The 115,343-nt window shown below is 34.4% G+C and carries 97 protein-coding genes, 1 tRNA gene and 1 pseudogene (2 of these 99 running past the window's edge); 43 read left to right on the top strand and 56 right to left on the bottom strand.

Translation table 11 applies throughout. From position 1 onward, the window contains the following. Together sufC and sufD are read left to right on the top strand one after the other, a co-directional pair. Window positions 1-395, top strand: partial view of a Fe-S cluster assembly ATPase SufC gene (sufC, locus tag LXH21_RS05355; RefSeq protein WP_239863234.1) — the 3' portion only. It extends 355 nt beyond the left edge of the window; the window shows 395 of its 750 coding nt (coding positions 356-750); the start codon falls outside the window, past its left edge; the stop codon is at window positions 393-395. A gap of 60 nt (window positions 396-455) precedes the next feature. Beyond that, the gene (gene sufD, locus LXH21_RS05350; RefSeq protein WP_239863233.1) at window positions 456-1,772 is read left to right on the top strand and encodes a Fe-S cluster assembly protein SufD; all 1,317 of its coding nucleotides are present in this window, start codon (window positions 456-458) and stop codon (window positions 1,770-1,772) included. 80 nt (window positions 1,773-1,852) lie between these two features. On the opposite strand, the gene LXH21_RS05345 is transcribed toward sufD, so the two are convergent. Beyond that, window positions 1,853-2,404, bottom strand: coding sequence for a DUF4494 domain-containing protein (locus LXH21_RS05345; protein ID WP_239863232.1), 552 nt, complete (start codon window positions 2,402-2,404; stop codon window positions 1,853-1,855). 139 nt (window positions 2,405-2,543) lie between these two features. Beyond that, on the bottom strand, window positions 2,544-3,407 hold the full coding sequence (locus LXH21_RS05340; protein WP_239863230.1) for an AraC family transcriptional regulator: 864 nt from the start codon (window positions 3,405-3,407) through the stop codon (window positions 2,544-2,546). A 185-nt stretch (window positions 3,408-3,592) separates the two neighbouring features. Between LXH21_RS05340 and LXH21_RS05335 the strand changes: the two genes are divergently transcribed. From LXH21_RS05335 to LXH21_RS05280, 12 genes are all read left to right on the top strand, one after another. Continuing rightward, window positions 3,593-4,606, top strand: coding sequence for a zinc-binding alcohol dehydrogenase family protein (locus LXH21_RS05335; protein ID WP_239863229.1), 1,014 nt, complete (start codon window positions 3,593-3,595; stop codon window positions 4,604-4,606). A 10-nt stretch (window positions 4,607-4,616) separates the two neighbouring features. Further along, window positions 4,617-5,090: a cupin domain-containing protein gene (locus LXH21_RS05330; protein ID WP_239863228.1), complete on the top strand. Its 474-nt coding sequence runs from the start codon at window positions 4,617-4,619 to the stop codon at window positions 5,088-5,090. 9 nt (window positions 5,091-5,099) lie between these two features. Beyond that, window positions 5,100-6,206: a major royal jelly family protein gene (locus tag LXH21_RS05325; RefSeq protein ID WP_239863226.1), complete on the top strand. Its 1,107-nt coding sequence runs from the start codon at window positions 5,100-5,102 to the stop codon at window positions 6,204-6,206. A 221-nt stretch (window positions 6,207-6,427) separates the two neighbouring features. Beyond that, window positions 6,428-6,715 carry a putative quinol monooxygenase gene (locus LXH21_RS05320; protein WP_239863224.1) on the top strand — a complete coding sequence of 96 codons (288 nt, stop codon included), beginning with the start codon at window positions 6,428-6,430 and terminating at the stop codon, window positions 6,713-6,715. 156 nt (window positions 6,716-6,871) lie between these two features. Then, window positions 6,872-7,732: a helix-turn-helix domain-containing protein gene (locus LXH21_RS05315; RefSeq protein ID WP_239863223.1), complete on the top strand. Its 861-nt coding sequence runs from the start codon at window positions 6,872-6,874 to the stop codon at window positions 7,730-7,732. A 228-nt stretch (window positions 7,733-7,960) separates the two neighbouring features. After that, window positions 7,961-8,158 (top strand): hypothetical protein, encoded by a 198-nt coding sequence (locus tag LXH21_RS05310; RefSeq protein ID WP_239863221.1) that lies wholly within the window; start codon window positions 7,961-7,963, stop codon window positions 8,156-8,158. Window positions 8,159-8,162: 4 nt separating this feature from the next. Continuing rightward, window positions 8,163-8,540, top strand: coding sequence for a nuclear transport factor 2 family protein (locus LXH21_RS05305; protein WP_239863220.1), 378 nt, complete (start codon window positions 8,163-8,165; stop codon window positions 8,538-8,540). Between the two features lie 10 nt (window positions 8,541-8,550). Further along, the gene (locus tag LXH21_RS05300) at window positions 8,551-9,132 is read left to right on the top strand and encodes a ferric reductase (RefSeq protein WP_239863217.1); all 582 of its coding nucleotides are present in this window, start codon (window positions 8,551-8,553) and stop codon (window positions 9,130-9,132) included. 5 nt (window positions 9,133-9,137) lie between these two features. Beyond that, window positions 9,138-9,866, top strand: a complete 729-nt coding sequence (locus LXH21_RS05295) for a siderophore-interacting protein (protein WP_239863216.1) — start codon at window positions 9,138-9,140, stop codon at window positions 9,864-9,866. 136 nt (window positions 9,867-10,002) lie between these two features. Next, window positions 10,003-10,854, top strand: a complete 852-nt coding sequence (locus LXH21_RS05290; RefSeq protein ID WP_239863214.1) for an SDR family oxidoreductase — start codon at window positions 10,003-10,005, stop codon at window positions 10,852-10,854. Window positions 10,855-10,960: 106 nt separating this feature from the next. Continuing rightward, on the top strand, window positions 10,961-12,067 hold the full coding sequence (locus tag LXH21_RS05285) for an MBL fold metallo-hydrolase (protein WP_239863212.1): 1,107 nt from the start codon (window positions 10,961-10,963) through the stop codon (window positions 12,065-12,067). Between the two features lie 15 nt (window positions 12,068-12,082). After that, on the top strand, window positions 12,083-12,997 hold the full coding sequence (locus LXH21_RS05280) for a helix-turn-helix domain-containing protein (RefSeq protein WP_239863211.1): 915 nt from the start codon (window positions 12,083-12,085) through the stop codon (window positions 12,995-12,997). A gap of 20 nt (window positions 12,998-13,017) precedes the next feature. On the opposite strand, the gene LXH21_RS05275 is transcribed toward LXH21_RS05280, so the two are convergent. Then, window positions 13,018-13,527: a DUF2911 domain-containing protein gene (locus LXH21_RS05275; protein WP_239863210.1), complete on the bottom strand. Its 510-nt coding sequence runs from the start codon at window positions 13,525-13,527 to the stop codon at window positions 13,018-13,020. 536 nt (window positions 13,528-14,063) lie between these two features. Here LXH21_RS05275 and LXH21_RS05270 point away from each other — a divergent pair. Next, window positions 14,064-14,897, top strand: a complete 834-nt coding sequence (locus LXH21_RS05270; protein WP_239863208.1) for an ankyrin repeat domain-containing protein — start codon at window positions 14,064-14,066, stop codon at window positions 14,895-14,897. A gap of 271 nt (window positions 14,898-15,168) precedes the next feature. After that, entirely contained in the window at window positions 15,169-15,912 is a 744-nt protein-coding gene (locus LXH21_RS05265) for a hypothetical protein (RefSeq protein WP_239863207.1), read from the top strand. A 109-nt stretch (window positions 15,913-16,021) separates the two neighbouring features. Here the strand turns inward: LXH21_RS05265 and LXH21_RS05260 are convergent, their stop codons facing one another. The 3 genes from LXH21_RS05260 to metG all read right to left on the bottom strand — a co-directional run bounded on the left by LXH21_RS05260 (window position 16,022) and on the right by metG (window position 21,094). Beyond that, window positions 16,022-17,089, bottom strand: coding sequence for a DUF6688 domain-containing protein (locus LXH21_RS05260; RefSeq protein WP_239863206.1), 1,068 nt, complete (start codon window positions 17,087-17,089; stop codon window positions 16,022-16,024). A 459-nt stretch (window positions 17,090-17,548) separates the two neighbouring features. After that, a complete protein-coding gene (locus tag LXH21_RS05255) occupies window positions 17,549-18,295 on the bottom strand; it encodes a hypothetical protein (protein ID WP_239863204.1) in 747 nt (248 codons plus the stop codon). Window positions 18,296-19,024: 729 nt separating this feature from the next. Next, complete coding sequence (gene metG / locus LXH21_RS05250) at window positions 19,025-21,094, bottom strand: methionine--tRNA ligase (protein WP_239863202.1); 2,070 nt, start codon at window positions 21,092-21,094, stop codon at window positions 19,025-19,027. Between the two features lie 281 nt (window positions 21,095-21,375). Between metG and LXH21_RS05245 the strand changes: the two genes are divergently transcribed. Together LXH21_RS05245 and LXH21_RS05240 are read left to right on the top strand one after the other, a co-directional pair. Then, on the top strand, window positions 21,376-22,305 hold the full coding sequence (locus LXH21_RS05245) for a mechanosensitive ion channel family protein (RefSeq protein ID WP_262916174.1): 930 nt from the start codon (window positions 21,376-21,378) through the stop codon (window positions 22,303-22,305). Window positions 22,306-22,429: 124 nt separating this feature from the next. After that, window positions 22,430-22,909 (top strand): hypothetical protein, encoded by a 480-nt coding sequence (locus LXH21_RS05240; RefSeq protein ID WP_239863201.1) that lies wholly within the window; start codon window positions 22,430-22,432, stop codon window positions 22,907-22,909. A 209-nt stretch (window positions 22,910-23,118) separates the two neighbouring features. Here the strand turns inward: LXH21_RS05240 and LXH21_RS05235 are convergent. Next, window positions 23,119-23,189, bottom strand: a tRNA-Trp gene (locus tag LXH21_RS05235). A 531-nt stretch (window positions 23,190-23,720) separates the two neighbouring features. On the opposite strand from LXH21_RS05235, the gene LXH21_RS05230 reads away from it, so the two are divergent. The 4 genes from LXH21_RS05230 (at window position 23,721) to LXH21_RS05215 (ending at window position 26,307) form a co-directional block, all read left to right on the top strand. Then, window positions 23,721-23,888 (top strand): hypothetical protein, encoded by a 168-nt coding sequence (locus LXH21_RS05230; protein ID WP_239863200.1) that lies wholly within the window; start codon window positions 23,721-23,723, stop codon window positions 23,886-23,888. A gap of 204 nt (window positions 23,889-24,092) precedes the next feature. Next, on the top strand, window positions 24,093-24,410 hold the full coding sequence (locus LXH21_RS05225) for a protein kinase family protein (RefSeq protein WP_239863199.1): 318 nt from the start codon (window positions 24,093-24,095) through the stop codon (window positions 24,408-24,410). 501 nt (window positions 24,411-24,911) lie between these two features. Further along, window positions 24,912-25,451 carry a DMP19 family protein gene (locus LXH21_RS05220; RefSeq protein ID WP_239863198.1) on the top strand — a complete coding sequence of 180 codons (540 nt, stop codon included), beginning with the start codon at window positions 24,912-24,914 and terminating at the stop codon, window positions 25,449-25,451. Between the two features lie 310 nt (window positions 25,452-25,761). After that, window positions 25,762-26,307, top strand: coding sequence for a CvpA family protein (locus LXH21_RS05215; protein ID WP_239863197.1), 546 nt, complete (start codon window positions 25,762-25,764; stop codon window positions 26,305-26,307). 6 nt (window positions 26,308-26,313) lie between these two features. On the opposite strand, the gene LXH21_RS05210 is transcribed toward LXH21_RS05215, so the two are convergent. The 9 genes and pseudogenes from LXH21_RS05210 to LXH21_RS05170 form a co-directional block, all read right to left on the bottom strand. Beyond that, window positions 26,314-27,060: a tetratricopeptide repeat protein gene (locus LXH21_RS05210; protein WP_239863196.1), complete on the bottom strand. Its 747-nt coding sequence runs from the start codon at window positions 27,058-27,060 to the stop codon at window positions 26,314-26,316. Between the two features lie 59 nt (window positions 27,061-27,119). Continuing rightward, window positions 27,120-28,886: a BatD family protein gene (locus LXH21_RS05205; RefSeq protein WP_239863195.1), complete on the bottom strand. Its 1,767-nt coding sequence runs from the start codon at window positions 28,884-28,886 to the stop codon at window positions 27,120-27,122. Window positions 28,887-28,949: 63 nt separating this feature from the next. Continuing rightward, a complete protein-coding gene (locus LXH21_RS05200) occupies window positions 28,950-29,708 on the bottom strand; it encodes a tetratricopeptide repeat protein (RefSeq protein ID WP_239863703.1) in 759 nt (252 codons plus the stop codon). A gap of 37 nt (window positions 29,709-29,745) precedes the next feature. After that, window positions 29,746-30,780, bottom strand: a complete 1,035-nt coding sequence (locus LXH21_RS05195) for a VWA domain-containing protein (RefSeq protein WP_239863194.1) — start codon at window positions 30,778-30,780, stop codon at window positions 29,746-29,748. A 90-nt stretch (window positions 30,781-30,870) separates the two neighbouring features. Beyond that, window positions 30,871-31,872, bottom strand: coding sequence for a vWA domain-containing protein (locus LXH21_RS05190; RefSeq protein WP_239863193.1), 1,002 nt, complete (start codon window positions 31,870-31,872; stop codon window positions 30,871-30,873). Beyond that, window positions 31,872-33,500, bottom strand: coding sequence for a hypothetical protein (locus tag LXH21_RS05185; protein WP_239863192.1), 1,629 nt, complete (start codon window positions 33,498-33,500; stop codon window positions 31,872-31,874). The genes LXH21_RS05190 and LXH21_RS05185 overlap by 1 nt, the downstream gene beginning before the upstream one ends. Before the next feature lie 74 nt (window positions 33,501-33,574). After that, a pseudogene (locus LXH21_RS05180) lies at window positions 33,575-33,859 on the bottom strand (four helix bundle protein); the annotation flags it as partial. Window positions 33,860-34,114: 255 nt separating this feature from the next. After that, window positions 34,115-34,978: a DUF58 domain-containing protein gene (locus LXH21_RS05175; RefSeq protein WP_239863191.1), complete on the bottom strand. Its 864-nt coding sequence runs from the start codon at window positions 34,976-34,978 to the stop codon at window positions 34,115-34,117. A gap of 86 nt (window positions 34,979-35,064) precedes the next feature. Next, a complete protein-coding gene (locus tag LXH21_RS05170) occupies window positions 35,065-36,069 on the bottom strand; it encodes an AAA family ATPase (RefSeq protein ID WP_239863188.1) in 1,005 nt (334 codons plus the stop codon). 214 nt (window positions 36,070-36,283) lie between these two features. Between LXH21_RS05170 and LXH21_RS05165 the strand changes: the two genes are divergently transcribed. Both LXH21_RS05165 and LXH21_RS05160 read left to right on the top strand, forming a co-directional pair. After that, entirely contained in the window at window positions 36,284-37,039 is a 756-nt protein-coding gene (locus LXH21_RS05165) for an SDR family NAD(P)-dependent oxidoreductase (protein ID WP_239863187.1), read from the top strand. Between the two features lie 200 nt (window positions 37,040-37,239). Beyond that, window positions 37,240-38,382: an ATP-binding protein gene (locus LXH21_RS05160; RefSeq protein ID WP_239863186.1), complete on the top strand. Its 1,143-nt coding sequence runs from the start codon at window positions 37,240-37,242 to the stop codon at window positions 38,380-38,382. Between the two features lie 65 nt (window positions 38,383-38,447). On the opposite strand, the gene LXH21_RS05155 is transcribed toward LXH21_RS05160, so the two are convergent. From LXH21_RS05155 to LXH21_RS05120, 8 genes are all read right to left on the bottom strand, one after another. Continuing rightward, on the bottom strand, window positions 38,448-40,304 hold the full coding sequence (locus LXH21_RS05155) for a glycoside hydrolase family 13 protein (RefSeq protein WP_239863185.1): 1,857 nt from the start codon (window positions 40,302-40,304) through the stop codon (window positions 38,448-38,450). A 7-nt stretch (window positions 40,305-40,311) separates the two neighbouring features. Next, a complete protein-coding gene (locus LXH21_RS05150) occupies window positions 40,312-43,164 on the bottom strand; it encodes an alpha-amylase family glycosyl hydrolase (protein ID WP_239863184.1) in 2,853 nt (950 codons plus the stop codon). Between the two features lie 65 nt (window positions 43,165-43,229). After that, the gene (locus LXH21_RS05145; protein ID WP_239863183.1) at window positions 43,230-44,351 is read right to left on the bottom strand and encodes a SusE domain-containing protein; all 1,122 of its coding nucleotides are present in this window, start codon (window positions 44,349-44,351) and stop codon (window positions 43,230-43,232) included. Window positions 44,352-44,376: 25 nt separating this feature from the next. After that, on the bottom strand, window positions 44,377-45,984 hold the full coding sequence (locus LXH21_RS05140; protein ID WP_239863182.1) for a RagB/SusD family nutrient uptake outer membrane protein: 1,608 nt from the start codon (window positions 45,982-45,984) through the stop codon (window positions 44,377-44,379). Between the two features lie 39 nt (window positions 45,985-46,023). After that, a complete protein-coding gene (locus tag LXH21_RS05135; RefSeq protein WP_239863181.1) occupies window positions 46,024-49,002 on the bottom strand; it encodes a SusC/RagA family TonB-linked outer membrane protein in 2,979 nt (992 codons plus the stop codon). A gap of 365 nt (window positions 49,003-49,367) precedes the next feature. After that, window positions 49,368-51,482 (bottom strand): glycoside hydrolase family 97 protein, encoded by a 2,115-nt coding sequence (locus LXH21_RS05130; RefSeq protein ID WP_239863179.1) that lies wholly within the window; start codon window positions 51,480-51,482, stop codon window positions 49,368-49,370. 253 nt (window positions 51,483-51,735) lie between these two features. Then, on the bottom strand, window positions 51,736-53,379 hold the full coding sequence (locus LXH21_RS05125; RefSeq protein WP_239863177.1) for a DUF6377 domain-containing protein: 1,644 nt from the start codon (window positions 53,377-53,379) through the stop codon (window positions 51,736-51,738). A 464-nt stretch (window positions 53,380-53,843) separates the two neighbouring features. After that, window positions 53,844-54,032: a hypothetical protein gene (locus LXH21_RS05120; protein ID WP_239863175.1), complete on the bottom strand. Its 189-nt coding sequence runs from the start codon at window positions 54,030-54,032 to the stop codon at window positions 53,844-53,846. Between the two features lie 259 nt (window positions 54,033-54,291). On the opposite strand from LXH21_RS05120, the gene LXH21_RS05115 reads away from it, so the two are divergent. Beyond that, a complete protein-coding gene (locus LXH21_RS05115) occupies window positions 54,292-55,017 on the top strand; it encodes a metallophosphoesterase family protein (RefSeq protein ID WP_239863174.1) in 726 nt (241 codons plus the stop codon). 44 nt (window positions 55,018-55,061) lie between these two features. Further along, a complete protein-coding gene (locus tag LXH21_RS05110; protein WP_239863172.1) occupies window positions 55,062-55,559 on the top strand; it encodes a DUF6646 family protein in 498 nt (165 codons plus the stop codon). An 83-nt stretch (window positions 55,560-55,642) separates the two neighbouring features. On the opposite strand, the gene LXH21_RS05105 is transcribed toward LXH21_RS05110, so the two are convergent. The 9 genes from LXH21_RS05105 to LXH21_RS05065 all read right to left on the bottom strand — a co-directional run bounded on the left by LXH21_RS05105 (window position 55,643) and on the right by LXH21_RS05065 (window position 72,366). Then, complete coding sequence (locus LXH21_RS05105; protein ID WP_239863170.1) at window positions 55,643-58,639, bottom strand: glycoside hydrolase family 3 N-terminal domain-containing protein; 2,997 nt, start codon at window positions 58,637-58,639, stop codon at window positions 55,643-55,645. Between the two features lie 35 nt (window positions 58,640-58,674). Further along, complete coding sequence (locus tag LXH21_RS05100; protein ID WP_239863168.1) at window positions 58,675-60,180, bottom strand: sodium:solute symporter; 1,506 nt, start codon at window positions 60,178-60,180, stop codon at window positions 58,675-58,677. 37 nt (window positions 60,181-60,217) lie between these two features. After that, entirely contained in the window at window positions 60,218-61,417 is a 1,200-nt protein-coding gene (locus tag LXH21_RS05095) for an exo-beta-N-acetylmuramidase NamZ family protein (protein WP_239863167.1), read from the bottom strand. Window positions 61,418-61,467: 50 nt separating this feature from the next. After that, entirely contained in the window at window positions 61,468-63,288 is a 1,821-nt protein-coding gene (locus LXH21_RS05090) for a family 10 glycosylhydrolase (protein WP_239863166.1), read from the bottom strand. Window positions 63,289-63,444: 156 nt separating this feature from the next. Next, window positions 63,445-64,275, bottom strand: a complete 831-nt coding sequence (locus tag LXH21_RS05085) for a DUF4397 domain-containing protein (protein ID WP_239863163.1) — start codon at window positions 64,273-64,275, stop codon at window positions 63,445-63,447. A 26-nt stretch (window positions 64,276-64,301) separates the two neighbouring features. Then, the gene (locus LXH21_RS05080; protein ID WP_239863162.1) at window positions 64,302-65,846 is read right to left on the bottom strand and encodes a SusD/RagB family nutrient-binding outer membrane lipoprotein; all 1,545 of its coding nucleotides are present in this window, start codon (window positions 65,844-65,846) and stop codon (window positions 64,302-64,304) included. 12 nt (window positions 65,847-65,858) lie between these two features. Further along, complete coding sequence (locus tag LXH21_RS05075) at window positions 65,859-68,945, bottom strand: SusC/RagA family TonB-linked outer membrane protein (RefSeq protein ID WP_239863161.1); 3,087 nt, start codon at window positions 68,943-68,945, stop codon at window positions 65,859-65,861. A 536-nt stretch (window positions 68,946-69,481) separates the two neighbouring features. After that, window positions 69,482-71,038, bottom strand: coding sequence for an L-piperidine-6-carboxylate dehydrogenase (gene amaB / locus LXH21_RS05070; protein ID WP_239863160.1), 1,557 nt, complete (start codon window positions 71,036-71,038; stop codon window positions 69,482-69,484). Between the two features lie 239 nt (window positions 71,039-71,277). Continuing rightward, window positions 71,278-72,366, bottom strand: coding sequence for an endonuclease/exonuclease/phosphatase family protein (locus LXH21_RS05065; RefSeq protein WP_239863159.1), 1,089 nt, complete (start codon window positions 72,364-72,366; stop codon window positions 71,278-71,280). A gap of 222 nt (window positions 72,367-72,588) precedes the next feature. On the opposite strand from LXH21_RS05065, the gene LXH21_RS05060 reads away from it, so the two are divergent. The 3 genes from LXH21_RS05060 to LXH21_RS05050 all read left to right on the top strand — a co-directional run bounded on the left by LXH21_RS05060 (window position 72,589) and on the right by LXH21_RS05050 (window position 74,688). After that, window positions 72,589-73,485 (top strand): S66 peptidase family protein, encoded by an 897-nt coding sequence (locus LXH21_RS05060; RefSeq protein WP_239863158.1) that lies wholly within the window; start codon window positions 72,589-72,591, stop codon window positions 73,483-73,485. A gap of 67 nt (window positions 73,486-73,552) precedes the next feature. Continuing rightward, on the top strand, window positions 73,553-73,912 hold the full coding sequence (locus LXH21_RS05055; protein ID WP_239863157.1) for a YraN family protein: 360 nt from the start codon (window positions 73,553-73,555) through the stop codon (window positions 73,910-73,912). Window positions 73,913-74,031: 119 nt separating this feature from the next. Next, on the top strand, window positions 74,032-74,688 hold the full coding sequence (locus tag LXH21_RS05050) for an aspartate kinase (protein WP_239863156.1): 657 nt from the start codon (window positions 74,032-74,034) through the stop codon (window positions 74,686-74,688). A 220-nt stretch (window positions 74,689-74,908) separates the two neighbouring features. Here LXH21_RS05050 and LXH21_RS05045 read toward each other — a convergent pair whose 3' ends face one another. Then, complete coding sequence (locus LXH21_RS05045; RefSeq protein WP_239863155.1) at window positions 74,909-75,139, bottom strand: DUF6341 family protein; 231 nt, start codon at window positions 75,137-75,139, stop codon at window positions 74,909-74,911. Between the two features lie 130 nt (window positions 75,140-75,269). Here LXH21_RS05045 and LXH21_RS05040 point away from each other — a divergent pair, with 130 nt between their 5' ends. Continuing rightward, the gene (locus LXH21_RS05040) at window positions 75,270-76,199 is read left to right on the top strand and encodes a DUF6427 family protein (protein WP_239863154.1); all 930 of its coding nucleotides are present in this window, start codon (window positions 75,270-75,272) and stop codon (window positions 76,197-76,199) included. Here the strand turns inward: LXH21_RS05040 and upp are convergent. Beyond that, the gene (gene upp / locus LXH21_RS05035) at window positions 76,194-76,847 is read right to left on the bottom strand and encodes a uracil phosphoribosyltransferase (protein WP_239863153.1); all 654 of its coding nucleotides are present in this window, start codon (window positions 76,845-76,847) and stop codon (window positions 76,194-76,196) included. The genes LXH21_RS05040 and upp overlap by 6 nt on opposite strands. Before the next feature lie 96 nt (window positions 76,848-76,943). Between upp and LXH21_RS05030 the strand changes: the two genes are divergently transcribed. Both LXH21_RS05030 and LXH21_RS05025 read left to right on the top strand, forming a co-directional pair. Next, on the top strand, window positions 76,944-77,549 hold the full coding sequence (locus LXH21_RS05030; protein ID WP_239863152.1) for a DUF4254 domain-containing protein: 606 nt from the start codon (window positions 76,944-76,946) through the stop codon (window positions 77,547-77,549). A gap of 39 nt (window positions 77,550-77,588) precedes the next feature. Further along, the gene (locus tag LXH21_RS05025) at window positions 77,589-78,593 is read left to right on the top strand and encodes a glycosyltransferase family 9 protein (RefSeq protein ID WP_239863151.1); all 1,005 of its coding nucleotides are present in this window, start codon (window positions 77,589-77,591) and stop codon (window positions 78,591-78,593) included. Between the two features lie 14 nt (window positions 78,594-78,607). Here LXH21_RS05025 and LXH21_RS05020 read toward each other — a convergent pair whose 3' ends face one another. From LXH21_RS05020 to LXH21_RS05005, 4 genes are all read right to left on the bottom strand, one after another. Next, window positions 78,608-78,739, bottom strand: a complete 132-nt coding sequence (locus LXH21_RS05020) for a FeoB-associated Cys-rich membrane protein (protein ID WP_239863149.1) — start codon at window positions 78,737-78,739, stop codon at window positions 78,608-78,610. A 6-nt stretch (window positions 78,740-78,745) separates the two neighbouring features. Next, window positions 78,746-80,845, bottom strand: a complete 2,100-nt coding sequence (gene feoB / locus LXH21_RS05015; protein ID WP_239863147.1) for a ferrous iron transport protein B — start codon at window positions 80,843-80,845, stop codon at window positions 78,746-78,748. A gap of 1 nt (window position 80,846) precedes the next feature. Further along, window positions 80,847-81,086 carry a FeoA family protein gene (locus tag LXH21_RS05010; protein ID WP_239863144.1) on the bottom strand — a complete coding sequence of 80 codons (240 nt, stop codon included), beginning with the start codon at window positions 81,084-81,086 and terminating at the stop codon, window positions 80,847-80,849. A 154-nt stretch (window positions 81,087-81,240) separates the two neighbouring features. Further along, a complete protein-coding gene (locus LXH21_RS05005; RefSeq protein ID WP_239863143.1) occupies window positions 81,241-81,915 on the bottom strand; it encodes an SCO family protein in 675 nt (224 codons plus the stop codon). A gap of 131 nt (window positions 81,916-82,046) precedes the next feature. Here LXH21_RS05005 and LXH21_RS05000 point away from each other — a divergent pair, with 131 nt between their 5' ends. Next, window positions 82,047-84,110, top strand: coding sequence for a M13 family metallopeptidase (locus tag LXH21_RS05000; RefSeq protein WP_394799566.1), 2,064 nt, complete (start codon window positions 82,047-82,049; stop codon window positions 84,108-84,110). A gap of 68 nt (window positions 84,111-84,178) precedes the next feature. On the opposite strand, the gene LXH21_RS04995 is transcribed toward LXH21_RS05000, so the two are convergent. The 6 genes from LXH21_RS04995 to LXH21_RS04970 all read right to left on the bottom strand — a co-directional run bounded on the left by LXH21_RS04995 (window position 84,179) and on the right by LXH21_RS04970 (window position 91,262). Then, window positions 84,179-85,123: a DMT family transporter gene (locus LXH21_RS04995; RefSeq protein ID WP_239863141.1), complete on the bottom strand. Its 945-nt coding sequence runs from the start codon at window positions 85,121-85,123 to the stop codon at window positions 84,179-84,181. Then, on the bottom strand, window positions 85,123-85,947 hold the full coding sequence (locus LXH21_RS04990) for a Rossmann-fold NAD(P)-binding domain-containing protein (RefSeq protein WP_239863140.1): 825 nt from the start codon (window positions 85,945-85,947) through the stop codon (window positions 85,123-85,125). The genes LXH21_RS04995 and LXH21_RS04990 overlap by 1 nt, the downstream gene beginning before the upstream one ends. Before the next feature lie 307 nt (window positions 85,948-86,254). Then, entirely contained in the window at window positions 86,255-86,884 is a 630-nt protein-coding gene (locus LXH21_RS04985) for an MCP four helix bundle domain-containing protein (RefSeq protein WP_239863139.1), read from the bottom strand. A 94-nt stretch (window positions 86,885-86,978) separates the two neighbouring features. Next, the gene (locus tag LXH21_RS04980) at window positions 86,979-89,366 is read right to left on the bottom strand and encodes a M28 family peptidase (RefSeq protein WP_239863138.1); all 2,388 of its coding nucleotides are present in this window, start codon (window positions 89,364-89,366) and stop codon (window positions 86,979-86,981) included. Between the two features lie 15 nt (window positions 89,367-89,381). Next, complete coding sequence (locus tag LXH21_RS04975) at window positions 89,382-89,729, bottom strand: hypothetical protein (RefSeq protein ID WP_239863137.1); 348 nt, start codon at window positions 89,727-89,729, stop codon at window positions 89,382-89,384. A 3-nt stretch (window positions 89,730-89,732) separates the two neighbouring features. After that, window positions 89,733-91,262 (bottom strand): bifunctional GNAT family N-acetyltransferase/carbon-nitrogen hydrolase family protein, encoded by a 1,530-nt coding sequence (locus LXH21_RS04970; RefSeq protein WP_239863136.1) that lies wholly within the window; start codon window positions 91,260-91,262, stop codon window positions 89,733-89,735. Between the two features lie 178 nt (window positions 91,263-91,440). Between LXH21_RS04970 and LXH21_RS04965 the strand changes: the two genes are divergently transcribed. Beyond that, a complete protein-coding gene (locus LXH21_RS04965; protein ID WP_239863135.1) occupies window positions 91,441-91,773 on the top strand; it encodes a single-stranded DNA-binding protein in 333 nt (110 codons plus the stop codon). A gap of 245 nt (window positions 91,774-92,018) precedes the next feature. Here LXH21_RS04965 and LXH21_RS04960 read toward each other — a convergent pair whose 3' ends face one another. The 6 genes from LXH21_RS04960 to purD form a co-directional block, all read right to left on the bottom strand. After that, window positions 92,019-93,245: an OmpA family protein gene (locus LXH21_RS04960; protein ID WP_239863134.1), complete on the bottom strand. Its 1,227-nt coding sequence runs from the start codon at window positions 93,243-93,245 to the stop codon at window positions 92,019-92,021. 296 nt (window positions 93,246-93,541) lie between these two features. Then, window positions 93,542-94,228, bottom strand: a complete 687-nt coding sequence (locus LXH21_RS04955) for an HAD family hydrolase (RefSeq protein WP_239863133.1) — start codon at window positions 94,226-94,228, stop codon at window positions 93,542-93,544. Between the two features lie 195 nt (window positions 94,229-94,423). Beyond that, window positions 94,424-94,831 (bottom strand): hypothetical protein, encoded by a 408-nt coding sequence (locus tag LXH21_RS04950; protein WP_239863132.1) that lies wholly within the window; start codon window positions 94,829-94,831, stop codon window positions 94,424-94,426. A gap of 27 nt (window positions 94,832-94,858) precedes the next feature. Next, window positions 94,859-95,878, bottom strand: a complete 1,020-nt coding sequence (gene pheS, locus LXH21_RS04945; RefSeq protein WP_239863131.1) for a phenylalanine--tRNA ligase subunit alpha — start codon at window positions 95,876-95,878, stop codon at window positions 94,859-94,861. A 77-nt stretch (window positions 95,879-95,955) separates the two neighbouring features. After that, on the bottom strand, window positions 95,956-96,312 hold the full coding sequence (locus LXH21_RS04940) for a hypothetical protein (protein ID WP_239863130.1): 357 nt from the start codon (window positions 96,310-96,312) through the stop codon (window positions 95,956-95,958). A gap of 242 nt (window positions 96,313-96,554) precedes the next feature. Continuing rightward, window positions 96,555-97,829, bottom strand: coding sequence for a phosphoribosylamine--glycine ligase (purD, locus tag LXH21_RS04935; protein ID WP_239863129.1), 1,275 nt, complete (start codon window positions 97,827-97,829; stop codon window positions 96,555-96,557). Window positions 97,830-98,071: 242 nt separating this feature from the next. On the opposite strand from purD, the gene LXH21_RS04930 reads away from it, so the two are divergent. Continuing rightward, complete coding sequence (locus tag LXH21_RS04930; protein WP_239863689.1) at window positions 98,072-99,391, top strand: phenylacetate--CoA ligase family protein; 1,320 nt, start codon at window positions 98,072-98,074, stop codon at window positions 99,389-99,391. Here the strand turns inward: LXH21_RS04930 and LXH21_RS04925 are convergent. The 5 genes from LXH21_RS04925 to LXH21_RS04905 form a co-directional block, all read right to left on the bottom strand. Then, window positions 99,366-100,148: a glycosyltransferase family 2 protein gene (locus tag LXH21_RS04925; RefSeq protein ID WP_239863128.1), complete on the bottom strand. Its 783-nt coding sequence runs from the start codon at window positions 100,146-100,148 to the stop codon at window positions 99,366-99,368. The two genes, LXH21_RS04930 and LXH21_RS04925, sit on opposite strands and share 26 nt — an antisense overlap. A gap of 1 nt (window position 100,149) precedes the next feature. Continuing rightward, window positions 100,150-101,517: an undecaprenyl-phosphate glucose phosphotransferase gene (locus LXH21_RS04920; protein WP_239863127.1), complete on the bottom strand. Its 1,368-nt coding sequence runs from the start codon at window positions 101,515-101,517 to the stop codon at window positions 100,150-100,152. 100 nt (window positions 101,518-101,617) lie between these two features. After that, a complete protein-coding gene (locus tag LXH21_RS04915) occupies window positions 101,618-103,294 on the bottom strand; it encodes a DUF6909 family protein (RefSeq protein WP_239863126.1) in 1,677 nt (558 codons plus the stop codon). After that, window positions 103,291-104,781, bottom strand: a complete 1,491-nt coding sequence (locus LXH21_RS04910; protein ID WP_239863125.1) for a GH3 family domain-containing protein — start codon at window positions 104,779-104,781, stop codon at window positions 103,291-103,293. Before LXH21_RS04910 ends, LXH21_RS04915 begins: the two co-directional genes overlap by 4 nt. 7 nt (window positions 104,782-104,788) lie before the next feature. After that, the gene (locus tag LXH21_RS04905; protein ID WP_239863124.1) at window positions 104,789-105,301 is read right to left on the bottom strand and encodes a peptidase; all 513 of its coding nucleotides are present in this window, start codon (window positions 105,299-105,301) and stop codon (window positions 104,789-104,791) included. Window positions 105,302-105,897: 596 nt separating this feature from the next. On the opposite strand from LXH21_RS04905, the gene LXH21_RS04900 reads away from it, so the two are divergent. From LXH21_RS04900 to LXH21_RS04865, 8 genes are all read left to right on the top strand, one after another. Beyond that, entirely contained in the window at window positions 105,898-108,162 is a 2,265-nt protein-coding gene (locus tag LXH21_RS04900; RefSeq protein WP_239863123.1) for a heparinase II/III domain-containing protein, read from the top strand. Window positions 108,163-108,538: 376 nt separating this feature from the next. Further along, complete coding sequence (locus LXH21_RS04895) at window positions 108,539-109,402, top strand: polysaccharide lyase family 7 protein (protein ID WP_239863122.1); 864 nt, start codon at window positions 108,539-108,541, stop codon at window positions 109,400-109,402. A 110-nt stretch (window positions 109,403-109,512) separates the two neighbouring features. Next, window positions 109,513-110,223 carry a FadR/GntR family transcriptional regulator gene (locus LXH21_RS04890; protein WP_239863121.1) on the top strand — a complete coding sequence of 237 codons (711 nt, stop codon included), beginning with the start codon at window positions 109,513-109,515 and terminating at the stop codon, window positions 110,221-110,223. A gap of 166 nt (window positions 110,224-110,389) precedes the next feature. Further along, entirely contained in the window at window positions 110,390-111,661 is a 1,272-nt protein-coding gene (locus tag LXH21_RS04885) for an MFS transporter (RefSeq protein WP_239863120.1), read from the top strand. A gap of 50 nt (window positions 111,662-111,711) precedes the next feature. Continuing rightward, window positions 111,712-112,476, top strand: a complete 765-nt coding sequence (locus tag LXH21_RS04880) for an SDR family NAD(P)-dependent oxidoreductase (protein ID WP_239863119.1) — start codon at window positions 111,712-111,714, stop codon at window positions 112,474-112,476. A gap of 363 nt (window positions 112,477-112,839) precedes the next feature. Further along, window positions 112,840-113,862 carry a sugar kinase gene (locus tag LXH21_RS04875; RefSeq protein WP_239863118.1) on the top strand — a complete coding sequence of 341 codons (1,023 nt, stop codon included), beginning with the start codon at window positions 112,840-112,842 and terminating at the stop codon, window positions 113,860-113,862. A 14-nt stretch (window positions 113,863-113,876) separates the two neighbouring features. Then, window positions 113,877-114,545 carry a bifunctional 4-hydroxy-2-oxoglutarate aldolase/2-dehydro-3-deoxy-phosphogluconate aldolase gene (locus LXH21_RS04870; protein ID WP_239863117.1) on the top strand — a complete coding sequence of 223 codons (669 nt, stop codon included), beginning with the start codon at window positions 113,877-113,879 and terminating at the stop codon, window positions 114,543-114,545. A 525-nt stretch (window positions 114,546-115,070) separates the two neighbouring features. Then, window positions 115,071-115,343 carry the start of a SusC/RagA family TonB-linked outer membrane protein gene (locus LXH21_RS04865; protein WP_239863116.1) on the top strand. It continues 2,922 nt past the right edge of the window, so only the first 273 of its 3,195 coding nucleotides appear in the window; the start codon lies at window positions 115,071-115,073; its stop codon lies beyond the right edge, outside the window.

Here is a 115,343-nt window from a genome sequence, read left to right as displayed (position 1 = left end):
ATATGTTGAAGTTAATTCGTGAGAAATCAGAATTACTTGAAATCGATCGTAAATTCCTTTCTCGTTCTTTGAACGAAGGATTTTCTGGTGGAGAGAAAAAACGTAATGAGATTTTTCAAATGGCAATGTTGGAGCCAAAATTGGCTATCCTTGATGAAACTGATTCAGGTTTGGATATTGATGCATTACGTATCGTTGCAAACGGTGTAAACAAGTTGAAAAGCGAAAAGAATGCTGTAGTTGTAATTACGCATTACCAAAGATTATTAGAATATATCGTTCCTGATTTTGTACACGTTTTATTAGACGGGAAAATTGTAAAATCTGGAGATGCATCTTTGGCTCTAGAATTGGAAGAAAGAGGATACGATTGGATTAAAGCTGAAAATAGGTAAACAGTCGCAGGATTCAGTATGTTGCTGAAGCTGTAATTTGTAAACTGTAAACTAAAAAAAATGGATTTAAAAGAAAAATTAGTATCGTCTTTTATGGCTTTTGAAGAACGTATCGATGTGCACTCAGAGTTGCATGACGTAAGAACTTCGGCTATTAAAAACTTCGAAAATAAAGGATTCCCAACCAAAAAAGAGGAAGCTTGGAAATATACATCGTTAAACGCCATCTTAAAAAATGACTTTACGGTATTTCCAAAAAACGAAACGGCAATTGAATTTAAAGAAGTAAAAAAATACTTTTTGCATGAAGTAGATACTTTCAAATTGGTATTTATTGATGGCGTTTTTAGTTCAAACTTGTCTTCTACCACTCACGAAGGTATTGATGTATGTTTGATGTCATCGGCATTAAACAAGCCTAAATATAAAACGGTTATTGATACCTACTTTAATCAAATTGCTAGTAAAGACGAGAGTTTGACTTCTCTTAATACTGCATTTGCAAAAGAAGGGGCTTACATTAACATTCCGAAAAGTAAAATAGCAGACAAGCCAATTGAAATCATGTATTTCTCTACGGGTAGCGAAGCAGCTTTGATGGTACAACCTCGTAACCTTGTGGTTGTGGGCGAAAATGCTCATGTGCAAATCATTGAGCGTCACCAAAGTTTAAGCGAAAATCCTGTATTGACCAACTCGGTTACAGAGATTTATGCTCAAAAACGTGCTATTGTAGATTACTACAAAATTCAAAATGACGAAAGTCAAGCCAATTTGGTTGATAATACGTATGTTTCGCAACAAAAAGAAAGTCATGTATATGTGCATACCTTCTCTTTTGGTGGAAACATCACTCGTAACAACTTGAACTTTTACCACTACGGTGAAAACTTGACAAGTACGCTAAACGGAATCACAATTATTGGTGATAAACAACACGTAGATCATTATACACTTGTAAGACATTCACAACCAAACTGTGAGAGTTTTCAAGATTATAAAGGAATTTTCTCTGATCGCTCTACTGGAGTTTTCAACGGAAAAGTATATGTGGAAAAAGACGCTCAAAAAACAAATGCTTTCCAAAAAAGTAATAACATTTTGTTGAGTGACAAAGCAACGATCAATGCAAAACCACAATTAGAAATTTTTGCAGATGATGTAAAATGCTCTCACGGTTGCACTGTTGGGCAATTGGATGAAACAGCTTTGTTCTACATGCAACAACGTGGTATTCCTGAAAAAGAAGCAAAAGCGTTATTGATGTATGCTTTCTCAAACTCAGTAATTGAAGGAATCAAAATACCAGAATTGAAACAACGAATCACCAAAATTATCGCCAACAAATTGGGTGTAAAAATTGGATTTGATTTGTAATCAAGTAGATTTATATACAAAACAAAAAACCCGATTGTGTGAGCAATCGGGTTTTGTTGTATTATGAGATTCTGAAATCTCTAATTGCTAGAAATTTCAGTTTCAAATTCCATGTTGTCTATTACTTCTTCTTCAACTGGAGCTGGTTTTGATGCTTTTGCGGCATTAAACTTCTCTAGTTGTTCTAGTGAGTCTTCCTCTCCACTAAAATACGGGAAAACGTCCATTATAGGCGATTCGTTTATTGCTGTGATAGAAAATTCACCCATTGTATTTTGCATCGTGTGCATCGTGTTATCATACGCCTCACGCACATCATTGGCCTGAACCAAGAAATACATATTGGTTTTACGTTCTTTTCCGCTTTCTTCATCGAAGGCAATCATTGCAATTTTCGATTTAAACCAACGGTCAGAATTTTCAAAAGGATGAATTTCTGCATAGTTAGCTACTTTAATGTTGGTGATTTTGAATTCTTCACTCACATAAGCAGCCATCTCCTCATTGATTCTTCTTTCGGCTTCAGTATATGAAAGTGCATCCACCAAATAAGGTTCTGATGTGACTTTTTGACCACCGTTTTCATCTGTCTTTCTATATTTTATCTTGCATTCAAACCACATTGCACTCATCTTGTTCTGTTTTTTTAAGGAAAACAAAGATAGATTTTATAGGGTAAAGAAATAGAATCTTAGTCGAATAGATATTCACAATTTCGAAAATGATACTTTCGAATTAAATAATCTGAAAATAATAACGCAACAGTCGCTGTCAGCCAGCGCAAACCTGCACTTCATCCCTTTTAAAATTTTGTATCGTCATGTTGTAGTACTTCTTGAAAATTTTGGACAAATGACTCGCATCTGTAAACCCAAGCATATACGCGATTTCTTTTATCGAATAATCGCTGTGTTTGAAGTAGTTTTCGGCTAGTTTTAATTTTGATTTAATGACGTACTCTTGGAATGAAAAATCAGAATGCTTTTTGAAATATTCGCTGAAATAGGTAGGCGCAATGTTAAATTCGGCTGCGAGATTTTCTAGGGTGATTTTGTCTTTTTCGTAGAGGTGTTGTTGTATGTATCGAATAATTTCTCCAAATTTATAATCCTTTCCATGACCATCATCAACATAGCTTCTTTCGATATTTCGAGCCAAAATATTCAATATACTTACCATCAAACTTTCTATAATCGTTTCTGAATAATCATCTTTCGAGAAATATTCTTGATGAATTTGCTTGATGAGATTGATCAATAAATCTCTTTCGAGACTCGATCTACTTTTTATAATATCGCCAGAAACCTTGTTGTAATTTGATAAAACATAAGAGAGTTTTTTAAACCAATCACTGTGACTGCTGTTGAGCGTTTGCTTGGTAAAATAGAGATCGGTAAAACGAATGAAGTAAAAAGTGGTTCTTTCTTTGATATCGAATGAATGACAATCTAAGGGCGGCAACAAGAAGATGTTTCCACTCGCATACGGAAACTTGCTTAGGTTGATGCACTGTAATCCTTCACCTTTTTCGATGAAGACCAATTCGAAAAAATTATGTTTGTGTGGGCGCTTTTCCCATCGGTCCAATTCCTCGATATGTATTTCAAAAGGTTTGAAAGTTTGTTCTACTTGCATTTTGTACTGTTTTATATCTAAATATAGGTCAAATGTAGTGAATAGGACTGTTGTTTTAGATTTTTTAACTAAATATCCTTTTTAGATACTTGTTCTTCCTTTTTTTGTACCTGAATAGCGGTTGGCTTTGGTGGTATCTTTGTCAAACAATTTAAAAACAAATAATCACATAAAATTCAATAAAGATGAAAGCAATAGGATACAAAGAAAATTTACCGGTAGAAAATGTGAACTCCTTACAAGATGTAATTTTGGATACCCCAAAAGCAGCAGGAAGAGATATTCTTGTGGAAATTAAAGCTATATCTGTAAATCCTGCAGATTATAAAGTACGTGCAAATATGCCTGCAGACGGGGATAACTGGAAAATTATTGGATGGGACGTTAGCGGAATCGTAAAAGAAGTTGGTGAAGCAGTTACTTTATTCAAAGTTGGTGATGAGGTTATGTATGCAGGTGACATCACACGTCAAGGAAGTTATGCTGAATACCAATTGGTAGACGAGCGCATTGTGGGTAAAAAACCAAAAACTATTTCTGATGCCGAAGCGGCGGCATTGCCACTTACAGCACTTACGGCTTATGAGATGTTATTTGACCGTTTGCAAGTAGTGAAAGATGACGCTAGTAAATCAATTTTGGTGATTGGTGCAGCGGGTGGAGTGGGTTCTATTATGGTTCAATTGGCTAAAAAATTGACCAAATTGAAAATCATAGGAACTGCTTCTCGTGACGAAACAACGGCTTGGTTGAAAGATTTGGGTGCAGATGCCGTGATCAATCATAGAAATAAATTGAGCGAAGAATTTGAAAAATTTAACCTTGCTGCTCCTGATTATATTGTGAGTTTGAACGGTACCGAAGAGCATGCTGACGAAATTGTAAAAGTGATCAAACCTCAGGGACGATTCGGTTTTATTGATGATCCAAAAGCATTCAATATCATGCCGTTTAAGATGAAATCAGTTTCTACGCATTGGGAGTTTATGTTCACGCGCTCTATGTTTCAAACCGAAGATATGATCCAACAACACCATATTTTGAACGAGGTTTCAGATTTAATTGACAACGGAACAATTAGAACTACTTTGGGTGAAAATTTCGGAATTATCAATGCTGAAAATCTTCGTAAAGCTCATGCTTTCTTGGAAACAGGAAAAGCAAAAGGTAAAATTGTTTTGGAAGGTTTTGGTAACTAATTAGTTAAGAATGAAATTATATAAAATGGCACTAGCTACTGTTTTGATTACTGCTTTTGGCGCAATCAAAACAGTAGCACAAGTGAACACCGTAGATTCTGTTGCAACTTCAAAAGTGCAGCATTTCAATTTCGATACAATGAAATCAGAAACTATTGGTGAAGGAATTCAGCGCAAATGGTTTCATGGAGAGAAAGGTCAAATGACGATTTTTAATCTCGAAAAAGGGGCACACATCGCGTGGCACAAACACCCCAACGAGCAAATTACCTACATTATGTCTGGTAAGGTGAAAATTAAAACGATCATCGATGGCAAAGAGCAGTTTGTAGATGTGGGAGCCGGTGAAGTAATTGTTTTTCCAGAAAATGTACCACATGAGTTTTGGGCTTTAGAAAAAACAGTGGATCTAGATGTTCATGTACCTGTACGTAAGGATTGGCTTTCGAAAGAAGTGCCCGATTATTTAAACAAATCAAAATAAAAGAAAGAGATGAAAAAACAGCTATTTTATCTACTATTTGTTGCGACTTCAATGGTGGTTTATTCGCAGAATAAGACATTAGAAGTGTCAGTGTTTGCTACTACTGATCAGGCTGTTGGAAATATAACCTTTACCGATGCGGGAAATTTGGTATACAGTCATCATCCCTTTTTTGCTCCACAAAATCGTGTAATGATCATGGATGCAGTAACAAAAGAAAGTAAACCGTTTCCAAATGTATCTTGGAATACGCTAAGAGAACATGACGATCATTATTTGAGCAACGTTTTGGGGATTCGAAACGATGAAAACGGAGTTGTATGGATGCTCGACATGGCGCAACGGAATGATGTTCTTCCTAAAATTGTAGGTTGGAATACAAAGAAAAATCAGCTTGAACGAATTTACTATTTGCCCAAAATGGTTGCTCCCAAACATTCTCAACCCAATGATATGGTGGTAGATACCGAACATGGTTTTTTTATCATTGCAGATGAAGGTATTGGTAATGGAGGAGATGGTAGTGAGGCTGCATTTATTATTGTAGATATGAAAACTGGGGCGACGCGACGTCTTCTTGAGGGCACGCGAACTACGCTTCCAGAGAATACTCCAACGGTAATCAACGGAAAACACTTAGCTGTAAACGGTAAAGATTTGCTTGTTGGTAACGACGGTATAACAGCAGATGCTGACTTTGAATATGTATATTATGGTCCGTTGAATGGGACAAAAATTTACAGAATCAAAACAGTTGATTTGGTAAGCGAGGTTTTGACCGAAACGCAATTAGATAGTAAAATTGAAACCTACGCTACCAAACCAAACAATGGTGGAATGAGTATTGATTTGATAGGCAATATTTATTTAACCGCTTTAGAAAGTAACAGTGTATCGGTTGTTTTGGCAGTTGATAAAACGGTTAGAACGATCGTTCAGGACAAAAATATGGTTTGGCCAGATGGAGTAAGTTACAATCATGTTGATGGTTATATGTACGTTTCTGCAGCACAGGTTAACAAGGGTGCTGTTTTTAATAACGGGAAAGACCTAGCCACAAAACCATTTTATATTTTTAGGTTCAAGCCTTTATATAAAGGTGTTCCTTATAGATAGCGTGCAAAAAACTGATTTTGCTAGGATGTATCAAGTTTTCTGTTTAAAAACCTAGGATGACATTCAATGTTTTACAACCAGTTAAAAACTTTAAATAAGCTACGCTTTTCAAATGAAGCAATTGCAGCTTTGCATTATCAAGTAAATTAATAGAAGATTTAACAAAATTATAAGCCGCCGTCTCCTTTAAATAATCGAAATTGTATCAAAAAAACAAACGTATGAGTCAAATTACTGTGGTAGCCAAAATAGTAGCCAAAGAAGAAAAAAGAGATTTTGTAAAAGCCGAATTGTTACAACTCGTTCAAGCATCTGTGTTAGAAGAAGGATGTATTACTTATAACTTACACCAAGATAATGATGATGCAAATGTGTTTTTAGTATATGAAAACTGGAAAAGTGCAGAAGCTTTGGACTTGCATTCAGCTAGTGAGCATTTTGTTGCTTTTGTTAAGGCTACCGATGGAGCTTTTGATACGTTTGTAATCAACAAAATGACGGCTATCTAGAAAGTAAATAGTTTTTAAAAAAAAAATCAAGCACAACGTTTTAATTGTTGTGCTTTATTGTTTTGTGGGCGATCAAACTTGATGAGATGTTAATCCTTTCTTATAGCTCGTAAAAAAAAAGTGCTTTTTTAGTACTTTTCAAAAAAATAATAAGAGTTGAAAAACATTCCCAATATATCGTTTCAAAGTATTGAGCAATCAAATGATTTTGAGTGTTTAAATTTGACGGACTTATTTGCCAGAATGCCCGACATCATAGATCATAATCCTACGCAACCCCACCGCATATCTTTTTTTGCTCTAGTACTCGTAACCAAGGGATCTGGGACACACCAAATAGATTTAAAAACATACAATATTCAGCCAGGATCAGTTCTTAAAATTGCAAAGGGACAAGTGCATGCTTTTCAGAAAAATGCCTTGTACGAAGGCTATATAATTATTTTTACAGAAGATTTCGTAGTGAATCACTTCTCGAAATCATCGATAAATATGATTTCACATTTGTACAATTACCATATTACGTCACCAATATTTAGTAATGAAGCTGGAAATAAAATCTTTTTAGATCAACTCATCTTAGAGGTACAAAACGAAAATAACTATGCCAAAGAAAATATCGTAGCCGCTTTGCTTAACCTATATTTATTGCGATTAGAACGAGAGTTCAACGACACTTTAGCACATAACAATTCAAACCATTATGCTATTTTTATTCGGTTTAAGAACTTAGTGGAAGCAGATTACACAAGCACTCGCAACGTAAAAGACTACGCTACTAAATTGTTTATTTCGACCAAACAATTAAACCAAGTGGTCAAAGAATTTACTTTGAACACCGCCAAAAATTTCATAGACGATTTTGTACTTCTCGAAATTAAAAGAGCTATGGTGAGTTCTAATACTAGTCTCAAAGAAATTGCCTTTTTAGTTGGTTTTGACGAGCTAACCAATTTTACCAAATTCTTCAAAAAACATACAAATCTTACTCCTAAAGAATTCAAAACTTTACTGTAGTCTACTAGATTTTTTTGAGGACAGTATGCAGATTTTAAAGATAGTTTTCTTTTAATACTCATTCTGTACTGCAAAATTACATACAGTTTTAGACTTACATGTTCAACATCAGAATAATGATAACCATTGCTATAAAATAAGAATAGGCGCATATTTACCATTTTCAACCGAGTATTTACCTTTTTAAAATAATTAAATAGAAGGAACTTTGTCTAAAAAATAATAAACATGAGTCAAGTAGCAATTTGCCCAAAATGCGGCAGCAATTCAAAAATAAAAGAAGCAAATGGAGAAACTACGTTTCAAGCCATTCAAGAGGAAGAATTGATTAAGAAAGTTGGGCAATTAAAAAGCGCAATGGAAAAATTCAAAGCCAAAGCCGAAGCATTGGAAAAAGAATTAGAAGCTTTAAAGTTAGAAAAATAGACCTATGGACTTAAGTCAAAATAAACAAAATGCTATTGCTTTTTGCAAAATGGCTTATGAGGGCGACCCCATTCAGGCCGTAAAGTTGTATGTAGGCAACGAGTATATTCAGCACAATCCTATGGTGGCCAATGGTCCTCAGGCATTTATTGATTATTTTGAACGAATGCAAAAGGAGTATCCTGTAAAAACGATCACTTTTGTTCGCGCCGTTGCTGAAGATGATTTGGTCGCTTTACACACGCACCAGCTGTGGCCGGATAACGATGAATATGTGACGATGGATTTCTTTCGTTTTTCTGACGACGGCAAAATTGTGGAGCATTGGGACAGTATTCAGCAAATACCTAAAACAGCATTGAATACGAATACAATGTACTAAGACATAAAAAATGAATTTCATTAAAAAAAATTACGGATGGTTGATTGTTGCATTACTTGCAACCTTTCCATTATTTATACTTTTTAATATGTTCCGTCAAGAAGGTGGACCAAATATCGATATGATGTACCATGTTTCGGGAGAATTCGCTATTAGATGGATGACTGCTGTACTTACCTGCACACCCTTTTTTATCATTTTTGGCGTAAGCAACTTATTTGTTCGTCAAGCCATGGGGATTGCCGCAGCGGTTTGGAGTTTTATTCATTTTATCATATTTATTTGGGCCGAAGGATTTGCAGAAACATTCACTCAAGTCAATTATGTTGCGGGTTTAGTCGCTGTTTTAATTTTGATTCCGCTCTTTTTTACATCGAATAGAAAAGCAATGAAAACCTTAAAAAAGAATTGGAAAAAGATACAAACGTATTCGTACGCAGCTATTATTTTGAGTTTACTACACGTAATTCTGCTCGAAAAGACCTGGTTGATTTACGGCATAATCGTTGGACTTGGTTTTGTAATTAGAACGCCATTCGTTAAAAATAAGTTTATAGAAATACGTGTAAATAAAAAAACTTCAAACTTATAATCGATATGGGATTAGTAGAAAACGTACTAAAAAAATTAGTACTTGATGAGGCGATCCTTATCGAAAAAATAAAAATTTCGGCTTCTGTTTTTAAAATTAGATTACAGGGTAAAAGCATCAAAAACACCGATTTTACTCCAGGATATTTTTTGCGTTTAGGCATTGGTATTGGTAATGACAACATTTCATTTAAAGACAAAGTGCGTAGTTATAGTGTTTGGGATATTAATAAAACCGCAGGATACTTAGACTTAGCGATCGCGACAGATAGTAACGGAATTGGATCGCAATGGGCCATTAATTGCAAAGTAGGTGATACTGTTTATTATAAATGGAAAAAGGGCAATTTCTTGGTTGATGATAGTGCTGACAGTTATTTAATGATTGGCGATTTATCTGCCTTATCCCATTTATATATTTTTAACAGAAATTTACCAACAAATAAGCAAGTTGAAAGTTTGGTGTACAGTCACAAATCATCAGACTTTTTTGAAGACATTGATGGTTCTAAACCATTTAATTTTCATAACTTAGAAGCAAACCCAGTCGATGCAATAGTAAAAGTTATAAAAGAAATTACACCAAAAATGACAGGCAATAGAATAGTATATATTGCTGGTGACAGTAGGGTTTGCGTTGAGTTGAATCATTATTTTAGAAATGAATTGCAATGGGAAACCAATAAAATAAAAACAAAACCATTCTGGAATCCAGATAAAAAGGGATTAGAGTAAAGATTTAAAAATACAGTACTTACAAAACTAAATTTCAAGATTTTAATGAATGCAAGTGAAAATTACAAGCAAGTAAAACAAGATGAAAATATCTTCTTTTTAACTGTATTTTAAAACCCCATAACTTAACAACAGTATGAAAATAGCAGTAACATCAGCAAGTGGACATTTAGGAGCTTCAATTGTTAAACACCTCAGAACCCTGATCGGAAATGAAAATGTCATTGCCATTGCTCGAACCGTTGAAAAAGCAAAACATCTGGGCGTAGAAGTTCGAAAAGGAGATTATAATAATCGTGCTGATTTTGATTTGGCACTGCAAGGTGTCGATGCAGTTTTACTGGTTTCAGGCATGGACGAACCACAAAAAAGAATAGAACAACACCGCAATGTGATTGAAGCCGCAAAAAGCGCAGGAGTCCAAAAAATCGTGTACACGAGTATCGTAGGTGCCGAAGAAAATAACGCTTTTAGCCCAATCGTACAAACCAACAGACAAACTGAAAGAGATGTGCAAGAATCTGGTTTGGACTACGTAATTGGTCGTAACGGAATATACATCGAGCCCGATTTGGAATATCTTGAAACCTACATAAAAGACGGCGAAATTCGTAATTGTGCGGGTGAAGGCAAGTGTACTTACACGAGCAGGCAAGAGTTAGGTTACGCTTACGCGAAAATGCTAATCGAAGACCAACACAACGGTAGTATATATAATTTGGTCGGTCAAGGAATCACTCAAAGCGAACTTGCGGCCGCTATCAATGCTGTTTTTGATACCAATTTGGTGTATAATTCGGTTTCAATCGAAGAATACGCTGCAGAGAGAAAAGCGGCATTAGGAGATTTTTTTGGAACTATAATCGCCGGAATCTATGAAGGAATTAGAAATGGCGCCAACGATGTTCCATCTGATTACCAAAAAGCAAGCGGAAGAAACCATGTTTCGGCTGTCGAAATGATGAAAAACTTTAAGAATCAGCAATAAGGATACAACCAAACGCATTTAGAGTACAACAGTACGATTCAATTCGACTAATTTTGTTCCATACTAATAGAAGAATAAAATTTTGAAACGAATCTTTAAAAAAATCATGATAGTACTCCTTCTCATAATCGGACTTTTTATCCTGTTGTACTTGGCTTTTACCACCTATTACCCCAATTTTGGTGGTGATGTGTCGAAAGAACAGCAACTAGCCTACCAAAAATCGGCACAATTCAAAAATGGAAAATTCAACAATACCAATCCGGTTCCCAAAGAATTAAGTTTTTCGGAGAAGATGGATGTTGCCATTTATTTTTTTACCTCCAAAGCCAAGAACGGCCGTCCCAAAGAAGATTTGAAAGTTCAAAAAATCGATTCAATTGACGTAGCCGATTACAAGGGCAAAGCACGATTGGTATGGTTTGGACATTCGGCTTTCTTGTTGCAAATTGACGGAAAAACAATTTTGCTAGATCCTATGTTTGGTAAAGTAGCAGCGCCACATCCAATGCTTGGCGCAGACCGTTTCAATGCCGAATTGCCAATTGCCATCGAAAAAATGCCACAAATTGATGCTGTGATCTTCTCACACGACCATTATGACCATTTGGATTATGAAACGGTCATGAAAATAAAAGACAAAACCAAACACTTTTTTACGCCATTAGGAGTGGGTGAGCACTTAAAAGCTTGGGGAATCCCAACCTCCAAAATATCCGAACTTGATTGGTGGCAAGAAATTCAATTTGAAACACTAACTTTGGTTTGTACTCCTGCACAGCATTTTTCGGGTCGAAAATTAGACAATGGGCAAAGCACCTTATGGAGTTCATGGGTTATTCAATCCCAGAACGAAAAACTGTTCTTTAGTGGAGACAGTGGTTACGCATCTCATTTTGCGGAAATCGGAAATAAATACGGCCCTTTTGACTTAGCACTAATGGAATGTGGGCAATACGACAATAAATGGTCCGATATACATATGGTCCCTGAAGAAACTGCGCAAGCCGGTCTTGATGTAAAAGCCAAAAAGATAATGCCCATTCACTGGGGAGGTTTTAAACTGGCGCTACACGACTGGACAGACCCTATCACTCGCGTACAAGCCAAAGCCAAACAGTTAAATCTTGAAGTACTCACACCAAGAATAGGTCAGGAGATTTTTATCCAAGACACGAGTTCTAAATACGATAATTGGTGGGAAAAATTATAATCTAATTTGAATGCTATGAAGGAGATAATCACCATAAATACAGTTTCAGAATTACATGATTTTTTTAGAATTCCAAAGCCAAAACATCCGTTGGTTTCGGTAGTACGCTTGGCAAAAGAGTTGAAAGATTTAGAAATCGATAGATTTAAATATGCTGTAGGTTTGTACCATATTAGCCTAAAAGACACTTGCCCCTTTACCATAACCAATTATGGCCGTAACTCTTATGATTATCAAGAAGGTTCGATGGTTTTTATGGCGCCGAACCAAGTTATGGAATTCGAAAAACAGAATGTAAATCGCGATGATACGGGATGGAGCATCGTTTTTCATCCTGATTTAATTCGAAAATCAGAATTAGGAAAGAAGATTGAGCAGTATTCCTTTTTTGGATATGCGTCCAATGAAGCCCTACACCTTTCGGACGAAGAACGAAAAACAGTAACCGAAATCGCTGAAAAAATCGAACGCGAATACAATGGCAATATCGATGCTCACAGCCAAACGTTAATCATTTCGAACCTAGAATTGTTACTCAATTATTGCGTCCGGTTTTATGACCGCCAATTTTTTACCCGAACCAATTTGAATCAGGATTTTGTCACACAATTTGAGCAAGTCTTAAAAACGTATTATCAGTCGAATAAACAAACTGAGTTAGGGATTCCTTCCGTGCACTATTGCGGAGAAGCGATGAATATGTCGCCCAAATATTTGAGTGATCTGTTACGTAAAGAAACGGGACAGAGTACTCAAGATCATATTCATCAATTTATAATCGAAAAGGCCAAAAATCAATTGCTAAATTCGAGTGAGAGTGCCAGCGAAATCGCTTATGCTTTGGGTTTTGAGTATCCACAGTACTTTAGTAAAATGTTCAAAAAGAAAACCGCGATGAGTCCAAACGAGTACAGGCAACGTTTGAATTAATAATCAATATATTGAAACAATTATTTCACACTCAAAGGAATATCCCAATAGTCCCAACTTAACACAATTTTATTTGAGGAAATAGTATATGTCAAACGTTCTGCCTTTAATTTTCTTGCATTTGGTTTTACCGAAACCCTAAAAGCATCTTCAGCCTTATCGTATTTTGAAGCACCCCATTGTTTGGCGACTTTATTAAATATTACAGTTGCTTCATGTAATTGAGGAATTACAAAGACGGAATAAGTTCCTGCGGTAAGCTTATTACCTTCAACTATCAGATCTTTATCAGTTTTGATAGTTGTTGCTTCGTTTGCACCGGCACGCCATACTTTTCCAAAAGGAACTAACTCACCCCAAATTGCTCTTTCATTAACCGCTGGACTAGAATAATTTATAGTTACAATTGCTCCATTGATTTTTCCTTGAGCCACTTCTGCAGGGCTCGCTTTCTTTTCTTGTGCTGTTGCAGAAAATACAGTTGCCATACATAAGAAGGCAACACACAATGAGTTTTTAATTTTTTTCATAAAAAAGTTTTAAAGTTGAACGTAAAGTTAATTACTTAAATGTATTGACAGATTTTTTTAATTTTTATTTAGGATTTGAAATGTGAAACCAACTAGTTTAAAAAGAAATTTTTAACTTCGAAAACCATTTAGGACAATTATATTTCAGTATTTTTAAATTTTCTGTGATTCATGAATAATAGTTTAGCTTCACACATCGCAAATTTTTTAAGTAACAACTTTTTTTTAAACTAACTACAATAGATTCAAATAGTATCACTCTGTATTTAAGTGCTTTAGAATACAGGAAATGGTTTTTTTTTAATTGGAGAGGAACTACAGTATAAATATTCCCGGTCCGAAAAGTATAATTCCACATTCAATTTATAAACTTCGACTTACATCGTAATGATGTGTAAATTTTTTTGGGGTGATATAAATGAAACTTATAAAATTTACTTTTTAAGAAAATTATAAAGACCGAGGAACAAAAACAGACCGATTTTTGAGAACTTAATTAAACTTGTTTTCAGAAAGATACAATTGATAAAATAAATATGAAAAAACTGTACATAACTACCTTATTCACGCTAATAATAATCGGATTTGTTTCCTGCGTTGAAAAGGTCAAAGAAAATCAAAAGCTTGAACAGGTTTTAATGGATGATGCGCCGTTCACTGGCAACCAAACAAGTGAAGTAGAGAATTCTGAACCAACGTGGCAAGTTGTCGATGAATTTTACGATGCCATTTTTGAAAATGATTCAGACAAGGTTAAGATGATGGTGAAAACTAAATTCCCACCAAATTTTCAACCCAAAAATAAAATATCGCCTTTAGAAGCAATCATTTGGGCAGCAGATAATATTGATTTATTTAAATTTATGGTTGATCAAGGTACAACTATGAATAAAAAAGAAGAAAATTTTGTTTTGATCGCGGCCGAATATAAAAGATTGAAGATTATGAAGTTTCTAGTCGAAAATGGAATCGATTATAAAGATAATGGTTCCTTTAATAAAGCAGGTTTTTATCAGTTTTATGAAGGTGCAAAATATTTATTACTAAATGGAGCAAGGCAGGATTCCGGCGATGTGAGAGGTAAATTATGGGTCTTTTATGAAGCTGTGCGAAAGTCAGATTATGAGGTGCTCGATGCCTTAAAGTTGACAAAAGATGAAATATCATCTAACGAATGCGATGGAGAATCGGCATTAATAATTGCCATAAAAGAAAACAATTTGAATATGGTTAAGTATTTAGTTAAGAAAGGTGCTGACAAAGATAAACCGGAAACTTTTGATTGTGGTGATGATATTGCTTATGGAAAATTGCCTGTTGAAATTGCAAAAGCTAATAAATTTTACGATATAGTTGCATTCCTACAGTAGTTATGGAGGTATTAGAAAACATTTTCTTTGTGTTATTTGATTTTGCGTTAGGAATAAGCGCGATATCCTTTATTATTTTTTATAAAAAAGATTTAGCGGATAGCCCGGACTTTTTGGGAACGCAAAAATTAGATTCAAAATCAAATAATTATCTATGACTTAAGACGCTAATTTCATTGAGTCATACATATATATAAGAATTGATATATTTTGTAATATATTCAGCTTAAAAATCCCATATATTGACATAGAATTTAAAAAATAATATTCCATGAAAGAAGATTCGCTTTATGTAAAATTTCAAAATAACTACGGTTTTATAAATCTTCAATTTGCTAAAATGAAGGTGATGGGTTTAATTCTTATTATAATTTTATATTCTTGTAAAGACAGTTCGAAAAAAGTTGAAGCTTTTGAGGATAAAGCAAATGTTCCAGTAGAGATTGAACATCAACCCGCAAAGAGGCCACAACTTATTAACTATTCTGAATTTAGACTAGAGAACATAAGTAATTTTAAATTGCAGGGATTTGATATTTCAGAAGCCTTTCAATTAGGTTCGAATAAAATTGTGGTAGGATATGATCAAACAGTCAATCCAGATTACGATAAAGACTGGGGTGATAAATTACTTCTACTTAATGCAAAAGATGAAATTTTATTTAAGTCAAAAGGGGTGGGTGACGTATTCCTATTTAGTCCTCATTTTTATAAGAATACAAAGAATGACAAAATTATTATTGTATGTCAATTGGGATATGAATATTATTTTGGCGGTGAAGTGTTCCTTTACGAAAACGGGAAAATCGAATATGCGGGAAATATTGATATTGATGGTAATGATCAAGAAACAAGCTTGGTAAATATTTTAAAAGTTAATGAAAAAGAAAACCGACTTATTTTTACTTTTGATTCAGATTCGATTACATACAAGCCTGGTAATGAAGCTATTTTATTAAAAAATAACAATATAAGATACGAATACAAAGACAAAAAGCTAAAACTCATTCAATAGTAAATGGAGGTCTGTCTTAGATTTACGTTTTGCAGATCTTCGTTACGGTTTATGTAGTGATGAAAAATCAGTCATTTTGCCCAAATGATTTTACGCCCCAAACAGACTCCTAAATTGCATACTGTTTGTTGATTTTTTCTTCTGGTTTACTGCAGCATAAATATAATATAGTTAAAAATAAATATTCCAAAGGCTTCATTAATCGGTAAACTAAATTAGAGTGATCTGCGGTTTTGATTTTTTTTGAGAGTGGATAACCGTAAGTGTCGTAGGCATTTCGAATTAATTTGTGCAGTCTTGGAGTGCTTTCTTGAATCAATTCCTCAAAAGCATTAGCAATTAATAATTGTCTATTTACCACAATTTCATGACCGTGTCTTTTACCAAAACGCAGCGGCTTTACCACCTTGGCATCACCGCAAATAGCCACCGTACACAAGTAATGACCTCTGTGATCTAAAAACGGTGGATGTGATTGTTGCGAAAAAGTCCAAGTCGTTGTTTCAGTAAAAACTTTAGCGATTGAATTGTAATCTTGACCAAGTAACATTAAGATTGCCGTAACAATAATAAAAACCGGAAAGCAAAGTATCAAGATTAAGAAAGGTTTTTCTTTGCTACTTGCCATAAATAGATTTAACGTATTGAGGTATTTGTTGCTATAAATTTTATCAGAAGCCAACTTACATTCAGTTCTTACAATCTTAATTAATAAAGAAATAGATATTATGAGGTGGTAGATAGGTAGAAAGCAGAAAACAAAACCTACGTCAGAAGATTCATCATTGGTCGCCAATTGTAGTATGGTGGTAACACTAATTACAGAACCGATTAGAATGAAAATAATTGCTAAAACAAATAATAATGGCGGTAAGCTATTTCCCCGCAACCACAGTGCAAAAACACCCCACCATGATAGAGCAAAAAAAACAAATAATGTGAGAATATGGGCCGAAGCAAATGGCGTGTAACCTCCATCCACAATATCAATAGCTGTGTAATAGTCAGCCGAATTATACGTCCAAGAAAAAACAAATAAAATGAGAGATAATATGCCACATACAACAAGAACGGATTCATAAATTTTTACTGTTGTTGTGATGTTTTGACGTGATTTTTTGAAAATAAGATAACCAAAAAAGGAAATTGCTATTAAAAAAAATAAAATGATTGTCATAGATTTTGTATTTATTCTTAAATGCTTTGAAGTGCTTTTGGTGGAGCTGTAATTTTATCTTTTACATATTAAATTGTACGCTGTTAATCTTTTATAGATAACTAAAAGTGCCACCGTAGTAATTGAAATAATAGTATTTACAGTAATTTTTTTTTACAAAACTCTAATCTTATCCTATAGAAAACCACAAGCAGTGGAGTGGTAAATAGGCTGCTCATCGCAAAAACTCCCGCCAAGTATTTAAGTCGTTGGCGGATATATAATTTTGTCTATTTTTTTATTGAGTTTTTGCTTATTATTAAAATGGCCTAGAAAACTATTGTTTCAAAGTTGAACATTCAATTTTATAAAAAAAGCATTGTTTATTTTAATATCATCTAATTGATCAGCCTAATTTGTGCAATTGATGCGATAAATAAATAGTGTAAAAATTGTATTTATCTGTTTTTTACACACAACTTACTCCACGTATTCGTCTTCATTACTTTCTGCAAGTTCAAAATTTTCTTTCGACGCTCTTATTTCCGCTTCAGTATATTGGTAATATTTATCAAAAGTTTTGGCTTTTTGATTGTATACGTAGGCATATTTGGTGCCTTTATTATTTGCAATTAAACCATCTAATTTGGATGGTTTAAGGACCATTTCGTCGGTATATATTTTGGCACCTTGCTTAAAACTATTTATGGTGGGCAATTCAGAAGAAATCTCTTTCCAATAAAGTAAATCACCGTTAGATGCAATAATAAATAGTGAGCTGCTTTCAAAATCTTGCTTTTCTAATAAAAATGCCATCTCGATTTCATTGCCTCCTGTAAAATACCCGTAGGCAAAAACACCTTTTGCACGGTCTGGAATTTTTGTAAAAAAGTAGTTAGCTTGATCATCCCCATTATAATATCCATTGTCTATAAATATCTTAACAATACTTCGCTGGAAATTTTCAGGTATATCATCATATTCAGGAATCGTAAATGTTGCATTTCTCCAATGATTTAAGTCACTCATCGAGGCCATTCCATTAGTTGCGCTAGTATCTTCATTTGTTTGGTTGTAAGCAGAAAACTGTTCCGTTACATGTTGGTGATAAAAATAAAATGCAGTAGTCGTAAGAAGTAATAAAATGCTTAAAATCCAAATTGCAATTGACTGACCTCTACTTTTCTTTACTCTAAATGCTGGGGGAAATTCTCTATCTTGTGCCATATAATTTTTTTATAGTTATTTTTGCTTGTCAAAAGTAAATTTAAAGTAGCACATATTGTAATTAATCTGTAAATAAATTATTATGTTTTTCAATTTAGCACCAAATAGTATGGTGTGAATAAAAATTCTTTTTATTGCGTTCTTTTAAGTATTAAGAGGCAGATATTACCGACTCTTCTGTAATTTTTTTAAGAATACAATCGAAGTTGCAACTCAAATATTTTACTTGTTTATAGTAGATCTGGCGGTAGTCTAGAACTGCCATTTCAAACGTTCGGTAGCGCATTCCAAAATCTGCTGGATACCGTGGTATGTAAACTAAATCCGTTATTGAGTTACTGATTGCTGCAGTAACAATCGTTTCAAATTAGGATTTTAAAATATAATAAAAGATAACGCATTTATTGTAATCACGACGTTCCGACTAGTAAGTTTGATAATGGATGGCTAATTCTGCATGAGAGTGTAAGATTCTCTCAAGGTACTATCCTATTAATTCTTTCTAAGCAAAAAAGAGCAGTTATAAATTGACATTATCACCTCAATACTAGCTTAGTAGATTTAATAAAAGAGAGTGGTAAAACATTTTGACATTGGTAAATACGTCTATAATAGTATTCGAAAGACAAATTATTATAAACCTATTATATAAAATAGTGAATGGCATAAAAAGCAAAAACCTGTTTGAAATCAAATTTCAAACAGGCTTTTTTATATTTGTAGTTTTTTTTAACTAATCATGTCTCCATCGGGAACTCCCTCAGTATCAGGATTGATGAATACCAATTTTCCTTCTGCATTGGTAGCCATCAAAATCATTCCTTGACTATCTACTCCACGCAATGCTCTTGGTGCTAAATTTACCAAAACACTCACGCGTTTCCCAATAATATCTTCAGGCTTAAAGCTTTCTGCAATTCCAGAAACAATTGTACGAACGTCAATTCCAGTATCTACTTTTAAGACTAATAATTTATTTGCTTTTGGCATTTTCTCAGCCTCAAGAATTGTCCCTACGCGAATGTCCATTTTCGCAAAATCTTCAAATTGAATTGTTTCCTTTTGTGGTTCTGCTTTTTTATTCTCGGCGATGTTAGCGGTTTTTGTAGCTTCCAATTTGTCTATTTGTTTTTGAATTTCTTCGTCTTCTATTTTTGCAAAAAGCAATTCTGCTTGTCCTATTTGGTGTCCAGCGGGTAATAAATCAGATGAATCTGAAATGGTATCCCAAGTAATGGCAACATCTGTAGCTGTAATATTCAAAATGCGTTTCAATTTCTCAGAAGTAAATGGTAAGAACGGTTCACATAACGTACTCAAAGCCGCTGCAATTTGCAATGCTACATACATTTGAGTTTGTACACGACCAGCATCTGTTTTTATCATTTTCCAAGGCTCTTCATCTGCCAAGTACTTATTACCCAAACGAGCTACATTCATCAACTCGCCCAATGCTTCACGGAATCGGTAACGCTCTATCGAACTCGAAATCACAGCTGGATAGGCTTTCAATTCGGTTAAAGTTGCTTCGTCTACTTCTGATAAAGTGTTCGCGCTAGGAACAGCTCCTTCGTAATATTTATTAGTCAGCACTACAACGCGATTAATGAAGTTTCCAAAAATAGCAACCAATTCATTATTATTTCGAGCTTGAAAATCTTTCCAAGTAAAGTCATTGTCTTTTGTCTCTGGTGCATTTGATGTTAAGGCATAACGCAATACATCTTGCTGCCCCGGAAATTCTTCTAAATATTCGTGCAACCAAACCGCCCAATTTTTAGAAGTTGATAATTTATTTCCTTCCAAGTTCAAGAACTCATTTGCAGGAACATTGTCTGGCAAAATATAACTTCCTTCTGCTTTTAACATCGCAGGGAAAATGACACAGTGAAAAACGATATTATCTTTCCCAATAAAGTGAACTAGTTTCGTTTCTTTGTCTTTCCAGTATGGTTCCCAATCTTTTCCTTCGCGTAAAGCCCATTCTTTTGATGCAGAAATGTAGCCAATCGGTGCGTCAAACCAAACGTATAGTTTTTTTCCTTCGGCACCCGGAAGCGGAACATCAATTCCCCAATCCAAGTCACGTGTTACGGCGCGAGGCTCAAGACCACCGTCTATCCATGATTTTACTTGACCGTAAACGTTCGGTTTCCAATCACTTTTATGACCAATAAGGATCCATTCTTTCAAAAAATCTTCGTAACGATCCAAAGGTAAAAACCAGTGTTTCGTTGCTTTCATAACCGGCGTCTCTCCTGTAATAGTCGATTTTGGGTTGATTAAATCCGTAGCATTCAGTGTAGAACCACATTTTTCGCATTGATCTCCGTATGCTTCCTCATTACCACATTTTGGGCAAGTTCCGGTTACAAAACGGTCTGCCAAAAACTGATCGGCCTTTGCATCGTACAGTTGCTCTGTTACTTGCTCTATAAAATCACCATTCTCATATAATTTTTTAAAAAAATCTTGTGCCGTATCGTGGTGAATTTGAGCAGACGTACGAGAATAATTATCAAACGATACTCCAAAATCTAAGAATGATTTTCTGATAATTGCATCGTATTTGTCAATCACTTCTTGAGGCGTAATGCCTTCCTTCTTAGCTTTCATCGAGATTGCCACACCGTGCTCATCGCTTCCGCATACAAACAAAACATCTTTGTCATGCGCTCTTAAATAACGAGAATAAATATCAGCTGGTACGTATACACCTGCCAAATGCCCAATGTGTATGGGTCCGTTAGTATATGGCAAAGCAGCAGTAATGGTATATCTTTTCGGATTCTGTATCATAATTCAGTTTAATTGGGTGCAAAAATAATCAATTTTACCTTAGGGACAAGTCAGATCACAATAGTAGTTGAAATTGAGAATTTTTATAATGAGCAATAAGGTTTTAATAAAAAACAGTAAGGTCTTTTTAATAGAATAGTTTTACAAACAATGATTCGAAAATTGTTTGCGATTATACATAAAGGAATGAAACACTTTTAATTTCAAATGATTCATTTTTAGAGTTTAATTAGACCTGAGACAGGTTAAGATTTTTTACTATCTTTAAATAAAACATTTAGATGATAATTTTACAGATAGAGACCCCACAAGAAACGATAACTAATTCATTAAATACATATTACCAAAATTTTCTTATTATTTTGCCCCGCATAGCTTTGGCAATATTGGTAGTTATCGCTGGTGTATTACTGGCACAACTAATAACAAATATCTACAAAAGACGCATTCAAAAAGAAGCGGAGGACCCATTGATGGCTCGATTCTTGGCACAGGCAATAAAGATCATATTGATTATTATTGCCATTATGCTTGCCCTGCAAGTTGCTGGATTGAATGGAATAGCTACGGGATTATTAACAGCAGTAGGAGGTGGAGCCATAATTTTAGGTTTTGCTTTTCAAGATATAGGTAAAAATTTTTTGGCAGGAATAATATTGGCGTTCAACCGTCCTTTCAATATTAATGACACTATACAAATTGATGATATTTTTGGAAAAGTGAAAGCACTTAGCTTTCGCTATTCACATATAAAAACATTTGATGGTCGCGATATTTACATTCCAAACAGTGACGTACTTACAAAGCCAGTTGCCAATTATACCGCCGATGGGTTTTATCGTGTAGATTTTTTGGTAGGTATTGGATATGAAGATGACATTGAAGCCGCCAAAAATGTTATTCAAGAAATTTTGGATTCGAATAAAGATATTGTGCAAGATGTAGATCATGAAAATTTTGTAATCGAGGATGAGCTTGCTGCTAGTACCGTTAATTTGAAGGTTTTTTTCTGGGTCGATACCAAAGATTATAGGAGAGCATCCCTAGTATTAAGAGGTCTAATTATTCGAGAAGTAAAACAAGAACTAGCAAAGAGGAAATTCAACTTGCCCGCCGATATCATGGAGTTAAAAATTTACGGAACCGAAGATGCTATTCCTGTCAAAGTTCGTTTTGTTGACGATAAAAAATTTAAAGATGAAATTCTTTAACCTTTTTTTTTATTAACGAGAGGCCACTTACTACGAGTAGATTCTAGTCGGGAAACATTAAACTAGTTGCTGCCTTGAATAATGGAGAGAGTATTATCCTGATAAACTAGTAAACGACAAAAAAATGAAAAACCAATTCAAAGAAGAACAAAAATTCACCCAATGGTGGCTCTTATTAATGTTAATTGTAATTACTCTAATTCCGATTTACGGTTGCTATCAACAAATAGTTTTGGATAGGAAATTTGGCGATAAGCCAATTTCAGATAAAGGATTGGTAATCGCAGCTATAGTTTCATTTGGAATTTTACTTCTATTTTTATTTTCGAAATTGAAAACTTCAATCGATGGAAAAGAAATCCGGATAAATTTTTTTCCTTTCACAAATAAAGTAATCCAATGGAACGAAGTAAAATCAGCCAAACTAATTACTTATAATTTTGTTGGTTACGGTATTCGACTTTTTACGAAATACGGAACTGTTTATAACACAAAAGGAAATAAAGGACTTGCTATTGAATTTAAAAACGGCAAAAAAATTTTAGTAGGTACTCAGAAAACGGAGGAATTGAAGGAAGTGGTTCAGAATGTTTGTAAAATGTAGCAAACTTACTTTTAACCTTTGAAAATTTTGGAGACGAAAATGAACTGAAAGTTGAACGTTATGTAATTAAGTGTAGATCGATTTGAATTCATGACCATTTACTGATTCATTATTATGGTCTATATTGTCTTAAATAGAGAATTGGCTTCCAATTTAAACAACAAAGTCTAAGGTATTTCCCTTAGACTTTGTTGTTTAAAATTGACTTGCACGGGCGGAGGGATTCGAACCCCCATCAACGGTTTTGGAGACCGCTATTCTACCCTTGAACTACGCCCGTAGAATAAGCAGAATTGATCTGCTCTCGAATCACAAATATACTTTTATTTGGCATAAAAACTAACAACAGCAGCCGGTATGGCTAATAAATTTATAATAATTATGTAAGCGATTGAATGTCAGACTCTATATTTTCTGATTTCAATTAATGTTTTTCTTAACAATTAATAGGCCTACGTGATTTAATGTTGAAATTATTATTGGTACTATCCTTATCTTACTTTGAGCTTGTCGAAACGTATTTTAATCGTAGTCTTTGACAAGGTCAGACTAAAATTTTGGTTACAAATTGCTTTGGATTACTATCTTCAATTTTTAGTATATACAAATGATTCTATGCATAGTGTTCATTTTGATATTTTTTTAAGTACTAGAAATAGTTCCGAAATATCTTAAAAGTGCTTTTTTTGAATTTCATTTTAGTATTTGCTAAATTTTTCAGTTTAATAATCTAACAGCTTTACTAAATTATGTAATGTTAGACTTCAGTATTTTTTTATCTTTACGGTACTAACATCGTAAGACTATTACCATGGCAAAAGGACCCGAAAAAAATACGAAGAATAAGGCACTACATACAAAACTTCTAAATCGAAAGAAGGCCAAGCTACAGGCAGAAAAAAAAGAAAGTGCCTTGCGTTTAAAAGCTTTGGTGACGAAGATGAATGAGCAAAAGAAAAATAATGATTCGGTAGTATAACAAGAATTAATACGATTGTGATACATTTTGCGGTAATCTATTTTACATCTTCTGTAAAGCAAGCACATTTACTCTATATACTTATTGCAAAAGCAATAAAATGTTTCAATGTAGATTGCTGAAGCATTAATTAGACTGCATGTTATTTGTTACTCATATCTAATGATAAAAAACGTTAGAATAATTAATTGTAAAAAAAATTCAATGAATGATTCCTATATAACCTGTCCAGAGTGTGGTACAGTCAATTTGAATAATACATATTGCAGCAATTGTAACGCTTTATTAGATGTGGTAATGAAGCGGAATTTGGAGCGGGAAAAAAAAAATCAGGAAAAAATAAAACTGGAAGAAGCATCTGCTAAAGACCCTAGTAAAATCGAAATTTTTCTTAAAAAGGGTTCTGAACACAGAAATGTAATTATTCGAACATTCTTTCAAGCAAGTTATTATGTCTGGATGTTTCTTGCCTTTGCCGTTGGTGGACTTATTTCGATGATCATTGCAGCAGCAGCAGGTTAGTAATAGTAGTATGATGAAAAGAATAGGTTACATCGCTATGTTATGCGTAGCACTGTTTATTTACATACGGCAACGTTTAGATTTGCCGCTGCATATACATGTCAATAATTATGTGAACGATTTTCTTTGTCTTCCGCTAGTATTAGGAATGCTAAGCTTCTTCATTCGTTATTTTAAAAATGATAATAGATTTCAATTCTCTATAGTTTTCATTTTATCATTAGCTTCTTATTATTCTTTTTTTTTCGAATATTATCTGCCTCGAGTTAATTCAAGATATACCTCAGATTGGATTGATGTTTGTTTGTATTTTGCTAGCAGTCTCCTTTATTATCTTGTAGAATATCGTGCAAGCAAGAAGGTTTTAGTCTGATTAATTTCATTTTCAACTTGTAATTTTATAATTAATTTCATGAGTCGTCAAAATCTGCACTCAAAAATAGACCTTCCCTCGCTATTTTACCCGAAATTTGTTACTTCAACTTTTTAAAACAATATTCTATGGAATTTGGTAGTATCATCATTTCAGAAACAGCTGCTAGTAGCGGTAATCCACAAGACATCATCAATTCAAATATATCTGTTATTAACCTAATGCGTGAAGAAAAAATCGATGATGATTTAATTCATGAAGATGCCATTATGAGCTACTACATGGATTTTTACGTTTCCCAATGTACGCAAGGAAATTTTGCACAATTTGTCTACAATTCAAAATGGAATATGGAATTGAACGCTTTGATTGCCGAAGGCTTGGAATTGCTAGGTGCTCAAAAGCATTTGGAATTGTTTCAGGCACAATGTAAAAAAGTAAATTTGATGAGTAGCGTCAAAAGAGATAAATTTTTTAAAAGTAAATTAGAAGGTGTGAATCCGATTCGTGATTTGATCAATAATGATACTTTTTTCGAAATTGAAGAAAATCTTGTTGAGTTGAACGCAAGTTTTTTAAAAGACCATCCAGATACAAAAGTTTTGTCTGTAGATGACATGTTTGCACTTCTGGAAGAATTTGTAGGTCATGAAATAAAAAGAGAATAACTGTTTTGAATTATTAGTTCGAACATTGTGAACATGCATATCCTCAATTTATCCTAAGAGAAATTGAGGTTTTTTTTATTTTGAATACATAAGATGAGGTGGAGAAGCATTTAAAAGCTTTTACCGTAGTCTTTATAATTCGTTTAAAGGACATTTGATGTATTCTGACAATTAAGTACGTCAACAAAAATTAAGACGTAGTGGCTTAAATTACTATCTCACAAAAACAATATTATTGTGATCAAATTTTGCAAACTATTTGTAGTCATTGTATTTTGTTGAATTATCTTTGCACCTTATTTTTAATGATATGAGTGTCTTAGATTTTTTTGTGGCGGGATCGCTATTGTATAGTTTAATCGTAGGAATTAAGAACGGACTGTTCAGCGAATTGGCATCTCTATTGTCGTTAATTTTGGGTATCTACCTGGCAATTACATTTTCATCTGCAGTTAGCGATGTAGTTGGCAAAATGGTTTCATGGTCACCGCGCACTGTTACTATGACAGCGTTTGCGTTGACTTTTATCGCAGTGGTTTTGACTATAACACTCTTGGCCAAAGTATTTACTGGGATGATGAGTTTTGCTTATCTTGGTTGGGTAAACCGACTGGCGGGAGGGATATTTAGCGTTATAAAAATGATCCTAATTTTGAGTGTTCTTTTCAATCTCTTTCAAAAAGTAAATGTCAATAACTGGTTGGTAAAAGAAGAAACTTTTGATAACTCAATATTTTACAATCCTGTTCAAAAAGTGGCACAAGTTGTATTCCCAAAATTAGAGGAATGGTATGATGATTTTAAAGTAAAAACCATTAAACATCGCGAAGAGCGACTTGAAAACAAAAAACGATAGTTTCAATTATTTCACTTCTTTAATCATTTTGCTATCAATCCAACCTTCTGATCCATCAGTAAGCTGAATCTTTTTCCAATGCGATACGCTTTCTAGCACATATACTTTGGTACCTTCATGAAGATCAAGTATAGTTGTGCTTGACACTTTTGGCTCACCATAAACAGCTGCGATTTCGGCAAAAACAATGGCCGGTTTCTCATTTTCATAATAACTTTTTTCGAACATTGCCGAAGCTACACTTGCAAATACAAACACTAGAAAAATAAACATTCCAAAGAAAAAGGCTCTTTTAACAAGCGTTAAATTCGAGAAATAATAGCCTAAAAAACAAATCAAAAATGCAAAAGCAAAGCCTATTGCTATCCATCCCCAAGTGTTGAAGTGATATATTCCGGTAAAGTCACGTAATAGCTTTGCAAAGCCAACTTTAGATACCACTTTTATTTCGTCTACCGTTCTCTTCTGTGCAAATTTCAAGTTGTTTGCAATATCTATATCGTCAGGATTTAGAATCAATGCTTTTTCATAATTATAAATAGCAGGTGCTACTTGGTTCAATTTATAATAAGAGTTTGCCAAGTTATAATAAAGGTCTGCAGATTGTTTACCAGATTTTAAGATATTCTCATAAGCAACAGCAGCCTCTTTGTACTGTCCTTTTTGATACAAATCATTCCCTTTGTCAAAGTTTGCTTGCCCAAAGAAACTTTGAGAAACGAAGAATAGAAGTAGGTATAAATAATTTTTCATAGGTTATAATTTCAAAACAAAAGACACTAATAAAGGATGTTCTAGTAGGTTTAGAATTGTTATTGTTTAAGCATTTGTTTTTCTAGTATAGAGATAATCATCACTGCTTTGTCAAAGTCCTCTTTAATACTCGCACTAGATGCAGGAGCATAGCGAGCGTATTCGCAATTCTCGGTCAAATGGATAAAGTCATTTACAACTTCAACTTCAGCACCTTTTATCAATAGCAATTCTTGAATATTTTCTTTACTCATCTCTGAAGTTTCGATATGCAATTTTCCTTTCAAGAAATTATGCATGGCTTTTTCCAAAGCAATATAAAACAACTCTTTGTTTGCTAATTGTCTTTTGGCTTCTGATAAATATTTTTTTGCCAATTTATTATTTGCTTTAATTCTGTTTCCAAATACATCACCGTCAATTGCTTCTTTTTTCTTTTTAGCCAAAATGATTATTGGTACTAAGAGGAATGGTAGGAATAGTAAGCCATAGAATAAATTAGAATCTAAGAAATTGTCTTCTTTAATCGAAACCAAATTTGTTTTGGTTTTAATATATTTGAATTGTTCTTGAGCTACAGCCTTCTGTTTAGTACTATCATTAGTCGCATTTCGGGTATCAGTTGGTCCTTCTAATACATCAATCATAATCTCTGGAGAACTAATTGTTTTATATGATTTAGTTCCCAAGTCAAAATAACTAAATTGGATTGGTTTAATCGGATAATTTCCTTTGTATTGAGGAACAATTGTATAACTGTCAGAGATCGATCCTGTCATGCCAGATAAGGGCGTGTTCACATTCTCTGTGTGAATCGCATCATACATCTCGAGTGCATTAGGAACTACCGGTTTTGGTAAACTAAACAATTTCATATTTCCTTTACCAGTAACACTTACAACTAAATCTAAGCTTTCGCCATTTTTTAGACTTGTTTTTGATGGGGTTACTTTGAAGTCATATTTTCCGACCGCACCTGTAAAGTCAGCTGGTTTTCCTGCTTCTGGCAGTGCTTTTACATTGATTGTTTTGTTTCCTGCAGATACTCGTTTGTTTCCATTTGTAATCTGCATACGGCCAAACACATCACGACGATTAGATGGCAATTGTACATCAATATCTAGTGATAAAGGTTCAATGTCTAATTTTCCCGATTTTTGCGGATACAGCACCGTTTTACGTAATACAACATAGCGGTATTTTTCGCCTTTAAATTGACCTTCTTCTGCAACTAATTGTTTGATGTCAATATTTTGACTCCAGAAATTGTTATACTTTGGAGTATTAAGTTCTCTCCAGTTGGTGATTCCGATGTTATAACTGAAATACAATTTATAGACTACAGTAATAGGTTCATTTATGTAAGGATTACTATTCGAAATATCCGCCACTAAATAAATGTTACTATCTGCAGATATAGCTGGATCATTAGGGTCTCCACTTTGTTGCTGTTGCTGCTGCTGAACGGCATCGGTAACATTGATTTTTACAGGTGCTGTTTTATACTGCTTACCTTCATACTCAATCGTAGCCGATTTGATTACCAAATTACCTTTATGATTAGGAACTAAATAGTAAGAATACATTTTTTCGAATGAACTTCTTCCGTTTACCCAAGATTGACTCACTTGTTGACTAGGTCCTGCAATAACTCTAAAGCCATCAAAAGTGGGTTCGTTGAAGTTATCTCCATCGAAATTCATATAAAAGTCTATACGCAGTCTCTCGTTTAACCCAAGCGTGTTTTTACTCACTCTAGCTTCAAACTGTACTTGCGCTATAAGTGCTTGCGAAATTAAAAATACTACTAATACTATTCGTTTCATTATTCTATTTAATCGTTTTGCTTTAAATAATCTGCATCAATGGCCTAAATGATATAGTTAAGGTTACCAGTCTTTGTCTGTATCTACTGGTTTGCCTTTTACCTTATTTGCATTTACTTTACCTTGAATTTTCTTTTCTTCATTATTAACAGCATCCAGCATGTTTTCTAGACGTTGTTTCGATATACCACTAGGATTCGGTTTGGGTTGACCTTCATCCTTAGGTTTGTCACCTTTGTTAGGGTCTTTTTTATCTTTATCGCCGTCTTTTTTATCCTTATCTTTATCTCCTTTGTCGTCCTTTTTATCTTTGTCTTTGTTGTCCTTATCTTTATCCTTGTCTTTATCCTTGTCTTTATTTTTATCTTTATTGTCGTTCTTAGGAGGATTTTCTTTTAGCATTTTTTTTGCCAAGGCAAAATTGTATCTCGTTTCCTCATCAGTTGGATTATTACGTAAAGCATTTTTATAGGCTTCTACAGCTTGCGTATAATCTTTCTCCTTCATAAAGACATTTCCTAGATTGTGAAATGCTTTGTGTTTTTGACTTCTTGTCTTGGCCTTTTCTATTGCTGTCCCAAAAGCATATTTTGCCTCAGAAGCTTGGTTTTGTTTGTAAATGGCATTCCCTAAATTGTAATTTGCAGCTGCTTTGTTATTGAATTTAGCACTTGAAATTCTATAGTTTGCTTCGGCATCTACAAATTTACTAGCAGTATATTCTTCATTTGCTTTGGGTAATGCATCATCTTTTTGTTGTGCATAACCTCCTAAGCCCAAAAGAGGGAATAGTGCTAAGCTTATTTTATATAGTGTTTTCATTTTTCTTGGATACATTTTGCAATCTCTCTGAGTTGCATTATTCTTTTTCATTAAATAAATTCAGCTTTTTGACCCAACTTGTTTTTCTTTCTAACAAGAATAAATCTGCAAAAAGCAATACAAAAGCAAATCCTAAAAACCACTGAAATTGTGATTGAAAATCTGCCATTTGAGTTGCTTCAAATTCGGTTTTCTGGATGTTGTTTAGACTATTTTTAATATATTCTAGCACTTCTTTGGTATTGTTTCCGTTGACATAACCACCTTTTGTTGCTTTAGCAATTGTTTCAAGACTAACTTTGTTTAATTTGGTCACAACTACTTCACCGCTTTTATCTCTCTGATAACTTTCGACTACACCATTTCTTTTTAGCGGTATGGTAGCTCCTTTTTCAGTTCCTACACCCACAGTAATAATACGCATCCCTTGCTTCGTCGCCTCTTCTGCAGCAGCCAAAGCTCCATCAGAATGATCTTCACCATCTGATATCAAAATTAATAATTTGCTAGTTTTACTTTTATCATCAAAGTAAGTAGCGGATAATTTTATGGCATCGTCTAGAGATGTTCCTTTTGATGAAACCATATCAGGACTCATACTTTGCAAGAACATTTTGGCTACGCTGTAATCTGTTGTAATTGGAAGAACAGGAAATGCGCTACCTGCATAGGCTACTATTCCGATACGGTCATTACCTAATTGACTAATTATTTGAGAAACTAATTGTTTGCTCTTTTCTAGTCGGCTAGGAGCGATATCTTCGGCCAACATACTTTTGGAAACGTCCATAGCAAAAACGATATCTATTCCTTCTCGCTTTACAGTTTCCATTTTAGTTCCAATCTTTGGGTTTGCTAATCCTAAGATTAATCCCAGAAATGCTAACGCCATTACAACCAATTTTAAAACTGGTTTAAAAACCGAACGTTCAGGACTCAGCTGATTAATTGCATCAAGAGATCCAAATTCTTTTTGTTTTTTTCTTTTCCAATACATGTTAAACATGAAAACTGCTACCAGTAATGGTAATAGGAAAAGTAAGTATAAGTAGTTGCGTTCGTCTAATTCCATTTTAATTTTCAATTTTCAGTCTAAGGTGTACTTCATATTCAGTCGCTTTATATTTCAATAGAAACGTAAGGCTATAAAATTTAGTCGATCTTAGATAAAGCTTTTGTATACCGTATTTCTTAATCCAACTTCTATCAATAATAATAACCCAGCAAATAAGACAAAACCTCTAAATTTTTCGTCATAATCGTAAAATTTGAGTTCTTCGATCTCGGTAGTTTCCAATTTGTTGATTTCGCTGTAAATTTCTGCTAATTTATTGTTGCTGGTAGCTCTAAAATATTTACCATCTGTTTTTTTAGCGATAGATTGCATTAGTTTTTCATCAAGTTCTACCTTCATCATCTTGAACAAAATCTCGCCGTTTGGAGCTTGCGCATAAGGAAACTCGGCCATTCCGTTTGTCCCAATTCCAATGGTATATACTTTGATGCCATATTGTTTAGCAATATCAGCTGCTGTTTCTGGTTCTATGAAACCCGCATTATTTACACCATCTGTTAAGAGAATGATTACTTTACTTTTTGCTTTACTATCTTTCAAACGATTTACGGCTGTTGCCAACCCCATTCCGATTCCAGTTCCATCTTGTAAAACTTGATCGTATTTGATACTTTTTATGGCTTCTAGAACTACAGCCTTATCACTTGTTACTGGCGTCTTTGTGTATGCTTCTGATGCATACACGACCAATCCGATTCGATCATTTGGTCTGTCTGAGGCAAAGTTAGCTGCTACCACTTTTAAACCCTCCATACGGTTGGGTTTTAAATCTTTTGCCAGCATACTCCCCGAAACATCGACTGCCATGACAATGTCAATACCTTTAGTCGTCTTAGTCTTATTACTAATATCTACAGTTCTCGGACGAGTCAAAGCTATAATTAAAGAACACAAGGCTAAAATGCGTAAAACACCCAAATAAGGTTTAAACTTTACTAAAAAAGATGTTGAACCACTGAACCCTTTGGTAGAACTTATTTTTAATGTTGCTGTTTGGTGTTTTCTTTTCCAGAACAACCAAGCAATGGCAAACGGAATAAGTAGAAACAGCCAAAAAAATTGGGGGTTTAAAAATGTTACCTTCTCCATTAGTTAGTTATTTTTTTTAATTCAACCGAGTTCATCACTCTATCGGCAATATCGTTGGCATAATGATCTCCTTCTTCATGCAAAATCATGATCTGTTGTAAACCACCTTCTTGTCCGAATAGAATAATTTCGTAAAACATTTTATTGCTTGTATTTGTAATCTCATTCAGTTTGACAAAAGTACCATAAGCTTTAATTCCTTTGACACCCTCTGGTGTTTCAAATTCTTCCTGCTTTACAATCATGTTTTGTGCTCCTTGTCCCTCAATTGATGCGACAGTTACTTCTACTGCTTTCTTCAAATCAGTTTCCGTTTCCTGTTTGTACTTCATTGTGGAAACCATTAGATAGAAGTTGTCAATAAAACTACCATAAGCAAATGACTGCATTTCCTTTACAAGTGCCAATCCTTCTTTTGGTAGTGTTTTCGTCAGGTCTATTCTCTTCAAAACTTTTGGAGTTTCGATAATAACAGATGGATTACCGTATTCACTTTTTATCCATTCTCCCTCTAATAATTCTTTTGATTCATGTCCCAGAATGGTGTCTTTTACGTTTTCAAAACCTCTTGTTACAATAAAGAAAGCTAAAATTGCCACAAGTAATAAACCAACAGAAGCAATCGCTATAGAAATGCGTTTTTTACGTTGTTTGGCAAGCTGTATTTTTACTTGTTTTTGTCGTTGTACTTCATTCAAAAGCATTTCTTCTTGATCAATCACTTCAACAGGAATAGCACTATCAAGTACTACAATCGCTTTCTGAATTTTCTGACGATCTTCAGCAATTTCAAATTCCATTGGTTTGGATTTTGCAAATTTCACCAAATCGGCTTGCTTTAAAACTTTTTCCAAATTATCAATGGTCTCTTGCGAAAGCTTCATTTTCTTTTTAAGAGAAGCTGCTTTTAAACCAGCAATTAATTCTGATGTAGTGCTTTCCATTGCAGGAATTTCGATTGCTTCCTCGATGTAGTTTCGAGCAATATCAGTCAGTTCGCTGTAATACTCTTTAATTTCACCTTTTTGCCAAAGTTCTTTTTGCTCCAAAGTATTCATTAATTGAGTTGCTCTTTCGATAGGTGTTTTGTAAACTTCCTCCTCTATTTTTTTCTTTTGGTATTTTTTTACGTACCAATATACTGCTGCTCCAATAGCTGCGAGAACTATAATTGCCAATAAATATTTCCACCAGTTACCCATCGAGCTTTCGACAGCTACGATGTCTTTGATGTCATACATTTTTTGCTTCAGTGTATCGACTTGTACATTTGCTACTTCAACAGCGATAGAATCGGTTAAGAAAGCTTTGTTATTAATTATCACTTTGATACTTGGAATTACGTATCGTCCCGAATCAAATTGAGTCAGCCCATATCGTTTTATCAATTCATAGCGATCATCGTTCTTTACCGTATCAATAGGGTAGGAGTAAATAACTTCTAGAGCCCCAAAATTTTTAAGATTTGGGAACTTTACTTTTGATAAAGTGTCAACAGAAGTTTTTAAAGTCAATTTAAACTCTGCTCCAATCTTATTTTTGGTAGTGTCAATGCTTGTTTCAACGCGTTTTTGTTGTCCAAAAACGAAGGCCGAAAAAAGAAGTAATAGGTAGAATGATTTTTTCATTATTGATGGGGAAAAATATTTATTAACGATTTTCGAATAACGATTTTTGATTTTCGATTTCTTACACGAGTACGTTAGTTTTTTCTATCATTATTATTTTTTGATGTTTTAATACTTGCTACAAAAATTGATATTAGTTCATTTGCTTCAATTTTGGCAATAAGTAAGGTATTTATATCAGATGTTAGTTTCGCTTTTTCAATAATTTTTATACACACAAATGTCTCTCTTAATTCTTTCAAACAAATTCCCATTTTATGAACAAAGTCTTTATGGCTTTCTGCACTTTGCGCTTCTCCATAATTTAACGCTGGAGAAGTTCCTGAACGAATAATTTGACCAGCTAAATGATTTCCAGCATAATTCTTTTTGAAATTGTCTTAAATGTTTATTATTAAAACTGCAAAATCAATTAATCTGTCTTCTAAAATATGTTTGTTCATGCTACAATTAATTATTTAACTCAACAATCACAATTCGTTATCAACGTTAATCATTTATTATTCATTCCAACAAATCAAAAATCACAATTCGTTACTCAACAATCGTTAATCATTTATTCTTCATTCCAACAAATCAAAAATCACAATTCGTTAATCAGCAATCGTTAATCTCTATCTCGACTTGAAATACCCCAACAATTTCGTTACATAGCTTTCATCTACTCTTGTATTTACAATTCCAGATCCCGATTTTCTAAAAGTTTCTTTAAAATAATTTAGTTGTTCGCGATAATGTTTTTCATAGTTGGTACGAACTGTCTTAGAACTAGTGTCAACAACCATGTTCTCTCCGGTTTCGGCATCAGTCATTTCTACTATTCCTAAGTTTGGCATTGTTTCTTCTCGCACATCATATACGCGTATCCCTGTGATGTCATGTTTTTTACCGGCAATTTTTAAAGTATGCTCGTAATCTGAAACCATAAAATCGGACATTAAAAAAACAATTGCTTTCTTTTTCTGAGTACTTGATAGGAATTTTAATGCTTGTGCCAAATCAGTTTTCTGACTTTTTGGTTGAAATTCGATTAATTCTCGAATAATGCGCAAAACATGTGAACGCCCTTTCTTTGGTGGAATATACAATTCAATTTGATCTGTGAACAATATTAAACCAATTTTATCGTTGTTTTGAGTAGCAGAGAAAGCCATCGTCGCAGATATCTCTGTGATAATGTCTTTTTTGAAGGCTTTAGTAGAACCAAAACCCTCTGAACCAGAAATATCAACCATTAACATCATGGTTAATTCTCGTTCTTCCTCAAAAACTTTTACGTGCGCTTCATTGTAACGAGCGGTAACGTTCCAGTCAATGGCTCTGATATCGTCACCGTATTGGTATTGTCGTACTTCGCTAAAAGTCATTCCACGTCCTTTAAATGAGGTGTGGTATTCTCCCGAAAAAATGTGATCACTCAATCTTCGGGTTTTGATTTCTATTTTGCGTACTTTCTTTAAAAGGTCTTTTGTATCCATTTTGTTTAGTTATCAGTTTCAGTTAATATTCCCAGAATTCAGTATTGTAAAAACTGTAAACTGTGATTCTTTACTGCAAACTAAATTTACGGCACTTCAACTTCATTTATAATTTTGTTTATAATATCCATCGAAGTTATGTTTTCTGCTTCGGCTTCATAGGTGATTCCTATTCTGTGACGCAGTACATCATGCACGATAGCGCGTACATCTTCTGGTATTACATACCCACGACGTTTGATAAAAGCATAACATTTTGCTGCATTTGCTAAGTTTATACTACCACGTGGAGAAGAACCAAAGCTAATTAAAGGCTTTAACTCTGCCAATTTGTATTTTTCTGGGTAACGCGTTGCAAATACAATGTCAAGAATATATTTCTCAATTTTCTCGTCCATGTATACTTCGCGTACCGCTTCTTGAGCGCGTATAATTTGTTCTACTGAAACAACTGCATTCACTTTTTCATAAGAACCTTTTAAATTCTGACGAATTACCAAACGCTCCTCATCCATTTTTGGATAATCAATTACTGTTTTCAACATAAAACGATCGACTTGAGCCTCTGGTAACTGATAAGTACCTTCTTGTTCAACAGGGTTTTGAGTTGCCAAAACTAAGAAAGGTCTTTCTAGTTTAAAAGTGGTGTCACCAATAGTCACTTGTTTTTCTTGCATCGCCTCAAGTAATGCAGATTGTACCTTAGCAGGAGCACGGTTAATCTCATCGGCAAGTACAAAGTTTGCAAATACGGGTCCCTTTTTTATAGAGAACTCATTTGATTTAATATTATAAATCATTGTACCCACTACATCGGCAGGTAATAAATCTGGAGTAAACTGTATCCTGCTAAAAGATCCTTGTATTGCTTGTGATAGTGTATTGATTGCTAGTGTCTTTGCTAAACCAGGAACTCCTTCTAATAGAATGTGCCCTTGTCCCAAAAGACCAATTAGCAAACGTTCAACCATATGCTTTTGCCCTACAATCACTTTATTCATCTCCATTGTAAGAAGGTCTATAAAAGCACTTTCTCTTTCAATTTTTTCATTGATCGCTCTAATGTCTAAAGTCGCAGTATTTTCTTCCATTATCTATTTATTTAAAACCTTGTGATTAATGCTTTAGTTTTGGTAGTGCAAATTGAATTTTTTTTTAGAGGAAAGATGTTAATAAATGGTTAAAACTTATAGCAATCACCTAATTTTAAGGTTGAATTGTGATACAATTTTTAAATAATTAAGAACTTTAAATAAAATTCAAAATAATTAAATAATCGTAGTTTTTTAAGTAACAAGATAACGAATGGATAAAACAGTTTTAATTACAGGAGCAACAAGTGGAATAGGGAAAGCAACTGCTTCATTATTAGCAAGGCAACAATATAAAATCATTATATGTGGTAGGCGTTTAGACGTTCTAGAGGATCTTCATAAAGAATTATCCGCATTAACTGCAGTACATTTACTTTGTTTTGACGTGAGTGATAAGACCAGCGTTTTCGAAAAAATTAAATCGCTTCCAGTAGAATTTTCGACCATAGATGTACTAATTAATAATGCTGGAAATGCCCACGGATTTAATGCAATTCAGGATGGAAATACGGATGATTGGGACAGTATGATCGATAGTAATATAAAAGGATTACTATATGTATCTAAAGCTATAATTCCGCAAATGGTCGCTAGAAAATCGGGTCATATTATTCATATTGGTTCAACTGCTGCCAAGGAAGTTTATCCTAATGGGAATGTTTACTGTGCCACCAAACATACTGTCGATGCGCTGAATCAAGCCATGCGAATTGATTTGAATCCGTATAATATTCGAGTAGGAGCAATCCATCCAGGAATGGTCGAAACATCTTTTAGTAAAGTACGTTTCAAAGGCGATGAGGAGAGAGCGAACAATGTATACAAAGGATTTGATGCGTTGCAACCAGAAGACATCGCTGATATTATTCAATTTGTAATTTCGAGGCCATATCATGTAAACATTGCCGATTTGGTGGTAATGAGTACTGCGCAAGCGAGCTCAACTATTGTGAATAAAGTGAAATAGAGAAATTTAGCGATGTCTATTTTCTTTATTTTCGAATAAAATAAGAATTATTGCTTTTTCATTATTGCATAGAAGGAACAAAATAGCACTTATCAATTTGGTGGTATTTTGTTCCTTTTTATTTACGTAAATTTAACGACAATAATTCGTGTTTTGAGGCAATTACTTTGTTTCTTGAACTGCAACTATTCTGCTGTCAAATGATTAATAAAAGGCTCTTGATCAAAAATTTACTTGCTCACAATGATGAGAGCAGTTTCTATGACAAAAAGCGCCAATTAAATCTACATACGCGAGAGGGCAAAGCCAAATTCTTAAAACATATTTGTGCGTTGTCCAATTCTAATCCAACCAATAATTCTTATATCGTAGTTGGAGTAGAGGACCAAGACAATGTGATTGTAGGAGATGACTTTTTCGATGATAGCCGTATTCAGAATTTAGTAAATGCTTACCTCAATAACCCACCCAAAATACAATATGAAAATGTACCCTTCCCTAATCTACCAAAAGACAAGGTTGTGGGTTTGGTGACTATAAAACCAAAGAAGAATGTTTCCTCATTTAAAAAAGGAATTTATACCATTGCCGTAAATAGCGTTTTTATCAGAGTGGGGAGCAATACTATGCCGACAGTTGATAAAGTAGAGCGAAATCTTCAAAATGCAGAGACTGTAGTCGGAATCGAAAACCAATCTCGAAACAATATTCAGCATACCTTAGATAGCGTGTTTGACTTTATGGATTTTCGTCATAAAGATATGACACCGCAGTACAAGGTATTCAAAGAATTATTTGTGATTTGTTGGGCAGGAACACCAAAAGTAGTGCGCAATGAGACTTATTTATCAAGGGTTGATATCGAATTAATTAATGAACAAGTAAAACTCTTTTATTCGGCGCAAGATGTAGTAAAAATAACGTTTGATGAGGATTCATTTACAATCGTTGAATATGTGCCACTGGGACTAAACGACCAAACAAGTTATTACCCTCTAGAACAACAGAAGATCTATTTTTATGAAAATGGATATTACAAAATTGAAAGTGAATTGCTATTTCAGCCACCGGCATATAATAAAAAAATGCTTTATCATATTTACAACTCCAATATTGCGATTTTAAATAAATTGGAGAGAAAGACAGTATTGACTAGAAGCGAAATAAAAGATTTACAAAATTTGCCCTCTACCTTTATGATCTGCTATCTCAATGGTTTTGACGAGGCAAAAGATAGGTTGATAGACGCCAAATTATTACTTAAACCCTTCCCGAAAATTTATTTGTCCTTTAAAGAAGCACTGCGTGTCTTGCGAAAAATGAAGTATAATTTAAAGGAGTAAAAGTAAAATAGCCATAGATTTCGTGACGATTTCTATGGCTATCTAGTTTTCCAGTTCAAGCGGAATTATTTTTGCAATTCGAATAGCAAAGCGGTTTGCGGTTCGATTGTGATTTCATTTTTCAAAGGAACAACTATTTCCGTTAGTACTTCTTTTCCTGTGGTATAGTTCAAAATGTTTTCTGCAAAACGATCTGTTTTTATTTTTTTCGAAATCAAATTGTTGTTAACGATTACCATTACTGTTTTTTCGGTGGTGTATCGAAAGTAGACGTACACGTTGTCTATAGGAAGGTAATGTGTTGTTTTTCCAAAATGAACCGCTTCGTTGGTTTTGCGCCATCGAAATAATTTCGAACTAAAATCAAAAAATTGTTGTTGCTCAACTGTTCGTCCTTCTTTGGTAAACGCATTGTTGGTGTCACCCTGCCAACCACCCGGAAAGTCCTGTCGTATGGCACCGTCTCCTTTACTTTTGTCGCCAGCCATACCAATCTCAGAACCATAATACAGCTGCGGTATCCCTCTTACCGTTGCCAATACACTCATTGCCATGGCGTATTTTTTAAAATCTTTTTTGTAGATTTCGTTGAACCGTTGCGTGTCATGGTTTTCTACAAAAGTAAGTAGGTTGTTGGGATTGGGGTATAAAAAATCATTGGCAAAATTCTCATACAATTTGATTAGACCATTGTTCCAGCTCGCCTCATTTTCATCAAATACTTTAGCTGTGGCGTCCATAAAGGTGAAGTCCATGACACTAGGCAAATACGAATTGTAATTTTGTATCGCTGCAATTTTACTGTCTTTTTGCCAATAGGCCATTTGCGCTTGGTCTTGCATCCAGACTTCGCCTACGATATTAAAATTTGGATATTCGTTGGTGATGGCTTTGGTCCATTTGGCAATGGCCCTTTTATCATTATACGAGTAAGTGTCTACCCGAAACCCGTCTAGATTGGCACTTTCGATCCACCAAATAGCGTTTTGTGTCAAATAATTTAAAACCAATTCATTGGACTGATTGAGGTCGGGCATCGATTGTACAAACCAGCCATCGGCACACAGGCGCGCATCAATTTTGGATGCATTTGGGTCAAATTGTGTCGTCATGCGATAATTGGTTTGTGCATAACCCGGAAATTGATGAATCCAGTTGTAGGTCGGTAAATCTTTGATCATCCAGTGTTGAGCACCCCAATGATTAGTTACATAATCCATGACAAGTTTCATGTCTTTTTTATGCAACTCATTTGATAATCGCAGATAATCGGCATTGGTTCCAAAACGTGGGTCAATTTGGTACACATCTGACTGTCCGTAGCCGTGATACGATCCTCTCGCATTATTGTTCACACACAAGGGCGTGCACCAAACTGTCGTGGCTCCCAATTCTTGGATATAATCTAAATGTTGTATAATTCCTTCAAGATCTCCTCCATGTCTGCCGTTTTCGACTTTCGTATTTGTCTTTTCGGTCATGGATTTTTCATTGTCATTCTGTGGATTTCCGTTTGCAAAACGATCCGGCATCACCAGGTACATCATGTCTGCAGCAGAATAGCTTTCGCGTAAAGCGGAATTTTCTCTTCGTTTTTTCAGCTCATACTTTGTAGTGAAATGCTTTTTTTTATTTTTCGAAAAAGAAAAAACTAGCTCTTGTGGCAAAAGATCTTTAGTGTCGATGGTTACAAAGAGATAGTTTGGATTCTCCGTTTTTGTCACCGCTAGTATAGGAACCGCAGCTGGAGCACTAACTTCATTTTGGGCTATATTTGAGCCATAAAACACAATTTGAAGTTTGGTGTTGTTCATGCCGGTATACCAGTAAGGCGGTTCCATTCTCTGAATCTGAGCATAGGACGACCAAGATAATCCCGTGACAAGAAGCAGTAGGATATTATTTTTAAGCGTGTTTAACATCTTGTTTTTAATTTTTTATCAATTTGGCAATGCTTGTTTGCCCTGATTCATTGGTAGTTTTTACCAAATACAAACCAGATCCAATAGCTGAAATTGAGAATTCATGTTGTGAGTCAAAAGCTCCTTCAAAAAGCAATACGCGTTTGCCAGTAAGATCATAAACTTCTACAAGACGAACAACTTTATTCAGTTTAAAGGAAGCGTTCGCCGGATTTGGATAAAGATTTAAATCATTGTCTAGATTGAAATTTGGAGTACTCAAAGGCGTTGCTGCTTTGTTTCCAAAAATCTTGAACTGTCCAGCGGCAATAGTGATTGGGTCACTAGTATTGCTGACATTGATTGTTGTATTATCCATCAAATTATACCAAGTTCCTATGTAAGGAAAAACAGGTGTCATGTTTTGTGTTGTTACCTCAAAATTTGCCATAATAACTACATCCTTTAATTGGTTTGTTGGCAAGTTAGCGTTGGTAATTTTAATGTTTTGTAGCAGCGTAGCGCTATTGGTGATGGTTGCAGTACCAAGAAAAACGGGTTCGGTAGTTTTTAAGGCAATCATTTTTGTCCAGTCTTTATAAATTGTCGCCCTAGCATCTGCTGTCAACCAGTTATTTATCCATTGTGGTTGCGGTTTTGTATCTAGTTTGCAGTCGCCAGCAGTTGCATCTGAGGAGGTATTTACAGTTCCATTATTACAAGAAAAAATGGAGTTTTCCATACCTAACTCACCAAAATGCCAAATCATTTTTGGTCCTGGAACCATAAGAGAGACCGCTCCAATAGCCGACATTCTAGAAAGCGCGATGTCAAGATTTTTTACATTGTGTGCTGCAGTACTGCTTTTTCCGAATTGTAGATTTTTGTACATTAATCGTTCTTCGTCATGGCTTTCAGCATAGCCAATTAATCGGTTGGCGGCGAAACCGCGACTGCTGCTTGTCATACCCGCTATCGTGCTTGGGTAGCCCATTGAAAGTTCGTTGTAATTGTCGGTCATTTTACCCCACATCATAATTCCTTTGCTTGGGGTTTCATTGATTTTATAATTGGCCCATTGCTGCTCTTCTGTATTGGTTCCTAAATGTTCAAAAATAGTATAATGAGTAGGGTCTAAGCTCCAAGTATAATCAGCATATTTTTTTAATACATCAACGCGGTCTTGCTGATACGCATTGGTGCATGATTCATCACCCGCGGTACAGTTTTGAGTAAAGCCTTTGGTCAAATCCCAACGGAAACCGTCAATCTTGTATTCTTGGATCCATTGTTTAATTACTCGCTCTACATAATATTGTGTTTTGGTAGATTGATGATTAAAGTCTTCGCCCACACTGTAACTGTGTTTGGCAACGGTGTTGAAAAAAGGATTTTCAGTGGTGGGTGTTCCCCAACCATCACCATCGGGGTCGTTCATCCACATGCGCACCATTGGGTTGCGACCAAAAGCGTGGTTCAAAGCCACATCAAGAATAACTGCTATTCCGTTTTGATGGCAAAGGTCAATAAACTCTTTTAACTTGTTGGAGGTACCGTAGTATTTGTCCAATGCCATATGAAAGGAGGTGTTGTATCCCCAACTTTCATTGCCCTCAAATTCCATTATCGGAAGTAGTTCGATAGCATTAATTTTTAAATTTTTGAAATAATCCATCTTGTTGATTAGGTCTTGAAAATTTCGATTCGAATCAAAATCACGCACTAAAACTTCATAGACGATCAAGTTTTCTTTTTGAGGTTTGACAAAATTGTTGCTTGCTGAACTCCAAGCATAAACTGGTTGTCCTGTTTGCAAAACGGTTACTTCGCGCTCTTGTCCTTGCGGATACGCTGGTAGGTTCGGGTACGAAGCAGCAGGAATTGAAGGATCATCAAATGGTGAAAGTACCAAAGTGGAATATGGATCGGCCGTTTTGACCAAAGCTGGTGAATTTGCGATTGGCGTTGTTTCGCCCACCCAATATTGATAGGTATATGCCGTGCCCGAAGTCAGTCCCGTAAGTGTGATCCAGAATTTACCTGTGGCAGGATCTTTTTTCATGGCATAAGCAGTAGTAGGTTGGTAGTTGTTGAAACTTCCTGCGAGATAGACAAAATCTTTCAAAGGGGCATCCAAGACCAAAATTGCTTTGGTAGGATCGGTCAAGTAATTTATTCCGTCTTCAGAACCTGTAGGCATGGTTTCAGCACTAGCGCCTGGATTTACAACCGCTGTAAATTTTTTGGTAATCGTCGTGCTTCCATTCGATACCACCAATTCATAACTTTGATTGGAGGTCAAGTTGTTGTGGGTGTAGCTGTAGTTTGAAGTTGCAGTATTAGAATGAATGGTACTGCCGTTGGATTTTAAGGTATAGCTTGAGGCACCACCGGTATTGGTTGCCTGAATGGTAAAATTGCTTCCTGAGTTGATAATAGTTGTACTGTTTTCCGAGGGTGTATTTAGGCTCAGTTGAAAGGCACCAACAGTAAAGAACGAATCCGCAATTTGTTGGTTGCCAACACTATTTCGAATCACAACGCAAATTTCAGTAATAGTACTTGATGTTGCCACTCCAAAAGAGGTATACAAATCAGGTGTCAAGTCCAGTTTGTAGGTCGTGCCAGAAACAAGGGTCAAAGCCGGTTGTGTGGTGTTGTTGCCCCAGCTTCCTTTTACGTTTTGCCATCGTGCACCATTCACCGTAAGGCCAATATGAGCATAAAGGGTTCCTGTGTCGCTCGCTAGTGGGGTTCCTGATTTATTAAAATTTAAAGTCACCGTTCCACTCGCAATTGCAGGAGAGGGCGTAGTGGTAAATTGAGCCCAAAGTAAGGTGTTGCATAAAAGCAAAAGAGATATAAGTAGACGTTTTATCATGGTTTTTTGGTTTAAAAAAAAGGCTATCCAATAGTAGATAGCCCTTTTATGTTTTTAATAAACGATTATTCTTGGTTAGGGAACATCATGTAAATGCCATCTAAGTCATTAAATAAAACTTTGTACTTAGAACGTGCTACTGGAATATCGCCACTGCTAGTTCCTTGTGTTGGGAAAGCAGCAAAAGCTGTATCACCACCCCAACTTTTGTCCCAAGCGTTGTTGGCTCTAAATTTTCCTTTACCATCAAACAATGTTACTTTTAAGGTCCATAAGTGACCATCAAAAGTAGATTTTGTCATTGCAGTGTCGTCTCCAGACCATCCTGCATCAGTTCCAGTTCTGGAGGACCCTAAGAATCCGATGCGAGCGTAACTGCTAGCAGCAGAAGCGTCATAAGCAACCAAAGTATATTTTAAGGTTTCGGTATTCATAGTAAATGTGTAGTATCCTGCCGTTGTGATTTCAAAACTAGCTGGATCTGGGTCAGCATCTTTTGCTCTAGAAACAATTGTGCCATTGTCACCTTTACCATACATTGGTGCCCATTGTCCCAAAGTTGAAATTGTTTTGAAATAACCTGCTTTGAAATAGCCTGTAAATCGGTATTCTTTTGGATTAGTCCCACCTCTAAACAAAGGTTGGTTGTTGTTATTGTTGTCCCAACCCGAAACGGTAGCGTCTCCTACCAAATACCAATCTGTGAATGGATAAGCAATCAATCCTGAGTAAGTGTTCACGCTAATCGTAATCACTTTTGCTGAAGCCGTAGGAACGCCTCCAGATACCGAAGCCATTACTTTTACATCAAATTGTTTTGGTGTGCCTGGTAGCGCTCCCAATTCTATTGCTGCTTGGTTCAATGTTTTTACTGTTACTGCGGCTTGCGTCACGTTACTTGTTGTTGCCAAGGTTTGTGGTATGCTAAAATCGCCCCCAGAAACATCCATTACTAAGGAATATTGAACCACAACTGATTCTGAATATTGAGCAGCAGTCCATACAAATTTGTCTACATCAGTATCGGCGTTCACTTCTGTCAGTAGGTATTGCTTGGCTGTTGCCGGAGCAGTGATTTCGGGTGTTGAAATTTTTGATAAAATGGGTTTATTTTCCACATCGTCAGCCGTACATGATACCGCTAGTATGCTTATGAAAGCGAATAAAAATTGGTTAATTTTTTTCATTTTATGGTTCTTTAAAGGTGGTTAGTTAGTATCCAGGATTTTGTTTTAAGGTAGGATTGGCTTGGATTGTTTTGGCTGGTATAGGCATTAAATCTCTAAAAGTTGCTGTTGCAGCCCCATTTTGAGTTCCGCCTTTCCATTCCCAAATTTTGTCTCCTCCTGTGAATTTTCCAAAACGAATCAAATCTGTTCTACGGTGACATTCCCAAAACAATTCACGTCCTCTTTCGTCCAAAATAAAATTAAGCGTTAAGTTTCCAGTTGATACCGTACTAGCATTTGCTCTAGTTCTCAACTTGTTGATATACCCTACCGCAGTAGTCAAGTCTGTACCTGCAGCACCACGTACCGCACACTCCGCATACATCAAGTACACATCTGACAAACGAAACATTGGAAAATCAGTATCAGGAATATCATTGCGTTGAGCAGCAGTTCCATCTGCGTTAACATTGGTGTATTTTGTAATGGCGTATCCATTTGTAAAAGTTCCAACATTGGCAATGCTTAAGGTTTGACCATCTGTATAGAATGTTCCTCTATTGTCTGCAGTAGCGGTAGCATCTGGGAACAAAGCCACAAACTCTTTGCGAGTTCTGATTCCTTGCCATCCTCCGTTCATACCTTGAGCGGCAGCGTCCATAGACCCTCCAATAGAAGCATGAAGAATAAAACTCATTCCGCTACCAGTGGCACGAATCGCATTTCCGTCACTTACCACCGGAAAAATCACTTCACTTTGTGCTCCATTACGGTTGTTGTCTGCGGAGAATAAATGTTTGTAAGGAAGGTTTGCAAAGGTGTATCCAGAGGTTGTAATAATATCTGAACTTAGTTTTGCAGCATCATTAAAACGCTCTATTCCTGTGTATACTTTTGCATTAAGATATATTTTGGCTAATAAAAACTTAGCTGCTGTTTTATCAATACGTCCGTATTCATTTGTTTTTGAAGCGACCAAACTATTGTCTAGGTCTTTCAATTCACTTTCGATAAAAGTAAAAACTTCAGCTCTCGTCTTTTGTTCTGGATAGAAGAATCCTACTGGGTCTTTTTCTGTGGTAATAGGCACATTACCAAACAGGTCCATCAAATTCACATAAGAGAACGCTCTTAAAAAACGGGATTCTGCTCTAAAGGTTGCGATTTCTGCTTTTAAAGCGGCGTCAACACCACGAGACGTCAATTTATCATCTGACGTTTGTCTCAAAAACTCATTGGCCAAACTAATTTCGTAAAAGGCTCTAGAGTACGTTCCGTACAAAAACTCATTGGCTGGTGCCCAAGTTTGTGTATTTAAAGTTGGCAAGGTACCATCGGCCCAAGCAATAATCGCTTCGTCTGTGGTGAATTCTTGCATTACAAAAAGCAATCGCAAGTAACTACTAAAATCTCCACCGATACCAGCAATATCGGCATTGTTATCGCCGTCATTTCCTCCTACATATAGTCCAGAGTATAATTTGGCCAATACTTGTTTGTAAGAGGCTGGATCTTGAAAAAAGGTTTCTGATAGAAATTCATCGTCATCCTTTGGTGTTACGTTTAGGTCGCTCGTACAAGAGCTCAGAGTCAAATTTAGTCCCAAAATCATTAGGAAGAAATAGGATATATGTTTAAATGATGTTTTCATCTTGTGTGTTTTTTTAATTAATGATTTCAACCTGATGTATTAGAAATTTGCATTTACTCCAAACAAGAATGTTCTTGCTCTTGGGTACACATTTCCATCAATTCCGCTAAAGCGCTCAGGATCTAAACCATTGTATTTGGTTAAAGTCAATACATTTTGAACGCCCAGTGTAAATCTCAAAGTAGCAACCTTCAACAATGATTTGTCAAAAGTGTAACCAACAGTTACATTGTCCAATTTGATAAAAGCGGCATCTTTGACAAAATAATTTGATAAATAACGCTGCGTTCCATTGTCTTCAGCATTAAATCCGGTGTTAAGGTAGTCTGAGCTAATGTTTGATAAATCAGTATCTCTTCTTAATCCGGCGGCCAAATACCCTTTGTCAGAACTCACATTATCAAAAATATAGTTACCCATACTTGCTCTCCAGTTCATAGTGAAGTCAAATTTCTTGTAGTTCACCGTTGAGAACAGTCCAAAAGTATAATCTGGTGCTGCTTTGTGGAATTTATAACGATCGGCATCATCAATTTTTCCATCTTGGTTGCGATCTACATACGCCCCTTGAATAGGTCTTTTGTCGGCATCATATAATTGTTCGAAAACAAAGAAAGAGTTTGGCGACGATCCTACAGAGTTGATTTGAATCTTGTTTCCTTGTCCACCTTTAATATCTCCAACAGCATATCCTGTAAATCCAGGAACAGTTGCTCCCAAATCGGTGATTTTTTGATTGATATAGGTCGTGTTGAAAGTAACATTCCAGCGTAGGTTATCATTTTTTACGATATCCGATTCGATGCTGAACTCAAGTCCTTTTGTGCTTAAGCTACCAATATTGTTGAAACCTTGATTTCTTAGGTTGGCTCCATCAGGTACAAGTACGTCTGCCAATAAATCGCTAGATTTTTTATCGAAGTAGTTGATCGAACCTGTAATTCGGTCATTGAAAAAACCATAATCCAAACCAACGTTCATCTCTGATAATTCTTCCCATTTGATGTTTTCGTTGTATCCTTCAGGACGAGCGGTTGCATATACAGTGTTTCCAAAAATATACTGTGTGTTGATCGATCCAAGAGTTACTCTTCTCAAATAATCATATGAAGCAGAAATATCTTGTTGTCCCGTTGTTCCATAACCCACTCTCAATTTCAAGCCAGAAACAGTTTCGTTGTCTTTCAAGAAAGCTTCTTCAGCAATATTCCATGCAAAGGCAGCTCCAGCAAAATTACCCCATCTGTTTTCTTTCGAAAAGCGAGAAGTTCCGTCTCTTCTATAATTTAAAGTCAATAAATAACGGCTCTCGTAGCCTAAATTTAAACGACCAAAAAACGATTGTAAGTTGATGTCTGGATCTGTTGTAACATCTTCATTTGGGTTAGGTTGTCTTGTTTCTCCAGACTCATATTTTACTTTTTGAAACAATTGGTAATTGTATCCTGCTGTTGCATCAAGATTCAATCCTGCGATCTTTTTTGTATAGTTGAAATACGTATTTAAGTTTTTATTTTGAAGTGCATCAGTATAGTTGGAATAATTTCCAACATTTGTCCAATTTCCTGCACTAAATGCTGTTGGTTGGAATCCGGTTGCACTTTGATTGCTTACTTGTGTGTATCCTTTACTGTCAAATCTATCAATTCCGGCTTCGGCTACTACTCTTAAATCTTCAAAGAAATGAAGTTTGTAGTCCAAGCGAACATTCCCCCATTTTCTGGTTGAGGTTGATCTTCTTTCGTCTTGATTCAATCTAGCGACAGGGTTTCTTGCAGGAAGTAAAGGTAAATTACCGTTAGGCTCCAACCATTCAAAGTATCCGCCGTAACGAGAACCTGCTTGGTATACTGATTGTGTTGGATCAAATCCAATAGCACTTCCAATAACGTCATTTTCGTCTTGAAAACGGTTTTTACCAAAAGATAAGTTTCCGCTTATGTCAATTTTTAAGTGATTGTCAAACAAAACAGGATTAATTGCAATCGAAGTTGTTGTTCTTTCAAAGCTGGTGTTTTTCAAAATTCCAGGATTGTCAACGTTCCCGACAGACAAACGTACGGGTACCTTGTCAAACAAAGCGCCACTTACTGATATGTTATTGTTTACCGTCAAAGCAGTGCTGAAAATTTGATCTTGCCAGTTGGTGTTTGCGGTGCCCAATAGTGCTTTTTGAGCAGCAGATCCTTTTTCGTTTACCAAAGCTCTATATTGGTCTGCACTCAATACATCTACAGTATTAGCAACTGTATTTACACCGACCTGTGAGCTGAAGTTTACTTTTATACGACCTTTTGTTCCTTTTTTGGTTGTAATAACAATTACCCCATTGGCAGCACGAGAACCATAAATAGCTGCAGCCGATGCGTCTTTCAAAACGGTAAAAGATTCAATGTCGTTAGGGTCAATAGTAGATAAAATACTAGTTGATCCAGAGGGTACTGTATTACTCAATGGTAAGCCGTCCAAAATGATTAAAGGATCGTTGGATGCATTCAATGATGAACCTCCACGGATACGAATATCTGCTTTGGCACCTGGTGCTCCTCCGCCTGTTACGTTTACCCCTGATATACGACCGCTTATCAAACTTTCAGGCGTTACGTTTTGTCCTTTATTGAAATCTTTGGCTCCAATTTGGGATACAGATCCTGTTGCATCTTTTTTCTTTACCGTTCCATATCCTACTTGAACGACAACCTCTTTTAATTCGTTTGAGTTTTCGATTAAAACAATTTTCGAGCTTTGTGCAGCTGTTACTTCTTTGGTGTCAAAACCAACAAATGAGACGACAATAATTGCTGCTTTTCCGTTGACTGGTAAGGTAAATTTTCCGTCAACATCTGTGATTGTACCGATACTTGTGCCTTTGATGGCAACACTTGCGCCAATCAAGGTTTCTCCTTTCTGATCCATGACAACTCCCGTGACTGTCTTTGTTGCAATTTGGGCAATTGTACTAGGCATAATAAATAGTATGCTGCATAAAAGAAGTATGCAATGCAAACTTTTTTTCATTTGTACCATAATTTTTGGTTTTTTGGTTGGTTAAAGTTTAGTTTTTAGAGAAATCAGTTTAATTTTTTAAATGTGGTTTTCAACTATATCGATTTCTTAAAGTAAAGATATTTCGCTTATCGGTCGAGTACAGGTGTAACAATTAAAAAGTAGTTAATTGTGTTCTTTTGTGTTGGTAAACTATTGATTTGCAATAGTGTACTTTTTTTGTTTGTTGAAAAAAAGTAGTGGTTTTGTAGATTGTAAAACCTTTATTTATACCCTTATTTTTCGAATAAAGAATGGCAGCCTTGTCCTAAGAAACAATTCTAAGACTGCCCAATCAATTTAAACATTTCTTCCTAGATAATTTTGTTTTTCTATGTTTATTTTTGTTCAATAATGCTAATGGCATATCCACCTGCAGGTACAGAAATTTGATTTAATTTTGATTTACTTGTTACCTTCATCTTCTTGATCGTGTAGGCTTGCGGATTGGATTTGTAATTGGCATCCTTAGCATCTGCATAAAGTGTTGCGATGTATTTTTTACCTTTTTCCAAGAAATCAAAGTTAATAGTAGAGGTACGTGCCGTGTTTCCATTTACATTCCCTACAAACCAATTGCTGGTTCCTTTTGCTTTTCGAGCAACGGTCAAGTAATCTCCAGGTTCTGCCTCCAAATATTTACTGTCGTCCCAGTCTACGGCCACATCTTTGATGAATTGAAAAGCATCTGCAAATCGGTCGTAATTCTCAGGTAAGTCTGCAGCCATTTGTAACGGGCTGTACATGGTCACATACAAAGCCAATTGGTTGGCAAGCGTACTGTTAATACGAGAGGTGTTTTCAGGGTTCAACTTGCTAATGTCCATTTCAAAAATACCCGGAGTATAATCCATTGGGCCACCAATTAAACGAGTAAAAGGCAATATAGTCACGTGGTTAGGATTGTTCCCACCAAAAGATTGGTACTCTGTTCCTCGTGCCGATTCGTTTCCGATTAGATTTGGATAGGTTCTAGCTATTCCTGTTGGACGAACCGCTTCGTGAGCGTTTACCATAATTTTATACTCTGCTGCTTTTTCAATCGCATATTGATAGTGATTGATGATCCATTGGCTGTAGTGATTTTCCCCTCTTGGTAATATGTTACCTACGTAACCACTTTTTACAGCATCATATCCATTATCTTTCATAAATTGGTATGCTTTGTCCATGTGGCGCTCGTAGTTGCGCACAGATCCAGAGGTTTCATGGTGCATAATCATCTTAATTCCTTTTTCTTTAGCGTAAGCGTGAATTCCTTCTAAATCAAAATCTGGGTATGGAGTCACGAAGTCAAAAACATAATCTTTGGAGTTACCAAACCAGTCTTCCCATCCAGTATTCCAACCTTCTACCAGTACGGCATCAAAACCATTTTTGGCAGCAAAATCAATATATTTCTTAACGTTCTCGGTAGTTGCACCATGTGTTCCGTTTGGTTTTGCTTTCGAATAATCTGTTTTCCCAAGCTCCACAGATGTAAAGTCATTGGTATACGACCAACTGCTTTTTCCGGTAATCATTTCCCACCAAACCCCAATGTATTTTACAGGTTTGATCCAAGAAGTATCTTCAATTTTACAAGGATCATTTAAGTTTAATGTCATTTTTGACGCTAGAATTTCACGTGCGTCATCACTAACCATGATTGTACGCCAAGGAGAAGTTCCCGGAGCTTGCATATATCCTTTGTCTCCATTTGCATCGGGTGTTAACCACGATTCAAAAATCATGTTTTTGTCATCCAAATTCAAATGCATGCACGAGTAATCGATCAGTGCTGCTTCATGTAAGTTGATATACAACCCATCTGAAGATTTCATCATCAATGAGGTTTGCACACCTGTTGGTGAAAACGATTTTTGTGAAACATTCTCTGTAGTTGCCGTTTTGATCAAGCCGCGTATCTCAGACAGTTTTGAAGTGGTGTAGTCGTATTCTTGTGTTTCATAATCGCCAGGGATCCAGAATGTTTTGTGGTCTCCTGCCATGGCAAACTGCGTGTGCTCCTCTTTGATCACAAAATAAGTAAGGTTTTTTTGCGAAGGAAATTCGTAGCGAAATCCAAGTCCGTCATTGAATAAGCGGAAACGGATAATCAATTTTCGATCGGTATCCTTTTGGTTTAATGTAACAGCCAATTCATTATAATTGTTCTGAATGGTGTTCACTTCTCCCCAAACGGGTGTCCAGTTTTCGTTGAAAGTTGCTGTTTTGGTGTCTATAACGCTAAAGTCATTAAGCAATGATTTTTTGTCGTTTTTAAGCTCCAATCCTAATGTGCTGGGTTTGATTACCGCCTTATTTTTATAGTTTAAAATATAAGTAGGTGTCCCATCTTTTTGCAAAGAAAACTCCATTTGAAGTTTTGAATTGGGTGATTTTAATTGCTGCCCTATTGCCAGAGGAAAGAAGGCAAGACAAACTAATGTGGTTACTAGAAAGTGCTTCATTATGGTTTAGTTAATGTATTTGTAAATTGCTTTATAAATCTTCAATAGTCCAAAATTAAGATGATTTCACCTTAGCCAAATCCAATAAGTCCAAATGGTAGTAAATGTAGTGGTGCGGTTATTCTAAACCCTTGTGAATAAAGGATTTTTTATTTTTGTTAACCTAAAAAAAGTAGTGCCTCAGTAGTAGAAAATCACCTCTTTTATGCCAAAATGCAGTAAAAAAACAGGTGATAAGGTGCCGTTTTATATCTTATTTATTAGTTCCAATGCGCATTACATTGGCTTCAAATTCGTCTCTTGGACCTGCGGCTTTGTTTCGCAATTTGGTGCGGTAATTGTAAATTGTAGATAAAGAATAACGAAGAAATTCAGAGATTTTGACACTATCTGAAATCCCCAACCGAATCAAAGCAAAAATGCGAAGTTCGGTATTCATTAGCTCACCCGATTTTAATTTAATGTCGTCTTTGTCGGTAAGCAGTTGGCTGAAATCTTCGATGAAATTTGGAAACAGTAATAAGAATGTTTTATCAAAATTATTATAGAAATCTTTCAATTCTTCGTCTATAAATTCTTTTGATTTAATGGCTCGCACCAGTTCGTCTTTCTTTCCACTAGTAACAATAACATTCAATTTTCGGCGATAACCGTCTAGTTTACTGATGTACACAGAACATTGATCCATGTAGCGACCTATATAGATTTCCTTTACTAAGTTAGCCTCTTTTAGCGTTGTGTTGGTTTCATTCAATTTTTCGTTAAATACTTTTAACTCTTCGTTTAGGGCTAAAGATTGCTTGTTGGCCATGCTAATTTCTCTTTTAGCTTTAGCTAGCTTTTTCATTTGTTTGAAAAGTAAAAACAAAATCACGAGCAATATGATCGAAAGTACTGTAGCACTCACCAAAAAGTAAACAAGCTGGTTGTGGTTGGTTTCATTCTGCTTCTCGTACGCTTTGTTAATGATGGGCATCATTTTGGAAATCTCATAGGTACGCAAGCGAGCGTTGCAAAACAGCGCGTCTTCGAGTGAGCGTTTGATGTAGGTATAGGAACGGTCAATGTCTCCCTCTTGATAGAGTAGGAATGCCAATGCACGCAGCGAGATATATTCTTTTTTTTCCAAACTCAAATCGGATATAGCCGATTTGATTAACCATTCTTTTTCAAGTTCAAACTCTTTTTTATGGTGGTAGGTTTGGGAGATTAAATAAGCAACAACGGCTTGATCTGTGTCTGAATCTTTGAGGTTAGGGTAGTAGTTTAATAATAGATCTAGATTTTCTTGGTATTTACCGCTTTCTATTAGCTGGTTGGATGTAGTAAATAAATATGATTTTGATGCTACAGGATAGAATGCTAAAATGGAATCACTATATTTTTTTCGAAGCGAAATATAATTGTTTTTTTCTTCAGCCGAAGCAGCATAATTAGACATTGATAGATACAGGGAACTACTCACTCCAAAATAATTTCCTTTACTCTCAGGCGTAGCTTGGATGTCAATTTTATTTAAAATTTCGGTAGCTTCTTTATACATTCCCAACGTTTCCATTATAGACGTTAAGTTGAGCTTGGCATTATTTGTTTTTTTAATATCGTCTAATTGGTGTGCAATTTTTAGGCTCTTTCGAGCATAACTTAAGGCAGAATCTGATTGGTACCATCTGTACTTCCCATACAGTTTATCATAAATCTCATATTTCTGAGTCGTGCTGGAGGTGTATTTTAGAAGGTCATTGAGTTTGGTAATTTCAGCTTCTTTTTTGGTTTTATATTGTTCGTTGTTAGCAATGGTGCGGTCCAACTCCGTAAGAAGCGATTTGATATCAGTTTGAGAATAGATAAATACTGGAAAAAAAAGCAGCACTAAAGACGTCCAAAATTTATGCATTTGATGGTATTTTAATTAAGGCTAATTTAATTAAAATTTAACATTTTGGCGTAGAAAGCACATTTAAATAAATAAAGTCGCTTTGAAAGTCTATAGAGAGTGGTAAAGTAATTCCACGATTGAAAGATCTTATGATTTAATAAGCTGTATAATAAGATAACACAGATAGAACAGTGCAGAATTACTCAGTATGAATGGAATCGAAATAGATCTTGAAATTCAAAAAATCTTTTAATAGTTGTCAAAGTTTATCATAAATCTTTACTTAAATTTCTTTATCTTATAAAACACACAATTTTCAATACGGCATAAATACAGTGATAAAATCTCCGTATTACAGAGATTAATTTACTGAATCTAATCGAAATAGGCGTAGATTACATTTAAAGAACAAACATACTTCTAAATAGAAAACGCAAAAGAAATAAAACATATTAAATTTGTAGGAAAATTTAATTTCAGATTTATCTTCTAACGGGCTTTGTGAATAAATATGCTAAGTATCCAAAGACAAAAAGTGTAAGAACTAGTCCTAATCGAAACTCACCAATATATTGGTTCCATTTATGAATAGGATGAAAAATTACACTTAGGAAAGTAAGTATTAGATAGATGGTAGTCAACAAGCTTAGGTAGAGAAGTACTTTTTTCATAATCAGTATTTTATGGGGTTATTTATTACTGTTTTATAAAACAAAGATAAACGTTAATAAGCATAAAGTCAATCACTAAAAGTGGGTATATTTTAACATTTTTTTTAATCTAATTCTTATTACTATATTTTGATTTTCGGCTGCTTTAATTTTTATAAACTTAAAAAAAGCGTAAAAAAAACGCACATCATCACAGTTTTTCTTATTTTTATAAAAATGAAGGTAAAAACACTTTCAAATTAAGCGTTATTAAAGATAAATGAGAACATTAGTAATAGGAGATATACACGGCGGTCTGCGTGCACTCCATCAAATTATAGAAAGAGCAGATGTACAACCTGATGATACCTTGATATTTTTGGGGGATTACGTTGACGGTTGGAGTCAGTCACCGCAGGTGATCAGCTTTTTGATACAGTTGAAAACTACCAACAACTGTGTATTCATTAGAGGTAATCATGATGAATTGTTACTGTTGTGGTTAAAAGACGGTAAAGATAATGCGTTATGGTTTGAGCATGGTGGCGAGGCTACCTTAACAGCTTATGAAGATGTTGATAGAGTTACCAAGCAGTTGCATATCGATTTTTTACTTTCCTTAGATGATTATCACCTTGATGAAAAAAACAGATTGTTCGTTCATGCTGGGTTTACCAATATGAATGGTGTGAAGTATGAATATTTTCCAAAATTGTTTTACTGGGATAGAACTTTATGGGAAACAGCATTAGCATTAGATACTTCTATTAAACCAAATGATTTACTATACCCTAAGAGATTGACGATTTATGACGAAATTTATATTGGTCACACACCTGTAACGCGCATCAATGAAACGGTGCCGATTCAGAGAGCTTGTATTTGGAATGTAGACACAGGAGCCGCCTTTAAAGGCCCGTTGACAATTATGGATGTAGATACCAAAGAATACTGGCAGTCAGAGCCTCTTTATAAATTATATTTTGATGAGAAAGGAAGAAATTAAATTTATAATGTAGATTTGCAGGATATAAATTAATAAAAAAGAATATGAAAAAGATTTTAACCTTATTTTTAATGTCAACTGCTTTATTTGTAAACGCACAAGCATTTAAAGGTAAAGGAGATACAAAGTTAGACATTGGAGCAAATTTACAAGACGGTGGCTCAGGAATACGTGTTGGTGCCGATTTTGGTGTAGCAGAAAATATATCTTTTGGATTTGTAACATCTTATTTACTTGGGGTTGCAAAAATTGATGGTGTTAAACCAGATTTTGAAGACCGAATCGATTTGAAAGCGCGTCTTAATGCAAATCTAAATACGGTATTAAATTTAGGTCCGAATGTAGATATATATCCAGGACTAGATTTGAGTCTTAAAAATTTTGGAGGTCATATCGGTGGCCGTTATTTTTTCTCAGAAGGTATTGGACTTGTAACTGAAATAGGTTTTCCTATCGCTAAATATGATCCGACGACAACTGAAGATTTCCAAAATTTAAACAATCAATTCGTGTTTAATATTGGATTTTCTTTCAATTTGTAAAGATATCATTACTACATAAAAAAAGGCAATAATTTGTATTATTGCCTTTTTTTATGCTTTAGAATAGAGAAGATTAGAGTGAATTATTTTATGATCGCATTCTGAATTACTTGCTGGATATCTTCTCTTATATTTTCTCTTGCTAATGAATTTGTAACGATTTTTGGATAGGTTCTGTTCGAAAGAAAAACATAAACAATCTGTGTTTTTGGATCAGCCCACGCGATGTTGCCTGTAAAACCAGTATGCCCGAAGCTAGATGACGAAACACAACCGCAAGTAGGGCCATCTTTTTCGGTTCTTTTGTCGAAACCAAGGCCACGATGCACTTCTTCTCCGCAAAAATAACAGTGATTAAAATCATTAAATGTCTTGGCCGAAAAATAGCGCTTGTCACCGTAACTTCCTTTTTGTAAATACAATTGCATCATTTTTGCCACATCCATAGCATTTGAAAACAATCCGGCATGGCCGGCCACGCCACCTTCCATAGCTGCACCCATATCATGAACATAGCCTTGAAGTGTTTGCTGGCGGTAATAGGTGTCTATCTCTGTAGGGACAACTGTATTCTTATCAAATCGCTGCAACGGATTGAATAAGGTATAATTCATACCCAATGACTTGTAAAATTTATCTTGAACCAAATTTTCTAATTTCTTTTGATTGGCTCTTTCAACATATTCCTTTAATAAAATGAAGGTCAAGTCACTGTATTTGTATTCTTTTTTTTCATATAAAGGACTATCGGCAATGATCTTCATGATAGTATCGTGGTAATCATTTCTGATGAAAACTCCGTCTGCAACCTGCCTGATGTGCTGAGCATCATATTTTTTTGAATAATACTTGTCTGATGGACTTTTTGTATTGCTTAGAGTAGGTATGTAAAAAGGAATCCATGATTTAAGTCCAGCATAGTGCGATAGTAAATTTTTAAAAACAATATCCTTTTTGTTAGTATTGCTAAAGTAGGGGAGCATCTCAGACAACTTCGAGTTCAAATTGACTTTTTTTTGATCGTAGAGTTGCATTACATTGGGTAGGGTAGCCAGCATTTTTGTAATAGATGCTAAATCATATAGATCGGTATTGGTCACTCTGGTATTTCGTTCATAGGTATGATAGCCGTATGATTTTTGATAAATAACTTTACCATTTCGAGCTACAACAACTTGTGCTCCTGGAGTCATTTCGCCATCAATCGCTTTTTTTGCATAAGCATCAATCTGCTTTAAAATCATTGGGTTCATTCCTTCATTTTGTGGAGCTGTAAAACCTAATCGATCCAGTTTTTTGGTATTTAGTCCGGCATGAATTTTATAGTCCAAATTGATAGAAACAGGTAGTTTTCCTTTGGCTTTGATTGCCCCAAAAATTACTTCCGCGGAAACAACCTGAGAAATAGCCGAGTTTTGATAAGAGACTACCAATCCTTCAATATTAGAAAAGTCAGTAACTGCTAAAAGAGAATACGGCTTCGTAAAGACATTTAATATTGTCGTATTGTTTTTTGCGATTTCTTGCAACCAAACCAATTCTGTTGCTGTAAAATCGTGATTTTTCCATGGCAAATCAGATTTATGAAATCCGACAATTACGGTATTAAATTCCTTTAATTTTGCATTCAAATCGGTGACGTTTGCTGCTGAGACTTCTGTAATCTCAGTGTATTTTTTTAAAGTACTCAGGTAAGTACTGTTATCATCATCACCCAATTTTACGTAAGCAATTTTTTGATCTAGATTTTTTAGAGGCAGTATCTCGTTTTTATTGTCTAAAACGGTGATGGCATTTTCATACAATTGATACTGTAAAGCATCATTATCAGGTTTATTCAAATCTTCATATAAATTGGAGATCTCAACCTGTTTTGGCTGGTTCAATCCAGCTCTGTATTTATAGCTTAATATTTTTTTGACAGAATGTGCCAAACGAGCTTCTGAAATGGTTCCTTTTGCAAAAGCTGCTTTGATTTTTTCTATTCCCAAAGGAACATTTTCTGGACATAATAAAATATCATTACCAGCCATAAAGGCGGCTAAATCAATATCTCCCGTTTCCATTGCATTGCTTGCCCCTTTCATTACTAGTGCATCAGTAAAGATGAGTCCTTTAAATTCTAATTTTTTTTGCAATAAATTTGTTACTACATTGTAAGATAGTGAAGAAGGGTAATCTGGCCTGCTTTCTAAACTTGGAATGTTTAAATGTCCTACCATAACAGAGGCTAATCCAGCGTTAAACATTTTTTTGAAAGGATATAACTCCACTAGCTCTATCCTGTTTTTTGAAAATGCAATGGTCGGTAAAGTTTTATGTGAATCGGTCGAAGTATCACCGTGTCCTGGAAAATGTTTTCCAGTACTGTAAACACCTTGTCCTTGAGCTCCTTTCATAAGAGCGATCGCCTTCTCAGCAACATTTTCTTTCGACTCTCCAAAAGAACGATTACCGATGATTGGGTTGAGAGGATTGGTATTAATGTCGAGTACTGGTGCAAAATTGAAATGAATTCCCATTCTTTTACTTTCCTTACCCATATGCTCACCTACTTTTTCTATCAGTTTTAAATTTTGGATGGCGCCCAAGGTCATGTTCCAAGGATATCGGTAGGTAGAGTCTAAACGCATAGACAATCCCCATTCTGCATCAATTGCAATAAATAGAGGTACTTTGGCTATAGATTGAAAATGATTAGTTAATTTTGCTTGACTGATTGGTCCGCCTTGAAAGAAAATAACACCACCAACATTGTATTTTTGTACCAGGCTGTCGACCTTTTGAGTATTTAAATCATCTTTATTAGAATTCGCTGCTACCATATAAAGTTGCCCAATTTTTTCTTCGACAGACATTCTGTAGTAAATACTATCTACCCACTTTTTTTCTAATTTGAATTCATCATTCAGAAGTAATTTTTCTGGAACTAGCGATGGGAGCACAATTTCTTTTTTAGCTACCGAGGCAGTAATTTTTTTATTTGTAATAGCTTCTTCTTTGCTGTCTGAATTTGCACAAAAGCTCATGATAAAACTAGCTGCTGTACAGCCTAATATTCTGATAAAATTATATTTCATTGTTCAATGAATTGTTTTAAAGTATTATTGTGGTATTAAAAATGGACTTTTTCTGCGGTTTTACTTGTAAAATACAATCCAATATAGGTAATAAGTGCGTTTAATATGATGAGTTCATTATCGAATACATATCCAAAAAATAGCATTTTGGAATTTTTACTAATTGCAAAAGTAATAGCTGGTGACAGTAAACATATATAAGGAACTAATTTATCGCTAACCTTTCTTCCCTTCTGAAATAATCCAAAAGCATAGAGACCTAATAGAGGACCGTAAGTATAGGAGGCAACTCTAAAAATCATTCCAACTACTGAGCTGTCGTTGATGGCATTAAAGACTAATATTATTAGGAATAGCAATCCTGAAAAGCATAAATGCACCCAATGTCTGACTTTGACTGAATTCTTTTTATTTTGATTTTCATTTTTTTCCATTCCTAAAAAATCAACGCAGAAGGAAGTAGTTAGTGCTGTTAGAGCAGAATCTGTTGTGGCAAATGTGGCAGCAATTAGACCTAACAAAAATACAAGTGCAGGCAAAAATGATAAATGATTCAATGCTATCTCGGGGAAAAGCAAATCTGTTCTAGGTTTATTTGTAATAGAATCTACCGGTATAGCTATTCCGTTTTTTTCAGCATAAATATACAATAGCGCTCCAACGCTCAGAAAGAAAATATTGATGATTACAAAAATCCCTGTAAAGGTGAACATGTTCTTTTGCGCATCGGCTATATTTTTGCAGCTTAAATTTTTCTGCATTAAATCTTGGTCGAGACCCACCATAGCGATAGTCACAAACATCCCACCTAATATTTGTTTCAAAAAGTGAAATTTACTTGTCATGAAATCATCGAAGAAAAATATTTTCGAATAATTGCTATCTTTTACCTCATGATAGGCGCCTACTAGACTCAAATCCATACTGTCGCAGATGAAGTAAATAGTTAAAAAAACTGAAGACACCAAAAAGAACGTTTGCAGCGTATCGGTGATTATAATGGTTTTAAGTCCCCCACGATAGGTGTATGAGAAAATAAGCAACAATGAAATAAGAACTGTTACCGCAAATGGAACATTATAATAGTCAAAGACGAAACGTTGCAAAACGATCACCACCAAATACAATCGAAAAGCCGAACTAATTGTTCTGCTTAACAAGAATATAGATGCTGCCGTACGGTAACTGTAATGCCCCATCCTTTGCTCAATATAACCGTAGATTGAAGTTAGGTTCATTCGGTAATACAAGGGAAGTAGCAATTTGGTAATTACAATAAATCCGATTGCGTTTCCTAATACAAATTGAAAATATTTAAACTGTTCTCCACCTGGAGCACCAACTTCTCCTGGAACAGATATGAAAGTAACGCCAGAAAGTGCTGTTCCAATCATTCCAAAAGCGACTAAGTACCACTTAGAATTTTTGTTTGCTTTAAAAAAAGCATCATTTCCATCATCTTTCTTACTGATAGTATGAGAGATTAAAAATAGTACGCCAAAATAAATGATGATTAGTAGAAGGATTGCGTTTGGAGTCATTTGGTATTTATATAAAATGTATAATTTTGAATTCTGATTATTTGTACAACAAGTATTTTGTTCTTGTTTTCTTAAATTCTTCTAATCCTTTTTTCCAGCCCTCTCTGATTACACTTTCTGGAATCCCTTTTGTAATTTGTTCTTGAAGTTGCTTTGTACCTGATAGTTTTGTGAAAAATGAATTGAAGAAATTGCTTTTATCACTACTCAGTTTATACGCACTAATTATCCATTTTAATTCAAGTTGATGTAATTTTTTGTAATTCGTTAAATCTTCGCCATAGCAAGTTTTTCCATTGTATAAAGGGTCTTTTGCGCCAAAATTTGGTTTCGGAGTAAAATGGAAGTCTGTTTTTGGCAAAAAAGGAGAACCGTATATTTGGAATTGAGTTTCAGTACCGCGTCCTACGCTAACATTTGTACCTTCGAATAAACATAGACTAGCATACAAATTTATAGCTTGATCATTGGGTAAATTAGGAGATGGTTTTACAAGTAAACTATACGGTTTTTGATGGTTGTAACCTACACATGGAATGACTGTTAGATTGCACTTTATATTATTTTTGAGCCATTTTTCACCTTTTATCATTTGTGCATATTCACCAATTGTCATTCCGTGTAAAACTGGAATTGGATGCATTCCAACGAAACTACTGTATGCTTTTTCTAAAACAGGGCCATCAACTATACCTCCGTTTGGATTGGGTCTGTCTAGAACAATAAGCTGAATGTTATTTTCTGCACAAGCTTCCATGACGTAATGCAATGTAGAGATGTAGGTGTAAAAACGTGCACCTACATCTTGTAAATCAAAGATCATAATATCAATATTCTCTAACTGTTGCGGTTTAGGTTTCCTGTTTTCACCGTACAAAGAAATTATTTTCAATCCCGTCTTAGTATCCTTGTCATCAATGATGTGTTCACCAGCGTCTGCCGTGCCACGAAAACCATGCTCTGGGGCATAGATGGTCTGAATATCAACTTGTTTTTCAAGAAGAAAATCTACAAGATGTATTTTGCTGCTTAATATCCCCGTTTGATTAGTAACAATTCCAACTTTTTTATTTTTTAAAAGTGGAAGGTAATTTTCATAATTATCAGCACCAGTCTTAAAAGATTCGACACTACTTACTAAATTATCTTGTTTACTATTTTCGGAAAGATTTGATTTGCAATTAAATGCAAATAGAACCATCAATAAGAAGATGTTTTTGTTAAATAGTAATGTCATAATATTCAAGATATTTGTTTAGTATTTACAATATAGTTGGAAATAAACGATTAATCTCGTTTTACAACTTTAAAACTTTCACTTTTTCCATTTTCGAAACTTACTTTAGCAAAATAAATTCCACTTGGCATTTTTGAAGTTATGACCGTTATCTTAGAGTTATTGATGGTGTGGGTTTGTCTATAAACCTCTTTTCCTTCCATATTAAAAAGGTATACAATCACATTTTCTGATAGTGCTTCTTTAAACTCAATTTTGAATTGATTTTTAAACGGGTTTGGATAAACTAGATAAGAATGACTTTTATTGAGCACAAATGCTGAACGGCTTAACAGTGGTGCGTTGAAATCGCCTGCCTCATTATTATTTTTATCCAAGGATGCAACGACAAAGTATTTGGTGTCAATTAATATTTGTGGGATGATCAATTCATTTCCTGTAATGATATCTATAATTTTTTTACCGTCATTTTTGTTTGTGATGGCTTCTGCAGCATTATTAAAAGCATAGATTACATATTTTTGAGGCAAGTCACCATCGGCTGCAGGCAGAGGTGTATTCCAACTCAATGTTGTATTTACAAATTGAACGTTCAATGGAATATTTGGACAAACATCATCTTTACCTGCTATTGGTGGAGCAAAAGACTTGTATTTATATTGCGTGCTATTTATAAGATCATTTACAGATTTTGAATTGCTTTTTATTGAATTATAATTATATGCAATTTGACCAAATGAGGCATTCATAGTAGGAACTCTATCTTGATCAATTTGATTTTGTATTTCGGTACCTGTCCAATTATTTGTATCGGTCATTTTGTAATATCCTTGACTCACATATAACTGTTTTCCAGTAGCCTTGATTTGATCATTCCACCATTGACTCAGTTTTATATAATCTTGCGCTCCTCCTATAGACCAATATAACTGTGGAGCTAAATAATCAATTTTACCAGAATTGAGCCAAGCAATTGCATCACAATATAAAGCTGAATAAGCCGAGCTACCGGATATTCCGCTAGGTGTTCCACTTTTCCAAATTCCAGCGGGACTTACGCCAAATACGATATTTTTGTTTAGACTAGCATTTATTGTCTGTATTGCATCGTATGTTGATGCAATCATTTCATTAACATTTTCTCTTCTCCAATCTCCTATGTTACTAATGTTTTTTGGATTATGATCTATATAAGTTTGTGCATCTTGGTTAGTAGTCATTCCTGCATTTGGATAAAAATAGTCATCGTAATGTATACCATCTACATCATATCTTGTTGCAATATCTTCAACGATACTAACAATGTAATTCTTAACTTCTGGCAAACCTGGATTCAAAATTCTTTGAGAATCTGCTGATGATTTGAACCACCAAGTGGGTTGCGTAATAGTAATGTGATTGGATGATGGGGTGTACGTTGATGTCGTTTTGGCTCTATAAGGATTTAACCAAGCATGAAGGTCTAGTCCTCGTTGGTGTGCTTGAATAATTGCAAATTCCAGAGGATCCCATACTGGGTTGGGAGCTTGTCCTTGTGTTCCGGTTAAATAATAGCCCCAGGGTTCTATAGCTGAGTTGTATAATGCATCACACTCAGATCGCACTTGCAAGAATATGGTATTGTAGCCGTTTCCTTTTAAATTATCTAATATTTCTATTAATTCTGCTTGCTGTACTGCAGGTGTTGCCAAACGATTTGTAGGCCAATTAAGACTGTAAACAGAAGCTAAAAAAACACCTCTCATTTCTTGTTTAGGGTGCGTCTTATCAAATTCAGTGTTGCTTAAGCACTGAGCTTTAGTCATTACTACTTGTAATAACAGGAAAAATAAAATTGTTGATTTTATCTTTTTCAAATAGCTCTTATTCATGGAAGCAAAATTTAATTAATCAATGCAAAATTGCTATTTTTTTTTTGAAGTAAGACGATTATATATTTTATAAATGTATGGATCATTTAAAAAACAATTCACAAATAGAAAAACCACTCGAGATTGCTGCTTTCTCGAGTGGTTTTAAATAAGTATTTATTTATTGGTAAAATACGTGATTGCAGGAATGTTGACGGTAGTACTAGGTGCTCCGTTTGATAAGCCTCCTACATAACCTTTGTTGAATAAAGTATAAACTCTTCCTTTTCTAGGAGTAAAGGCCAATTTTGCAACAATTGTTGTCGTTCCTACCGTTCTCATCTGAAGTTCATAAGCAACTGATGAATCATCTGCTACCGCTGTTATTGGAATAAATATTTCACTTCCTAACAAATATTTTACTCCTGAAAAAATTACAGCATTTGAATTAAGTTCTAATATGGAAATATCGTATCCCTCAGCTGGCGAATTTGATATTAAATTAACAAAACGAACGTAGGCTTTGGTAGGATCAGTCAAACTAACACTTAAATCATCTTTCAAGGTATAAGTAGAATAAGTTGGAGATGCGCCTACTACAAATGTTGAATAATTCATTTGGGCTTCTGTCACGAATGTAGAAGTGGTTACAGTGCTAGCGGGTACCGTTGCAGTTGCTGGAATTTCAACTTTCATTGTCGCACTCCCACTCGGTACTTGTGCATAATTAATAGCAGCTGGATAGCTTCCTCCAGGTCCAACACCCAATGGCAAAGTAGTACTTATAGCGCCAGAAGTCGTTTTAATGTCATTTAAATACCAATTTACCATGAAATTAGTTCCATTGGGACCAATAGTTGCATTATTAAATTTTACGAATGCAGCTGTAGCGTCAACTTCTTCTTTATTTGGAGAAAAGTTAGTTTCATCTCCACAAGAAGAGAGAAAACCCAAAGCAAAAAAACTCAGTCCTATGTATTTTGTTAGCGTTATTTTTATGTTTTTCATTTGAATGTCATTTAATATTAAAATAATTACGGCTGAGAAAACCACATTTCCTTAGTATGATAATCTGGTAAATCAGCTCCAATTGCTTGTAAGGCTGAAAAATTCCATACGTATTCCGAATTATACCTAGGACGTACTCTATAAGCTAATTTACCATTATTGTCTGCAAATAATGCCGGGAAGACCATCGTTTCATAGATGGTGGTGTCATAATGGTATTTTCTCATATCAGTCCACGTCTCCACATATCCATGACCAAATAAAGCAATGTATTTTTGCATGATAATATGTTTCAAAGAAAGATTTGCTGCTGTAGGAACAACATTGATGTCGTTTACAAAAGCAGATCTTTGCGCTGCAGTAATTAATGTAGCTGTAGGAGCTATGGCAGTTTCTACTGTATTTCTATTTACCATATCGATACTAGCTTCAATTCCTTTTTTGTAAGCTGCCAATGCAGTTGCTCTGTCTCCTTTTTTAAATGCAGCCTCTGCTTTAATAAATTGCATTTCTGAATAAGTCATTATAGGAAAGTCGGCTTTATCTCTAAAAAGGTATCTTCCTGCAGTTGTCGAGGTTCCCGATGCTAGAGTTCCCCAAAGGTTGGGAATACGAGTAGCTGTAGCAGTTCCTGCGGCAGTATTTAAAGGATTTCCTCTAAAAACTCCATCCTCAGATGGAGAAAGAATGCTTGCCATACGTGGGTCTACGGCAGTAAAAACTGTTCCGTCCATAGCGTGAACAATAAAATCTGTTTGACGATAACTAGGTAGGTTATTTCGACTTGGTCCAAAAAAGTTCGTATCAGCATTGGCTATTCCAGTAAATTTAACATAACAATCATCTTCAATACTAGCCAAAGCTTTGTCTACATAGGCAATAACTACATCAGGATTATAAGTTGATTTGTTACTTAGGTTATTGGCATTTCGAGCCAAAACACCGTAAGCAAATTTTATCCACTTCTCTTTTTTACCATTATAGATTAAATCTCCTTTAGCAGTATAAACTTCATTAGAATTCCCATCTGTTCTTTCTAAGTCAACAATGGCTTCTTTAGCCAATCTTACTACTTCTGCATAAGCTTCTTGCTGAGTTCCATAATCAAAAATTAATCTTGATGTAAAAACTTGATCAAATTTGATTAAATCAGAATGATAATCGGTTGAAATTTGCCAGGTCCAAGCTTTTATTGCTTTTGACAAACCAGCGATGTCGTAACGTTTTACTTCATTGGCACCGTCAATAGCATTGGTTAAGTTTAATCCAATGGAATAATAAGCCATTTTCCAGATTTCTCCTCCTGCATCACTATTGGCGGTATATCCGTATCCATCCCAAGAATAGTTGACAGTGTTTTGAGAAAAATTTTGAATGTATTTCCCCAAATAACGGGCGTCATACTGAATTCCCAAAGCCATCGATGCTTGTATATTAGGTAAAAGGTATATAGGCTCAACAATAGTTGGAAAACTCTCGTTTACATTTACTGCTGCTATTTCGTCGCGATTACAAGCTGTAAGTAACAGACCTGCTATAGAGACGGCTAAAAATTTTGTTATATTTTTCATCTTAAGAATGTATTAAAGTCCAAATCTAAATCCGATATTAAATCCTCTTGGTGTAGAAAGTACCCCATAATCAAATCCTGTACCTCCAGCACCACCTGAACTAGCATTTAAACCATTTACGGCAGGATCTGCACCTGTATAATTGGTAATCATAAAGGCATCGGTAATAGTGATATACATAGAAAGGCTTGTGAATAACCTTGTTTTACTTAATACCTCTGAAGGCATTCGGTAGTTCAGTGTTATATCACGGAATCTTAACCAGTTGATATCTCTTTCGATAAAATCTGAATCTACACTATTTGCAGTGTAAAGTTCGTTTTGGTAGTAAGGAGTTACCAAAATATTATTTTTTGTTGGTGTAGCAGAATTTTCTAAACCGTCCTGTAATACTCCATCCAGTACCAATGGTTGTTCGCGATCTAGCGTTTTAGTGCTATATCCTACAGCAGTGAGGTAAGCTGCAGTTCCATTGTAAACATCTCCACCTTTACGAATGTCTAGTAAAAATGATAATTTAAAATTTTTATAGGTGAAACTGTTTTGAAATCCAATCATAAAATCAGGATTTCTATCTCCTACAATAGGGAATGTTTGGTCTCTAAGCGGTTGACCGTTTAAAGGATTGATTAATATATCACCATTATCATTTTTTAAATTGGTGTATCCCGTAAAAGTCGTAAGAGGTGAACCGACTCTTGTACCACCCCTCACATTTCCATATAACCAAGTGTCAGAAGTATAGTATTCAGGTAATGTCGAAGGAAGACTTAGTAATTCGCTGTCAGTTTTTGTGAAATTAAATAAAACATCCCAACTGAAGTCTTTGGTTTTTATTGGTGCGGCTGTAAGTGTGATTTCAAGTCCGCGATTTTGTACAGAACCAAAGTTAAAGGCAGATAGCACATACCCTGTACCATAACTTAAACGCATATTGTTGATGATCAAGTCATCTGTTCTTTTTTGGTATACGTTAACGTCTAAACTTAGCTTATTTCTAAAGAAGCGTAATTCTGTACCAAACTCTGTAGAGTTTACTCTTTCAGCTTTTAAATTTGAATTTGCTCCAGTCACCGAATAGCCAAAACCACCACCAGTAGTTGCTTTTACTTCATAAGAAGGGATGATAGATAATGGTTTGGCATCATTCGCCACTTGTGCATATGAAGCTCTCAATTTTCCATAAGATAAAAAGTTACCACCTTTTAAAGCATTTAATTCTGTGAACACAAAACTCAATGAAGAGGATGGATAGAAAAAGGAGTTATTTGCTCTAGGTAATGTAGATGATACGTCATTTCTACCTGTAAGGGATAGTGTAACTACTTTGTCATAATCAAGTGTGAATTCTCCAAAAACTCCATCAACGCGTCTTGGAATAATACGCTCCTGAGATCGTTGAGTAAGTTGGTCTGTATTATTGATATTCATTTCATTTGTTTGAAAGAACTTCTCCCCTTTGGTAGATAGAATGGTGTAATTATTATCTGTTCGGGCAAGTCCTAAACGAAGAAGTCCGTTAAATTTCCCGATAGACTTTTTGGCGGTTGCAAATCCTAAAAAGTTATAATTAGTAGTTTGATCTACATATTGTTCAAAATATCCACCAGTACTGATTCCTGTTCCAGAACCAATTCCAGTAGCACTTCTTGCAGATTCAGGATGAACCGATTTGTATCCTCTAGTAGAGTTAGCATCAATACCAAAACGGCCAGTGAAGTTTAGCCAAGACAGAGGATCATAGGTCAAAGAAACATTAGATAGCATGCGGCTGTTTTTATCGTTGCTTCTGTTTTTATTTACCTCAAATAATGGATTGTCAATTTCAGTATCCAATGTTCCGTCGGTAATAGTTCTTCGAGTGCCATCGGCATTAAGATAATTACGAACATCTTCATTTGCAGGGAAGGTTAATAAATTTAAAAGAAAACCACCTGCTCCTTTAGAAGCTTTATCATTGTCAGATTTGATGTAAGAGAAAGAAGCTTCTGCTTTTAATTTGCTAGATATTTTTGCAGTTCCACTTAATGCTAAATTTAATCTGTTGTATTCAGAATTAGGAACAACTCCTGTTTGGCTCAAGTTTGCCATAGACAAACGGTAAGTTGCAGTTTCACTACCCGCATCAAACGTTAGGGAGTTCATTTGTTTTACACCGGTTTGGAAAAAATTGTCAATATTGTCATAGAGTACAGTTCCGGGCGCATACGCTTCTCCAAAAGCTCTACGGTAATTATCTTCTGAAATTCCGTTTGATCCTCTTTGATACACCCTTTGTGTGTCTGGAAAACGATATACTTCATCTAGTCTTAAATCGGTTGAATAGGTCAATGTGCCTTTACCGTTCTTACCTTTTTTGGTTGTAATAATAATGGCTCCATTTCCTGCATCAATACCATACAAAGCAGCTGCTTCGGGACCTTTAAGAACTGTAACAGATTCTATGTCTTCGGGATTAATATCTGCGCCACGATTGGTATAATCGGTATCTCTATTTGGACCATTCGAAATTAACAATCCCTGATCTAGGGTTGAATTATTAATAGGTAAACCATCAACTACAAATAAAGGTGAATTATTACCACTCATAGAATTCACTCCTCTAAGTTGCACAGATGCCGAAGATCCTGGCGAACCAGAAGTACTAGTCACAGTTAATCCAGCTATTCTACCCTGCATCGAATTAACAAAATTCTCTCTCTGAGTGTCTGCAATATCCGCCCCACTTATACTTTGCGTGGAATAACCTAATGATGACTTAGCACGAGTAATACCCAAAGCACCTGTTACGGTAACTTCATTTAGCATTTGAGAACTTTCATTAAGAACAATAGTTAGTGATGGTCCGGTAACTTTCACTTCTTTGGTTTCAAAACCAATTGAGGAAATTACGAGAGTGTTGCCTACCTCTGCTTTTCCCTGAAAATCGCCATCAATTCCGGTTACAAAAACAATCTTGGTGTTTTTCACCAAAATATTCACCCCTGGTGTCGGAATACCATTGTTATCTTTAACGATACCTTTTACTGTTATACTTTGGGAATATGTCATAAATAGACCCGCAAAAAACAATAAAACAATTAAATAATTTTGTTTCATAATTGTTAATTTTAGTTAATCATTTAACACAAACATAACAATTAATTTTATAACATAAACAGGTAGATAAGTTTAAATTCAGTCCAAATAGGCTTTTAGCAAAATTTTTTTAACTTTATGTGCCCTAGGACCGCTCAATTGAAGTTTAACACTATACAATCCAAATTCTAAATGTTAAAAATTTATAATGAATAATTATTGTTTTGTTAACAAACAAAGCTTGTTTTAACATTATGATAATGAATGGAATTACTGTAGTATTGAGGAAATATATTTTTTGCTATAACTATAATTAATAAAACCCCTTAATTGTGATTTAATATTGTCAGTGGTTATTCACTTTTTAAACTACATCTCATAATAATTAGGCACAAAATAAGTAGGGATAGGGGTAGAGAAGTATTGAAGAAATAGTGCATTAAATATATTCTTATGTGCTAATCCGAGTAGTTGTTTGTTTTATTTTCGAAAATAAATAAAATTAAACAATAAGGTCTTGATTTAGCTTATGCAAATCAAGACCTTGTAAAGAATATTTAATTTAAATCAAATTTGATCCCCTGTGCTAGCGGTAAACTTGAACTATAATTAATTGTATTGGTTTGTCTGCGCATGTAAACTTTCCACGCATCAGAGCCTGACTCTCTTCCGCCACCTGTTTCTTTCTCGCCACCAAATGCGCCACCAATTTCTGCTCCAGATGTTCCGATATTAACATTTGCAATTCCGCAATCAGATCCTAAAGTAGATAAGAACAGTTCGGCTTCGCGAAGATTATTGGTCATAATCGCAGATGAAAGTCCTTGCACTACTCCGTTTTGCAATGCTATAGCATTTGGTAGATCGCCATTGTATTTTATAAGGTAAAGAATAGGAGCAAAAGTTTCTTTCTGTACAATAGCATAAGCGTTTTCAACTTCGGCAATGGCAGGTTGCACATAACATCCGCTTTCATAACCTTCGCCGGATAGAACACCACCGGGAATCAGTAATTTTCCGCCTTCTGCGACAACTGCGTCTAGTGTTTGAAGATATTGTGCCACAGAATCTTTATCTATAATGGGTCCAACATGATTATTTTCGTCCAATGGATTTCCAATTCTAAGTTGTTTGTAGGCATCAATTAGAGCATGTTTCACCTTGTCATACATACTTTCATGCACGATCAATCTTCTTGTTGAGGTACAACGCTGTCCTGCCGTTCCTACAGCGCCAAAAACAGCACCAATTATTGTCATTTTCAAATCAGCTTCGGGAGTTACAATAATAGCATTATTACCACCTAGCTCTAATAGTGTTTTACCCAATCGTGCAGCTACTGTTTGGGCCACAGATTTACCCATGCGAGTAGAGCCAGTTGCAGATAGTAATGGAATTCTACTATCTTGCGACATCATTTCTCCTACTTTATAATCACCATTAATTAGGCATGATATACCTTCTGGTAAATCATTTTCTTGAATTACTTCTCTAATTATATTTTGGCATGCAACTCCACAAAGTGGTGTTTTTTCAGAGGGTTTCCATACGCAAACATCTCCACAAATCCATGCTAGTGCTGTATTCCACGCCCATACAGCAACAGGGAAATTAAAAGCTGAAATAATTCCAACGACACCCAACGGATGGTATTGCTCATACATACGGTGGCTCGGTCGCTCTGAGTGCATTGTGAGTCCATGCAACTGGCGTGAAAGCCCCACTGCAAAATCGCAGATATCAATCATCTCTTGAACTTCGCCATAACCTTCTTGCAATGATTTACCCATTTCATATGAAACCAATTTACCCAAAGCTTCTTTATTTTTTCTGAGTTTGTCCCCAAACAATCGCACCATTTCACCTCGCTTTGGAGCAGGTACAGTTCTAAAAAAAGTAAAAGCTTCTGTTGCCGCCTCCATTACTTGCTCATAATCTGCTGCCGTAGTAGCATATACTTTGGCGATCAATTGTCCATTTACGGGAGAATAGCTGTCAAAAAGTTCGCCTGTTGAAAAACGTTCAATCCCTGTTGAGGTCCCAAGATTTACAGGTTTTATACCTAATTGAAAAAGTACTTGTTGTATGTCGAATGATGTAGGTGCTGTTGCCATTATAATTTTGAATATTGTTTGTTCTGCTAAGATACTAAAAAGTATTTTCTTCGAAAGTTGGGGTGATCTACCATGGTTCTGACAAATATCGGTTATATGTTTGTAGCTCTTCATAATGCCGAAGCTTCGGGAAGAGTTTAGTCATTCACAGCATGATTTTTTGAGGTAAAAAAAGCTCCTAAAAATTTTTCGTTACCATTTATCATACATGATGTGATTGCCGATAAAATCCTAACTCATTATCGTATCTCTTTTATCAAATAAATATAAACTGGAAAATGGTCACTATACCCAATTTCTGTCGCAGAATGTCTTTTGGGGTATCCTTTATAAGACCCCGAAGTTTGAATGAGAAAAGGTTTATTATAGATGCCAGCTTTCCAGAATTGAAATTGTTTGTAGTCACTTTGAATAAGAGAATGAGTTACCATAATTTGATCAAAAATATCCCAAGAATCTCTGTAAGCTATAGTACCCAAACCTTGATTGGCCATCGATTCAAATGGGTTGAAAATTCCTAAAGCAGGGACTTCTAATTTTTTTGATTTGGCATTCAATACTTTTTTGACGCTGTTATTATAAGGGCCATCATTCAAATCTCCTAATGTTATTATTTTTGCACTTGGATTTATTCTCTGCAAGGAGTCAATAATTTTAAGATTTAATGCTCCTGCTGCTTCACGCAAAGGGCTTGACTTTTTTTCGCCACCAGAACGTGAAGGCCAGTGATTGACAATTATGTGTACTTCTTGATCTTCAAGAAAACCCGTTACCAGTAATTGATCGCGAGTAAAGATGCGTTGATTGTCATAAGCAATTTCTGGTTCATCTTCAGAAAAGCTTTCTGTTTTAACAGTTGTTGCTTTTTTATCTTTACTGTAAATTATCAGCGGAATATTGGTGTAAGAAGTAGGTTTAAAATGCTTTTTTTGATAAAGTAAAGCCACATCTATACCGCGTTTGTCTGGCGAATCATAATGGATAATACCATAATCTTTCTCGATTATCAATGGCTGCTTGACCAAATCTTCAAGTACAGATCTGTTTTCAATCTCTGAACATCCAATTAAAGTAGGGGAGTTGCTATTTTCGCCCATTCCTATCTCTGCCAAAACTTGGGACAGATTATGAAGCTTTTTGTAATATTTTTTAGAATCCCAATGTTGAAGTCCCTTTGGCGTCCATTCGTCATCATTTGTTAGCGGATTGTTTATAGTGTCAAATAAATTCTCAAAATTGTAAAAAGCAACCGTGTGAATGCTATATTTTTTAGGTTGGGCGATACATAAGGAGGCGTAGCAGCACAGCAGGACTAGTAAAATTTTCATTTTAAGCAGATTAGTGTAGTAAAAATACGAATTACTATAATGCGATTTCCAATTTTAAAAAAAACGTATCTTTGTTTTAACTGATTGTATAGCTATCAAGATTTTTATTTTCAACTTTCTATGACCTCTATTTTTTATTTTTCAAAAGCCTCTGTTCAAAGGTGCAATTTTGTACTTTTAATTTTTATTCTAATATCATTTAATTGCCAATCACAAAATATTATGATTACACCTGCTTACTTGCAAAAAGGAGATACAATAGCAATTGTGTCTACTGCTCGAAAAAATACTGTTGATAATCTGAAACCTACCATTAACTTATTAAAAAGTTGGGGGCTTGAAGTTGTGATTGGAAAAACAATTGGTTTAGAGCAAAATCAATTGGCTGGTAGTGATGAAGAACGCGCAGCAGATTTTCAAACTCAATTAGATAATCCCAGTATCAAAGCCATTTGGTGTGTACGCGGTGGTTACGGTACTGTTCGTATGGTTGATTTACTAGACTTTACCAAATTCAAAGCGAGTCCAAAATGGGTGATTGGTTTTAGCGATGTTACTGTATTGCACAATCACCTAAATACGATGGGGTTCAAATCGATTCATGGCGTTATGCCGATAAGTATTCCTAGAGCTACCAAGGAGGCTGTAGAAAGTTTACGATTGGCACTTTTTGGCGAGAAGCTATCGTATGAAATAAGTTCAGACCCGATGAACAGATTAGGAACTGCTAGCGGTGAGCTAGTGGGAGGGAACCTTTCCATCTTATACAGTTTATTTGGGTCGCCATCTGCTATAGATTGTACAGATAAAATTCTCTTTATCGAAGACTTAGACGAATACTTATATCATGTAGATCGTATGATGATGAACCTAAAACGTAACGGTTGTCTAGAAAGTATCAAGGGAATAGTGGTTGGAGCAATGAGTAGTATGAAGGATAATGATATTCCATGGGGAAAAAATGCATTAGAGATAATTCAAGAGGTCACCAAGCAGTATAACATTCCTATTATTTATAATTTCCCTGCAGGACACATTCATGACAATCGTACTTTGATTATGGGAAATACTGTTTCAATAGATGTGACTGCTTCCAAATCGACCGTAATTTTTAATTAGTTTCGTAGAAATTTGGTTACTTAGTTTTTCTACTTAGTTTTTTTAAAATTCTAATTCAATATTTGATATGGCGGCGCACAATGAATTAGGTAAATTAGGGGAAGAAATGGCTGTAGATTTTCTAAAAGAAAACGGATATGCCATTTTGGACACAAATTGGCGATTTGAAAAAGCCGAAATCGATATAGTTTGCACCATAAAAAACTTCCTTGTCGTGGTCGAAGTAAAGACACGTTCTTCGCTCGAAATTGGTTTACCAATTGATGCGGTTAACTCCAAGAAAATTAGACTACTTACAAGGGCTATCGACGAATACGTATGCGCAAAAAATCTCGATGTCGACGTTCGTTTTGACGTGATTTCGATTCACAAAGAAGCTAATTCCTTTGTAATAGAACATATTACAGATGCTTTTTATCATTTTTAGGTTAAATTTTATGTTGTTATATTTGTAACAAATTGTTTTTTATATATCTTTGCATAGGTTTTTGAGAGACAAAACAAAAAAACAACTGCAAAAACTAAGTATAAATACCTATATCGATTATGAAAACTGTATCGTCAATTGTAGAGAATTACATTAAGACAAAGCCATTTTTATTGAACGCTTTATCTCTAGGAATTATTAATTTGACTTCGCTGTCTAGGAACATCATGTCTGAATTAGAAAGTGAATTTGGGAAAGAAGTAAAGCAAGGAGCTGTTGTAATGTCTCTAAAGCGATTGACAGAGGAGCTTGATTTTCGACTAAATCATAAGATTAATAAGGTAATTAAAAATATAGGTGAAATTACAGTTCGATCTGCTTTGACAGATTACGCTTTTGCGGTTTCTGAAACAGTATTAAACAAGCAAGCCGAATTGATATCAGATATTAATGCATTTCCCGATGTCTTTTATACGTCTTCACGAGGTGTAAATGAGATTAATATTGTAGTGAGTAACAGTGTTAATGCGCTTGTTGATAAGCACTTTGTAAACGAAAAATTACTTCAAAAACTAGATAATTTAGCCTCTATAACTGTAAAGTTGCCAAAAGAAAATATTATCATTCCAGGGATTTACTATTTTATTTTTCAGCGCTTGGCGTGGGAAGGAATTATTATCAATGAAGTGATTTCTACCTCAAATGAATTTACAATATTGGTAAGTGAGGAACAAGTTGATGTAGCTTTCAAAGTTATTAAAGATTTGAAAAACTAATAGTAAATAATCATAAAAACAAAAACGGCTATCTGAAACTTTCAGGTAGCCGTTTTTGTTTAATGTCAATCAATTAGCTCATAATTTGAAATTGAGAGTTTTAAGTTACTTGATGTTCGAACAAAAAAACGCATCAAAATTCGAGTAAAAATAATTTTAATCGAATTTTGATGCGTTTTTCAATTAGTCATTCACTAGATCAGAATGGCTTCTTTGACTTTTATTTTAAAAATGAATGAGCAGTAGTATCTTGATTTTCTGTACCTGCCTCATCAAATATTCTTAATTGCTTAATCCAATATACCATTGCAGCAGCACAAATCAGCATGAAAATCCAGTTGATAGTGTTAGCTCCAAACCAACTTGCTAGTTCTAATGAACGTAAAAAATCTAATGGTGCAAATAAAATATCTACAAATAGGTATTGAATTCCTTCGAAAAATGCTTTCATATCGTTAAAATTATATTTTTTGTTTAATTAATGGGTGGCAAATATGTTTTTTAGAAGAATCTTTTTAACTTGACCCTTTCCTTTTTAAACAAGTATTATATTTACAGTCACAAAAGTATAAAATATCCTTATGATTACAAGCGTTTTTAGAAAATCTACACCATTAAATTTTTCATTGGTAGTTATTTTAATACTGGTTTTCTTTTTTGCCTATCAAATCCAAGATATTTCTTGGGTAAATTCAACCTTTTCAGTGGTAGAAAAGGTAGGAGTATTGCTTGTAGTGACGGCTTCTATATTTATTACCAATTTTATTACCAAGAAAAATGGTATCTCAAAAGACAGTTCGTATACTATATTGTTTTACCTGTTGTTTTTTATCTTCTTTCCAACGCTGTGGGATAGTACAAATTTGGTAATTGCAAATCTCTTCGTTTTATTAGCAATTAGAAGATTGATCTCATTACATTCCTTAAAAGCTTCAAAAGAAAAAATATTTGACGCATCATTATGGATATTTGTTGCATCATTATTTCACTTTTGGTGTATTCTTTATCTGGCGCTGGTATTTATTTCAATCGTATTTCACGTAGCTAGAGATTATAGAAATTGGTTTTTGCCTTTTATTGCACTATTTGCTTCTACCATTCTATTTCTAGTTTTCTCTATTCTATTTGATATAAATGTTCTGGATTATCTTGATAAAAGTGTTTCGACAAGTTTTTCTATTGATTATTTTACAAATAATTATCAGAATGCTGCTTTATCAATTTACGCAACTATTGCATTGTTTTTCGTGATTTCGATCACGGCGACTTTTCCGTCTAAGCCGGTAATCACTCATGCGACATATAAAAAAATTATAGCTTCTTTTTTTATTGGGGTACTTATATTTATAATTTCGCCAAATAAGAGTAATGATTTGCTAGTATTTACCATTGCTCCATTGGCTATTATGGCAACCAATCATATCGAAATTCCTCAATTAAAACTGAAACAAGAACTTGTGCTAGCAGTCTTACTACTTTGTAGTGTGATTATGTTTTTTAGTCAATTATAATTTAGGGCCATAAGCAAGATCACCCGCATCACCAAGTCCAGGAACGATGTAAAAGCGGTCATCAAGTTTCTCATCTAATGAAGCAATCCAGAGATGACAGTTTTCGGGCAGTTCTTTTTCAAGATGTGCTATTCCTTCTGGAGCTGCTATAACAACGGCGAGATGAATTTCTTTTGGATAACCTTTCTCAATAACTTTGTTAAACACTGCAACAATAGATTGCCCTGTTGCAAGCATAGGGTCAGCTATTACTACATATTTAGAAGTTATATCTGCTATAGCCTCATATTCTACTTTGATTTCAAAAGCATCATCTGCATTAGAATGATAACGAGCGGCCGAAATAAAACCGTTTTCTGCATTATCAAAAATATTCAAAAACCCTTGATGAAAGGGTAGTCCTGCTCTTAATATAGAAGTAATAACTATGGGATGTTTGATCTTACTAGTTTGTTTTATACCCAGTGGTGTCTGGATGTCTATAGCTGTATATTCCAATTCTTTACTTATCTCATAAGCCATGATTTCTCCAATACGTTCAATATTCCGGCGAAAACGCATTCTGTCAGTATGAATAGCGACATTTCTTATTTCTCCTAAAAATTGATTCATGATCGTATTCTTGGCTGATAAATGATGAATTTTCATAGCTAATAGTGGTTTTTTTAATTGAGACAGAAAGTTGAAATGTAATTTTTTTATAAATGTATAAAAAGTATCTTTGCTACTATTAAATATAAAGATATGTTTTCAAAACTAGCTTATTCTGTTTTCGAACAAAGTATTAAAGATTATCATGAATTTGATGATGTTAATCAACCAATAAATAATCCTTTTCCAAAGGATCAATTTGAGCATTTGCTTTATTTGAAAAATTGGATCGATACAGTACAGTGGCATTACGAAGACATCATTCGTGACCCCAATATTGATCCTGTCGCAGCATTGACATTAAAGCGTAAAATTGATGCTTCAAATCAAGAACGCACCGACATGGTTGAATATATTGATGGCTATTTTTTACAAAAATACAGTAAAGTAGAGTCTAAGGTTGATGCAAAAATTAACTCAGAGAGTCCAGCTTGGGCATTTGATAGACTTTCTATCTTAGCATTAAAAATTTATCATATGCAAGAAGAGGCTACACGAGTAGAAGCTTCTCAAGATCATAGAGACAAATGTCAAGAAAAATTAAATATTCTTTTAGAGCAAAGAACTGATTTGTCTACTGCGATTGATGATTTATTGACAGATATAGAGAATGGAGATAAATTTATGAAAGTGTACAAACAAATGAAAATGTACAACGATGATGAATTGAATCCTATCTTATATCACGGAAAAAAATAATTCAATCACGTGTCAGATACAGCAACTCATATAGCCGTCATGAGACTATCCGCAATGGGAGATGTCGCCATGACGGTTCCTGTTTTACGAGCATTGGTTGCTCAACATCCAAATGTTAGATTAACGGTTGTTTCACGTCCGTTTTTTAAGCCGTTTTTTGAAGGTATTCCGAATCTTAATTTCTTTGCTTTCGATGAAAAAGAAAAACATAAAGGGTTTCTTGGCCTAATACGACTTTATCGAGAATTACGAATATTAAAAGTAGATGCGTTTGCTGACTTGCACAATGTACTTCGCTCTAAGATAGTGCGAAATCTATTTGCTATAAGCGGAAAGAAAGTAGCCGCTGTTATAAAAGGGCGAGAGGGAAAGAAAAAATTAACTCGTGCAATTGATAAAGTTTTTGAGCCCCTGCCTACAATGTTCGAAAATCACCAGTTAGTTTTTAAAAAATTGGGATATAATGTTGATTTGTCAGCAACAGTTTTTCCCGAAAAAGCTACTTTAAGCGTTGGTATTTTAAATCTAATAGGACAAGGTAAGATTCTAATTGGAATTGCTCCATTTGCTCAATACAATGCAAAAGTCTATCCTCAAGACCTTATGCAAGAAGTTGTTAATACATTAGCGGAAAATAATCAAAACACTATTCTGCTTTTTGGTGGAGGAAAAAATGAAATGGCAGTTTTAAATTCTATCGCGGTCGGTAAAAGTAACGTTATCAATATTGCTGGAAAAATTAAATTTCAAGAGGAGCTGCAATTAATCAGTAATTTAAATGTGATGTTATCTATGGATTCAGGTAACGCACATATAGCTGCTATGCTCGGCGTAAAGGTAATTACACTATGGGGTGCAACGCATCCTTATGCAGGATTTGCACCGTTTAACCAACATGAAAATAATGCTATAATTTCCGATCGAAAACAATATCCGCTTTTACCTACATCGGTTTATGGTAATAAAATTGTAGCCGGATATGAAGATGCTATGCGAACGATAAGGGTGGAAGATGTAGTAGAAAAGATTGAGGCTAATTTGTAGCTATTTTTTTAAAATTAATGGCAACCACAGTCGTCATCTGTTCCACAGCTTTTTGACCCTTTCTTTTTCTTCTTCTTTAAGAAAAACTTCTTTATTATGAAAGCTACTGCAAATCCCAAAGCTGTAAAAGCTAATATTTCCTGCATAATAATTTATTTTAAAAGTTGAAAAGCTATTAATGCAACCACATAAGCAAAGCCGCTCATAAAAATTAATTGACCAACTGGCCATTTCCATGAGTTTGTTTCTTTTTTGGTAATCGCTAGTGTACTAGCGCACTGTAAGGCAAAAGCATAAAATAATAGCAAAGAAATTCCTGAAGCAAAATTAAATACTTTTTTACCCGTAATAGGATTAATTTCTGCTCCCATTTTGTTTTTGATTGTATCTTCATTGTCAGAGCCACCTACACTGTAAATAGTTGCCAATGTTCCTACAAATACTTCTCTAGCTGCAAATGAGCTTATAATTGCAATTCCGATTTTCCAGTCGTATCCTAGAGGAGAAATCACTGGTTCTATCGTTTTCCCCATAATTCCAATATAGGAATTCTCTAGTTTAAAAGATGCTATTTTATTACTCATCTCACTTTCCTCAATACCTTTATTCTCTACTTTTGAGCGTTGAATCGTATCGGCATTATTGAAATTTTTCCCTGGACCATAAGAGGCCAAGAACCATAAAATGATAGAGATGGCTAGAATTATTTTTCCAGCACCAAATACAAACGCTTTGGTTTTTTCGATCACATTGATGGCAACATTTTTAAACATCGGCAATTTGTAATTTGGCATTTCAACTACAAAAAATGTTTTGCCTTTAATTTTCATGATTTTATTCAGTACATAAGCAGAAAATATTGCCATTCCAAATCCTAATAGATAGAGTAACATTAAAGTAAGGCCTTGTAAATTCAAAAACCCTAATACATAATTATCTGGAATAACCAGTGCAATTATAATAGCATATACGGGTAATCTAGCCGAGCATGTAGTAAATGGTGTAACAAGTATCGTAATCAAACGTTCTTTCCAATTTTCGATGTTACGGGTGGCCATAATTGCAGGTATGGCACAAGCCGTTCCCGATATCAAAGGCACAACGCTCTTACCAGACAGCCCAAATTTGCGCATTATTTTATCCATTAAAAATACCACGCGACTCATATAACCACTTTCTTCTAGTATCGAAATAAATAAAAACAGGAATGCGATTTGAGGTATAAAGATTAAAATACCGCCAATTCCGGGAATTATTCCTTCGGATAGTAAGCTGGTAAAAACTCCTTCGGGTAAATTCTTTGAAGCTAGTGAACTTAAATTAGCAAAAGTACTATCGATAAAATCCATCGGAATTTTTGACCATTCGAATATGGACTGGAAAATTATAAACAAGATGGCAAAGAAGATGGCGTAGCCCCAAACCTTGTGCGTAAGAACACGATCAAGTTTGCTACGGAAATCTTTAGCAATAGCGATATCTACCTTTAATCCAACCTTTAGGACATCATTGATGAATTGGTATCTTTTAATTGTTTCTTTCTGCTGTAAACGCTTTAAATCTGAATGTGATTTTGTAAAAGAGCTTTGAATTTCTTTTCGTTCTAGATTTAAGAAATTAACATCTTGTGTGATTACCAACCACAATTTATATAGTAATTGACTAGGGAAAGCTTTGCGCAAACTGTCAAAATATTCGGGATCAATCACAGAAGCATTCAAGCAGGGTTCGCTAGAAATAGTTTTGTAAGTGATGATTTGTTTTTTTAATTCTGCAATTCCAAATCCTTTACGAGAACTTACCAAGGAGATTTTGGTTTTTAAATGCTCTTCAAGATAAGGAATGTCTAGCGTTATTCCTTTTTGTTCCATTCTATCGGCCATGTTGATGACAAGAATAGTTGGGATTTCAAGGTCTTTTATTTGTGTAAAAAGGAGTAAGTTTCTCTTTAAGTTTTCAACATCTGTTACTACAAGTGCAACATCTGGATATAATTTGTCATTTTTATTAAGTAGTAATTCAATAACGACATTCTCATCAATTGAGCTGGCATTAAGACTGTAAGTTCCTGGTAAATCAAGGATGTTTGCCTTAATATTATTTGGTAATTTACAAAAACCAATCTTTTTTTCAACAGTAATTCCAGGATAATTCCCCACTTGTTGGTTTAAACCAGTTAATTGGTTAAAAACAGAAGTTTTCCCTACATTAGGATTTCCTATTAAGGCAACATTGATATTTTCGTTAATCATTTTAAAGCTTGATTTGGACTAATTCAACTTCAATCTCTGCAGCAGTTTCGACACGAATGGCAAGATGTGAGCCATTGATGTCCAAATATAAAGGATCGCCAAAAGGAGCAATCTGCAGCAATTCGACCATGTTACCAGGCAAACATCCCATTTCAAGTAATTTTAACGGAATGATATCAATATCAAAATCTTTGATAATGGCTTTTTCGCCTTTTTTAAGGGAATTAATTGTGGTACGCAAGGCTTATTTAGATTGAATTAAGATTGCAAAAATACATATTATAAAACGAATACGAATGATATTTGTAATTTTTTAGCTTTTGTTTGCTCTCTTGATAGAGGTAAATTTCTAGAAGCAGTGCATAATCTGAAATTTGATACTGATAGATATAAAACTATTCCTCGTCTACACCGCTCAAGAAATTGATGTCTTTTATCAGTCTCTGAATTTCTTCTTCCTTCGTACCATCATAAAAGCCACGGATACGTCTTTTTTCATCGACCAAAACAAAGTTTTCAGTATGAACCATGTCTAATAATTCGCTAGGTTTACCCATTTTTACAGCAAGATAGGATTTTCTTGCCATCGTGTAAATATCTTTTTTAGATCCCGTGACTAAGTTCCATTTGCTGTCTTTTACACCGTATTTAATTGCGTATTTTTTTAGAACAGGGACACTATCAGTTTCTGGAAATACAGTGTGTGACAAAAGCATCACTTTAGGATTGTCTAAAATTACTTTTTGAACTTCAAACAAATTTCTGGACATTTTAGGACATATAGAGCCGCAAGTTGTAAAAAAGAAATCTGCGACGTAAATTTTACCCTCATAATCTTTTTGAGTAATAGTATCTCCATTTTGATTTACGAAAGAAAAATCGGCTATGGTGTGGTATTTGCTCACATATTGAATAGTGCTATCTACTAATTCTGGATTTACATCTGAAGGATTGTAAATAGGAAGTACTTTTTTTGGTTTTAATGCACCATAAAATAAAAATAAAGTTATTGCCGAAAAAATAATAAAAATCCCAATAAAAATGCGGTATCTGCGAAATAATGAAGGCATACTTTTTTTTCACAAAAATACGAAATGATTTTTTGTTTTATTTGCATTAATCATAGCTTTTTGATTGTTTTATGATTTTATTACATTTTAATAAATAAATTTGTCACTACTAATTCAATTTATCATTTTATATGAAAAAATCTTTTTTTAAGAAATTTGCGTATGCATTTCTTACACTGCAAGCAATGTCGACATTGCATGCCCAAGATACTCCTATGAGTAAAGTTCAGGCAAAAAGTAGTCTTAATTTAGATAAGAGTATTAAGCCAGGTGATGATTTTAATATGTTTGTAAATGGTATCTGGTTTAAAAATACTGAAATTCCATCTGATCGTACTCGATGGGGAAGCTTTGATGAGTTAAGACAAAATACAGATATGGATGCCTTAATAATATTAAAGGAGGCTTTAAACAATCCAAAGTACAATTCTACAACAGATCAAGGTAAAGCTATTGGCTTATATCAAACGATTCTTGATACGGTAGGTCGCAATAAAATGGGAATTGCTCCTCTAAAACCGTATTTGAAAAAAATTGATGCGGTAAAAACAAAAAAAGAATTACAAGCACTATTGGCTGAGATGGAGCCGGTCGGTGGAATAGGTTTTATCAACGTTAATATTGGCTCGGATGCTAAGGACAGTAATAGAAATGTTGTGAGTATAGGACCTGGTTCTGTTGGATTGCCCGATAGAGATTATTATGTTGCCGAAGATGCTGATTCTAAAGAAAAAAGAGAGAAGTATGTGCTACACGTTGCTAAAATGCTAGGATTTCTTGGAGAGAAGCCAGCACAGGCAAAAATTCATGCTGAACAAATTTTGGCTCTTGAAATTGCAATGTCAAAACCTAGATTTGACAGAGTGGAAAGAAGAGACAGAAGAAAATCGTACAACCCGATGTCTATTGCTGATTTGCAAAAATTAGCTCCATCTATGAACTGGAAAAGTTATTTTTCAACCATAGGCCTGAAGAATACCGATTCATTAATCGTTTCACAGCCGAAATACATGGCTGCTTTTGAAACTATTTTGAAAGAAAATAAAGTCGAAGAATGGAAAAGTTACATGCGTTGGGTATTGTTGAATAAGTCTTCCAATTTTTTATCTACTTCGATCGAAGATGCCAACTTTGAGTTTTATGGTAAAACATTAACCGGCGCTCTAAAACAAAGACCAAGTGATGAACGTGCTTTGCAAGTGATAAACGTTACTATTGGTGAGGCGTTAGGTAAATTATATGTAGAGAAAAAGTTTCCTGCCGAAGCGAAAGCGAAAGCAGAAAAGATGATCAAGAACATCTTCATTGCTTTTGAAAACCGAATCAATAAATTGGCATGGATGTCTCCAGAGACAAAAGTGAGCGCCATCGAAAAATTAAATAAATCAAAGATTAAAATAGGATATCCAGATAAGTGGAAAGATTATTCTGCTTTAGTTATTAGCAAACCTGAAGAGGGTGGGACTTATTTTAATAATATGAAAAATTTGCAAAAATGGAAATTTGAGCAAGATTTGATTGATTTAGATTTACCAGTTGATAAAACAAGATGGGGAATGTCACCACAAACTGTGAATGCTTATTATAACCCATCTTACAATGAAATCGTTTTCCCTGCAGCTATACTACAACCTCCTTTCTACAACTATCAGGCAGACGAAGCTTTAAATTATGGAGGAATCGGAGCGGTGATTGGTCACGAGATTTCGCACGGTTTTGATGATTCTGGATCACGTTATAATGCTGATGGTAATTTGATTGACTGGTGGTCTGCTACAGATTCGAAGCAATTTGCTGAGCTAACGACTGCTTTGGCAAACCAATACAGTGCATTGGAACCGTTACCGGGAACTTTTGTTGACGGTAAGTTTACTTTGGGTGAAAATATCGGAGATTTAGGAGGTGTAAATGCAGCTTATGACGGTTTGCAATTGTATTTAAAAGAAAACGGAAATCCAGGTTTGATCGAAGGTTATACACCAGAACAACGTTTCTTTATCTCATGGGCTACAATTTGGCGCACAAAATCGCGTGATGAAGCGATTAAAAACCAAGTTAAAACCGATCCACATTCTCCAGCAATGTATCGTGCTTATGTGCCATTGCAAAATGTAGATGCATTTTATGATGCATTCAACATTCAAAATAAAGATGGTATGTACATAGCTCCTGATAAGAGAGTTAAAATATGGTAGAATAAAATACTGAATTGAAATAAATAAAGCCCAGCAATTTTATAATTGTTGGGCTTTATTTTTGACTTTTACTTTATCAAAATATTCATGTTCTTACGAGATTGTCGCAGCGACTTATTGACGATAAATAGACCTAGTAAGGTAACTGCTCCGCCCAGAATAATAGGAAAAGTTAGTGATTCATCAAATATTACTGATCCTAAAAGTATAGCTACAATTGGATTGATATAAACGTATAGACTACTTACCTCTGGCGGCAAATGTTGCAAAGAATAAATGAAGATTGTGAAAGTAACCAGCGATCCTATAATTACGAGATAGCCTATAGCAAACCAAGTAATTGCCGGAATTTCAACCAGACTTACAAATGTTCCTGTAGCGCCATTGTATGTAAATAAGATCAGACTAGAAATAAACATTTGAAACCCTAAACTAAAATAGGGATCATAATTGCTTGCTTTCTTCTTTGCGTACAAAGTTCCAAAAGCCCAAGTTATGGTTGCTGTTACCGAGAATAGAATTCCGAGTCTAAAATCGGGTATTAAGAAATCACTTAAATGTTCGTAAAAAACTACGCAGATACCTGCAAAACTTACCAGTAATCCCGTTACGGCTAGCTTAGCAATTTTCTCTCCTTTAAAGAATGAGATAATGACAACCCAAATAGGGAAAATAGCAGAAATTATAGATCCTAATCCACTACTGATATATTTCACTCCAATGGTACTTAAGCCATTACTAAATGTAAAATTAAGTATTGCCAATATAATAATGGTTTTCCATTGTTTACCTTTAGGCCATGGTTTCTTAGTGGTTAAAAAATAGATAATGTAAATTGACCCAGCCAAGAATTGGCGAGTGGCTACCATTTGTATCGCTGGAATATAACGTACACCTTCTTTGGATGCTATCCAAGTAGTCCCCCAGAAAAAACCAACCCAAAGCATTGCCAAAATAGGTAAACCGATAAGAGAAATCTTTGACGAAATTCCGTTTTTAAATTTTGTGATCACTATAAAGTAAGTTGCGTAAAAGTATAGTTGTACTGCTGTATTAGCTTATCAGAAGCTATTGTTTTTCCTACAGACTCTGTAGTTTCGTCAAAAGTAGGAGGGATGAGGTTTTGTTCCAATGCTTTTTCTGTGTAATACGTTTTTCTAGTAGGGTGATTTGGTGCCACAGCATTTAAGCGTTCATTCCAGATATTATCATTAATTATCATCTTTATTACACCAATACAATCTTCTAAGTGTATCAAATTAACAGGTCCGTCAGGATTGGAAACATTCTCTTTCCCCGCGAGAAAGCGTGCAGGATTTCGATCGGGTCCTATTAATCCGCCAAATCGTATAATAGTTGTCTTAAGATCTTTATTATTTAATAAAAGCTCTTCGATTTCAAGTAACTGTTTGCCACTTTCAGTTACCGGTATTGGTTTTGAAGCCTCGGTTACAGTTGTATTAGCTTCGCCATAAACGGCTGTCGAACTAATAAAAATGATTTTGTCAACAGTTGATTTTTCGACAGTTGGTAGAATGGATGCTATTTTTTTTACAAATGAATTCTTGTTAGCATCTGAGTAGTCTTTGTTTTTTCCGCGTAATTTTGGTGGAATCGCAATTATCAAAATGCTGCTTCCTTCTAAGAATTTTGGTAATTCATCTGGTATTATTTCGGGGTCTAAGGCAATAGAGTAGTGGGGGATTCCGCTAGTTTCTAATATTTCTTTTTTATCAGATGTAGTTGTAGATCCTTTTACAATAAACCCACTCTGCATTAAATTTTCTCCCAAAGGAAGTCCTAGCCATCCGCAACCCAAAATACTTATTTGTACCATTTGTAAATGCCTTTTTGTTTTTTACAAAAGTAAATTAAATTGAAGTTCTGTTGCAATAAGTGGGCACCAAATTTTTGAAGATCTGATTATTTAAATACAATTTCGGTAGATTGATTAACTGAAAATAAGTTTTATGAAAAGAAAAGTTGTTAAGAATTGGTATTAATCTGATGATCGAAGGGATGTGTCGAAATATTGAAATATCTTCTTTACCTAATATTTAGCCCTGATAGCAGTGGAAATCCTTTTGCTTTTTTTTCTTAAGCAAAAGATTGAAGCGAATAGCAGGATTAAGCTCCTAATAAAATCAATTCATACTCGGTGCTTCTGGAATTTTGATTTTGAATTTCATTTTTTTTAGCACTAGTAAATAAACAGATAGACATGCGAGGACGATAAGTAATCCTACTTCAAACTGCGCAAATATTTGGTTACCACTATGCAAAGTGTTGGCCGTTGTCAGTTCCGTTTTGCCCTCATCAATTTGTACCTGAGATAAAAGCGTCAAAGTATGCAGGCTTTGATTGATGCTTGTTGTTAATTGTACCCACTGGTTATTATCCGTTAATTTTTTTAAGATTTTTGACTGGTTTTGAAATGTATTAAAGTGCTGTTTTTCTTCGGCAGTTAAAACTGTAGCTAAATATTTCTTGTCTAAAATTGCTATATTCTCTAAGCGTTGAGCGATTTCATTTCTCTTAACGTCGTTGTCAATGTTAGTTTGAAGAGCAGTGTTTTTAATTTTATGAATCGTATTATTATATTGAAAAATATAATGGCTAACCATTAATCGATCGTTGTAAATCGCCTTAATACTTTCATTTGTTTTTTTCGAATTCTGCCCAATGAAATAATTACTCAATAAGAGTAATATGGATACAAAAATTAGAACCATTGCGGCTTTTGACTTTTTATTCAAGCTGTTTAAGTCTTTCATAATCAGGAAAATTGATTAGGAAAGGTACATCTTTCTTTTGGTATTAAAAAACCTTGTAGATTTTATTAAGTCGCAATAGATATAATTTACTGTTTTAAGGTTGGCTAGTTTGTATAATTTGATTTTTTTTTGAAGTATTGATTATAGAATCATCGTTTGTGCTTGGTATTTCTATTGCAATTGGGCTTGGTTTAATAATCTGTTTGATGCAGACGGCATCATTAAGAATGAAAGGTGTTGGCATCATCCAGTCGGCTCTTGGTTGTACGGCGAATAGTGGATTTTTTAGTAAATCGAATGAACTTTCCAGAAGACACATATCAAAAACGGTTGAGCGATTTATTGTGAATTCTAGTTCAAGGGGTTGATTGTTTACCACATAATAACTCAAAATTTTCTTTCCGTTACGACTCATTTTGTTTGTTGTCTCTTCTAATTGAGAAACTCCATTGGCTTTAAAGTTGTAAAACTCCATTTTTTCATCTGCATAGATATCATATCGATTCACTTTACGACTAGGGTTTATTTTAATTTTATAATAATGCAAATTATCTGTCAAGCTATCTTTGAGAAATAGAACTTTGGGAGTTGGTATTTTTCGAATTGCTGTTTCTGTCGCATAGGTGAAAATACTGTTGTACTTACTAAACAAAGGGATTTCATCTTGTAAATGTGTTTCTTTGGGGTTGTTTCCCAAATAGCCTCTTGTCCAGTCGTCCAAGTTTTTATCGTAGGTCACCCAAGATGCTTTTTTGGCATCTACATCATAGAGATAAATCAAGCTATTTGATTTTGCCATTCCTTTTTCATAGCCAGATTGAAAGTGTGCTTTTACAAAAAACGTGATCGAAATAATCAAAAATAATATCGACCATATTCCCTTTCTTGAAAACGATTCGAAGATAGGAAGTAGAAGCCCAAATAGTAAAACAGTCAAAACGCTACTGCCTACTAGCATTTTAAGGCCCAGTCCAACGGGGAACATATAAATAAAGGGGATAATGATTAGTACTGCCGGCAAACACATAATTAAATTCAGCCAGCGATTATTTTGCTGACTTATAATGTAGTAGGACAAACCAAAAAGTCCAAAAAATACAGGTAGTATTAAAAATCCAGCACCTTGTAAATAAAATGCTATTCCGGCATTAATTATGATCCAGAGTATTAATGGGGCAATCCAGTTACTGACAGTGCTTTTTGAGTTTGAGAATAGTGTATAAAATAACATGCATATAGCCAATGTTAATGATACAAATGCAATGATATAGTCATGGCCATTATATGTAAAACCATTGAGTAAATCGTTGTACTGTGGGTAAAATGATAATAATGCTTTCCATCCAAAGTAGGCAATAGTACTTGATAAAAGTAAGCTAGCAAGTAAAGGCAAGAATCCTCTAAGTAGGGATCTGAAATTTAAGATGTGTTTTACTTTTCCGAAGAAAACCAGAATTATAGTTAAGCCAATTGCTACAAATAACATGGGCTGCACCCAATCAAATGGATAATGTATGAAACTAAATGGTAAGCTAAAATAGACATCATCTTGAAGCGAATTTGTAGCGTTTAAATTAGCATTAGAAAAGTAGTGCAATAATGGCAATAAGTAAGAACCTTGGTGCGCTAGACTATTTATATCTAGGTGCTGACTGTCATCTTGCGCAGTATGGTAATTATAATGACCATCAATAAATGCAAAATTAAAACCTTGAATTTCTCCATGTTTTCTAAAAACTGTTAAGTCGGTATCGTTGGGAAGCATTTTATAAATACTATACATCAGTGAGTTGGAAACTGGGAAAGGAACATTTGCATTGGCAAATTCATTTACCAAACCTGCATTTCCTTTATTAGTCTCCATCAACATATAACTTGGTCCAGATGTACCTCTAGCTTCAAAATTAAGTGCTAGTCCTATTTCTTTTGCCCATCTGTGTTTGGTTACAAACAAAGCTGCTCCGTTTAATCCCAGTTCTTCTGCGTCTGTGAATAGTAATATGATGTCATTTTTGTGTGCTTTTTTAGAATGTAGAAAAGCACGTAAACTTTCTAGTACTGTTGCTACACCAGATCCTGCGTCACTAGCACCAAATGAAGCCGAATGAGGCGCGCTATCATAATGTGTAAGCAATAGTAGTGCTTTGTTTGAATTAGTTCCCTTAATACGGGCTATTATATTTTTGGAATAGACCAAATTCCCCCAATCTGTCAATGTATAGCCTTCTTGCAAACTCACTTTTAATCCTAGCTGTTGAAGCTCCTGCTGTAAATACTGAGCAACTATTTCATGATTTTCTGAACCCACAAAATGAGGTTGCTTAGAAATAGCTTGTACTTGCTTAAATGCTCTTTGAGAAGAGAATTCAACCAAAGGTACTTTCGTTTCAGAACCTGTACGTGGCATAATACTATAATACATTATTCCTAAAACAATAGACAGTATCAGAACAGAAATCAAAGAGCTAAACTTTTTTATCATGATTGGGTAGTGGAATTAAATGTCTTTTTTGACTAACATAAAGAAATCATTTTCTAGGAGCAGGTATCCTTGATCATACAGAAAATAGTAAGTATTTCCTGTTTTTGTGTTGAGAATATTAGTGAAATAGTCAAAGTCAAAACCCAAACTCAATAATTTTGATTTCGTTGTTTTTGATTTTCCATCTTTATTTAAACTCGAAAGAATACGATAGTTTTTTCGTAACTTGTTATTAATATTACGCATGTAGTTATTACTATCCTTATTGATCTTATTGTTATAAGCATTACGACAGCCATCACTACAGAACTTTTTATCTTCTCGGCCAATGATTTTTTCACCACATTCTAAACAATTTTTCATAGTTTAGTTTTTAGTTTTCTTTATCTTATATAAATCGTGACGGCGGTCTTTTAATATTTTTACACTTCCATGTTCGTGTAATTCTTTCAAAAGGTCCAAATCAACATCTACTATTAACGTCATTTCTGTATTAGGAGTTGTTTCTGCTTTAATCCCGTTACTTGGAAAAGCAAAATCAGATGGTGTAAATACAGCTGTTTGTGCATATTGAATGTCCATATTGTTTACTTTGGGTAGATTACCAACGCAACCTGCAATTGCTACGTAACATTCATTCTCAATGGCTCTCGCTTGTGCACAATGTTTTACACGTGTATAGCCATTTTGTGTGTCGGTTAAGAAAGGAACAAATAGTATATTCATACCTTCATCTGCCATCAATCGGGAGAGTTCTGGAAATTCTACATCATAACAAATTATAATTCCAATCTTACCACAGTCCGTGTCGAAAGTCTGAATTATATCTCCTCCTGTTATACCCCAGTGAAATACCTCATTAGGTGTAATGTGTATTTTGGTGTACATTTCATTTGTACCATCTCTTTTACATAGAAAACCAGCATTATACAAAGTGCCATCAACTAGGTGAGGCATACTTCCTGTAATAATGTTGATATTGTAAGCAATTGCTAGCTCTTGAAAACGTTTCTTTATTGGCTCGGCATATTTTGCCAATTCGCGTATAGCATCAGCTTCTGATAAATGATTGTAATCTGCCATCAAAGGAGCGATAAATAATTCCGGAAAAACGGCAAAGTCGCTTCCATAACCGGATACTGCATCGATAAAAAATTCAGATTGCTCAAATAATGCATCTAAATCTTTGAGAGGACGCATCTGCCATTGAATTAAACCCAGACGAATTACACTCTTATTTTGATTTATTATTTTTGGACTATCGTCATAATAGATGTTATTCCACTCCAGTAATACAGCAAATTCTTTTGATTTTGTATCTCCTTGCAAATAATTTTTCATGATTCGCATAACGTGAAATTCATTACTCAATTGAAAAGAAAGTACGGGGTCGTGTATCTCTTTTCTTTTTACTTTGTCAATATATTCTTTAGGAGATAAATCTTGAGCGTACTTCCCGTAATTCGGGATTCTTCCTGCAAAAACTATTGATTTAAGGTTGAACTGTTCGCAAATTTCTTTTCTAGCGTCATACATTCTGCGGCCTAGTCTCAAACCGCGGTATTTTGGGTGTACAAAAACATCGATACCATAGAGAACGGCACCCTTGTAGGTATGAGTCGAAAAAGTATATTGTCCAGTTATTTGCGCATAATTGTGATTCTTATCGACTAAATCCTCATTTACGATAAGGGATAATGCAGAACCGACAACAACATCATCTACGATAATAACCAATTGACCTTCTGGAAATATTTTTAATAACTTTTTTATTTGTGTTTCATTCCAGTAATTGTCCGCCATTTCAGGATAGGAATCCATCATAGACTTTTTCAACTCTTTATAATCTTCTATTTTTAAATTTCTTAATTCAACTTTATTAATTTCTGCTTGCATATACTTTCTTGATTTATGCTAAGATACAAAAAATACGTATCCGTTTACAAACGTTTACAAATATTTACAACCGAAAGTAATTGAATGCTAACCGAATAGATTAATGAAGCTGTCGCACCTTTGTACCGTTGATTTGAACGAACAGATCATCATAATTTTAACCTTAAATATATACGCCATGAATTCATTAAAAAACAAAGTACAATTAGTAGGACACTTAGGAAATGACCCAGAAATCAAAACATTTGAAGGAGGGAGAAAATTAGCAAACTTTACGATAGCTACAAATGATCATTACAAAAATGAAAAAGGAGAAAAGGTAGAGGAAACACAATGGCATAAAGTAGTAGCCTGGGGTAAAACGGCAGAAATTATAGAGAAATATGTAACCAAGGGTAAAGAAATAGCAGTCGAAGGTAAATTGACGCATCGATCTTATGATGATAAAAATGGGGAGAAACGTTACATTACAGAGGTGGTAATCTCTGAAGTGTTATTATTGGGGAAATAGAATTACTTCATTACGATAAGCTAAAAAAGCCAATCTAGCATTTGTCACTAGATTGGCTTTTTATATAGTCTTCATTATCAAACTATAGGTAACTTATAACTACTAACATATATCTACATAATAAGTCTTGAAACTTATTTCTAAACAATTGTTTAGACTGTAAAGTTTACGCAGATTATCATCGTGCTACAAAAAAAAAGCTCCAAAGGTTTCCCTTTGGAGCTTCTATTTATAGAACTAAATTATTATTTGATAAAGAAAGTAACTCTTCTAACTAGTTTTCTAGCAGCATCAGAGTTAACATTTACTGAAGTATCTTCACCTGCAGCAACAACATTTAATCTTGAAGCAGCAACATTAGATTTCAATAAAGTTTGTTTAACGTTATTTGCTCTTGCAGAAGATAAGTTATTGTTGTAAGATGTACTTCCAATTTCGTCAGCATGACCGATAATGTCAACTGTAGCTGAAGGATTGTTTCTTAAGTAAGTTAATACATAAGCTAAAGCATCTGTAGATTCTGTGTTTGGAGTTGATTTGTTAAAATCAAAGAATACACCAACATATCCACCATTAACTAAACCTTTGATAGTGTCATCGCTGATACCAGAACCGTTTCCAGTTTTGTATTTACTATCGATATATTTTTCAATTTCGTCAGGAATACCATTATTGTTTGCATCAATAGCACGACCTTTACCGTCAACCATTACTCCAGACATTGTGTTTGGCTCAAGATCTAAATAATCAACTACACCATCTTTATCAGTATCTAAGTTCATTGCTTCTAATTCAGAAACTCTAGCTTCTAAACCATTAGTAACGTCAAGAACGATCCAGTCTGCATGTTTAGTGTTTTTACCAATGTAGTAAGTAATACCAGCTGTTCCATTAAGGATTCCACCGTATTGTCTTCCAACACCTGTAGAAGCATCAAAGTTTAAGTTTTGTCTAACATTCAAGATAGCACTTCCATCAAGAGTAAATGCAAAATGATCAGACAATTTAACTTGAGCAGTCAATCCTAAGATTCCGTTTCCAACCCAGTCCTTAGTATCACCTTGTCTTACCATTCCAAGACCAACACCACCATGACCTAATAATCCGATAGTATTTGTCCAAGTTTCAAAACTCATAATTCTACCTAAGTTAGCAACTGCTTGCAAATCTCCTCTGTAGTATCTTGATTCAAAATCTGGTGTTCCGCTTTTCTCGCTTAAAGCGTTGTATCCAAGATCTCCTTTAATACCAAATTTATTGTTGATCATGTATCTAACTCCTAGATCAACTGTAAATGGTGTTACGAATCCGAATGCAGATCCTTGTTTGTTTAATGGCTTGCTAACTCCACCTGAAGCTTCGATAGACCATTTGTTGTACTTTTCAGTTTCAATTTCTTTTTTTGCTTCGCTTTGAGCATTTACTGCTGTAAAAGCCGATGCAAAAACTAAAGTAATTATAAGTTTTTTCATTGTTTTAAATTTTTTATAAAAGTAAATATTTTTTTCCAAAATTAACAATTTTTGTGAACACTTCACCTTATTGTGTTTCAAATCATACCTTCAGGTGGTATTGATTGATTTAATTTTAATGGTTATTCGAGATATAATTATAAATCAGATAAATTTTAACTACTTTTATTATTGTTATTGTAATATATAACTTAAATTTATGCGTAATATGTAATTAGGCCAATTTGTAAATTTTAACAATTTTCCACTGTTAAAACAGCTTAATTTGTAAGATTTAATCTTTTAAAAATCCTTTTTTACTTTATTATTTGCAGCGTTTCTGCTATCTTTTCGACACTTTTGAAGTTTTGGTGTTCAACTTTGTGATTTATTCGCTCATGAGCCCAAGTAGTATGGAAAGGGATATGTATCGCAGTTCCGCCAATCTCGAGCACAGGTAAAATATCTGATTTTAAAGAATTTCCGATCATTAAAAACTCTTCGGGTTGAATTTCTAATCGTTTTAATAGATCCAAATAATCAACTTGTTGCTTGTCTGACATCACTTCTATATGATGAAAATATTTTCCTAGACCAGAATTGTGTAATTTTCTACGTTGATCTAGCAAGTCGCCTTTTGTCGCAACTACCAATTTATAATCTCCATGTAAAGATTTTAATGTTTCTTCAACACCATCCAATAATACGATCGGCTTGTCAATAAGCTCTTTACCAAAAGTGATTATTTTTTGAACTACTTCTACAGGGATAGTGTTGTTGGAGATATCCATTGCAGTTTCGATCATCGAAAGAATGTATCCCTTAATGCCATAACCATATCGTTCTAAATTTGAAATCTGAATTCTAAATAGTTCTTGCGAAATACCTTGAGTTGAAAGATAGTCACTCATCAGGTGGCAAAATTTCTCTTCAGTCTCGGCAAAGTAGGTTTCATTTATAAATAAAGTGTCATCTGCGTCAAAAGCAATTACTTTTAATTTCATCTTAAGTAAATTTTAGTTTTAGAACCATTTGTAATTTGTTATCTGGGTTATTTATTGAAAGGTAATTTAATAAATTTAGTTAGAAAAGCCGATCGCGATTAAATTTCATTCGATCCATATAAGCATTACATTTTAAGTAAGAAAGGCTGCTTTGAATATTTCAAAACAGCCTTTCTTATATATGTAAATTTCAACTTATCTAATTATTACACCATCAATGAATAAAATAGGAACTTCCTCTACATTTTTCTCATTAATGAAGTTCGCTTCAAAAATAAATTTTTTGTCGTATAGTTTGTTGCCTATAAAATACGAAACCATAAATTCGTTAGTAAGTGTAAGGACACTGTCTTGTACCATTTCTACTTTAATAACAGAAACTGCTGGGATTTGAGGAAATGCATGTCGCAAAAGTGACGTTTTTTTCATTTCATCATCAATCATTCCATACGCCTTAGACACAACCATAACATTGTCAATGTCAAAATCACTATCGTTAACTAGATAAATATTCCAGACCTTGGCCAAAAAGTCGTCACTCCACTCTTGAACAGCAGCTATGAATACATTTTCTACTTCCGGAATCGTTATGTCTGCTTTCATATTGTACTAGGTAATTATTCGAAAATATTAAATATTAGCTTTGAACTGCTCCAAGAAACGTACGTCGTTTTCATAAAACATTCGAATGTCTCCAATTTGATACAGTAACATTGCGATACGTTCCACGCCCATTCCAAATGCAAAACCATTGTATTCATCAGGATTGATGCCACAGTTTTTAAGAACATTAGGGTCAACCATTCCGCATCCACCAATTTCTAGCCAACCTGTTCCTTTGGTAATTCGATAATCAGTTTCTGTTTTTAATCCCCAGTAAATATCAATTTCGGCACTTGGTTCTGTAAAAGGAAAATAAGAAGGTCGTAAACGAATTTTTGATTTCCCAAACATCTCTTTTGTAAAATATAAAAGTGTCTGTTTTAAGTCGGCAAATGAAACATCTTTGTCAATGTATAAACCTTCAACTTGGTGAAAAATACAATGTGAACGAGCCGATATAGCTTCATTTCTAAAAACTCGTCCTGGAGAAATAGTTCTTATCGGTGGTTTGTTTTCTTCCATATAACGTACTTGCACAGATGATGTATGTGTACGTAATAAAATATCAGGATTTGTTTGAATAAAAAAGGTATCCTGCATATCACGAGCCGGATGATATTCAGGCAAGTTTAATGCAGTAAAATTATGCCAATCATCTTCGATTTCTGGACCTTCAGAAACATTAAATCCTATGGTAGAAAAGATATCAATGATTTGATTTTTTACAATAGATATCGGGTGACGAGAACCTATTATTACAGGTTCTGCAGAACGTGTCAAATCACCATAAATACCTTTGGCTTCTTCTTTGTTCTCAAGAGATTCTTGGATGGTTTTTACTTTTTCTTCCGCAGTGGTTTTCAGTAAGTTTATTACTTGTCCGAATTCCTTTTTTTGGTCATTGGGTACATTTTTAAATTCTGCAAAAAGATCTTTTAAAATCCCTTTACTTCCAATAAATTTAATGCGAAACACTTCTAGTTCTGCTGCATTTTGAGTTGTAAAAGCAGCTGCTTCACCAATATATTCTTTTATCTTATCTATCATTTCCATTCAATAATTGAGTGTGCAAATTTAGGCATTTTTTATTTATTAAGTAGGCAGTCGGGACGGCAGTTTAATGTTTATGCAATCAATTCTTTCTCTAAAAAATAATTGACAATTGCTTCTTTCATTAAAACCGATTGCTCGCCTGCTTTCAACGTTGGTAATTCCTCTTTTACAATAAAATGTGGCCACCCTTCGTCATCAAAGAAGTCAAATTCATAATATCCGTAAGGCTCTAGTAAACGGCATATCGCAATATGCATTAAATTTAACTTTTCGTCTTTTTTGAATTCGCGATGTAATTTCCCTAATTCTTGAACACCTATTAAGTAAATGATGGCATCCAGATCTAAGTCTTCTCCTTGCGAAAATTGATCTGATAATATAGTAACGAGCTGCTCCCAGCGTTCTTTAAGTTGTGTGTCTCTTGACATTTTGCAATTAAGATTTATGAATAAGGAATTATTATATATGTAATTCCATTTCCAAATTATTTTTGGCAAAGATAGAGACTGAAGTCCCAATTTAATCCAAATATCATGAATCATTTTTAATGAAGCATGACAATTATGCACCTCAGATGTTTTGTCCCGCTATACGCTATATCTTTGTTTTTTTAAGTAAAAAAAAACAAAGGATGCCGCTGCTATCGGGGTTAATAGAGAATATTTATTTTTTACAACAAATCATTCCCAATGTCTCTTCTGAAATTCTTTTTCTCAAATTGAATCTTATCTACGCTCGCATAAGACTTCTTTAATGCTTCTTGAAAATTATCGCCATAGGAAGTTATCGCCATTACGCGTCCTCCATTTGTTACAACGGTGTCTCCGTCTAATTTGGTACCTGCGTGAAAAACAATAGAATCAGTAATGTTTTCTAATCCAGTAATTGTTTTGTTTTTCTCAAAGTTTTCAGGATATCCTCCAGAAACAAGCATTACCGTCGTAGCACTTCTTTCATCTATCTCTAGCGTGATTTCATCAAGTTTTTCATTAGCAACTGAAAGAAATAGAGATACTAAATCTGTTTTTAATCTAGGTATTACCACCTCGGTTTCTGGATCACCCATTCTCACATTGTATTCAATCACAATTGGTTCATTATTAACATTGATTAAACCAATGAAAACAAAACCTTTATATTCAATACCGTCTTTTTGAAAACCTTCGATAGTTGGTTTTACAATACGCGTTTCAATTTTCTCCATTAACACGGCATCTACATACGATACAGGAGAAACTGCTCCCATTCCGCCGGTATTTAATCCAGTGTCTCCTTCACCAATACGTTTGTAATCTTTGGCAGTTGGTAATATTTTGTAATTTTTACCATCGGTAAGTACAAAACAACTCAATTCAATTCCATCCAAAAATTCTTCAATAACAACTTTTGAACTGGCTGCACCAAATTTTTGGCCAACAAGCATATTCTTTAATTCTTCTTGAGCTTTTACCAAGTCGTGAATTATTAACACCCCTTTTCCAGCGGCCAAACCATCTGCTTTCAATACAAAGGGAGGGTTTAATGTTGCTAGAAAGATACAACCTTGTTCCACTGTTTCTGCAGTAAAACTGTCATAAGCAGCTGTTGGTATATTGTGCTTTACCATAAATTCTTTGGCAAACTCTTTACTACCTTCTAATGTTGCACCAAGTTTTGATGGCCCTATAACTGGGATTGTATTTAAATCTTTATCATTTTTAAAGAAATCAAAAATACCTTTTACCAAAGGATCTTCTGGACCTACAACAACCATCTCAATTTTCTCCTCCAAGACCAAAGCTTTAACAGCTTCAAAATCAGTTGGGCTAATTGCTACATTTGTTGCTATAGAAGCTGTTCCTGCATTTCCTGGAGCTACAAAAAGTGTATCACATAGTGGACTTTGAATCATTTTCCAAGCAAAAGCATGCTCTCTTCCTCCAGAACCTAGTAGTAAAATATTCATCTGTATTTTTTTAGTAAATTATTTTCATTCTTAAAAATGGTATGGCAAAAATAATTGGTTTTGAATCTAATACCAATTATAATGATTACTAAATGCAAAATTAAATTTATAATTAATAATTTCCTTCCTTGGTTCACAAATTATAATGCTATGGTATACCTCAAAAATGAAATATTTTGAAAATTACCCAGGTTATGACAATTACTTATTGGTTAAACATTATTTTTGATAAAAAACCTTTTATGTTTTCTCTATTTAAGCTTTCTCTACAACTTAGCGGCTTTCCAATACGTAAAGCAAAAACTGCATTACAAAAGATAATCAGTTTGCCAGAAAGTGAAAGATTAGTTTTTATCGAAAGTCAAAAAAAAGCTATTGTCAAATATCATTTGGATAATAATCTATTTTACTCTGAATTGGTTGGTTCTTCTGAATTTGAGGATTGGGATACACTACCTATTTTAACAAAAGGTAAATTACAACAACCGTTGACTAACAGACTGTCTAAAGGATATACAGTAAAAAACAGCTATATCAATAAAACCTCTGGTTCTAGCGGAAATCCGTTTGTGTTTGCAAAAGATAAATACAGTCATGCTTTGACCTGGGCATCAAATTACATGCGTTTTGGTTGGCACAATATCGATCTTGATACCGCTTATCAAGCACGGTTTTACGGTATTCCTAAAGATTTTAGAGGGAGAATTACAGAGCGGTTTAAGGATTTACTGAGTAATCGTTATCGATTTTCTGTTTTTGATCTGTCTGATAAAAAACTGGAATCTTTTTTGAAGAAATTCGAAAACAGTAGATTTCATTATATCAACGGCTATACTAGTGCAATTGTTCTGTTTGCAAAATTTTTAGAAAGAAAAAATATAGTTTTAAAGAATGTTTGTCCGACTTTGAAGGTTTGTGTAGTTACTTCCGAAATGTTATTCGAAAAGGATCGAATGCTACTCGAAAGGCAATTTGGAATAGCGGTTGTTAATGAATATGGCGCATCTGAACTTGATCTAATCGCATTTGAAAATGCTGAAGGTCAATGGCAAATTAATACTGAAACACTTTATGTAGAAATTGTAGATGAAAAGGGTACAGCTCTACCTTACGGAGAAACGGGTCGAGTAGTGGTGACTTCACTATTTAATGAAGCACATTCATTTATTCGCTATGAAATTGGGGATATTGGTACAATAGACGAAAATAGTACTCCCGAAAAACCAATTTTAAAGCAGCTGATAGGTAGAACAAATGATATAGTGCAATTTCCTACTGGCAAAAAATCGGGTGGATTGGTTTTTTACTATGTGACCAAAAGCATAATTGAAGATAGCGGAAATGTAAAAGAATTCATCATCAAGCAAATTGAGTTGGACTATTTTATAGTTGATTACGTAAGTGAAAGAGAATTAAATGGTATCGAAATCGAAAAAATCGAAAAAGCTATACAGCTGTATTTGGAGCCTAATTTAAAATTTGATTTCATTAGAAAGGACATTTTGCAAAGAACAGCAAGAGGAAAGCTGAGACAATTCACTTCTGAGTTGGGATTTTCTTGATGTAGAACGGTTTTATCGCCAATTGAGTAAATAAAAATATTGACATACAACTTAATGCCACTATCCAATTTAAGCCATGAAATTGCTTGTAAACAGCAAAGTTATGCTTTACTAAATCAAATTTTGATGCAGAAATAGAATTAGCTCTTATTCGGTAAATAGCTAGACTTTCGGGAACAGCTCTTGCCGATTTTATTTTTTTAAGCACCGTTAACCAGTGCATCCAGTCCTGACGTTTTCGATTTGGTGCGATCGCTATTTTTCCAAAAAAAAAGGTGTCATAAATCCCGGTTAGGTTGCCGACATAATTGCAGAAAAATAATTGTCTATAGGATAAGTTTTGAGGAGGAACGATACACAAATTCAGTAGTTCTCCTTCTTCATTCATACAGTCGTAAGCTGAGAATGTAAACGGAATTTTATTCGTTTGCATAAATTCTAGTTGGAGCTGTAGTTTTTGAGGTTTCCATAAATCATCTGCGTCCAAAAAAGCGATATACCTGCCCGAGGCATACTGCAAAGCTGTATTCCTGGCAATCCCTGTGCCTGAATTTAAAGCTAGTGAATAATTTTTTATTCTTGATTCGGTTTGAGATATTTCCTTAATGATAGAAACTGTTTGATCTGTAGAAGCATCGTCAATAATAATGATTTCCCAATCTTGATGCGTTTGCTTTTGTATTGATCCAATAGCATCGGCAATGAACTCTGCAGAGTTAAATGTTGGAATTATGATAGAAACTAACGCATTTTTCATATTAAAATGCTTTTTCGTCTCCAACAAAAATATCGATTACAGTCTGGAAAATTATTTTGATATCTAAAAACAGAGACCAATTTTCAATATAAAAAACATCATACTTGATACGGTTCTCCATATCAATTTCACTATTGATTTCACCGCGGTATCCACTTATTTGTGCTAATCCTGTGATGCCTGGTTTTACACTGTGTCGCACGAAATATTTTTTGATTTTGTCGCGATAGGCATTATTATGTACCCATAATTGAGGTCTAGGACCTACAATTGCCATGTCGCCCGTTAAAACATTAAAAAATTGAGGCATTTCATCAATGCTCGTTTTTCTTAAGAATTGACCGATCTTTGTTATTCTAGGATCGTTTTTGATCGTTTCGTGTTCCGTATCTGCATTTAAGACCATGGAGCGAAATTTGTAACAACTAAATTCTTCTTGATTAATACCAGGTCTTCCTTGTTTAAAAAAGACAGGACCTTTCGATTCTAATTTTATTAAAATTCCAATCAATGGAACTGCCCAAGACAATATGAAAATAATGACAAAAAGTGAAAATACAATATCAAAACAACGTTTTAATAACTGAACTTCAGGTTGATGTAAAACACTTTTAGGGAGTGATAAAACAGGAAAAAGCTCGTAGTAATCCATTTTTAAATTTTTTGAAAATATATCCTTGGTGTCCGGAATAAATTTTAAATTCCGATTGTTCTCAGACATAAATTCGACTAAGTTTTTGATTTTTTCATTCGAAATATCACTTAATGAGCAGTATACTTCATCAACATTATGTTTGATTACAAATGATGCTACATCTTCATATTTTCCGAGAATTTCATCATTGGATTTTTTATCCGAAAAGAAACCTAAAAAATGATATCCGTAATTAACTTTAGTCTCAAACAATTTTTTTAATTGTATGGCTTGTGAACTGTATCCGATAATTACAGTGCTTCTGTAATTACTTCCCGTTACTAAGCGGTATTCTCTTAACAGAAAAAATAGAATAAATTTTGCCAATGCTACGGATAGCGTACTAAGTACAAAAAATTCAACAATCACAAACTCATTAAACTGCGCATTGGCTGTAAATGGGAAATAAACAATTGCCAGTAATAAAAAAACTATCTGTTGCTTAACTATTTTTGTAAAAATTTCAACTTGTGTCGTAAAGCGATACACCTTATAAAAATCTCCGATAAATGCTACGATGGACCAACTAACCAATAGATAAAAAGTATAATTACTTATTTGTATTGTAAGCTCACTAAATAATAGTTGAATTAAAACAGCAATTATTAGCAAATCTACTAGAATGCTTATTGGTCTAATGTATTTTGAATATCGTCCTATTCCATTGTGTTTCATACCGATGCAACCAATTTTATTAATTCTACATATTTTAATTTTACTAAAATATGTAGAATCCTAATTTTAACTTAATTGCAAATAAAAGCTAAATATTAAGTTATTCTACAAAGATTTGTTCCAAAATTTTGATTGTAATCAAATAAGTTGGTTTTACTCCTGTAGTACCTAACCCGCCGGATGCTAATGTGCTTCCTGTCTCCAAAGGATTATCTGATGCGTAGTATGCATAGCGCACTTTTACATCCATTGGGATACTTTTTCTAATTTTTGAAGCCGATTGTATTGCTTTTTGATAATACGAGCCTTCCATTTCTAGTCCTATAACTCCCCAAGTCGAATCGTGGAAGAACTTTAATAAATCTCTATTTTGCAATGAAGTTCCAAGCACAGTCACCATTGGTCCTGAGAATACTTCAATGTTATTTCCTTCAAACATTTCTGCAGTCAATTCATTCTCAAAATAGTAATTGTCTGCCGTACCTTCATTTATGTGAGCATTAGGAATCATGATGTCTCCCTTACCACCTTCAAGAATTCCAGCTTTCCCCATAATAGAAACAGATTCTACCTGTAAAAAAGTCTCTTTTTTGTAAGGTTTTAATAACTCGTCAATCGTTTCGTACGCTTGTTCACCAAAAGCATAGTCCATAACGATAAGAACGGGCTTTTTCTCACCGAGTTTAACATTCGAAAAAGAGGTGTCTGCCCAGTTAATCTTGGCAGTATCGAATATTTGAACATCGATATTTGTTCCAGAAGTATCCGGTAACGAAATCATTCCGTTTTTGAGTGCAATATCTTCAACTTTGCTTCTTAAATCTTTTCCGTTTGGTTTGCTTAGTTCCTCATAAATGGCAAAATCACTCATGCCTTTGAATTTAGATTGTAATGCTGGACTTGCAAAAATAGAATTCATAACCGAATGCATATTTGCGCTAATGACATGAATCGGCCTATCAAGTAAATCGTTAGCTTTTAAAACCTCTTTAATTTGAGTAGCCCAAATATCACCATGTATGTGGTGCCCAAGACGTTCCCTTAATATCGGGCTGAAAGTGATGGTTCTTTTAGTGTTTTCTGTAATTTCTTCAATGGCAAGTTTACCTAACCAGTAAATAATATGTAAAAAACGGTCTGGAGCTGCGATTGTTCCAAAGTCATCATATATATCAGAGATGTCTTCAAAAGTTCTACCCAAAATATTGGCCGCATGAGATATTGCCTTCTCTCTTTCAATCAAACTCAATTTCTTCTTCTGCGAAACAGCAAATTCTAATTTCTGCCAGTCTCTTGATATTTCTCCTGATTCATCTAGTAGTACATGGTATCGAATTTTGTGAGATTCGATAAAAATAAAAGTTAGGTGAGTAAGTATATCGTATATATCAGAACGACCTCTAGTGATTTCGATATGCATTAAATCATCATCAATACGGTAGCAGTTACGCCTTCTTTTGGGAGGTATAATAGCTTTGAAATGTGATTTATCATATCCTTCGTGTGATGTCAAATTAATAAAACGACATTCCTCTATACCAACTGGTAAACGCTCAATAACATATAATAAACCTTTTAATTCTACCTTTTCATCTGCTATATGGCCATATATTTCTGGTCTAAGAGTAAGTAATGCTTCTCGCAAACTATCACCAGAAATCCCCATTGGTTTGTAAAAACCGCGGTTAAATAAGTGGCGCATGGTAATGTATATCTTCTCAATAGCAGCTGATGATTCTTGTGCTCGAGTTATAGTTAGATTTTTAGTTTCGTTCATATCTGTGTCTGTAATAAATTTGTTATTTTTCGGTCATTTGCCAATCTCGGCACTTTATTTTGTCCTCCCAATTTTCCTATAGATTTCATGTATTCTTGAAAACCATTTTTTACCACTTTGGTAATAACTACTTTTTGTAAAATGTTCCCTACTATCAAATCATCATAGTAACTATTTTGTTTACGCATAGCAGCATCTATAGCTTCAGAAAATAGTTTAAGATCTTTAGGTTCGTTTTCAAACTCTATAAACCATTCATGATAGGGTAAACCACTTGCAGGGTTAATCTGTGGTGCCACGGTAAATTCATTTATTTGTATGTCTGTACCTTCCATGGCTTCTTGCAAAGCATATTCAACTTCTTTACCTATGACATGTTCTCCAAATGCAGAAATATAATGCTTTATACGCCCAGATACAATAACGCGGTAAGGTTTTAAACTTGTAAATTGAATTGTGTCTCCAATATTATATCCCCACAAACCTGCATTTGTAGAAATGATTAAAACATAATTGGTTTCCAATTCTACTTCACCAATAGTGTAACGGCGTGAATTGTCGCTATAAAATTCATCACTTTTTATAAATTCATAAAACATTCCTGAATTGAGTAAGAGTAGCATCCCTTTTTCCTTTTGGGAATCTTGATAGGCAAAAAAGCCTTCAGAAGCGGGGAAAAGTTCAATGCTAGGTACTTTTCGGCCGATTAGATTTTCAAACTTGGCGCGGTACGGTTCATAATTAACTCCTCCGTAAATGAAGAGATTAAAATTCTTGAAAATTTCGCCAACGGGTTTTCCCCCTCTTTGATGTAATTTTTCAAAATACATTTGTACCCATGACGGAATTCCAGAAATTACGGTCATATTCTTGTCAAAAGTCTCGTCAACGATAGCGTCAATTTTAGCTTCCCAATCTTCCATGCAATTAGTTTCCCACGAAGGCATGCGGTTCTTTTGAAGGTACTTTGGCACAAAATGAGCTACTATGCCCGATAACCGTCCAAACTGAATTCCGTGCTTGGTTTCCATTATCGGACTCCCTTGCAAGAAAATCATTTTTCCAGAAACAAAATCGGCATTACCCGTTTCGTGTATATAATGTAAAATAGCATCACGAGCTGCCTCAATATGATAGGGCATTGAATCTTTTGTAAGCGGAATGTATTTAGCTCCCGAAGTTGTGCCTGATGTCTTAGCAAAATAAAGTGGCTTGCCTGGCCATAGAATATTTTCCTCTCCCTTGACCACTTTCTCAACATAGGGCTTAAGGTCTTCATAGTCTCTTACGGGAACTTGCGCAGCAAAATCTTGATAATTCTTTATTTCGGCAAATTTATGTTCTTTTCCAAACTGGGTATTTTGAGCTGTTTTTATTATCGAATGAAAAACAGCTTGTTGCGTTATCACAGGATCATTTGCCCAGAGCTGTGTTTTTTTGAAAACTCTCTTGGCAAATATTTTGGCTGCTAATGATTTTATAAACATGCTATTTTTATTTTTTTGTGGACTTCTCTTTCGTTTTAGACAACTGAGCTGCTTTCTTTTCTTCCTCTGCAATGCTTTTTCTCAATTCTAGCTCTTCTTTTGAAGGATTAAGATCAAGCTGTGGTTCGGGTTCTTCGTCATTGTTTAAAATCGAATCTTTATTAAACTTGGCATATTCCAATTGCCCGTTGAGCACTTTCTGAATGGATTGAATATAGACTTCGTTTTTCTTCAAAGCTTTGGTTAAGGAATCCGATTTTAGAGCTAATTTGGTTGCATCACTTTTTAATTGAGAGGAAGAATAGCCAGGTATGTATTCTCTCAAGGGAGTAAAAGCGATAATAAATGTTGTAATAGAAATTAATAGAATGGCTCCAAGCGTTGCAACAACAAATACATTCATCAAGTTTAGTTTGAGTGAGAATATTTCTTCAAATGATTCCTCGTTCAAAATGACCAGACGGTTTTTTGTAAACAATTTATTTTTAAGCTTCTTGCGTTTTAATCTTTTTTCAGACATTCTGTTTTCTTATGTCACAAATATAATAATTATGGTCATCTACAGTGCGACCGAGCAAAATAAATTAATTCTATGATAAGATTGGATTTACAGTTGCATAAACTTTTTTCTACTTAATAATATATTTGTATTTCGAATACTATAAAACGGAAAAACTTAGCTGTATTTTAGCTTAAGATTCGAAACTTATTAGCTATTAGATAATGAATATTTTTCTAATGATATGTTATTAATTTCTAATTTGACGGATATTGATTCTAAAATCATGAAGGGTTTATTGCTTACAGTTTCAAATTGAATTAGTTATATGTAAAGTTTGAAATTGAGATAATTTTGTTTTTTACTGTGACTTTCATTATTTAAATGGTTATTTTTTTTCATTTTAGTTTTTAAATTCTAAAAATTACGATATATTTGGACAACCAAATTGGTAAACCAAATTCAATTGAAGTCAAAATAAAAACTTTAATTATTTATTTAATTAGGAACAATGGTACAATAAGTGCTAATTTCAATTAATACAAATGAATTTTAATTGACTGTTGATTTTTTTTAAAGTAGAAGAAGTCAATTTCGAATGTAATAATAAAATCTTAATGATGAATTGTAGTAAAAAAAAATGGTTAAAAGCAATGGCTTTAGGTTTGTTTTTAATAATGTTTCAGAATAGCATTGCGCAAGGACATCCTAGATTGGTTTTAACTCAAAAAGGAGTTAAGGAAATCAAATCTAAATTGGGTAAAGTGCCCTTGTTTGACGAATCTCTTGCAGTGGTAAAAAAGGAAGTTGATGCTGAAATTGTTTTAGGTATCGAAGTTCCTATTCCTAAAGATTTTTCTGGTGGCTATACGCATGAGCGACATAAAAAAAACTGGTTAATAACTCAAAAAGCGGGTGTTTTATTTCAAATTACTGGTGATAAAAAATACGCAAATTATGTAAAGGATATGCTTATGGCATATACAAAGCTGTATCCTACGCTGCCATTACATCCTCAAGAGAGGTCATACGCGCGCGGAAAATTATTTTGGCAAGCCTTAAATGATTCCAATTGGTTGGTGTATATGAGTCAAGCATACGATTGTGTGTACGACTTTATAGGAGCAAAAGACCGCGCTTTGATAGAGAAAGATTTATTTAAACCTTATGCTGATTTTATTTCAATAGGTTCTCCACAGTTTTTTAATCGTGTTCACAACCACAGTACATGGGGAAATGTAGCAGTCGGTATGATAGCGCTTGTAATGGATGATGATGAATTGCTAGACAGAGCTTTAAATGGTTTGAAAGAAGACAATTTGCCTCCAGGAATGAAGGATAATGATGGTGGATTGATAAAGAAAGAAGGACAAAAAACGGGATTCTTAGCAAATGTTGATGAGCCTTTTTCTCCAGATGGATATTATAATGAGGGGCCATATTACCAACGTTATGCGATGTATCCTTTCATGGTATTTGCAGAGGCTTTGCAAAATACAAAACCAGATTTGAAAATATTCGAATATAAAAACGGTATTCTTAATAAGTCAATTTATGCATTATTAAATTTGACTAATTCATCAGGTGAATTTTTCCCACTTAACGATGGTCAAAAAGGAATGTCTTATTATTCTAGAGAACTTGTCTCTGCAGTTGATATCGCTTATTTATATGGCGGAAAAGATCCTTCATTACTATCGATTGCCGAAAAGCAAGGTCGTGTAGAATTAGATAATTCAGGTATGGCCGTTGCACTAGGAATTAAAAATAATTTGACAAAACCTTTTATAAAGAAATCAATAGACCTATCTGATGGTTCTGATGGAAAAGAAGGAGGAATAGCTATTATTCGAAATAAAATTAAAGATGACGAACTGACTTTGGTAATGAAGTATGCAGCTCAAGGTTCTAGCCACGGTCATTTTGACAAACTATCATTTTCTTATTATAATAATAGTTCAGAAATTTTACAAGATTATGGTCTAGCTCGTTTTGTAAATATCGAACAAAAAGGAGGCGGGAATTACTTAAAAGAAAATGCTACTTGGGCAAAGCAAACTGTTGCGCATAATACAATTATTCAAAACGAAATTTCTCATTTTGAAGGAGATTTCGAAAAAGGAAATTTATACTCATCAAAAAAATACTTATACGATGTAAATGATCCTAAAGTTCAGATTATTAGTGCTACAGAAGACAATGCGTATCCAGGAACAAAGATGCAACGAACAATGGTACTTTTAGAAACAGAAGGTTTTCAAAAACCATTGTTATTAGATATCTTTCAAGTTGATTCGAAGACAGCAAATCAATACGATTTACCCTTCTATTATTTGGGACAAATGATGACTGCCAACTTTAAGTATGAAACACCAAAAACTTTGGAGCCTCTAGGTAAAGCATACGGATACGAGCATTTATGGAAAGAAGGAGTTGGTAAAGCTACCTCTAGTAATACAAAATTCTCTTGGTTTCACGAAGGAAGTTTTTATACAATGACTTCTGCAACTGCAGCTAATGATGATTTATTATTAGTTCGCTTAGGTGCCAACGATCCAAATTTTAATTTGCGTAGAGACGCTGGAATAATTATTCGTAAGAAAAACGCCAAGAAAGCAACATTTGTAAATGTTATTGAAACTCATGGAGGTTATAGCCCTGTTTCTGAGATTGCATTAAATGCTACTAGCTCAATTGATAATTTGGAATTAGTGTTGGAAGATGAAAAGTATGTTGGAGTGACAATCAAAAATAAGGAAGGAATTAGTACCCTTTTTATATTAGCAACATCAGATAATTCAGTAACAACAAAACATACTGTAGAAATAAAAGGGAAAACCTATTCTTGGACTGGTGCACATTATAACGCTGTAATTGAATAAGTTTATAAAATCGATGGTGACAATATCCAAACATTTGTAATTATAAATTAATTACAAATGTTTTAAGGAAGGGCCAATACAGAATCATATTAGATTTACAAAAACTGCAAAGCTTTCAATCGAAAGTTTTGCAGTTTTTTTTTGTAATTGTTTTATTATCTGTTTATTATGATTTGTAAGTAATTTTGAAACTAATTGCAATAATTTTATAAAATAATTATGAAATTGTTTTTTTTAGTTAAAATTTGTTTCTATATTTGGTTCTCCAAATTGGTTTACCAAATTGGTAAAGTAATTAACATTGCTTGTGTAGCATTGATTTTTAAGAAGATTTGTAAAACCTTAAACTGTTGTCATTAACAAATTATTGCCTAATATGAATTTACAATTTTCAAGAAGTACGCTTCTAACCGTTTTTGCAGTGACATCGATTGGTTACAGTCAAGATGTAAAAGAAAAAAAGAATGTGGCAAACATAGATTTGTCTCATTGGTCTGTAACAACTCCAGCTGAAGATCCGGTAAAACCAGGTAAAACGCTTGATTTAAGTTACCCTGAAATTTTGGACTTCGCCACAAACGAAGCTACAAATAAGTACATGTATGAGGATAAAAAAGATAAATCAATTGTGTTTTATGCTTTTCCCTCAGGAACTTCAACAGCTAACAGTCATTTTTCTAGATCAGAATTAAGAGAAACAATAAATATAGGCGATAAAGATACCAACTGGACATTTGCACAAGGTGGAAATTTTAAAGCAAAATATGCTATAGAATCTGTATCAAAAGAGAGTGATGGTAAGTACAGTCGCGTAATTATAGCACAAATACACGGACGCTTATCTGATGCGCAACGTGACCTAATTGGTCAGAAAGACAACAATGCAGCTCCTATTTTAAAGATTTACTGGGATAAAGGAAAAATCAGGGTAAAAACAAAAGTATTAAAGAATCTTAATGCTACCGAAGAAGAATTATTACCGGCTGATGCATGGAAAGATGATGCAGGTAGAGACTTTAAAGAAAAGGTCGATTTCAATAAATTTACTATAGAAGTGAAAGTTTCTGATGGTCGATTAGAAGTGATTTTAAATGATTCAGAATCTTTTGTTTATAATGATATAAATATTAAAAAGTGGGGTGTTTTTGAAAATTATTTTAAAGCAGGAAATTATTTTCAATCAAAAGATCCTAAGTCATTTGCAAAAGTTAAAATTTACTCCTTAAAAGCATCACATTAAGCGTTTTTACATTCGTTTAATAAAAGTCTCTTTTTTGTTGTTATGTCGTTTTTTTTTTTATTTTTACGAACCAATCTGGTTAACCAGAGCTTTTTTAAAATTTAAATAGTATGAAATTAGAAGTAATAACGAGGAAGGATAATAATAAAGAATCACTAAATGCTATTATTGCAAAAATTAGAGATTACATCAATTATAAGAATTTAGAGCCAGAAGATAAATTGCCATCAGAGCGAATGCTTTCTGAAAAATTTGAGGTGAGTAGAAGTAGTGTTCGTGAAGCTATTCAGAGATTAGAGTTTTACGGGATATTAAAATCGATTCCACAAAGTGGAACTTTTGTTGCCAATATTGGGAAGATAGCGATCAATGGTATAATAGATGACATATTAAGATTAGGAACTTCTGATTTTAAATCACTTGTAGAAACAAGAATTTTGATCGAATTGAAGACAGTTCGCTTGGCAGCTACAAGGAGAACAGAGGAGGATATCGTTTGTATTAAAGCAGCCTTAGATGCATATGCGGCAAAGGTAGTAACAACTGAAGATGCTGTTCAAGAGGATTTAATTTTCCACTTAGCCATTGCAAAAGCGAGTGGTAATAGCACCATAAATAATCTGATGCTGATTATAACTCCTGAGATTTTAACCAATTTTGAGAAGTTTCACGTGTGTGCAAAGAAAGAAAATGATGCTGAAGATAGAATAAAAGAACATACAGAAGTTTTTGATGCTATTGTAGCTCAGAATCCGCAACTAGCAAAGCAGAAGATGAAAGAACACTTTAAAGCTTTGTATGAATACTGTTATAGTTCGTAAAAGTGAATTTAGTTTTGTTTAAATAAAATATCATAAAAATTACGAGCTTGTTTTGAGTCGGCTCTTTATCGAAAATTAATATAAATCTCCCTAGTTGAAAGACGTAGGTTCAAGTAATTTTTGGCTTTTTTTTAGCGAAAATAGGTCAAAGCAATAAGTTAAAACTATGAAAGTAAAAGGATTAAGATGGTGGATTATTACATTAATCTGCTTAGCCACAGTGATTAATTACATCGACAGAACAGCATTTGGAATTATGTGGCCTGAGATGGGAAAAGATCTAGGGATGGACGAAGCCGATTATGCCATTATGTTAAACATCTTTATGATAACTTATGCAGCAGGTAAATTTTTGTCTGGGAAGTTATATGATATGATCGGAACCCGTTTAGGATTTACAGTATCTATTATTCTATGGTCTGTCGCTTCTATTTTCCATGCCTTTGCTAGAGGTTTATTCTCACTTACACTCTTTAGAGGTCTATTGGGTCTTGGTGAAGCAGGGAACTGGCCTGGAGCTGTAAAAAGTAACGGAGAGTGGTTTCCGGTAAAGCAAAGAGCGATTGCTCAAGGTATTTTTAATGCCGGAGCATCTTTGGGTAGTGTAATTGCTCCTGTGTTAATTGCTTTTTTATATGGCCATTATGGTTGGAGATCTACTTATATTATCATTGGAGCTATAGGTGTTCTATGGGTTATTCCATGGTTGTTTATTAATAAATCAACTCCAAACAAACATCCTTGGATTACTGAAGAAGAATTAAACCTAATTGTTGATAGTAGTAATGCCGATGGTGGTAACGTGAAAGTCGTAAATGAAAAAGGCTTAAGTGTTATGAGTATTTTAAAATACAGAGAAGCTTGGGGAGTATTAGTTGCTAGTTTCTTTATTGAGCCTATTTGGTGGTTGTTTGTAGGATGGATGCCTTTGTACTTGCACTCTGCATACGGTTTTAGTATTGTCGAAATTGGTTCTACAATTTGGATTTCCTATTTAGGAGGAATGGCAGGAAGTTTAGTCGGTGGATGGTACTGTGGAAAATTAATCGAAACAAGATCGGTAGATGCGGCAAGAAAGATCACAATTGGTATCGGTTGTGCATTGATTTTGATGGGATTATTAGGCATAATTTTCTTTGTAGATGGTGAGAGCGCTATGTCATTTATTTATATAGTTGCCTTGGTACTTTTCGGATTTCAATTTGCTATCGGAAACTTACAAACACTATCTAGTGATTTATTTAGAGGACCATCAGTTGGAACTTTAGCAGGATTGGCAGGAAGTGTAGGAGCTGTATCAGTAATTGTTATGAACTGGTTGATACCTAAAATCACAACTGTTTCTTATACTCCGGCCTTTATTATCATAGCTGTATTGGCACCATTAACTATTGGTTCTATAATGTTTTTGATAAAAAAAATACAACCAGTAGCATAACTACAATAAAAAATTGATAACGATTTTAATAATTTAAATTAAATATAAAGATGAGTAAAGTAGAAGGTAAAGTTGCAGTCATTACAGGTGCAACTGGAGGTATAGGATTTGCAGTAGCTAAAAGATTAGGTAAAGATGGATATACTGTTGTTTTAAACGGTATTGATGATGCAGCTGGTGCTGAAAAATTGGCTGAACTTGCTGCTGAAGGAATTACTGCTGAATACTATGGTTTTGATATGACAGATGGTGATGCTGTAGCTGCAAATATTGCTAAAATTGGAGAGAAACATGGAAAAATCGATGTTTTAGTAAACAATACAGGTGGAATTGGAGTAAGAGCTCGTTTTGAAGAAATGACAAACGAAGAATATAAATTCGTTATGGCTTTGAATCTTGATTCTGTATTTTATGCTTCAAGAGCAGCGATCCCTTTCTTGAAAAAAGGTACAAATGCATCTATAATCAACTACACTTCAAACGCAGCATGGAATGGTGCAGGACCAGGTGCAGGAATCTATGCAGTTTCTAAAGGTGGAGTACAATCTATCACTAGAGCCCTTGCTAAAGATTTAGCTGAATACGGAATTAGAGTTAATGCAGTTTCTCCTGGAACTATTGATACTCCATTTCACGCACAAATTAAAGCTACAAAACCTGAAGTTTTTGCTTCTTGGAAAAGTAGTGTATTGTTAGGAAGATTAGGTGAGCCAGAAGAAGTTGCTGGTGTAGTTGCTTTCTTGGCAAGTGCTGACGCATCTTTCATTACTGCAGAAACTATCCAAATTGGTGGTGGTCAAGCATTAGGAATATAATTAAAATAAAAGATTAAAAGGGCGATAATATTTATATTAAAGTCTGATAATAGCTTTGCTTCAATATTCTATAAAATCTCACAAAATGATGACTTTATGTGAATATTGTAGCAAATCTATTTTATAAGGGATAAAATTGCTTGTTAGGTGTTGCGCTTAGTGGCTTGCTGATAAATAATGCAGATTATCTCGTAATAGAAAATAACTTAGTTGTTCATTAACCTTTTGTTTTTACTAAAATAAATTAATTTACAATGTTAAAAAGGGTTATTTTTGAACTGATTTAAGATACTAAGCAAAGTGATACTTTGCTTTTTGTTTTTACGGTTAATTGTAATTTTAATCAATTTGGAAATAAATAAGATGAAAAAAGTAATCACTTTTGGTGAAATTTTACTCCGTTTATCGACCGATAGACATTTGAGATTCTCTCAAGCAGAATCATTCAAGGCTACTTATGGTGGGGGTGAATTTAATGTAGCAGTTTCATTGGCCAATTACGGTATGACTGCAGATTATGTGACTAAAATACCTGATAATGAATTGGGAATTAGTGCCTTAAAAGAAATGCGCAAACTTAATGTAGGATGTGATAATGTTTTATTTGGCGGTGATCGTTTAGGTATCTATTTTCTAGAAACAGGAACTAGTACTCGTGCCAGCAATGTAATCTACGATAGAGCAAATAGCTCTATGGCAGATTTGAAAAAAGGAGAAATAAACTGGAGAGAAATTTTTAAAGATGCAACTTGGTTTCATTGGAGCGGAATTACACCAGCATTATCAGAAAGTGCCACCGAGGCTTGTCTAGAAGCGATTCAAATTGCTGATGAAATGGGATTGACTATTTCTACAGATTTGAATTACCGTTCAAAACTTTGGACATATGGTAAACAACCCAAAGATGTAATGCCAGAAATGTTGAAATATAGCCACGTTATTCTAGGTGATATTGATACAGCTTATTTTATGCTAGGTCTTGATAAAGTAGATCCAGATTATACAAAAGGTGAAATTTTACCTTCTTTATATGATACTATTTTTAAATTATGTCCAAAATTGAAATACGTAGCGACTACATTGCGTTATTCTGTTAGTGCGTCACACCAACGTATTGGTGGGGTTTTATATGATGGTAAAAACATATTTAACGCCGCAGTGCAAGAAGTTACTCCTGTTATTGATAGAGTTGGTAGTGGTGATGCATTTATGGGAGGTTTAATTTATGGTTTGAATGAAGAACCATTAGACAATCAAAGAGCTTTAAATTTTGCTGTAGCAGCTTGTTGTTTAAAGCATACTATCTCGGGTGATTATAATTTAGTAACTAAACCAGAAATTGAAAAATTACTATCAGGTGATTTCTCAGGAAAAGTTTCAAGATAAATATATAAAAAAATATGGCTCAATTTACAAGAATAGAAGTAGCACAGGTTATGAAAGAAACGGGAATTGTTCCTTTGTTTTATCATAAAGATGTAGAAGTAAGTAAGAAAGTATTAAAGGCATGTTACGATGGAGGTGCTCGTTTGTTAGAATTTACTAGTAGAGGAGATTTTGCTTTCGAAATATTTGCAGCTTTAAACAAATATGCTATTGTCGAATTGCCTGGAATGATTTTGGGAGTTGGGTCGGTAACAGATGCAGCTGCAGCTTCATTATACATGCAGTTGGGAGCTAATTTTATTGTTACTCCAGTATTGAGAGAAGATATTGCTATTGCATGTAATAGACGAAAAGTTTTATGGTCTCCTGGTTGTGGTACGCTTACAGAAATCGCAAGAGCCGAAGAGTTAGGTTGCGAAATTGTTAAGTTGTTTCCTGGGGATATATATGGTCCACAATTCGTTAACGGAATTAAAGGTCCTCAACCATGGACTTCAATAATGCCAACTGGCGGAGTTTCTCCAACAGCTGAAAATTTGAAATCATGGTTTGATGCTGGAGTTACTTGCGTAGGTTTAGGTTCAAAATTAATCAAAGCGGATGCTAATGGTAATTTTGACATTGCAAAAATCGAATCGTTGACTAGAGAATGTATCGAAATTATAAAAGGTTTCAGAAAATAATCTTTGTTCGAAATAGTTTAGCTAAGTTTTAATTTAGTAAAAATCCCAATATACATGAAAATGTATATTGGGATTTTTTTTATGTTAAATTTTAATCTTCATAATACTATAGTTGCATTTATTTTTCAATTAAAACGAAACAAATACAAATTGAACTTGTCGTTAAAATGTATTAATATACTTTATTAATTAGATATAAGGTACTGCTGATCATTGTTTTATATGCTTTTATTACGTTGTAGGTCTTTTTTGTAAAATCGGTAAATTTAGTGAATCCAAGTTTTTTAACATTTTATTTAAAAATTTCCATAATTTTTTGTTTTTAACAATAAAATAAGACATATATTTGGAAAACCAGATTGGTGTGGCAATTTGGCTTATATTTTTGAGGTAATCTTACAATTTAATTTTTAACCAATAAAAAGTATTTATGAATGAATGTACACTCTAATGTAATTGTTATTTAATCTTTAATCACAAACTAATCAAACCATGAATTTAAAAACTAAACTTTTTTTAATGTTAATGATGATATTCAATATATCATTGTTTGCGCAAGGCGGATATCGATTATCCGGTACAATTTTAGATGGGGATAAGATGCCTATCCCAGGGGCCAATGTTAATATTGCCAACACAACAAAAGGATCATCGACAGACATTGATGGAAAATTTCAAATAGATGTCAAAAAAGGAGATGTACTTGAATTCTCATATATCGGTTATAAAAAACAATCGGTAACTATTTCGGCTCAAAAGTCTTTAACGATTTCATTAGTTGAAAATAGTAGTGAACTT

The organism is Flavobacterium algicola (assembly GCF_022399565.1).
GTDB lineage: Bacteria > Bacteroidota > Bacteroidia > Flavobacteriales > Flavobacteriaceae > Flavobacterium > Flavobacterium algicola.
The sequence above is the reverse complement of the archived record's forward strand: the minus strand, read 5'-3'. Positions and strand labels throughout refer to the sequence as shown.

What these genes read in the sequence shown, in the direction of transcription:
- LXH21_RS05100 (WP_239863168.1), bottom strand. Translation starts at nt 60,180, where the DNA reads ATGACTCCAAACGCAATCCTTCTACTAATCATCATTTATTTTGGCGTA.
- LXH21_RS05065 (WP_239863159.1), bottom strand. Translation starts at nt 72,366, where the DNA reads ATGAAAATTTTACTAGTCCTGCTGTGCTGCTACGCCTCCTTATGTATC.
- LXH21_RS04940 (WP_239863130.1), bottom strand. Translation starts at nt 96,312, where the DNA reads ATGTCAAGAGACACACAACTTAAAGAACGCTGGGAGCAGCTCGTTACT.
- LXH21_RS04985 (WP_239863139.1), bottom strand. Translation starts at nt 86,884, where the DNA reads ATGAAAGACTTAAACAGCTTGAATAAAAAGTCAAAAGCCGCAATGGTT.
- LXH21_RS05025 (WP_239863151.1), top strand. Translation starts at nt 77,589, where the DNA reads ATGAGACTATCCGCAATGGGAGATGTCGCCATGACGGTTCCTGTTTTA.
- LXH21_RS05045 (WP_239863155.1), bottom strand. Translation starts at nt 75,139, where the DNA reads ATGAAAGCATTTTTCGAAGGAATTCAATACCTATTTGTAGATATTTTA.
- LXH21_RS04980 (WP_239863138.1), bottom strand. Translation starts at nt 89,366, where the DNA reads ATGATAAAAAAGTTTAGCTCTTTGATTTCTGTTCTGATACTGTCTATT.
- LXH21_RS05305 (WP_239863220.1), top strand. Translation starts at nt 8,163, where the DNA reads ATGGACTTAAGTCAAAATAAACAAAATGCTATTGCTTTTTGCAAAATG.
- LXH21_RS05335 (WP_239863229.1), top strand. Translation starts at nt 3,593, where the DNA reads ATGAAAGCAATAGGATACAAAGAAAATTTACCGGTAGAAAATGTGAAC.
- LXH21_RS05190 (WP_239863193.1), bottom strand. Translation starts at nt 31,872, where the DNA reads ATGGAGAAGGTAACATTTTTAAACCCCCAATTTTTTTGGCTGTTTCTA.
- metG (WP_239863202.1), bottom strand. Translation starts at nt 21,094, where the DNA reads ATGATACAGAATCCGAAAAGATATACCATTACTGCTGCTTTGCCATAT.
- LXH21_RS05105 (WP_239863170.1), bottom strand. Translation starts at nt 58,639, where the DNA reads ATGAAATATAATTTTATCAGAATATTAGGCTGTACAGCAGCTAGTTTT.
- LXH21_RS05040 (WP_239863154.1), top strand. Translation starts at nt 75,270, where the DNA reads ATGATTACAAGCGTTTTTAGAAAATCTACACCATTAAATTTTTCATTG.
- LXH21_RS05295 (WP_239863216.1), top strand. Translation starts at nt 9,138, where the DNA reads ATGGGATTAGTAGAAAACGTACTAAAAAAATTAGTACTTGATGAGGCG.
- LXH21_RS05245 (WP_262916174.1), top strand. Translation starts at nt 21,376, where the DNA reads ATGATAATTTTACAGATAGAGACCCCACAAGAAACGATAACTAATTCA.
- LXH21_RS04975 (WP_239863137.1), bottom strand. Translation starts at nt 89,729, where the DNA reads ATGAAAAATTGTTTAGAATGTGGTGAAAAAATCATTGGCCGAGAAGAT.
- LXH21_RS05175 (WP_239863191.1), bottom strand. Translation starts at nt 34,978, where the DNA reads ATGGATACAAAAGACCTTTTAAAGAAAGTACGCAAAATAGAAATCAAA.
- LXH21_RS04955 (WP_239863133.1), bottom strand. Translation starts at nt 94,228, where the DNA reads ATGAAATTAAAAGTAATTGCTTTTGACGCAGATGACACTTTATTTATA.
- LXH21_RS05115 (WP_239863174.1), top strand. Translation starts at nt 54,292, where the DNA reads ATGAGAACATTAGTAATAGGAGATATACACGGCGGTCTGCGTGCACTC.
- LXH21_RS04990 (WP_239863140.1), bottom strand. Translation starts at nt 85,947, where the DNA reads ATGGTACAAATAAGTATTTTGGGTTGCGGATGGCTAGGACTTCCTTTG.
- LXH21_RS04900 (WP_239863123.1), top strand. Translation starts at nt 105,898, where the DNA reads ATGATGAATTGTAGTAAAAAAAAATGGTTAAAAGCAATGGCTTTAGGT.
- LXH21_RS05090 (WP_239863166.1), bottom strand. Translation starts at nt 63,288, where the DNA reads ATGAATAAGAGCTATTTGAAAAAGATAAAATCAACAATTTTATTTTTC.
- LXH21_RS05310 (WP_239863221.1), top strand. Translation starts at nt 7,961, where the DNA reads ATGAGTCAAGTAGCAATTTGCCCAAAATGCGGCAGCAATTCAAAAATA.
- LXH21_RS05255 (WP_239863204.1), bottom strand. Translation starts at nt 18,295, where the DNA reads ATGGCACAAGATAGAGAATTTCCCCCAGCATTTAGAGTAAAGAAAAGT.
- LXH21_RS05345 (WP_239863232.1), bottom strand. Translation starts at nt 2,404, where the DNA reads ATGAGTGCAATGTGGTTTGAATGCAAGATAAAATATAGAAAGACAGAT.
- LXH21_RS05270 (WP_239863208.1), top strand. Translation starts at nt 14,064, where the DNA reads ATGAAAAAACTGTACATAACTACCTTATTCACGCTAATAATAATCGGA.
- LXH21_RS05275 (WP_239863210.1), bottom strand. Translation starts at nt 13,527, where the DNA reads ATGAAAAAAATTAAAAACTCATTGTGTGTTGCCTTCTTATGTATGGCA.
- LXH21_RS05125 (WP_239863177.1), bottom strand. Translation starts at nt 53,379, where the DNA reads ATGCATAAATTTTGGACGTCTTTAGTGCTGCTTTTTTTTCCAGTATTT.
- LXH21_RS05155 (WP_239863185.1), bottom strand. Translation starts at nt 40,304, where the DNA reads ATGTTAAACACGCTTAAAAATAATATCCTACTGCTTCTTGTCACGGGA.
- LXH21_RS04915 (WP_239863126.1), bottom strand. Translation starts at nt 103,294, where the DNA reads ATGAACGAAACTAAAAATCTAACTATAACTCGAGCACAAGAATCATCA.
- upp (WP_239863153.1), bottom strand. Translation starts at nt 76,847, where the DNA reads ATGAAAATTCATCATTTATCAGCCAAGAATACGATCATGAATCAATTT.
- LXH21_RS05170 (WP_239863188.1), bottom strand. Translation starts at nt 36,069, where the DNA reads ATGGAAGAAAATACTGCGACTTTAGACATTAGAGCGATCAATGAAAAA.
- LXH21_RS05145 (WP_239863183.1), bottom strand. Translation starts at nt 44,351, where the DNA reads ATGAAAAAAATTAACCAATTTTTATTCGCTTTCATAAGCATACTAGCG.
- LXH21_RS05080 (WP_239863162.1), bottom strand. Translation starts at nt 65,846, where the DNA reads ATGAAAAATATAACAAAATTTTTAGCCGTCTCTATAGCAGGTCTGTTA.
- LXH21_RS04920 (WP_239863127.1), bottom strand. Translation starts at nt 101,517, where the DNA reads ATGAAACACAATGGAATAGGACGATATTCAAAATACATTAGACCAATA.
- amaB (WP_239863160.1), bottom strand. Translation starts at nt 71,038, where the DNA reads ATGGCAACAGCACCTACATCATTCGACATACAACAAGTACTTTTTCAA.
- LXH21_RS05215 (WP_239863197.1), top strand. Translation starts at nt 25,762, where the DNA reads ATGAGTGTCTTAGATTTTTTTGTGGCGGGATCGCTATTGTATAGTTTA.
- LXH21_RS04870 (WP_239863117.1), top strand. Translation starts at nt 113,877, where the DNA reads ATGGCTCAATTTACAAGAATAGAAGTAGCACAGGTTATGAAAGAAACG.
- LXH21_RS05150 (WP_239863184.1), bottom strand. Translation starts at nt 43,164, where the DNA reads ATGATAAAACGTCTACTTATATCTCTTTTGCTTTTATGCAACACCTTA.
- LXH21_RS05340 (WP_239863230.1), bottom strand. Translation starts at nt 3,407, where the DNA reads ATGCAAGTAGAACAAACTTTCAAACCTTTTGAAATACATATCGAGGAA.
- LXH21_RS04960 (WP_239863134.1), bottom strand. Translation starts at nt 93,245, where the DNA reads ATGAAAAAACTTATAATTACTTTAGTTTTTGCATCGGCTTTTACAGCA.
- LXH21_RS05005 (WP_239863143.1), bottom strand. Translation starts at nt 81,915, where the DNA reads ATGCCTTCATTATTTCGCAGATACCGCATTTTTATTGGGATTTTTATT.
- LXH21_RS05320 (WP_239863224.1), top strand. Translation starts at nt 6,428, where the DNA reads ATGAGTCAAATTACTGTGGTAGCCAAAATAGTAGCCAAAGAAGAAAAA.
- LXH21_RS04965 (WP_239863135.1), top strand. Translation starts at nt 91,441, where the DNA reads ATGAATTCATTAAAAAACAAAGTACAATTAGTAGGACACTTAGGAAAT.
- LXH21_RS05325 (WP_239863226.1), top strand. Translation starts at nt 5,100, where the DNA reads ATGAAAAAACAGCTATTTTATCTACTATTTGTTGCGACTTCAATGGTG.
- LXH21_RS05285 (WP_239863212.1), top strand. Translation starts at nt 10,961, where the DNA reads ATGATAGTACTCCTTCTCATAATCGGACTTTTTATCCTGTTGTACTTG.
- LXH21_RS05210 (WP_239863196.1), bottom strand. Translation starts at nt 27,060, where the DNA reads ATGAAAAATTATTTATACCTACTTCTATTCTTCGTTTCTCAAAGTTTC.
- pheS (WP_239863131.1), bottom strand. Translation starts at nt 95,878, where the DNA reads ATGATAGATAAGATAAAAGAATATATTGGTGAAGCAGCTGCTTTTACA.
- LXH21_RS04885 (WP_239863120.1), top strand. Translation starts at nt 110,390, where the DNA reads ATGAAAGTAAAAGGATTAAGATGGTGGATTATTACATTAATCTGCTTA.
- LXH21_RS05110 (WP_239863172.1), top strand. Translation starts at nt 55,062, where the DNA reads ATGAAAAAGATTTTAACCTTATTTTTAATGTCAACTGCTTTATTTGTA.
- LXH21_RS05280 (WP_239863211.1), top strand. Translation starts at nt 12,083, where the DNA reads ATGAAGGAGATAATCACCATAAATACAGTTTCAGAATTACATGATTTT.
- LXH21_RS05095 (WP_239863167.1), bottom strand. Translation starts at nt 61,417, where the DNA reads ATGACATTACTATTTAACAAAAACATCTTCTTATTGATGGTTCTATTT.
- LXH21_RS05130 (WP_239863179.1), bottom strand. Translation starts at nt 51,482, where the DNA reads ATGAAGCACTTTCTAGTAACCACATTAGTTTGTCTTGCCTTCTTTCCT.
- LXH21_RS04950 (WP_239863132.1), bottom strand. Translation starts at nt 94,831, where the DNA reads ATGAAAGCAGACATAACGATTCCGGAAGTAGAAAATGTATTCATAGCT.
- LXH21_RS04925 (WP_239863128.1), bottom strand. Translation starts at nt 100,148, where the DNA reads ATGAAAAATGCGTTAGTTTCTATCATAATTCCAACATTTAACTCTGCA.
- LXH21_RS05135 (WP_239863181.1), bottom strand. Translation starts at nt 49,002, where the DNA reads ATGAAAAAAAGTTTGCATTGCATACTTCTTTTATGCAGCATACTATTT.
- LXH21_RS05330 (WP_239863228.1), top strand. Translation starts at nt 4,617, where the DNA reads ATGAAATTATATAAAATGGCACTAGCTACTGTTTTGATTACTGCTTTT.
- LXH21_RS05205 (WP_239863195.1), bottom strand. Translation starts at nt 28,886, where the DNA reads ATGAAACGAATAGTATTAGTAGTATTTTTAATTTCGCAAGCACTTATA.
- LXH21_RS04880 (WP_239863119.1), top strand. Translation starts at nt 111,712, where the DNA reads ATGAGTAAAGTAGAAGGTAAAGTTGCAGTCATTACAGGTGCAACTGGA.
- LXH21_RS05160 (WP_239863186.1), top strand. Translation starts at nt 37,240, where the DNA reads ATGATTAATAAAAGGCTCTTGATCAAAAATTTACTTGCTCACAATGAT.
- LXH21_RS05140 (WP_239863182.1), bottom strand. Translation starts at nt 45,984, where the DNA reads ATGAAAACATCATTTAAACATATATCCTATTTCTTCCTAATGATTTTG.
- LXH21_RS05165 (WP_239863187.1), top strand. Translation starts at nt 36,284, where the DNA reads ATGGATAAAACAGTTTTAATTACAGGAGCAACAAGTGGAATAGGGAAA.
- LXH21_RS05000 (WP_394799566.1), top strand. Translation starts at nt 82,047, where the DNA reads ATGAAAAAATCTTTTTTTAAGAAATTTGCGTATGCATTTCTTACACTG.
- LXH21_RS05290 (WP_239863214.1), top strand. Translation starts at nt 10,003, where the DNA reads ATGAAAATAGCAGTAACATCAGCAAGTGGACATTTAGGAGCTTCAATT.
- LXH21_RS05120 (WP_239863175.1), bottom strand. Translation starts at nt 54,032, where the DNA reads ATGAAAAAAGTACTTCTCTACCTAAGCTTGTTGACTACCATCTATCTA.
- LXH21_RS05060 (WP_239863158.1), top strand. Translation starts at nt 72,589, where the DNA reads ATGATTACACCTGCTTACTTGCAAAAAGGAGATACAATAGCAATTGTG.
- LXH21_RS05230 (WP_239863200.1), top strand. Translation starts at nt 23,721, where the DNA reads ATGGCAAAAGGACCCGAAAAAAATACGAAGAATAAGGCACTACATACA.
- LXH21_RS05055 (WP_239863157.1), top strand. Translation starts at nt 73,553, where the DNA reads ATGGCGGCGCACAATGAATTAGGTAAATTAGGGGAAGAAATGGCTGTA.
- LXH21_RS05240 (WP_239863201.1), top strand. Translation starts at nt 22,430, where the DNA reads ATGAAAAACCAATTCAAAGAAGAACAAAAATTCACCCAATGGTGGCTC.
- LXH21_RS05185 (WP_239863192.1), bottom strand. Translation starts at nt 33,500, where the DNA reads ATGAAAAAATCATTCTACCTATTACTTCTTTTTTCGGCCTTCGTTTTT.
- LXH21_RS05220 (WP_239863198.1), top strand. Translation starts at nt 24,912, where the DNA reads ATGGAATTTGGTAGTATCATCATTTCAGAAACAGCTGCTAGTAGCGGT.
- LXH21_RS04970 (WP_239863136.1), bottom strand. Translation starts at nt 91,262, where the DNA reads ATGCAAGCAGAAATTAATAAAGTTGAATTAAGAAATTTAAAAATAGAA.
- LXH21_RS05265 (WP_239863207.1), top strand. Translation starts at nt 15,169, where the DNA reads ATGAAAGAAGATTCGCTTTATGTAAAATTTCAAAATAACTACGGTTTT.
- LXH21_RS05200 (WP_239863703.1), bottom strand. Translation starts at nt 29,708, where the DNA reads ATGAAAACACTATATAAAATAAGCTTAGCACTATTCCCTCTTTTGGGC.
- LXH21_RS05030 (WP_239863152.1), top strand. Translation starts at nt 76,944, where the DNA reads ATGTTTTCAAAACTAGCTTATTCTGTTTTCGAACAAAGTATTAAAGAT.
- sufD (WP_239863233.1), top strand. Translation starts at nt 456, where the DNA reads ATGGATTTAAAAGAAAAATTAGTATCGTCTTTTATGGCTTTTGAAGAA.
- feoB (WP_239863147.1), bottom strand. Translation starts at nt 80,845, where the DNA reads ATGATTAACGAAAATATCAATGTTGCCTTAATAGGAAATCCTAATGTA.
- LXH21_RS05195 (WP_239863194.1), bottom strand. Translation starts at nt 30,780, where the DNA reads ATGGAATTAGACGAACGCAACTACTTATACTTACTTTTCCTATTACCA.
- LXH21_RS05085 (WP_239863163.1), bottom strand. Translation starts at nt 64,275, where the DNA reads ATGAAAAACATAAAAATAACGCTAACAAAATACATAGGACTGAGTTTT.
- LXH21_RS05020 (WP_239863149.1), bottom strand. Translation starts at nt 78,739, where the DNA reads ATGCAGGAAATATTAGCTTTTACAGCTTTGGGATTTGCAGTAGCTTTC.
- LXH21_RS05300 (WP_239863217.1), top strand. Translation starts at nt 8,551, where the DNA reads ATGAATTTCATTAAAAAAAATTACGGATGGTTGATTGTTGCATTACTT.
- LXH21_RS05075 (WP_239863161.1), bottom strand. Translation starts at nt 68,945, where the DNA reads ATGAAACAAAATTATTTAATTGTTTTATTGTTTTTTGCGGGTCTATTT.
- LXH21_RS04895 (WP_239863122.1), top strand. Translation starts at nt 108,539, where the DNA reads ATGAATTTACAATTTTCAAGAAGTACGCTTCTAACCGTTTTTGCAGTG.
- LXH21_RS04875 (WP_239863118.1), top strand. Translation starts at nt 112,840, where the DNA reads ATGAAAAAAGTAATCACTTTTGGTGAAATTTTACTCCGTTTATCGACC.
- purD (WP_239863129.1), bottom strand. Translation starts at nt 97,829, where the DNA reads ATGAATATTTTACTACTAGGTTCTGGAGGAAGAGAGCATGCTTTTGCT.
- LXH21_RS04890 (WP_239863121.1), top strand. Translation starts at nt 109,513, where the DNA reads ATGAAATTAGAAGTAATAACGAGGAAGGATAATAATAAAGAATCACTA.
- LXH21_RS04905 (WP_239863124.1), bottom strand. Translation starts at nt 105,301, where the DNA reads ATGTCTGAAAAAAGATTAAAACGCAAGAAGCTTAAAAATAAATTGTTT.
- LXH21_RS05225 (WP_239863199.1), top strand. Translation starts at nt 24,093, where the DNA reads ATGAATGATTCCTATATAACCTGTCCAGAGTGTGGTACAGTCAATTTG.
- LXH21_RS05260 (WP_239863206.1), bottom strand. Translation starts at nt 17,089, where the DNA reads ATGACAATCATTTTATTTTTTTTAATAGCAATTTCCTTTTTTGGTTAT.
- LXH21_RS04910 (WP_239863125.1), bottom strand. Translation starts at nt 104,781, where the DNA reads ATGTTTATAAAATCATTAGCAGCCAAAATATTTGCCAAGAGAGTTTTC.
- LXH21_RS04930 (WP_239863689.1), top strand. Translation starts at nt 98,072, where the DNA reads ATGTTTTCTCTATTTAAGCTTTCTCTACAACTTAGCGGCTTTCCAATA.
- LXH21_RS05050 (WP_239863156.1), top strand. Translation starts at nt 74,032, where the DNA reads ATGAAAACTGTATCGTCAATTGTAGAGAATTACATTAAGACAAAGCCA.